Below are 115,343 nucleotides of genomic sequence, written 5' to 3' on the forward strand. Positions count from 1 at the left end.
CGGCGGCGAGTCGAATTGATTCACTTACATATCAACCAGGAATCGCTTTCGGAGCGGCTTCCTCCATGTTTGCTGGTCAGAATATTGGAGCTGGAAAAATTGATCGTGTGCGCGAAGGCTTTTGGTCAGGAATTAAAGTAGTTACAGCTATCAGTATTGGAATTACAATTTTAGTTCAACTTTTTGCGCGTCAGTTTTTATTATTATTTGTAGATTCAAGTGAAACAGAAGTTATTAATATTGGTGTGAGTTACTTACTTATAGTGTCGCTATTTTACGTCGTTGTAGGGATTTTATTTGTTGTAAGAGAAACGCTGCGTGGCACTGGAGATGCTATGGTACCTTTAGCAATGGGGATTTTTGAGTTAGTTTCTAGGCTTGCTATCGGATTTATTTTATCCCTTTATATTGGTTATGTTGGGCTTTGGTGGGCGACCCCAGTGGCTTGGATTACTGCGACGATGCTCGGAGTATGGCGATATAAATCAGGAGCCTGGCAAAAAAAAGCAGTTATCCGACGAAAATAGCAATTTAAAATAAAAAACGCCACAGAAGCTCATATTTTCTTTTTTTGAATAAATAATATCCCCCCATTAGTTTTACTAAAAAAAGCTGAAAAACGAATATATGAAAATATTCTTTGTATTATTGGCAAAACTTTAGTAAAATAGAAGGTAGTGATAAAAAAAGATTGGGCGTGAAATTTTTGGCTGAAACAGTAAAGATAAATAGTGAGTTCGTAACGCTTGGTCAACTTTTACAAATGATTGATGTAGTTTCAACTGGAGGAATGGCAAAAGCGTACCTTAGTGAAAATACGATTTACATCAACGGAGAAGAAGATAATCGCCGGGGGAAAAAGCTTCGTAATGGTGATATAATCTTAGTTCCTGGTGTTGGAAAAGTAAAAATTGAGCAAGGATAATAGCAGATGCATTTAGAAAGCATTGTTTTAAGAAATTTCCGTAATTATGAAAACTTAGAACTAGAATTTTCCCCGTCTGTGAATGTTTTCCTTGGAGAGAATGCACAAGGTAAAACCAACCTTTTGGAAGCTGTATTAATGCTTGCTCTTGCAAAATCACATCGGACAACCAATGATAAAGATTTTATTATGTGGGAAAAAGAAGAAGCCAAAATGGAAGGGCGAATAGTAAAGCGCGGGCAAACAGTGCCTTTAGAGCTTGCTATCACTCAAAAAGGCAAGCGAGCTAAGGTCAACCATCTGGAACAAAAGAAACTAAGTCAATATGTTGGTAATTTAAACGTGGTTATTTTTGCCCCAGAAGATTTATCGCTTGTGAAAGGTGCTCCAGGAGTTAGGCGCCGATTTTTAAATATGGAAATTGGCCAGATGCAGCCGATTTATTTGCATAATTTGAGTGAGTATCAGCGGATCTTACAGCAACGAAATCAATATTTGAAGATGTTACAAATGAAACGCAAAGTTGATCCAATGTTGCTGGATATTTTAACAGAGCAATTTGCAGATGTCGCTATTAACTTGACGAAAAGACGAGCTGATTTTATTCAAAAATTAGAGGCATATGCAGCGCCGATTCATCACCAAATTTCACGAGGATTAGAAACGCTTAAAATCGAATATAAAGCTTCTGTTGTGTTAAATGGAGAGAACCCTGACACATGGAAAGCGGATTTACTTCAAAAAATGGAATCAATCAAACAAAGAGAAATCGACCGTGGTGTCACACTTATCGGGCCACATCGGGATGATTCTCTGTTTTATATTAATGGGCAAAATGTACAAGATTTTGGTTCGCAAGGCCAGCAACGGACAACAGCGCTTTCTGTAAAATTAGCAGAAATTGACCTAATTCATGAAGAAACTGGGGAATATCCGGTTCTGCTTCTTGACGATGTACTTAGTGAACTGGATGATTACCGTCAATCGCATTTGCTCGGGGCTATTGAAGGGAAAGTACAAACCTTTGTAACAACCACAAGTACGAGCGGAATCGATCATAATACGCTCAAACAAGCAACGACATTTTATGTAGAAAAAGGTACAGTAAAAAAATCCTAATTTAGGTTAATATAATTTGATGAATAAGAAAGTGCGGTGGAATAATTAATGTCAGAAGAAAATATCACAAATGTACATGAAAATGCTTCAGATTATAACGAAGATCAAATACAAGTACTAGAAGGTCTAGAAGCTGTAAGAAAAAGACCTGGTATGTATATTGGTTCAACTAGCCAACGTGGGCTCCATCACCTTGTATGGGAAATTGTTGATAATGCAATTGACGAGGCTCTTGCTGGTTTCTGTACAGAAATTGAAATTACAATTGAAGCTGATAATAGCATTACTGTTCGCGATAATGGACGCGGAATTCCAACTGGGATTAACGAAAAAATTGGTCGCCCAACAGTAGAAGTAATCTTTACGGTTCTTCATGCTGGTGGTAAATTTGGCGGCGGCGGATATAAAGTATCTGGTGGACTTCACGGAGTTGGTGCATCGGTAGTTAACGCTCTGTCAACTTCTCTTGAGGTATACGTTCACCGTGAAGGTCAAAAATATTACCAACGTTTTGAACGCGGTGATGTAGTGATGGATATGGAAGTACAAGGTGAAACAGATTACCGTGGAACTATTGTTCACTTTACGCCAGATCCGCAAATTTTCACTGAAACAACAGAATTTGATTTTGATACGCTTCGTACTCGTACACGCGAACTTGCTTTCTTGAATCGTGGTTTAACAATTTCGATTGAAGATAAACGTGAAGAGCACAAAGTTCGTAAAGATTTCCACTATGAAGGCGGAATTCGTTCTTATGTGGAGCATTTAAATAAAGCAAAAGATGTTATTCATGAGCCACCAATATATTTGGAAGGTGAACGTGATGACATTATGGTTGAGATTTCCATGCAATATAATACTGGATTCTCAAGCAATATTATTTCATTTGCGAACAATATCCACACGTATGAAGGCGGAACTCATGAATCTGGATTTAAAACAGCATTAACACGTGTTATTAATGACTATGCGCGCCGTAATAAAGTATTTAAAGATAGTGATGACAACCTTTCTGGTGAAGATGTACGTGAAGGCTTAACAGCGATTATTTCCATCAAACATCCGGATCCACAGTTTGAAGGACAAACAAAAACAAAACTTGGAAATTCAGAAGCTCGTTCTATCACGGATAAGCTGTTTTCTGAGGCTTTAAATAAATTTATGATGGAAAACCCAGACGTAGCTAAAAAAATCGTTGAGAAGGGCGTTGTGGCTTCTCGTGCACGTCTGGCTGCTAAGCGCGCCCGTGAAGTTGCTCGTAAAAGCAGTGGTTTAGAAATTTCTAGTTTACCTGGTAAATTAGCTGACTGTTCTTCACGGAACCCTGAAATTAGTGAACTTTACATTGTTGAGGGTGACTCAGCTGGTGGTTCAGCTAAACAAGGTCGTGACCGTTTATTCCAAGCGATTTTGCCAATTCGTGGTAAAATTTTGAACGTGGAAAAAGCTCGTTTAGACCGTATTTTAGCTAACGAAGAAATTCGAACTATTTTTACAGCGATGGGTACCGGTTTTGGAGGAGATTTTGATGTTTCTAAATCTCGATACCACAAATTAATTATTATGACTGATGCCGACGTTGATGGTGCACATATTCGTACATTACTTCTTACGCTATTTTATCGTTATATGCGTCCTCTGCTTGATGCAGGTTATATTTATATTGCACAACCACCGCTTTATCAAATTAAGCATGGTAAACAAATCGAGTACGTATATAGTGACGGACAATTAGAAGATTATCTAGCAAGCCTTGATGGAGACACTAAATACAGCATTCAACGATATAAAGGTCTTGGAGAAATGAACCCAGAACAACTTTGGGATACAACCATGAATCCAGAACACCGTACACTACTTCAAGTGAATATCAAAGACGCTATTGATGCCGATGAAACTTTTGAAATGTTGATGGGTGACCGCGTGGAACCTCGTCGTAAATTCATTGAAGACAACGCGCAATACGTTAAAAACTTGGATGTTTAATAAATATTTCCCGGGTAATATTTGGGCTATTAATTGTTTTTAAAAGGTATGAACTAGATTCAGCCTTACTTTTGAAAGGGAGGTTTCTCTAACAATGGCAGAAACACCAAATCAACGAATAACAGAGATAAACTTAAATAAAGAAATGCGGACATCATTCTTAGACTATGCGATGAGTGTAATTGTTGCCCGCGCCCTACCAGATGTTCGTGACGGATTAAAACCAGTTCACCGTCGTATTCTATATGCGATGAATGACTTAGGTATGACTTCTGATAAAGCGTACAAGAAATCAGCGCGTATTGTTGGGGAAGTTATTGGTAAGTATCACCCCCACGGCGATACAGCGGTTTATTTTACAATGGTTCGGATGGCGCAAGATTTTAGTTACCGTAATATGCTAGTTGATGGACATGGTAACTTTGGTTCGGTCGATGGTGATATGGCAGCAGCAATGCGTTATACAGAAGCTCGTATGTCAAAAATTTCGATGGAACTACTTCGTGATATTAACAAAGACACCATTGATTACGCTGATAACTATGATGGTTCTGAACGTGAGCCAGTTATTTTACCGGCGCGTTTTCCTAACTTACTTGTCAATGGTTCGTCAGGTATTGCGGTTGGTATGGCTACGAATATTCCTACTCATCATCTGGGTGAAGTAATTGACGGCGTTTTAGCGCTTAGTCATGATCCAGAAATTACTATTCGTGATTTAATGGAATATATCCCAGGCCCTGACTTCCCAACTGCTGGGATGATCATGGGACGCAGTGGAATCCGTCGCGCTTATGAAAGTGGCCGTGGTTCGATTACTGTTCGTGGTCGTGTCGATATTGAAGAAAAGAAAAATGGTAAAGAAACCATCGTAATTACCGAAATTCCTTACCAAGTGAATAAAGCGCGCCTAGTTGAGCGTATTGCTGAATTAGCTCGTGAGAAAAAAATCGATGGTATCACTTCCCTAAATGATGAGTCTGACCGTTCAGGAATGCGGATTGTTATTGAAGTTCGTCGTGATATTAGTGCAAGTGTTATCGTGAATAATTTATTCAAAATGACAGCACTTCAAACTACTTTTGGTATTAATATGCTCGCACTGGTCGATAACCATCCAAAAGTACTTAATTTAAAAGAAATACTTTATCATTATTTAGAACATCAAAAAGTAGTTATTCGACGCCGTACGGAATTTGAGCTTCGTAAAGCAGAAGCACGCGCTCATATTTTAGAAGGTTTACGAATTGCACTTGATAACATTGACGCGATTATTAAATTAATTCGTGGATCAAAAACTTCCGATGTTGCTAAAGAGGGCTTGATGACACAGTTCAACCTTTCTGATAAACAAGCGCAAGCCATTTTAGACATGCGTTTGCAACGTTTAACAGGTTTAGAACGTGAAAAAATTGAAGAAGAATATCAAAACTTAGTGGCATTAATTAACGATTTAAAAGCTATTTTAGCTGATGATGAACGTATTCTTGAAATTATTCGTGAAGAATTAGAAGAAATCAAAGTTAAATATGCGGATAAACGTCGTACAGAAATCTTGGCTGGTGATTTAGTGAGCCTTGAAGATGAAGACTTAATCCCTGAAGAAGAAGTGGCGATTACGCTAACTAAACGTGGCTATATTAAACGTTTGCCACTGTCGACGTATCGTAGTCAACGTCGTGGTGGTCGTGGTATTCAAGGAATGTCTACACATGAAGATGACTTCGTAGAACACCTTGTCGCAACGAGCACGCATGATACATTACTATTTTTCACTAATACGGGTAAAGTTTATCGTTCAAAAGGTTATGAAGTGCCTGAATACGGTCGTACCGCGAAAGGTATCCCAATCATCAACTTACTTGGAATCGAAAGCCAAGAACAAGTGAATGCGGTGATAAATCTATCCGAATTCACTGATGACAGCTACCTATTCTTCACTACTAAACATGGTGTTGTGAAGCGTACAACCCTTTCTCAATTTGCGAAAATCCGTCAAAGTGGTCTTCGTGCTGTAGAACTTCGCGAAAACGATGAACTAATTTCCGTTCAAATGACAGATGGTACTAAAAACATGATTATCGCAACGAAACATGGACAATCTATCTACTTCCCAGAAGAAAATATTCGCGTAATGGGCCGTACAGCTGCCGGTGTCCGTGGTATTAGACTTCGTGAAGATGATGAAGTTATTGGTATGGAAGTACTTGAAGATAATGAAAAAGTACTCGTTGTAACAGAAAAAGGATATGGTAAACAAACCCCAGCTTCCCAATATCCACTTCGTAATCGTGGTGGTATGGGTGTTAAAACTGTTACAATTACAGAGAAAAATGGTAATTTAGTAGCAATGAAAACTGTTACTGGTGAAGAGGACTTAATGCTAATGACCGTGAGTGGTGTATTAATTCGTTTTGAAATCGATACTGTTTCTCAAACTGGTCGTAGTGCAATGGGTGTTAAACTCATTCGTCTTGATGAGGATGAAAAAGTAGCCACTGTTGCAAAAGTGCCAAAAGAAGAAGATGAAGTAGAGCTTGAGGAAGAAATTGACGAAACATTAATCACACAAGTTCCTGATGAAAGTTTTGAAGATACCCCTGGAAGCGATATAGAAGAATAAAACGAAGCTGGAAATGACTCTAATTTACGAATTAGAACGATTTTCCAGCTTTTTTTAATGCAAAAAGCGCTTTTTGATTATATTTTATGTATAATATCCTTAATACGTCTAAAAAAGGGAAGAGTTGAAAAAAATGCGCAAACTGTTTCAATTTCTGTTTATAGCAGTAGTTTTATTTTTAGTGGAATATGTTTTAATCAATCAAGCAGCTATATTATTTATAGCAACAAGCGGGATTATCCAATTATGCGGGGTTATTATTGCAATTCGACTACTACTGTTTGATCAACGGAATACTAGCTCAAAAGTCGCCTGGATTGCGGTTATTTTCTTTTTACCTGTACTCGGAACTATTAGTTACCTTGTGTTTGGTAGAAATCCAGCAACGAGAAAATTCAGCACAGCTCAAGTAATGGAAAAAGCTAAACTAATTAATGCGATTCATGCAATTCCAAATAACACCAATGAAAAGTTACCACAGCTATCTAAAAGAATTGCGCATTTAACATCCATAGAGCCAATTAAAGGAAATAAAATTGAAATACTAACAAATGGTGAAGAAACTTTTCCAGTGCTCTTAGACGCGCTGAGAAAAGCAGAAAACCACATCCATATTCAATATTACATTTTTAAAACAGATGCGATTTCTACCGAGATTCGTGATATTTTGGTGGAAAAGGCGAAATCTGGTGTGGAAGTTAGATTTATGTTTGATGGACTAGGTTCAAGTAAACTTCATAAAGCATTTCTAGCTCCTCTAAAAGAAGCTGGAGTTAGTATTCACGCGTTTGATCCAATTGCTTCACCGTGGATTGTAAGAACTGTCAACTTAAGAAATCACCGTAAAATTGTAGTGATTGATGGCCAAATTGGTTTTACAGGCGGGCTAAATATTGGGGAAGAATATCGTTCTAATACGCCCGATTTTCGTGTGTGGCGTGATACACATATTAAAATAACAGGACAAGCTGTTATCGAACTACAAGAATCTTTTCTAAATGATTGGATTTACATGGAAAATAAGGCTGGTGCTGCTGATGAGTTTATTAGCGAAACTGGTTTAAAACAGTACTTTTCCCCTGATGATAGGGGTGATGAATGGGCTCAAGTTATCTATGGTGGACCATATGATAAAGAAAAATGGGTTCGTGATTCGATGCTTGATTTGATTGATTCCGCTAAAGAATCAGTTTGGATTGTATCACCCTATTTTGTTCCAGATGAGGAGTCGCTTGCGGTTATTCGCCGGGTTGCGATGAGTGGCGTTGATGTGCGAGTAATTATTCCTGGTAAAGGAGATCGCGGGATTTCATTTCACGGAAGTAATGCTTATGTAAAAACAATGATTGAAGCAGGCGCGAAAATGTATGCTTATGCTGATGATTCTTTTGTTCATGCGAAGGCTATGTTAGTGGATGGGACACGTGCAGCTATTGGGACTGCCAATTTTGACGTGCGTAGTTTTAGGTTGAATCATGAATTAATGGTATTCTTATATGATGAAAGTGAGGCTATGCATCATTTAAAACGTGACTTCAAAAAAGATTTTGAAGATAGCCGACTGTTTACGATGAAAGATATGGAAAACAAACCTTTATTGACTCGTATAAAAGAAGTTCTATCCAGTTTACTATCACCAATTTTATAATTTAGGAGTGGAAAAATGAGTGGAGATTTAAAACTTAGACCGCTTGAACGAGAAGATTTAAAATTTGTTCACCGGTTAAATAATGACGCGAAAATAATGTCTTATTGGTTTGAAGAGCCATATGAGGCGTTCGTGGAGCTTCAGGAGCTATATGATAAGCACATTCACGACCAATCAGAGCGCCGTTTTATTTTAGAATTAGATGGTCAAATGGTTGGATTAGTTGAGATAATGGAAATTGATTATATTCACCGAAGAGCGGAATTTCAAATTATTATTGATCCTAAGTTTCAGGGACATGGTTACGCTGTTTCTGCCACAAAACTCGCGATGAAATACGCTTTTCACGTACTAAATCTGCATAAACTATATTTAGTCGTCGATAAAGTAAACGAAAAAGCAATTCATGTCTATGAAAAAGTTGGTTTTATTCGTGAAGGCGAGCTAATTGATGAATTTTTTGTTGATGGAACATACCACGATGCAATTCGGATGTGTATTTTCCAACATCAATATCAAGAAATGGATATTTAAAAGGTGATTGGCGTGGGAAAAGTTGCGCCAGTCATTGTTTTGGGTCAAAAAAAGTTCTATAATAAGGTTTTAGTGAAAAAATTATGGTATCATGAAGTATTAAAGTTTGTATTATTTTGATGGAGAAAGGATTGGCGTGCATTGGCTACAGGCATTGGGACAGCTAAAATGATATTATGCGGAGAACATGCAGTTGTATACGGAGAACCGGCGATTTCAGTCCCATTTACACAAGCAATAGTAACGACAAATGTAGAAACTTCTACAAAAACCAAATTTTCTTCGGCATTTTTTACAGGTGATTTAGACAATATGCCTGATTTCTTAGCAGGAATCAAAGCATTAGTAGTAGATGTTTTAAACGAAATTGGTACAGGTGAATGTGTATCTATTCATGTAACTTCAGGCGTTCCAATTGGCCGAGGTTTAGGTTCAAGTGCCGCTGTAGCAACGAGTATTGCTCGCGGGTTATATAAATATTTTAAGCAAGAATTAGACCCGAAAAAATTATTAGCTATTGTAAATGCAGCAGAAAAAATTGCCCATGGAAATGCTAGTGGAGTTGATGCGATTACAGTCGTGAGTGAAAAGCCCGTCTGGTATGAGCGAGATCGAAAACTAGAAATTATGCACTTTCCCCAAAAAATAACATTCGTAGTAGCAGATACTGGAGTTCCAAGTGAAACTAGAGATGCGGTAAAGGATGTTCAAATTTTATATAAAGAAAATCAAGCGCAGATTGGGAAAATAATTCACCAACTTGGCGATATTTCCCGGGAAATAAAGACTCATTTAGAAGGCGATGCAGATACTATGAAAATAGGTGCTGCAATGAATAAAGCTCAATCTTATTTGGAAACTTTGACAGTGAGTGATAGCAGTTTAGAGAAATTAATTAAAGTAGCTAGAAGTAGTGGTGCAGACGGGGCGAAACTTACAGGTGGCGGTAGAGGCGGATGTATTATCGCTGTAGCAAAAAATCAAGAAATCGCTGAACAAATAACGAAGGCGCTTCATAATGCTGGAGCTGCACAAGAATGGATTTTTACGATTGGAGAAGGTAGCTATGAGAGCGACAGCCATCGCACACACGAATGTGGCGCTAATTAAATACTGGGGAAAACGCGATGAACACTTGATTCTACCTGCAAACAGTAGTTTATCCTTCACGGTAGATAAATTTTATACAAAAACAACGGTAGAATGGGATGAAAACTTAGCCCAAGATACATTTATTTTAAATAATGAACAAAAAACGGATACAAAAGTAGCTCGTTTTATAGATAAAATGCGTGAAGAATTCGGTATTTCAGCAAAAGCAAAAATCACTTCCGAAAATCACGTCCCCACCGCGGCAGGACTTGCTTCATCAGCTTCTGCGTTTGCAGCTCTTGCGCTTGCAGGATCTAGTGCAGCTGGTAGGAAAGACTCAAAAGAATATATTTCCAGGCTGGCTCGTTTCGGTTCTGGTTCTGCTTCTCGTTCCCTATTCGGCGATTTTGTTATTTGGGAAAAAGGAGAGCTTGCTGACGGTAGTGATTCTTTTGCCGTTCCATTTACGAATAAACTATGTGACAAAATGTCGCTTGTAGTCGCAGTTGTTTCTGACAAAGAAAAGAAAGTTTCCAGTCGGGATGGAATGCGCCTAACTGTTGAAACATCCCCGTTTTTCGAAAAATGGGTTTCTGCTGCTGAAACAGACTTGGAAGAAATGAAACAAGCTATTTTGGATGAAGATTTCATCAAAGTTGGTGAAATTACAGAACGAAATGGAATGAAAATGCATGCGACAACGCTTGGTGCAGAGCCTCCTTTCACTTATTTTCAACCTCTGTCGCTAGAAATAATGGATGCTGTTAGAGAATTACGCGAAAATGGCATACCGGCCTATTTTACAATGGATGCTGGACCAAATGTTAAAGTTATTTGTGAGCGTGCAAATGAAAATATTGTAGCAGAGAAGTTGTCAGGTTTGGCTAAAAACGTTCTAATTTGCCACGCTGGTAAGGAAGCGAGTGTTGTATCAGATGAAAAATAAACTACAGGTTAAAATACCCGGAAAATTATATGTTGCTGGTGAATATGCGGTTGTAGAATCTGGTCATACAGCCATTCTAACCGCAGTTAACCGTTATATAACGCTGACACTTGAAGATAGTGAACGCAATGAATTATGGATTCCACACTATGAAAATCCAGTTTCATGGCCAGTTGGTGGCGAACTTAAACCTGATGGGGAACATTGGACTTTTACAGCTGAAGCAATTAATATCGCGACAACTTTTCTAAAATCAGAAGGAATCGAGCTAACTCCTGTGAAAATGGTTATTGAAACAGAGTTAATCGACCATTCTGGCGCAAAATATGGACTAGGTTCAAGCGCAGCGGCAACAGTTGCTGTAATCAACGCACTAATGACGAAATTTTATCCAGAAATATCAATGCTTAAAAAATTCAAACTAGCTGCCCTTTCGCATCTAGTCGTGCAAGGTAATGGTTCTTGTGGTGATATTGCTTCTTGTATGTATGGTGGCTGGATTGCTTATACCACGTTTGATCAGGAGTGGGTGAAGCATCGTTTAGCTTATAAATCGCTCGAATGGTTTATGAAAGAACCGTGGCCAATGCTTCAAATCGAAACATTAGAAGAACCAGTACCGACTTTTTCTGTAGGTTGGACGGGCACACCTGTAAGTACCGGAAAACTAGTTTCGCAAATTCATGCATTTAAGCAAGAAGATAGCAAGAATTATCAACATTTTTTAACTAGAAATAATGAGATTATGAAGCAAATAATTCAAGCTTTCCATACGAAAGATGAGGAATTGCTTTATTCATCTATTAAAGAAAATCGTCGCATTCTCCAAGAACTCGGAACAAAAGCTGGCGTAAATATTGAAACCAGCTTATTAAAAGAACTAGCGGACTCAGCCGAAAACATGGGTGGTGCAGGAAAATCATCTGGCTCTGGTGGCGGCGACTGCGGAATAGCTTTCTCGAAAACGAAAGAACTAGCCGAAAAACTCGTAAATGAGTGGGAAAAACTTGGTATTAAGCATTTACCTTTCCATACGGGGAGAGTACAAATTACTGAATAAAATTTAAGCAACAAACTAAGATAAATTGTTTGTTGCTTTTTTTGTTTTAAATTTCACAATCAAGGGAATAGTGAACAGAATAAAAGTTTGTGAAATATTTAATATATCAGGTTTTTGAACTAAGGTATTAAATCAGATATAATGAGTTAGAGTATGAACATAGTGATTCTGAAAATGCTAATCAATTCAGAAAAAGTTTGTGAGCTTTTTAAAAGAATCACATAGAAAAAGCATTTTTTCAATTACATAGGAGTTCTAACAAGCTTCTTTCAGCACTCCGGTAATGGTATTTTTGCGCAAAAATACACATTAGAAAACATCAAAAGGAAAAGAGGGGATTCGGGTGTCAAAGGTACTTAAATCTTTGCTGCTTACGGCACTACTTGGGGTTACCGGCCTTATAAGTGGTTGTGGTGACTTGACGGTACTTAATCCAAAAGGGCCAGTTGCTAAAGGTCAGTCGGACTTAATAATTTATTCGATTATATTTATGCTGGTTATTGTTTTGACGATTTTTGTATTATTTACGATTATGTTGGTTAAATACCGCGAACGGAAAGACATTTCAAACTATGAGCCAGATATGCATGGTAGTAAAAAACTAGAAATTTTTTGGACATTGATTCCAGTTGCTATCGTTATTGCTCTAGCTATTCCAACTGTAAAAACAATTTATGCAGGAGAAGAAGCGCCTAAAGTGACTTCGCATAAAGATCCAATTGTTATTTATGCGACAAGTGCAGACTGGAAATGGATTTTTAGTTATCCAGATGAGTCAATTGAAACAGTGAACTATGTAAACATTCCAACAGACCGTCCTGTATTATTCAAATTAACTTCTGCAGATACGATGACAAGTTTTTGGGTACCACAATTAGGTGGACAAAAATATGCGATGTCAGGAATGACAATGAGTTTGTATTTACAAGCAGATGAAGTTGGTACGTATAAAGGTCGTAACGCAAACTTCAACGGTGAAGGTTTTGCGGATCAACGCTTTGATGTAATAGCTCAATCTGAAAAAGATTTTAAAAAATGGGCAAAAGAAACGAAAGCAAGCTCACCAGTTATTACACAAGACATATATGATCGTCTTTTAATTCCTGGAAGCTCTAAGAAAAAAACTTATTCTGGTACGCATTTAGCATTTGTTGATGTAGCAGCTGATCCAGAGTATGTTTTCTATGCCTACAAACGTTTTGGTTATGAGATGACAAATCCACATAATCCAAACACAAAATCAACCATTTCTGATGAACCTATGCTTCCAGTTCGTCCTGTTACAGTAACTAATCCACAATTTGAGCGACATGATATGAAGCCACAAATTATTAAAAACGGCGAAGGTTACCATGAGGACAAACACCGCGAAGACGAAATGAAGAAAATGGAAGAAGATATTCAAACAAATGAATTTAATAAAAAAGAATCGGATGACGCAGGGAACTAAAGGGGGGACATAAGACATGAAATGGAATGAGTTTATCGTAACTGGCGACCCAATGATTTTAGGTGCACAGATATCTATCGTACTGGTAAGTATTGGTGTTGTTGCGTTACTAACTTATACAAAAAAATGGAAGTGGCTCATGAAAGAGTGGATTTCTTCCGTTGATCATAAAAAAATTGGTATTATGTACTTGCTTGCTGCTGTCTTAATGTTTTTCCGTGGTGGTGTGGATGCGCTAATGATGCGTACCCAGCTCGCTTTACCGGACATGAAATTTTTAGACGCACAGCATTACAATGAAGTATTTTCTACACATGGAACGATTATGATTTTATTTATGGCGATGCCGTTTATTATCGGATTGATGAACATTGCAGTACCACTTCAAATTGGTGCGCGCGATGTAGCATTTCCATTTTTAAATAACTTGAGTTTTTGGACGTTCTTTATGGGAGCGATGCTATTTAACTTATCATTCGTAATTGGTGGTTCGCCAGATGCTGGTTGGACAAACTATGCGCCACTTGCGACAGATTTTAGCGCTGGATATGGAATTAACTTCTATCTTCTAGGTGTTCAAATCGCTGGTATTGGTACGCTGATGACGGGGATTAACTTTTTCGTCACGATTTTACGAATGCGTACAAAAGGTATGACGTTGATGAAAATGCCAATGTTTACTTGGTCTTCATTAATTACAAGTTTGATTATTATTTTTGCTTTCCCAGTTTTAACAATAGCGCTTGCATTAATGTCATTTGACCGATTGTTTGGGACAGCATTCTTCACGCTCACGAATGGCGGGCTCCCAATGATGTGGGCCAACTTGTTCTGGGTTTGGGGACATCCGGAAGTTTATATTGTTATTTTGCCAGCTTTCGGTATTTTCTCAGAAATTATCTCTACGTTCTCCAGGAAAAAATTATTCGGTTATCCGGCAATGGTTGCTGCGATGGTAGTTATTTCTTTACTAAGTTTCCTAGTTTGGGTCCATCATTTCTTTACAATGGGTTCAGGAGCGCTTGTTAACTCCTTCTTCTCTATTACAACGATGATGATTGCGATTCCGACGGGGATTAAAATATTCAACTGGCTCTTTACGATGTACAAAGGGCGAATAACCTTCACAACGCCAATGCTTTGGTCGCTTGCCTTTATCCCTAACTTTGTTGTTGGTGGGGTAACTGGTGTTATGCTTGCGATGGCTGCGGCCGATTATCAATATCACAATACGTATTTCTTAGTATCCCATTTCCATTACGTATTAATTGCTGGAACCGTGTTCTCCTGCTTTGCCGGGCTTACATACTGGTATCCAAAAATGGTCGGTTACAGACTGAATGAAAAAATTGGTAAATGGTTCTTCTGGATTTTTGTTGTTGGGTTTAACGTTTGTTTCTTCCCACAATATTTCTTAGGACTAGATGGTATGCCTCGTCGTATTTACACATACGTACAAGGCGATGGTTGGACAACGCTTAACTTTATTTCCACAGTGGGCGGATTCTTGATGGGTGTAGCATTCTTAGTTCTTTGCTACAACATTTACTACAGCCACAAAAATTCTAAACGTGAAGTTACTGGTGATCCGTGGGATGCTCGTACGCTTGAGTGGGCTACAAGTTCTGCAGTTCCTCCAAAATATAACTTTGCTGTTTTACCAGAATGGAATGACTTGGATGATTTCTGGAATAGAAAACAAAATGGTAATCCATATGTAAATGATAAAAATTATAAACCAATCCATATGCCAAGCAATACAATGGTAGGGTTTGTAATGTCTGTCTTCTTCTTCATTGCAGGTTTCGGTTTAGTCTTTTACTGGTATTGGTTAGGAATTATTGGGCTTATTGGTATTTTAGGATGTATGGTTTATCGTTCGTTCCAAAATAATGATGGCTACCATGTTGAAGTGGATGAAATTAAAGAAACAGAAGAACATAATGCGCGCGAACTTGCGACTGGTGTGAAGGAGGGGAACCCATGGAATCTGTAGAAACAAATAAAAATCTACCAATTGAATATAGGTCTGAACAAGGTCGATTAAATATTCTTGGTTTCTGGATTTTCCTTGGCGCCGAAATCGCGCTGTTTGCGACGTTGTTTGCGACATACTTTGTTATGAGGAAGGCTGGCTCAAATGCGGGTCATCCACCAGCAGAAATGTTTGAGCTTTGGCTTGTCTTAATAATGACGTTTTTACTTTTAACAAGTAGTTTTACGTGTGGTCTAGCAATTGGTGAGATGCGTAAAGGTAATGTGAAAATGTTGACGATTTACTCGATTATCACATTGATTCTTGGTGCTGGATTTGTTGGTTTTGAGCTGTATGAATTTGCGCACTATGTGACAGAGGGTGTTACGATGCAAGTTGGTTCTTATTGGTCGGCATTCTTCGTTCTGCTTGGGACACATGGACTTCACGTAACAATCGGGATTTTCTGGATTAGTTTTATTTTAATTCAAATTAAAATGCATGGTTTGACGCCAAAAACAGCATCAAAAGTATTTATTTCCAGTTTATACTGGCATTTCCTTGATGTTGTGTGGATTTTCATTTTCACCGGTGTCTATTTGCTAGGGATGGTGAACTAATATGACACAAAATAATAAACCAAATGCAGCACATGCTGAAGGTGGCATTCCTTGGAAACATATTATTGGCTTTGCGCTATCTGTTATTTTAACGCTTCTAGCAGTCTGGGTGGCTCTTTATTCAACGCTAACAACAAATGTTAAGGTAGTTATTATTTTCATCTTTGCGTTCATTCAGGCAGCCCTACAGCTTCTGATGTTCATGCACATGACAGAAGGCCGCGATGGCAAAATTCAAATTGGTAATATTTTATTCGCAGCTCTTATTGCGATTATCGTAGTTATTGGTTCTTATTGGGTAATGGAAATTGGCCATATGAATCACTTGTTATAGTTTTTTAAACTGGTATGGAATTCATTTTCTGTGCCAGTTTTTTTCATTTTTAAAGGGTTTAGGGGGCTCTTTAAAAAAATTTTCAAATTATTGCTTGCTCTGTAATGCATTACATGTTCTATAGTAAAGAAGTAAATTATATTTGTGAGAGGAGATACACAAAATGACAGAATCAAAATTTCCTAAAGACTTTTTATGGGGCGGAGCAGTTGCTGCCAACCAATGTGAAGGAGCTTATCTTGAAGACGGTAAAGGACTTTCACTTGTTGATATCCTTCCAACAGTAGAGGATGGACGTTGGGAAGCTTTATTCAATCCTTCGAAAGCGCTTGCTACTGATTATGGTTTTTATCCAAGTCACGAATCAATCGATTTTTATCATCGTTATAAAGAAGACATTAAATTAATGGCAGAAATGGGATTCAAATGTTTCCGTATGTCTATCAGCTGGCCACGTATTTTCCCAAATGGTGATGAAACGACACCAAATGAAAAAGGATTAGCATTTTATGACAAAGTTTTCGATGAATGTCACAAATATGGCATCGAACCAGTTGTTACAATCAACCATTTTGATACACCCTTAGAAGTTTTCAAAAAATATGGTGGTTGGAAAAATCGTAAATGTATTGATTTTTATTTAAATTTCTGTGAAGCTATTTTCACACGTTATAAAGATAAAGTAAAATATTGGATGACATTTAATGAAATTAACATGATTCTTCATCTTCCATACATTGGCGGGGGGTTAGATGTTACTAACGAAGAGAATCCAGAAGAAGTTAAATATCAAGCGGCTCATCACCAATTAGTTGCATCTGCTCTTGCAACAAAACTTGGCCATGAAATCAACCCAGAAAACCAAATCGGTTGTATGCTTGCAGCGGGTAACACATACCCAATGACTTGTAATCCAAAAGATGTCTGGAAATCTATCGAGGCGGATCGTGAGGGTTATTTCTTCATTGATGTTCAAGCACGTGGTTACTATCCAAGCTACACTAAACGTTTCTTCAAAGAACACAATATTAACATCAAAATGGAAGATGGCGACTTAGACGCATTACGCGAGCACACAGTTGATTATGTTGCATTCAGCTACTATTCTTCTCGTCTAACAAGCGCAGATCCAGAGAAAAACAAAGAAACAGAAGGCAATGTTTTCGCAACACTAAAAAACCCATACCTAAAAGCAAGCGAGTGGGGTTGGCAAATTGATCCGTTAGGTCTACGTATTACGATGAATACTATTTATGACCGCTACCAAAAACCACTTTTCATCGTTGAAAATGGCTTAGGTGCAGTGGATACTGTGGAAGAAGACGGCTCAATCACTGATGATTACAGAATTGACTATATGCGTGAACATGTTCGCGAAATGGGCGAAGCAATCGAGGACGGCGTGGAACTTCTTGGTTACACACCGTGGGGCTGCATCGACCTTATCAGCGCTGGCTCTGGCGAAATGAAAAAACGTTATGGCTTCATCTACGTTGACCGCGACAACAAAGGCAACGGAACATTAAACCGCTCGAAGAAAAAATCATTCGACTGGTACAAAAAAGTAATTGAAACAAATGGTAAAGATATCGACTAATATATCAGAAACCCCCACTTTCATCATCGAAAGTGGGGGTTTTATTTTAATATGAAATCGCACGTTTAGCTTGTTTGCTCCAACAAGTATTAAAATAACTTTGCGAAATTCGCGCATTTTTTTGACCAGACCAGCTGTCATTATAGTAAAAATTGTTTTTATCATAACCGGTAATAGTGATTGCGTGAACGGAAAAACCATGGAAATTACTAACCCAAGCTACAACCGGACGTTTTTTATTCAGCTGATTTTTAATACCAGACAAATTCGTTCCGGTCATATTTTTTGCTGAACCAGTATATTTTTTTACTTGATTCACTAAAGCAGGAGGATAAATCGTCCAGCCACTCTTAGAAAAAGGATTCCCAACAAAACCATAGTTTGGGTTGGATTTATGACGTTTCATTTCTTTAGCAAGTTTGACTTTATCGACATTTTTCCCAGCATAGCGTAGCATCATCGCAATATTTGTGATTTCGCAGCCAGTTGGTAATTGTGGTCGCTGAACGATTAAAGGTACGTTCATTTGCACAATTTTTGATGTGGTTGGCGTTTTAGCTGGTGCTCCAGTGGCAGCTTTTACGTATTTCCCAGATACATAGCCGTTTTTCCCTTTAAAACTAAATCGATACCAGTTGTTAGATGTTTTTGCGATTGCTTTGAATTTTGTATTATTCTTTAGCCAGCCAATAACTTTCCCAGAAGTCGCATTAGTCGAACGAACATTAAGGCTTGCAGTTGTTACCATTTGCTTATTAATCACAGTCTCCTTTGCCGCCGCCTGACCAGCTGTAGAAACACTAAATACACTGAATACCAACCCAAGAACAAGTATCCATTTCCCCCATTTACTAAAAAAAGTCCCCATTATATCCCCCTTTGATACAGATTACTTATGTATACCCTGTTTTAGAAAAAATAAAAAAAGAAAACGCTTGCATATATGTAATGACCGTGGTACTATAAAAATGAACTTAACGTGTTAACCGGTTATTAATAAAAAGTTCAGTGATAGCAAGTAAATTCTTGTTTGCAATCAAAAAATTATCATGGTACCATTAACCTAAAACTTAACGTGTTAACGCGCGGGATGCTTTAGGGGGAATTTGTTATGGCAGAACCAAAATACGCAATTATAATCAATGATATTAAGCGATTAATTAATGACGGAACTTTTAAGCCAGGAGAAAAAATTTATTCAGAAGATGAACTAAAAAAGAAATACAATGTGAGTAATACGACGGTGGTTCGCGCTTTACATGAATTAGTAAGAGCCGGGATTTTAGCTCGTTACCAAGGAAAAGGCACATACGTGAGTAAGTCTATTATTAACGAAGAAGTTATTTTTAATGAATATACGACAGTGCCAAACGGAAGATTCAATCGTAAAACAAAAATTACTAACGAACATACAAAAGTAGTTGCAATAAATGAAATTCAGGATGCCCGAATTGCTAAAAAATTGCAAATCTCCCCTGAAAATATGATTGTTCATTTTCAACGAATCCGTCTTATTGATGATGTACCTTGGACAGTACAAAACAACTATATGGCAAAATCCAATTTAATCAACGTAGACTTAACGAATCTTGAGAGGTTTAATTCTTTATCTGAAGTTATTAAAGAGCTTTATGGTATTAATATACTGCATGAAGCGATGAAAGAGAGAATTCAAGTCGAATTTCCCGTAAAAGATAAAAATAATTTCAAATTACTCGAAATTGACTCCGAATTACCACTTTATCACATTGAAAGAATAACTTATGTGCCAGAGGGACAACCTTATGAATATATTGAAAGCTACTTACGGCATAATTTTTACTCTATTGAAATTGAAAAGAAAAAACAATAGAAGGGAGTTAATTACTTGGAATATATTATCGCAGCTCATGGCCGGTACGCGCAGGAAGTGAAAAATAGCTGTCAAATGATTACCGGTCAAACAACCAATATTTCACCTATTACTTTTACTGAAGAAATGGGGGTGACGGATGTATTAGATGCCTACACGGCTGTTTATTCACCTGGAAATGAAACCGTTATCATAGTTGATATTGTTGGTGGGACACCGTGTAATGCGGCTCAAATATTTAGTGCGCAACATCCAGAAGTCAAAGTTATATCAGGTTTGTCGCTAGGATTAATCATTCCACTTAGCCTTGGAGAAAGTTTGGAGGGAGCGATGCTTGGTGCAAAAGAAAATACTCAATTTGTGGAATTAAAAGCGAGTCATACGATAGTAAGTGACGATGGGGAGGAAGAGGACTGATGGGAAGCAACGGAATTAAACACGTACGCGTAGATGAGAGACTAATTCACGGACAAGTAGCAACAATGTGGACCAATACTATAAAAGCAACGCGAATCATGATTGTTGATGATGCGGTTGTGAAAAATGAAATGGAAAAAATTGCCTTAAAAACCGCAGTGCCAGCTGGTGTTAAATTAAGCATTTTGACAGTAAAAGGTGCAGCAACTAATATCAATAACGGCAAATATGTAGGTCAACAAGTTTTCTTAATTGTAAAATCACCTCGTGCTCTTCGCGGATTAGTGGATGCGGGCGTAGATCTTTCCCAAATCAATGTTGGAAATATGTCGACTAAAGCAGGGAGCCATCAAATCAAAAAATCAGTAAGCGTGACAGATGAAAATTTGGAAGATTTTGATTATTTATCTCAAAAAGGCATAAAAATCACTGCTCAAATGGTTCCGAGTGAAGATGCGGTCGAATTTGCAAGTTTATTAAAAAATAAGTAATAAGAAGGGAGAACTACAATGGATTTAGCAGTTTGGCAGATTATATTGTTAGTTATACTCGCAGCTTGTACCATTCTTGATGCTTTAACTTTAGTAATAGGGCTTAATTTCCCTGTAATAACAGGAACGCTCGCTGGAATCATTATGGGTGACATGGTGCTCGGACTTGCGATTGGGGCAACTTTACAGCTGATGGTTCTAGGTGTCGGTACATACGGCGGCGCGTCGATTCCTGACTTTACAACAGGAGCAATTGTAGGAACAGTATTTGCTGTTTTATCTGGTCAAGATGCGGAATTTGCAATTGGACTTGCAATTCCAGTGGGGCTTTTAATGGTTCAATTAGATATTTTAGCAAGATTTACTAATACGTTTTTCTTGCACCGGATTGATTCGAACATTGCTTCGGGAAATATCTCAGCAGTTAAAAGGAACATTTGGTATGGGGCGCTACCATGGGCTTTATCACGGGCTGTTCCAGTATTTATCATGTTGACTTTCGGACAAAGCGTAGTTGATTTCATTCTTAATGAGATTCCAGAATGGCTGATGGGTGGACTTCGGGTAGCTGGTGGCATTCTTCCGGTAGTTGGTATCGCGATTCTCCTTCGTTACTTACCGACAAACAAATTCGTTGCCTATTTAATCATTGGTTTTGTAGCAGCTGCCTATCTAAAAGTACCAATGCTAGGTGTCGCACTAATTGGTGTAGCTTTGGCAATCATCTACTTCAAACAAAATTTCAAAAATCCAGTGGCTGTAGGGGCAAATGGCGCAGCACTAGTTGGGGAGGAGAATGAAGATGGCGAATACGAAGACTGAGCAGGATTTTGAGAAAGTCCTCAAAAGACGCGATTTAATAGCAGCAAACTTTCGTTGGTTGTTTGCCAGCCAAATCTGTTGGAACTATGAACGTATGATGTCGACTGGATATCTTTATAGTATTTTGCCAACGCTTCGGAAGCTCTATAAAACGGATGATGACTTAAAAGATATGATGAATATGCATAACCAATTTTTCAATACGAATCCTATGGTCGGCGGTTTGATTCTAGGGATGGATATGGCGATTGAAGAACGAGAAAAGAAAGCAGCAAAAGAAGTTGTAACTGGATTGAAAACTGGTTTAATGGGACCTTTTGCTGGTGTTGGTGATACGATTTTTGGTGTTATTTTGCCAACCATTTTTGGATCAATTGCAGCGTATATGGGGCTTCAAGGTAATGTGACGGGTGTGGTTATTTGGGTATTGGTTAATATTTTAGTTGTAGGAGCTAGATTCACCTTACTTCCATTAGGTTATAAGCAGGGTGCGAAACTAGTAACCGAATTCGCGGACAGACTTAACGCGTTAACCGATGCGGCAATTTTACTGGGAGTTACAGTCGTCGGAGCGTTAATACCAACTGTAATTAAAGCAACTGTTCCTTTCGTTTATAAGTCAGGGAAAGTAGAACTTAAAATGCAAGATATGCTCGATCAAATCATGCCTTCCCTCGTTCCAGTTTTACTCGTGGCGCTAATCTATGCACTTTTAGGCCATAAAAAAATGACATCTACGAAGGCAATATTATTAGTAATGGTTATCGCGATTATTTTATTTAACCTAAAAATTCTAGGTTAAAATATAAAAATTGGAGGAATAGACAAAATGGGCTTAACATTTTTTGACAAAGCACGTGAATTAACAGAGGAACTAGAACAAACGCAGGCAAAAAGTATTCATCAAGCGGCAAAACTAGTGGCAGACAGTATTATGAATGATGGGATTATTCAAGCATTTGGTAGCGGGCACTCTTATGCAGCAGCAATTGAAGTATGTGGAAGAGCTGGAGGACTTATTCCGTCAAAAGTTATTATGGATCCCGCGGGTGGCTACTATGAATCTATTGAGGGCGTTGGTTCCTTGCTTACTCATAGATTACAAGCAAAACCAAATGATATCTTCTTTCTTATCTCTAATTCGGGGCGTAATCCGATGGGAATCGAGCTTGCAGAATGGATTAAATCACAGGGTTGTAAATTAATTGTTGTAACAGCGCTTGATGCCTCGCAAACAGCAACTTCAAGACACTCTTCTGGGAAACTGTTGTACGAGTTTGCGGATGTTATTTTAGATAATCGTTCGGTCCAAGGGGATGCGGCACTTGAACTAGACGGTTTAGAAGGAAAAGTTTGTGGCACATCATCGTTCTCAGCTGTTCTGCTTCTTCAACAGACAATCTATGAAGCAGTGGAACTTATGCTTGAAAAAGGCTATACGCCCCCTGTTTATCGTAGTGCAAATATTGATGGTGGCTACGAATACAATTTTGCGATTGAAGATAAATTCGCTGATCGGATTTTCCATTTATAATAAAAATGGGCGCGAAAATAAATATTATTTTCGCGCTTTTTGGAGGGTAGATGATGGTTTTAAAAGAAGCATGCATTGAAAACACTACTAACTTAGAGAAGGTTATTGCGGCTGGAGCGAATCGAGTTGAGCTTTGTGATAATCTAGCGGAGGGCGGAACTTCGGTTAGTTACGGGGTTGCGAACTATGTGGCACAAGTTTGCCATGAAAAAAATATAAGTGTTATGGCAATGGTCCGTCCCCGAAAAGGAAATTTTATCTATACAAAAGAAGAAATTACGATTATGATTGAGGATATTTTGATGTACAAGAAATTGTCAGCTGATGGTGTGGTTTTCGGCTGTATTACGGATGCGGGATTATTAGATAAACCAGCCATAAATGAATTGTTGAAAGCCGCAAAAGGTTTAGAAGTGACTTTTCATATGGCATTTGATGAGTTAGTAGAAAAAGAAAAATTACCGGCAATAGACTGGTTAGCTGAGCAAGGCGTTACGCGAATTCTCACGCACGGTGGTGACGGTGCTAAACTTCCCGAAGAAACTTTTGTTCACTGGCGAAAATATATTGATTACGCAGCAGGACGAATCATTATTTTACCAGGTGGAGGAATTAAATCGCACAATATGGAATGGATTACAAAAGAAACAGGAGCGGCTGAAATACATGGCACTGACTTGTTTGGGGAGCGCTAAAACTCCCCAAATAAAAAAAATTTAAAAAAAGGCTTGCAACCGTTTTCTTTATATGATATATTTATCTCATCACAAAGGATTGTTACCAATTCATTGGGCAAAACCTAAGCTGATTTGTAGGACACGTGTATGCGTGGAGTCCTCGAATGAGCTTAGGTTTTTCTTTTTGCCCAAAAAACCAAAAAGAGGAAGGAAGTCGTCAAAATGAAATATGAACAGTTAGCAAAAGACATCTTGAAAAATGTCGGCGGAAAAGAAAATATTAATAGTGTTTTCCATTGTATTACCAGACTTCGGTTTAAACTGAAAGATGAGAATATTGCGAACACAAAAGAAATTGAAAAGCTTGATGGAGTAATCTCCGTAATTAAAAGCGGTGGTCAATATCAAGTAGTTATTGGTAACCACGTACCAGACGTATTCAAAGCAGTATTAGAAGTTGGTGGTATTTCAGCTGAAGGAGACGATAGTAATGTTCCGGCAAGTGGTAATATCTTCAACCGTTTTATCGATATGATTTCCGGCGTATTTACACCAGTTCTAGGTGTATTAGCCGCAACAGGTATGATTAAAGGTTTCACAGCAATGTTTGCAGCATTTGGTTGGATTACAGTTACTTCAGGTACTTACCAACTACTTTATGCAATTGGGGATTGTTTATTCTACTTCTTCCCAATCTTCCTAGGTTTCACAGCGATGAAAAAATTCGGCGGAAACATATTTATAGGGATGGCAATTGGTGGTGCCCTAGTTTATCCGACGCTTGCAGGTATTTCAGCAGGTGACCCAATTTACACACTTTTTGCAGGAACAATTTTTGAATCTCCAATTCACGTAACTTTCTTAGGAATTCCAGTTATCTTGATGTCTTATGCATCTTCTGTTATTCCAATTATTTTAGCAACATATTTTGGTTCAAAAGTAGAAAAAGGCTTCAAAAAAATCATTCCCGATGTAATTAAAACATTCGTAGTTCCATTCTGTACACTATTAGTAGTAGTTCCAATTACTTTCCTTGTAATCGGACCAATCGCAACTTGGGCTGGTCAATTACTTGGAGCAGGAACAATTTGGATTTATAACTTAAGCCCAGTTGTTGCTGGTTTAATCTTAGGTGGTTTCTGGCAAGTGTTCGTTATCTTTGGACTTCACTGGGGTCTTATTCCAGTGGCAATCAACAACTTAACAACGCTTGGATCAGATCCAGTACTTGCAATGATGTTCGGTGCTTCTTTTGCCCAAATCGGTGCAGTATTAGCAGTATTCTTTAAAACTAGAAACAAAAAAATCAAATCTCTTAGTATCCCAGCATTTATTTCCGGTATCTTTGGTGTAACTGAGCCAGCGATTTACGGGGTTACTTTACCACTGAAAAAACCATTTATCATGAGCTGTATCGCAGGTGCTGTTGGTGGCGGAATCATTGGTTTTGTAAGTGCAAAAGTTTATATCATGGGTGGACTTGGAATCTTCGGTCTTCCTAACTTCTTCCAACCAGGCGCTGGTATTACAAGTGCATTCTGGTGGGTAGTTATCGCAATTGTTATCAGCTTCATCCTTGGTTTCATCTTAACTTATGTAGCAGGATTCAAAGATCCAGTTGAAGCAGTTGTAGAAGAAACTAACGTAACAGAAGGCGAAACTTTAATCGAACGTGAAACAATTCCAGCTCCAGTAGTTGGCGAAATCGTAACTTTAGCAGATGTAAAAGACGAAGCATTTTCATCCGGTGCACTTGGAAAAGGTGTAGCAATTATCCCATCTGTTGGACGTGTTGTAGCTCCAGCAGCGGGAACAGTAACAACTATTTTCCCAACTGGACATGCGATTGGTATTACAACTAAAGACGGTGCAGAAGTATTAATCCACATCGGTATGGATACAGTTCAATTAGAAGGTAAATTCTTTACAGCACATGTTAAACAAGGTGATGTAATTGAAAAAGGTCAACTATTAGTCGAATTTGACATTGAAAGTATTAAAGAAGCTGGATATGATGTAACAACTCCAGTAGTTATCACAAACTCAGGTTCATATTTAGACGTAATGATCACTGATTCTAAAGAAGCTAAATTAGAAGATCGTTTAATCACATTAGTAATCTAAAATCCATTAAAAACAGCTTGGGCAAACATCTGCTCAAGCTGTTTTATGTTATACTGAGGTAAAAATAGGCGGTGAGCGGATGTTAGTAAAAGGTGACTTGATAGGGATAATTTGTTGTTCTGATGGCCGAAAAAAGGAAGACAAGAAGGATCTGAAGCGTCTTAAACAAGTCTTAGAAAAGGAATTTGGACTTCAGGTGATTTTTGCGAAAACTATTTTTCAAACAGATGATTCGCCTTTTAGTGGTACTCCTGAGGAACGAGCAGCCGAATTAATGAAACTATATCATAATCCGGATGTGAAAATGATTTTTGATATTTCGGGCGGGGATGCGGCTAATCAAGTATTACCATACCTTAACTTTGACATTATACAAAAAGCAGACAAGCCTTTTATCGGTTATAGTGACTTAACCGTGATATTAAATGCAATTCTTGCGAAGACGAAACGGCCTGGCTTTAATTACTTACTGCGAAATTTAGTAAGTGAAGCTAGCGAGATACAACGAGCTCAATTCAAAAATGCGTTTTTCGAGAATCAAATTGCGATAAATGGGAATTCCCTTACTGATTTTGAATGGAGCACGGGTGAGATCGTGGGTGGTAATATCCGCTGCTTTTTGAAACTAGCAGGAACGGAATTTATGCCTGATGTCTCGAACAAAATAATTTTGTTAGAAAGTTTAGGTGGAAAAGAGGCGAAAATTGCTTCTTACGTAGCGCAATTAGAACAGTTAGATGTGTTTTCGAAATGCTCAGGAATAGTTGTGGGAGAACACACTGAGGCTGAGAAAAATGGGGAATACGACAGAATAGGCACTTTATATCAACAGATTGGATTAAAATATAAGTTGCCTGTTTTTCGAACTAAGGAAATCGGTCATAGTATCGAAGCAAAACCATGCATAATTGGAACAAAAATTAATGTTTCACGTGAAACATTAACAAATTTTTAATATTTTTATTGCGAAAAATTCATAATTGACCTTTAATATAGAACTTGTAAGCAAGGAATACAATTAGTTTTACTCCCTTTTTGCTAATTGTATAATTCCTTAAAATCCTAAACTCCCTTTTTGGACCGACTTGATTGTCGGTCTTTTTTTTATTTTTCTAAGCTGAAAACTATTCAATTTTTTGTTAAAATGATAACATAAAAGAAAATGCGTATGAAAAAGGAGTTTTTATCATGAAAGTTGAAGGATTACTTGGCTTTTTAGGGGCGGCAATGGGTATTGGATTTAGTTTGATGGTTCTTGTTATTCCTGATATTTCACAGGCTTTAGAAGAGGAATCGTTTTTCTTCTATATGTTAACGATTGGTTCGCTTGTGCTTTCAGGGGTGGGGCTTGCAGGCTCGTTTGTTGTTTCGCATAAACCTCGTCTTGGTGGAGCAATGATGGTTGCAGCTGCAATTGGTTGTACCATGTCGATTTCCATCATGTTCTTACTACCAATCGTGTTACTAGCTGTTGGTGGATTAATTGCACTAATTAACTATGAAGAAGCTGCTTCAATAGAAGAATAAAACAAAAACGCTGTCCATGTGGGCAGCGTTTTTGTATTAACATGAAAGATATTTTTTTAAAAAGTAGTAAATTCCGTCGGCGTCATTGGCTGTTGTTACATAATCGGCGCTTTTTTTCACGAGTTCGCTCGCGTTTTCCATTGCGACCCCAGCACCAGCTACTTCAAGCATTCCAATATCGTTTTCACCATCACCAAAAGTAATGACATTTTCTGGTTTGATGTCTAAATGAGCAGCGAGATTTTTCACGGCATATTTTTTATCCATATCTTTGGGCAAAATTTCGATATTATTTGCATGAGAAGAAAGAATAGAAACATCAGATAGTTTTTCTAATTCGTTTCGAAGGATTGCAAGTTTATCGAAATCCTCTTCTTCAATGACAATGCCGTTAATGAACTGGTCAGCATGTTCCAAGAAGGTTTCTTTTGTTTTAATTGCTACGAGTTTTGTTGCATTTACGCGACCTTTATCCTCTTCATCAGTAAAATAATAAGGTGGATTTTTAGTGTAGTAAACGGTGTCAGTCGAGAAGAAAAACACGGGTAAATCATGGTCTTGGCATAATAAAAATGTTTCTAGTAATGCAGATTGTTTCATTTTTTCTTGTTGAATGATTTCGCCGGAAACTGCCACTACGCCACCATTTGAGGCGATAACGTCTGCTTTTGGATGAACGAGTTTGGCAAAGTCTGTTGCGGAATTATACATTCGACCAGTGGAAACGGCAAAATGGTGACCTTCTTCTATTAGTTGTTGCAATAAGTTTAGTGTTTTTGGTGAAATTGTTTGATTTTTTTGTAGTAATGTTCCGTCTAAATCAGAACAAATTAAGTATTTTTCCAAATGGACCTTCCTTTCGTTATAGCTTAGAGCCGCATGATTCACGGATAATTAATTCTGGATTGTGATTAATTATCATTGGCTCGACTTGACCGTTAATCGCGCTAATTAGTTGTAAAATAGCCATTTTACCAAGATATTCATTGTGTTGATCCATGGAAGTTAAACGCGGAGTTTGGTAATCGCCATTCATAAATTGATCACAGCTAACAATTGCGATGTCTTCAGGGCAAGAAAGTTTCGCGTCATTAATCGCCCTAATCGCCCCAATTGCAACATTATCATTGATTGCTACAAGAGCAGTAGGTAAAGTAGGACTATTCTCCAGAAGTGTAGTCATCGCCGCGTAACCATCAGCTGTATAGTAATCAGAAAGAACAATCCACTTTTCATTAACCGGATGTTTGTAATTAGCCATAGCAGCCTTAAAAGATTCCAATCGGTAGGAGGTGATTTTTACACCAGCTTCTCCGCCAATAAAACCAATATTTTTATGACCAAGTGCAGTTAGATGGCTAACTAAAGTTGTTACGCCTTTTTTTAAATTACGCTCAATAAATAAACAGTTGAGTTCAGGAATTTTTGACCCGATAACAACAACGGGAATTTCTTTGTTTAGTTGATTTAAAGCATTGATGTAGTTTTTTGGAACAACTTCTTTATCAATTTCGCCACCTAAAATAAGTAAACCATCCACTTGTTTTTCTAAAATAATTTTCAAGTAATCTTCTTCAGTTAGGGAATGTTGATTATTTTTATTATTTGGCTCCGCAAGCATTGTATTGAACAGAATCGTTGAAAACATATAATCTAGTGCGAATTTTTGAATTTGCGTTATAAGTGAAATGAAATAGGGATTAGAAATATCTGGTAAAATAACGCCTATATTCTTTGTCTGCTTATTAACCATTCCACGAGCAAATACGCTAGGTGTGTAATTATGTTCATCAATGATAGCTTGGATTTTTTTGCGTTTCACAGCTGAAACCGAGGGGCTATTATTGATGACTCGTGAGACAGTAGAAACAGAAACACCACTAAGTTTCGCAATTTCTTGTATAGTTATTTTTTTCATTAGGAATATTCACCTCGTAAGCGTTTTTAGCTATTTTAAGTGTAGCCTATTTATGTCTAAATAACAAGCGAAATTTGGTAACGTTATCAAAAATAAGTAAAACAGGGTTGACATATCAAAATTATCCGGTTATTCTATGTTAGAAAGCGCTATCAACAAATGTTTTAATTTGGTAACGTTACCAAAAATGAGGTGGAATAGTTGAACATACAAGAATCTGTCATCGGCATTGACTTAGGTGGCACTAAAATTTTAATCGGTGAAGTAACAAAAGATGGGGAGGTGCTGCACTCCAAAAGCTACCCGAGCAATACAGAAAATCAAGCCAAAGCGGTAGAAGTTCTGCTAAATGCGCTAGATGATTATTCGGAAAATATTGGTTTTATAGCAACAAAACAAGTTGGGATTGGTGTGGGCCTAGTAGGACGCGTAAATTACAAGGCGGGCATTTGGCTAGAAATCGAACCAGGAAAAACAAATCCGACACCACTAGCGGAAATTTTAGAAACGAAAACGGGATTGCCAGTGAGGCTTGGTAATGATGTAGTTTGCGCAACAATGGCTGAAAAACAATTTGGTTGGGGGCGAGAAACAAACGATTTTATTTATTTAAATGTTGGCACTGGTCTTGCTGCTGGATTTGTGGTAGACGGACGGATTACACAAGGTGGGCACTTTAACGCTGGTGAAATTGGTCACGCCGTCGTAGATATTCATAGCGATGTACTATGTGGATGTGGCAGACGCGGCTGTGTGGAGCGTCTTGCTTCTGGCCTTGGAATAAAAGAAGAAGCGCTTAGACATTTAAATGAGTATCCTACATCCCTTCTTGCTGATAATAAAGCCGAATTAACTGGAAAAATGGTTCTTCATGCAGCAGAACAAAAAGATAAACTTGCTGAAAAAATCATTGATAACGCAACGCTTCAGCTAGCTAATTTAATTATGAATATGGTTCGGACGACAGATCCAGAATGTGTCATTCTAGGCGGAGGCGTGACAAGAAACGAGCTTTTTTTCCAAAAGATACTAGCTAATCTTCAAAGTAATACAATCCGTTTTGTTACAAAAGGCGTTGTTCGCTCACAGCTTGAAAAGGATAAAGTTGGTTTAATTGGGGCGGCAGTTATTGGAATGAGACTAGGAAATGAAGGAGGACAAGAATGAAGCCGAAAATGAAGCAACAAATTGTGCAAACAGGTATTATTCATCGACCACTTCCAATTGAAACAGAACATGCGCTAGAAACGATAGCGAAAAAGAAACAAGTTTTATCAAGTAGAACATTGTTTAGCTCTGAAAAACAGGTTTCCTTGGATTTTTCACATCAAGGTGCTGGAGAATTTATTATATCTGATCAAGGCGAGATTAAGTTGACTTCTCCAGTCGTTATGCCACATTGGCCAGCAGGTGCGCCAGATGACGGTGATTACACCAATTTTGGTAACGTTCTCATATATGCGCCACTCCAAAATGAAGATTGGAACAGCTTTAATCGGATGAGAATTCAAGTTTTTCCAGATTTTCCTGGTGTAACGAATCCATATTTAATGATTAGTTTTAAAAATGATGGAACCGTGAAAGTACCTGATATATATGGGCGCGAAGGTGTTCATGGCGTGAATTTAATTAACCAGGAATGGAACGATGTGATTTTTGAAATTGAAGGATTGCCACGGGATAAAATGACAGAAATTAGTTTTAGTTATTATTTGAATGGCCCGGAGCGACTGACTGCTGGAACAATGGAATTATTCATTAGTGAAATTAAACTAGAGCAAATTAGTGAGCCAGAAATCTCCAAGGGCTGGATTCCGCAAGATAATTCGCTAATTTATTCCCACAACGGTTATTCCAAAGATATGCCAAAAGTGGCGTTTTGTGCGAATAAACTAGAAACAACTAGCTTTACAATTCACGAAAAAGAAACGGATAAAGTAGTTTTCACTGGAAAAAGTTACCAAAATACCACAGAAACAGGAAATTTTCGTATTCTCGACTTTTCTGATTTACAAACTTTGGGTGAGTATTATTTAAAATTTGCTGATATGCAAACAGAAATTTTCCAAATTGGGACTTCCGAAGTGATTTGGGAATCTTCTATCTGGAAATCACTTAATTTTATTTTCTGTGAACGTTGTGGTTGTCCGATTTTTGGGAAACATACGACTTGTCACGCGGATATTATCGCTGAACATGATGGAAAACAGTTGTCTTTCAATGGTGGCTGGCATGACGCAGGTGATGTCTCACAACAACTTATTCAAACAGCGGAAGTAACGATGGCTTTATATGAAATGGCTGCGAGTTTATCTGAAAAAGATGAAATGTTGCGGATGCGCCTTTTAGAAGAAGGCGAGTGGGGATTAGATTTTATTTTGAAAACACGTTTTGGAGATGGTTTTAGAGCGACAAGTGCAGGTATGACGAGATGGACGGATGGCCTTGTTGGTGGCATGGATGACGCAATCGCGCGGGTTCATAATCAAGCTTATGAGAATTTTTATTGTGCTGGGATTGAAGCGTATATCGGCAATCAAATCAAGGATAACGCCACTATGCAGAATCATTTAATAAGAATTGCGGAAGAAGATTTGCTTTTTGCGATTGCGGAACTGGAAAAACATGGAACTGGGCAAAAACCGATTTTCTGGGAGCATACGTATCAAACCTCAGAAAGTCTATATTATGCGACTGCTTCGTGGGCGGCTTCGATGGTTTATCAATTAACAAACAAAGAAATATACGCAGAAAAAGCGGCCGAGTGGTTAGTTTTGATGTTAGAAGCGCAAGAAAAAGCTGGAATTAGGGACAGCGAGACGAATGAACTTTATAAAGGATTTTTCTACCGAGATAAATCACACAAAGTTATTCAGCATTTTAATCATCAAGCACGTGAACATCTTTATTTACTGGCACTTGAGGCGGCTCTTGAAACGCAACCAGATCACGCCGAAAAACAAACTTGGCTACAGGCGGTCGAAATGTATGGTGACTATTTGAAAAAAGTAACACGTTTCACTAAACCATATCCGCTCATTCCGGCAGGACTTTACAAAAAAGAGGAGTATTTAGACGAAGCAAGTTTTCACTTACAGCATTTACTCATTGATGAACGAGCGATAGAAGAATACCAATTGCAATACGAACAAGGTATCAAAATAAATGATGAGATAGCGTTGCGAAAATTCCCGATTTGGTTCTCGTTTAGAGGAAATAACGCCATTTTACTTTCGGCAGGAAAAGCGGCATCAATTGCTGGGAAGATTTTGCAAGACAAGGCGCTCTTAAATATTGCAGAAGGCCAATTGCAGTGGGTAATAGGAATGAACCCATTTGGCCAATCAATGATGCACGGCGAAGGTTATAGGTACGCACAGCAATATAGTGTGCTTAACGGCGAAATCACAGGAGAAATACCAGTTGGAATGGAAACTTTTAGAAATGAAGATGAACCATACTGGCCGGAGTTTAATAATGCAACTTATAAGGAAGTTTGGGTCGGTAATGCCGGCAAATGGATGTCAATTGTAGCAGATTTAAACAAAATAACAGGAAAGTTATAGGAGGACAAAAAAATGAGTTCAGAGAGAAGTTTATCTAGTCGATTTATTGAAGGATTATCAATTTTTGCCCAAAAAATTTCATCCCAAAAGCATATCATGGCAATTCGTGATGGCTTTGCAGCGATGATTCCGATTACGATTATTGCAGCATTTTTCTTACTTGTAAATAATGTGTTGCTTCAACCAGAAAACGGTCTGCTTAAATTCATTCCCAATGTAGAAAATTATTTGGGTGTAGGTATTCAAGTCTATAATGCAACACTTGGTATCATGGCGATTTTAGCAGCGTTCTTAATTGGTAACTTTTTAGCTAAATCATACGGAATGGAAGGTCGTACGGAAGGGGTTATAGCCGTAGCTGCCTATGTTGTCTTAATCCCAGCTTCTTCTCATTTAATGTCTGTTGACGGAAAATCCTTTGAAGCTGGCGGCGTTTTAACACAAGAAATGACAAGTTCAACGGGTATGTTCCTTGCAATCATCGCTGCTTTAGTCAGTGTTACCATGCTTGCGAAATTCTCGAAAAGTAAAAAATTAAAAATTTCTATGCCAGAAAGTGTTCCACCAGCAATTGCAAAATCATTTAACATTTTAATTCCATCATTCTTAGTGTTAAGTATTTTAGCAATTATTGAAGTACTTGTAGTTAGTTTTGTATCAATGAGTATCCCAGAAATTATCGTAAAAGTTCTACAAATTCCATTAGTTGGTGGGTTCCAAACGTTACCAGGAATTCTACTTTATGTATTCTTAGCGGGATTCTTATGGGTCTTCGGTATTCACGGCGCGTTCGTATTAGGCGCGATTTCTGGACCAGTTCTTTTAACTTCTTTACAACAAAACATTGATGCGGTGAATGCAGGAACAGCTTTACCGAACATCGTTACCCAACCATTTTTAGATGCTTTTGTATACATGGGTGGTGGCGGAACAATTATTTGTTTAGTTATCGCGATTTTCATTGCCTCAAAACGACCAGATCATCGCATGGTAACAAAATTTGGCTTAATCCCTAGTATTTTCAATGTCAGTGAACCACTTATGTTCGGTTTGCCAGTTGTATTCAACCCGATTTACGGTATTCCACTAGTTATCGCGCCACTAGCTTCAACGGCAATGGCGTACTTCGCAACTTCATGGGGCTGGATTAGCCAGACTTATATTTTGATTCCTTGGGTAACGCCACCAGTACTTTCAGGGTATCTTGCAACAGGTGGGGACATTCGCGCTTCCATTTTACAAATCGCAATTATCGTCGTTGGAACGCTTATTTACTTACCATTTGTACTTGTAGCTAACCGTGCATATGTTTTAGAACAAAAAGCTGCTGAAAACATAGAAGCAGAAACAGTAACGAATGGAGAAGTTTAAAATGAAACCAACAATGATGACTTATATTAACGAAGAAGAAGGAATGTGTAAATCGATTTTAGCGGATTTCCAAACGAATGCAGAAAAACTAGAATCTCTTGTAAAAAAAGGCGCAAAAGAATGGTTGATTTTAGCAACTGGATCAAGTTTGAATGCAGCTCAAAGCGCCAAATATTACATTGAAAATCTAGCAGATGTCCGTATTACAATTGAAGAACCATTCAATCACCTATATTACGAAAAATTATCAAGTCACCTAGATTTAGTTATCGGTATTTCGCAAAGTGGGCAAAGCACGTCGACCATTTCCGCGCTAGAACGTGTGAAAAAAGAAGCTTCTGTACCAGTAGTGGCTCTAACTAGTGATGTATCGAGTGAAATTGCTGAATTTGCGGATATTACACTTGATATTGGCTGTGGAAAAGAACGAGTTGGCTACGTAACAAAAGGTTTTACAGCAACTGTGCTAACATTAATGCTAACAGGACTTCATTTCGCATATAAAACAGCGCAAATTGATGTAACTCGGTTTAACAATGAAATCAAAGCATTTAGCCTAGCAACTGATGCGATTCCAGCAACAATTGCAGGTACAGAAGCATTTTATGAAAAATGGCAAGAAGAGTTTGCTACTGCACCGAAGTTCACAGCAATTGGATATGGTCCTACTGTTGGAACATGCAAAGAAGTTGAAACAAAATTCTCAGAAACTGTCCGTGTACCATCACAAGGACTTGATTTAGAGGCTTTTATGCACGGGCCATATTTAGAAGTTAACCCGCAACATAGAATCTTCTTCTTAGAGACAGAGAGCGCAGTTACCGAGCGTTTAGTATTGTTACGTGATTATGAATCTAAGTATACCCCGTTTACGTATACTATTAAATTTGGCATTGCTGAAAATGACCGAACGCTGGGGATACCAGCAGATTTAGACGAATACCAAGCGCCGTTCCTAATGATACTCCCTTTTCAAATCTTAGCTCATCACATTGCAGAGTTGAAAGGGAACAAATTAACAGAACGGATCTACACAGACTTTGGTGTAGCAATGAAAAGTAAAACAAAACCTGGAGACTACGCTTAAAAATACTAATAGACTGGAAAAACCAAAGGAGAAACGGTTTTTTCAGTCTTTTTTGACTATAACTCATAAAATTACGGCAATAACTGAGCTAACCAAATATCCATTTAGAAAAGAAATTAATTGTTAAAAATTGATAAATAAGTCACAAGTCTGATACAAGGAGAGTTAACTTGTGGTAAAATGAACTTTGACTTTAAAAAAAAGAAAAGGAAGTGAGTGCCTGGTGGATTTTATTACGTACATCATTGATTTTATTTTGCATATTGACCAACATTTAGTGGAGATTATAAATAATTTTGGAATTTGGACTTACATCATTTTGTTTTTGATTGTTTTCATAGAAACTGGTCTAGTAGTATTTCCGTTTTTACCAGGAGATTCATTACTATTCGCCGCGGGAGCTTTATCCGTATTGGATGGTTCAATTTTACATATTGTGCCTCTAATTATCACACTTTGGTTAGCTGCAGTCATTGGGGATTCAGTGAACTATCAAATCGGTAAAAAAATTGGAACTTCCATACCAGAAGACAGTTGGTTTGGGAGATTAATAAACCAAGAAAAAATGGCAAAAGCAGAGGCGTTTTTCAATAAACATGGTGGGAAAACAATTTTCATTGCTAGATTTATGCCGTTCATTCGTACATTTGCACCGTTTGTTGCAGGAGCAAGTCGGATGAATTATCGCTATTTCATCAATTATAATATTTTAGGAGCCACTGTTTGGGTTCTGCTTTGTACACTTGCAGGCTACTTTTTTGGGAATTTCCCAATCGTTAAAGACAACTTCTCATTAGTTGTGATCGGAATCATTGTAGTTTCGGTAATTCCAATGGTTGTTTCCTTTATTAGAAGTAAAATGGCTCAAAAAAACGCGGATTAATTTCCGTGTTTTTTTATTTCCCGGGAAATGTATAAATGATAAGTTTTGGGGTAATTGTTTAGGAAGAGGTGATAGAAATGGAAAATGTTTTAAATATTACATCCGAAATTGGTAAACTGCAGACGGTCCTTGTAAAAAGACCAGGTTCTGAGTTGGAAAATATCACGCCAGAATATCTAGAGTCGTTGTTATTCGATGACATACCTTACTTAAAAATGATGCAAAAAGAACATGACTTCTTTGTCAAAACGATGCAAGACTCGAATATTGAAGTGCTCTACTTAGAAAAATTAGCAGCAGAAGCTTTAAAAGAAGCTAGTAATAAAGAACATTTTTTAACGAAAATGATTAAGGAATCTAATCAAATGGATGAGAGTGCTCTCTATGTACATGATTATTTGATGTCTTTTGATGAAGAAGAAATGATTCGAAAACTTATGTCCGGATTGAAAAAATCAGAAATTCCAGAACGTAAAAAGAAACATTTAAATGAAATGATGGACGAACAATATCCGTTTTTCTTGAATCCGTTACCTAATTTATATTTTACACGTGATCCGGCTGCAGTCATTGGCAGTGGTGTAACAATTAACAAAATGTTCCAACCTGCAAGAAGACGAGAGTCGCTATTTATTGAGCTTATTTTAAAACATCATCCTCGTTTTAGTAGTCAAGAAATCCCGATATGGTCTGGTCGAGAAGAGCCTTTTCCATTAGAGGGCGGAGATGAGCTTGTATTGAATGAGGAAACGGTTCTCGTTGGTGTTTCTGAGCGAACTGATGCGCGTGCGGTTGAACGGCTAGCAGAAAGTTTATTTAGTCGCGCTCCAAAAATCAAGCGAGTACTGGCAGCTGAAATACCAGAAACAAGATCATTTATGCATTTAGATACCGTTTTTACAATGGTCAATTTTGCACAGTTTACAATTCACCCTGCTATTCAAAACCAGCAAGGCGAACTAAATGTCTATATTTTAGAAAAAAGTGAAAACGGGCTAGAAATCACTCCGCGTAGAGATTTTAAGCGTGTAATTGCCGAAGTTCTAGGCGTGCCAGAAGTTGATTTTATTCCTTGTGGCGGAGAAGATGTGATTGTTTCAGCGAGAGAGCAATGGAATGATGGCGCTAATACGCTTGCAATTGCCCCGGGAGAAGTAATTACATATGATCGAAATCATGTATCAAATGACCTTTTAAGAAAGGCTGGTATTAAGGTTCATGAAGTAATTAGCTCAGAGCTTTCTAGGGGGCGCGGAGGTCCTAGATGTATGACAATGCCAATAACTAGGGAAAATTTAAAATAAGCCTTGAAAAACTGGTAATTCTCGCTAAAACACGACTTTCACAAAAAGTATTGTCGCTGTTTTTAAGATATGCTATAGTGTTTTCAAACCAGAAATTTTCGAGAAATATCTTGCTGGTTAGTTTGCGCTATGATATAATATTTTATTGTGAGTAATTATAAATTATTCCTTGCTCGCTCTTGATTTTAAGGCTTGCTAAAGGCAGTCTTAATTTCAGGGATATGGTGTGATTACATACCTTATCAGAGCCGCTTAAGACCACAAGGAGGTGTAGAGTAGATGGCTAGAAAGTACGAAATTATGTACATTATTCGCCCTAATATTGAAGAAGATGAGAAAAAAGCTGTTGTTGAACGCTTTGACGGAATCTTAACTGAAAATGGCGCGGAGATCATCGAATCAAAAGAATGGGGTAAACGTCGCTTAGCATACGAAATCAATGACTATCGTGATGGTTTTTACCACATCGTGAAATTGAATGCTGATAAAGCAGATTCTATCAACGAATTTGACCGTTTAGCAAAAATTTCTGATGATATCGTTCGTCACATGGTAATTAAAGAAGAAGCATAAGAATTTATTCAGGGCTAGGACCTTGATTTACTAAACGAGAGGAGGTTGGTTTTGCATGATGAATCGTGTAGTACTTGTAGGACGCTTAACAAAAGATCCTGAATTACGTTACACTCCAGCTGGTGTGGCCGTTGCGACTTTTACTTTAGCTGTAAATCGTACGTTCACTAACCAACAGGGAGAACGAGAAGCTGACTTTATTAATTGTGTTGTTTGGCGTAAACCAGCAGAAAACGTTGCTAATTTCCTGAAGAAGGGAAGTATGGCAGGGGTTGATGGCCGGGTTCAAACTCGTAATTACGAGGGAAACGATGGTAAACGTGTTTATGTGACAGAAATTGTAGCTGAGAGTGTTCAATTCCTTGAGCCGCGCAATGCTAATGGCGGTGGCGGAAATAATAACTATCAAGGCGGAAATAACAACAATAATTATAATAACGGTGGAAATAACTTCGGACAAGCACCTACTAATAACGGTGGATTCGGACAGGACCAGCAACAATCTCAAAATCAAAATTATCAATCCACTAACAATGATCCTTTTGCAAGTGATGGTAAGCCAATCGACATTTCTGATGACGATTTACCATTCTAAATTCATTTTAGCGGTTTGAACTTTAAGATAGGAGGAACTTTCAATGGCTGGAGGACGCAGAGGCGGACGCCGTCGGAAAAAAGTATGTTACTTTACTTCCAATGGTATTACGCATATCGACTATAAAGATGTAGAACTTCTAAAAAAATTCGTTTCCGAACGTGGTAAAATTTTACCTCGTCGTGTAACTGGAACGAGCGCTAAATATCAACGTAAACTTACTGTTGCTATCAAACGCTCTCGCCAAATGGCTTTACTACCATTTGTTGCTGAAGAAAAATAAGTTAATTTTAACAGTCTAGAATTCATTTCTAGACTGTTTTTTGTTAAAAGGAAGACTTTATGTGGAGAAAACTTAGGGCTTAAGGTGGACGTTAAGCAGCTTGCTTTTATGTTATTCTTAAATAGAAGAAAAAAATGCACAGGGGGAAACAAAATGTATAAAAAATTAGCGACAGTAGGGATGACAGTTTTACTAGTAGGTGCTTTGTCGGCATGTAGTTTTGGAGATGATGATAAGGATACTTCTTCATCTAATGGCAGTAACGAAACAACAAGTAGTAAAAGCAGTAGTAATGATAGTAATTCAACAGATAGCCTGCAAAACAAAAGCTTTGATATGAGTTATGAAGACGCAGTAAAGGCATTCCAAGACAAACATACGGATGCAGAAATATCTAGCGTTGAATTAGAGAAAAGCCTGGGAAAATATGTTTATACTGTTGATGGAATTTCAAATGACAATGAATATGAAATGAAATTCAATGCTGAAACAAAAGAACAGTTGAGTGATGAAACAGATAAGCTTGATAAAGAAGATGCTGGTGGTGCTGAAAAAGAAAACGAAAAACTTACTTTAGATGGGATTAAGTCACCGAAAGAAGCAATGGATAAAGCAATTGATCAACAAGCTGGCGACGTTACAAGTTGGAACATAGAGCGGGAATTAGATACCACATATTATGAAGTAACAGTAAAACAAGACAACCAAAAATACGATATCAAACTAAATGCTAAGACATTAGAAGTCCTTCAAACAGAGCAAGACGATTAATTAAGCAAAAAGCAACCTGTGATTATTCTTTCATAGGTTGCTTTTTTTATGAATATTATTACTAAAATTAAGAATTAATAAGGGTCTTTAATCCTGTTGATAGGTTCTTTTTACACATTTGAAAATTCTGAAATGTATCCAAAAAATTGCTGATTTGACCATTTTTAAGTCGTTCATGACAAGAATCGGACATTTCATTACATTTTTGGTTATAATGACTAAATTCGTTGTAAAATGTTAGTGGAGGTGAATTAGTTGAGTAATTTTACCGCAAAAGTACCTTTGTCAGAAAAAATGGCGGATGTTTTGATTTCAAAAGATCGCTGGAAAGATGACGAAGAAGGTTATTTAAAAGTAAAATATGGGCTAGAGATAATTTTAATTAATGTCATGAAGTTTGCAATCGTATACGGTATTGCCTTAGTAACAGGGTTATTACTGCAAACGGTGACAGTGCATCTGTCATATTTATGGCTCAGACGGTATTCTTTTGGATTACACGCAACCAAAACATTGAATTGTACACTAATTAGCTTAACAATGTTTGTGCTTGCGCCTTTTATTTTCCAAAATTTGCCCTCTAATAATTGGATTGTTTTAGGCACATTTGCATTTATACTACTCAACATGTTTTTATTCGCTCCGGCAGACACAGAAAGTTTGCCTTTAATCGGTGAAGAACACCGAAAAAAACTAAAAAGAAAAGCGATGATAGGGACGCTAATTTTAACGGGAATTGCGTTACTAATACCATTCGCAGAGATGAAAACATTAATCATGGTAGGATCTTTGTTTCAGGTGATAAGTATTAATCCACTTACTTACAAACTATTGAAAAGGAGGTATCGGAACTATGAAAAATATGAATAAATCAGTTGGTAAATTCCTTTCTAGAAAGCTAGAAGAACAATCCATGAAAGTTGCGGATTCTTCTATGAGTAAAGCTTGTTTCATGTTTGTATACGAACCAAAAAGTCCATTTGTAAAAATGCAAGAAAAAAACGAAAATAAATAAATTTAAAACTGTATAACATCAAAATTCATGCTAAAATAAAAAGAAGGCAAACTTACATATTTAAACATAGATATTTTAGACAGTGGAGGATTAATATGTTTAGTATTTTGATGGCAATTATACAGATAACGGGTATTTTTATAGCAATCCAGATTTTGACAAACAAAGTTTTTTCAATTAAAGAGGGATTGGTTACTATAGCAATTGCTATGCTAGCCTTCCCTTTATTTACATTAGTTCAATACTGGTCGATGATTTTTGTGTTGATAATTTTTGTAAGTGCCCTATATTGGAAAAATAAAAATGTGGTAGTTTCAGGTTCTATTACGCTTGTGGTTATTATTTTGCTTACTATCAGTGATTCTATAGTAGGTTTTATTTTAGTACCAGGCTTGAACTTTAAATATGATGAGATTTTTAATGAATTATTACCAACGCTAATTTATTGCGCGGGAATGTTGGCAAATTTGTTAGTATTTTCGTTTCTTCTTAGAAAACTGGTTGAAAAAGTTAACATTTCTAGATTTGTTGAACATAGAAAATATGCGTATATTATTTTTTCTATCGTGGCGCTTACTGTATTAGCGTTCTATATGAATATATACGCGGGGTCAATTGCAGGTTTCGATGGTTCAGTTTTGAAAATTAATACACTAATTTTTACAGGATACACCATTTTGCTAATAGTTATTGTGACGGTTGTTATTAATACAGCAACCAACGAACTTAAAGTACAAAATCAGAAGGAACAGCTAGAACAGTTACAGGATTATGTTACTACATTAGAGTCCCTGCATAGAGAAATGCGCGTTTTTCGTCATGATTATGTGAATATCCTATCAACGCTTATTGGATATATCGATAATAATGATATGCCGGGTTTGAAGTATTACTTTGAAAATAATATTGTACCTATAAATAAAACAATTGAATCGAATAACTATAAGATTTCACTGCTTCAAAATATTCATGTAATTGAACTAAAGGGCTTATTGGCAGTTAAGTTAATACGAGCTCAAGAGTTGAAAATTGATGCGATTTTGGAAGTTGTTGAACCGATTGATAAAATTTCGATGGATATTATAGATTTGTGTAAAGTTGTTGGAATATTGCTAGACAATGCTGTTGAAGCAGCGCTAACTTGCGAAAATCCAGTTATTCGTATCGCTTTCGTGAAAAAAGGTGATAGCATAATTATTGTGTTTGCGAATAGTTTACCTGTAAATATGCCACCAATTTATAAAATATTTGAAGAAGGTTTTTCCACAAAAGGAGAAGGTCGGGGTTTAGGCCTTGCTAGTTTGCGGGAGATTATGAAAAAATATTCGCATGTTGCCTTAGACACAAAAGTGACTAATAGAGAAGTTATTCAAGAATTAGAAATTATGTAGAAGAATGGGGATGAGTTTATGCTACCGGTTTTTATTTGTGAAGATAACAGAATGCAGCGAGAAAGGTTAACAAAATATATTGAAGACTATATAATGGTTGAACATTTTGATATGAAGTTAGAGCTTTCAACAGGAGATCCATTTGAGTTAGTGTCACGAATGCCTAGACATCAAGGTATGGGATTGTATTTTCTAGATATTGATTTAGGACAACCGGACATGAATGGCTTTGAATTAGCTCAAGAAATTCGGAAATTCGATCCGCGTGGTTTCATTATTTTCATTACAACACATGCGGAACTAAGCTATATGACTTTTACGTATAAGGTGGAAGCGCTTGATTATATTATTAAAGATGATATTGATATGTTGCAAGATCGTGTCTTAGCTTGTATGAAGCAAGCTGAAGAACGTATTTCTAATGACCAAGATATGCAGAAGTACTTTACCTTTAAAGTTTCAGATAAAAAGATTATTCATGAACTTTTAGACGATATTTTGTTTTTCGAAACAGCTCCTACAATTCATAAAGTAATTTTACATGGCAAAAATCGCCAAGTGGAGTTTTATGGTAAGCTGAAAAGCATTGAGAAAATGTTGGATGAATCCTTTTATAGATGCCATCGCTCGTATATTGTGAACAAGAAAAATATTCATGAATTAGATACAACAAAAGGCGTGGTGAAGATGTCTAACGGAGAAAATTGTTATGCATCATCGAAACTAATTAAAAGCTTGAGTTTATAAAAGTGGCCTTCTAGGTCGCTTTTTTTGTATGAAGGTTAGCTTGAATTTGATGAAACACGGAATTATAGGTAAAATAATAGTGATGAATTGTTAGTTAATTTTATGTTATGATATAGATACTCAATTTCAGACAAAAGTATGTAAAAAAATGGGGAGCTGGATGAAATGTCAGGCTATTTTCAAAAACGAATGCTTAAATATCCATTATACGGTCTGATTGCAGCGACAATTATTTTGAGCGTAATCACGTTCTTTTTTTCGTGGTGGTTATCGGCGTTAATTGTTGTTGGTGGAATTATTCTTACAGTTGCGATGTTTTATTTTGAATATCGCCTGAATGAGGACGTTCAACTATATGTTTCTAATTTAACGTACCGGATTAAGCGTAGTGAAGAAGAAGCGCTTGTAGAAATGCCGATGGGAATATTGCTGTATGATGAACATTATAAAATCGAATGGGTTAATCCGTTCATGTCTAAATACTTTGATAAAACAGAGCTAATCGGGGAGTCTTTAGAAGAAGTGGGACCTGAATTTTTGGATGTAATTACTGGAAATGATGAAAAGGGAATTATGTCGATTGCTTGGCGTGATCATCGTTTTGATACGATTGTTAAGCGTAAAGAGCGGATTTTGTATCTATACGACCGAACAGAGTACTATGATTTGAATAAGAAATTCCAAGCGAATAAATCTGTTTTCGCGGTTATTTTCTTAGATAATTATGATGAATGGGCGCAAGGAATGGATGACAGACGACGTAGTGCATTAAATAACTTAGTGACTTCCATGTTGACTAACTGGGCCAGGGAGCACCGTATTTATTTGAAGCGAATTTCGACAGATCGCTTTATGGCTTTTTTGACTGAAGAAATGTTGAAGCAATTAGAGGAAGAGAAGTTTCAAATTTTGGACCGAATTCGTGAGCGGACGTCAAAACAAAATATTCCGCTGACTTTAAGTATTGGGATTGGCTATAAGGAAGATGATTTGATTAAGTTAGCAGATTTGGCTCAGTCAAGCTTGGACCTTGCTCTAGGGCGAGGCGGAGATCAGGTCGTAATTAAACAGCCTGAAGGAAAAGTTAGATTTTATGGTGGAAAAACGAACCCGATGGAAAAACGGACTCGAGTTCGGGCACGCGTGATCTCGCAAGCCTTACAAGAACTGATTACGCAAAGTGATCAAGTTTTTGTTATGGGACACCGCTATCCAGATATGGACGTAATTGGGTCAAGCTTAGGTGTAATGCGAATTGCTGAAATGAACAACCGGAATGCTTATGTGGTTGTTGAACCTGGCAAAATGAGCCCTGATGTGAAGCGGCTAATGAATGAAATTGAAGAATATCCAAATGTGATTAAAAATATTGTGACGCCGCAAGTCGCACTGGAAAATATCACAGAAAAGAGTTTGCTTGTCGTAGTTGATACGCACAAACCTTCGATGGTTATTAATAAGGAACTGCTTGATTCTGCTACGAATGTGGTTGTTGTCGATCATCACCGTCGTTCAGAGGAATTTGTTGGTAATCCGGTTCTGGTTTATATCGAGCCATATGCGTCATCTACGGCCGAGCTGATTACGGAGCTATTTGAGTACCAACCTGACTTAGAGCAAGTTGGGAAAATTGAAGCGACGGCACTCCTTTCCGGAATTGTCGTTGATACGAAAAACTTTACACTTCGGACTGGGTCGCGCACGTTTGATGCGGCTAGTTATCTACGGTCGCTTGGTGCGGATACGATTTTAGTGCAGCAATTTTTGAAAGAAGATATTACTACTTTTACTCAGCGGAGTCGTTTAGTGGAGTCGCTTGAAATTTATCATGATGGAATGGCGATTGCAGCTGGGCGTGAAGACGAGGAATTTGGTACGGTCATTGCAGCACAGGCTGCAGATACAATGCTTTCGATGGAAGGCGTGCAAGCATCCTTCGTTATTACGCTACGTCCGGATAAATTAATCGGGATTAGTGCGCGGTCGCTTGGACAAATCAATGTGCAAGTCATTATGGAAAAACTAGGCGGTGGCGGACATTTATCGAATGCGGCCACACAGCTTAAAGATGTTACAATTGCAGAAGCAGAAAAACAATTAATTAGCGCCATTGATGCGTATTGGAAGGGAGAAACATAATTATGAAAGTTATTTTCTTAAAAGACGTTAAAGGTAAAGGTAAAAAAGGTGAAACAAAAAATGTTGCAGATGGTTATGCAAACAATTTTTTAATTAAAAATGGTTACGCGGTCGAAGCTAGCAATGCGGCTTTAAGCACACTTTCAGCTCAAAAGAAAAAAGAAGATAAATTAGCTGCCGAAGAATTAGCTGAGGCAAAAGCTTTGAAAGAAAAAATGGAAAAATTAACAGTGGAATTAAAAGCGAAATCTGGTGAAGGCGGTAGATTGTTTGGTTCCATTACATCTAAACAAATTGCTCAAACACTTGAAAAAACGCATGGTATTAAGGTAGATAAACGCAAAATGGATCTACCAGAAGCAATTCGAGCTTTAGGACATACGAAGGTGCCTGTGAAGCTGCACCATGAAGTAACGGCAACACTTGATGTACATGTCAGTGAAGAATAATTTTTCTTAAGGGAGCGTAAGACAGTGGATAATAATTTCCAGGACAGAACACCACCACAAAATATTGAAGCCGAACAAGCTGTACTGGGCGCGATATTTCTTGAGCCAAATGCGCTGATTACTGCTTCTGAAATTTTAATGCCGGATGATTTTTATCGAACTGGTCACCAAATCATTTTCGAAACGATGCTTGATTTGAACGACCACGGGAAGGCTGTCGATGTTTTAACAGTATATGAGGCGCTTGCTGCCAAGGGTAATTTAGAAGATGCGGGCGGTTTGCCTTATTTGACGGAATTATCCGGTGCTGTACCGACTGCGGCTAACTTGGAATACTATGCCCATATTATCGAGGACAAGGCGCTTCTCAGACGTTTAATTAGAACTGCTACCCAAATTGCAACAGATGGATATTCGCGCGAAGACGAGCTCGATATGCTTATGGACGAAGCGGAAAAGAGTATCTTGGAAGTTTCGCAACGTAAAAATGTCGGAGCTTTCAAGAATATTAAAGACGTTCTTGTTAAAACATATGATGATATTGAGATTTTGCACAATCGTAAAGGTGATATTACTGGAATTCCGACTGGATTTAATGAGTTGGATAAAATGACAGCTGGTTTTCAGCGGAATGATTTAATTATTGTTGCGGCGCGTCCTTCTGTTGGTAAAACGGCATTCGCCTTAAATATCGCGCAAAATGTTGCGACAAAAACAGACGAGAATGTTGCTATCTTTAGTTTGGAAATGGGTGCGGAACAACTTGTCATGCGGATGCTTTGTGCGGAAGGTAATATTAATGCGCAGAATTTACGGACAGGTGCTTTAACGAGCGATGATTGGCAAAAGCTGACAATTGCGATGGGTACACTTTCTAATTCTGGGATTTATATTGATGATACGCCAGGTGTTCGGGTGAATGAGATTCGTTCCAAGTGCCGCCGTTTAAAACAAGAAACTGGTCTTGGTATGATTGTGATCGATTATCTGCAACTTATTGCTGGGAGCGGTCGTGGCGGCGAAAATAGGCAACAAGAGGTTTCTGAGATTTCTCGGTCGTTAAAAGCTTTGGCGCGGGAACTTGAAGTACCAGTAATCGCCCTTTCACAGTTGTCTCGTAGTGTGGAGCAACGCCAAGATAAACGACCAATGATGTCAGATATTCGTGAATCGGGTTCGATTGAGCAAGATGCGGATATTGTAGCCTTTTTATACCGGGAAGATTACTATGACCGGGAAGGTGAAAATGACGGTACGATTGAGATTATTATTGCAAAACAACGTAACGGTCCGGTCGGTGATGTGAAATTAGCCTTTGTAAAAGAATACAATAAGTTTGTGAATTTAGAAGTGCGTTACGACGACGCAATGGCTTAATAAGGAAACCTTGTGAAATTCTAATTAGATTTGGAGTTCGCAAGGTTTTTATTTTACGCAAAAAGGTATCGTATTACTAAAAATGCACTTTGGTTTTCTATTAAAATGTTTAAAAAAGCGAACGATAAAATTACCTTACAAATCAATGTTCGTAAATCCATTGACTATTTTAGTGGCAAACGGTACAATGTATAGTGGAAAATGAAGAGGCTATGAAAAAATCATAGCTATCAAAGACCAATTAAATGAGGTGTTTAAATGTCTTCAGTTGTTGTTGTAGGAACACAGTGGGGCGATGAAGGAAAAGGGAAGATTACGGATTTTCTTTCCGAGAATGCAGAAGCGATTGCTAGATATCAAGGTGGAAACAATGCGGGTCATACAATTAAGTTTGATGGCGTAACTTACAAATTGCACTTAATTCCATCAGGTATCTTTTACAAAGAAAAAATTAGTGTTATTGGTAATGGTATGGTTGTTGATCCAAAAGCTTTAGTGGAGGAATTAAAATATCTTCATGACAAAGGCGTGGATACTTCTAATTTGCGTATTTCTAACCGCGCGCACATTATTTTACCGTATCACATTCGCATTGATGAAGCTGACGAAGAACGTAAAGGCGCAAACAAAATCGGTACAACGAAAAAAGGTATCGGGCCAGCGTACATGGATAAAGCAGCTCGTGTTGGTATTCGTATTATCGATTTACTCGATAAAGAAACTTTTAAAGAAAAATTAGAGCATAATCTTGGTGAGAAAAACCGTTTACTAGAACGTTTTTATGAGCTAGAAGGCTTTAAATTAGAAGATATTTTAGACGAGTATTACGAATATGGTCAACAATTTAAAGACTATGTTTGTGATACGTCAGTTGTTTTAAATGATGCATTAGATGACGGTAAACGTGTATTATTTGAAGGTGCACAAGGGGTTATGCTTGATATTGATCAAGGAACATATCCGTTTGTAACTTCAAGTAACCCAATTGCTGGTGGTGTAACTATCGGTAGCGGTGTTGGTCCTTCAAAAATCAACCATGTTGTTGGTGTGGCTAAAGCTTATACAACACGTGTTGGAGATGGTCCTTTCCCAACAGAATTATTTGATTCTATCGGGGACACTATCCGTGAAGTTGGCCATGAGTACGGTACAACGACTGGTCGTCCGCGTCGTGTAGGTTGGTTTGATAGTGTGGTTGTTCGTCATGCTCGTCGTGTAAGTGGACTAACGGATTTATCGTTAACTCTACTAGACGTTTTGACTGGAATTAAAACACTTAAAATCTGTGTAGCTTATAAATTAGATGGAAAAACAATTACAGAGTTCCCAGCAAGTTTGAAAGACTTAGCTCGTTGCGAACCTATTTATGAAGAACTTCCAGGTTGGACAGAAGATATTACTGGGGTTACATCATTAGATGATCTGCCAGTAAATTGTCGTCATTATATGGAACGTATTGCACAGCTTACTGGTGTACAAGTTTCCATGTTTTCTGTTGGTCCTGATCGCGCTCAAACGCATGTCGTAAAAAGTGTTTGGCGTCTAGCTTAATAATAATTCTAAAAGCTTTTTGAGGAGTTTTCCTCAAGAAGCTTTTTTGTATTCAAATTCTAGGAGTATAAAAATAACAGCATTTCCCCCAAGAAAAGAGAACTTATAAATCTGTAAAAAACAACATTTCATATGATTGAAGTTTAAAAATATATCATCGAAGAGTTTGTTTGTGAAAAAATACTCTTTTCGATAGAGTGAGCAATCCAAAAAACGTTTATTATCAGTATTTTAGTAGGTGTATTTTCACTTTTTTGTCACATTTTATTTTGTGAATTCATGATATAATTTTAATGTGATATCTTATTCACAATAGAAAATAAGAGGAGATGAAGTGAATGTCAGGTCAAATTCGTATGAGTCCAAACGAACTACGCGATCGTGCAAAAACTTATGGTCAAAGTGGTCGAGATATTGAGGATATTTTAAGTCGTTTAAGCCAACTACAAGATCAACTACGTAGCGAATGGGAAGGTCAAGCTTTTATGCGTTTTGATGAGCAATTTGAACAATTAAAACCAAAAGTAACTGAATTCGCAAACTTAATGGATCAAATTAATGATCAACTTGAGAAGACAGCAAATGCAGTAGAAGAGCACGATCAACAACTTTCTCAAAACTTTGGATTCTAAAAATTATTCAACAGTGAAGCATACATACAAATATCGTTGGATGCTTTACGAAAAGCCATGCAGTTTTTTGCATGGCTTTTTCTAAAATAGAAAGCTTATGTCTAAAAAGGCATTTATATAAAAAAAGACACAGCGGGAGTGGGACATGAATGAAGAAAGTAAAATGGAGTATTTTACTCTTTTTAGTCTTGGCGATTTTTCTTTCGGCAGGAATTACTTATTTGGCCTTAAATCAAGGAGCGAGTAAGGATGATAAAAATAATACGAAAAAAGCGCATAAAATGACTATCGCGCTTGTTAATGAGGACCAAGGTGACACATTCCAAGGAAAACGGGCAGAGTTTGGAAATCAATTTGTTAAAAGTATTGAAAAAGATGAAGAACATGAATGGTACGTTGTAAGTCGTGGTGTTGCAGAAAGCGGCTTGAAACGAGATGTATACAATATGATGATTGTTATTCCTAGTGATTTTTCTAAAAAAGCATTATCTATGACATCTGAGGCACCAGAAAAAGTAACCATTAGTTACAAAGTAAATGACGTTGGAAATAGCGACCTAAAAGCAGAAGCTGAAAAAACAGCTGCGTCTGTATTGGAAGATTTCAACACGCGTATTATTGATGTTTATTTTGCGAGCATTTTAACCACACTACAAGAAGCGCAAGACAATATAGGCGCATTAGTAAAAGAAGAGAAAAAATACGACGCAATTTACAATAAAGATATAAACAATCCATTATCGAGCTATACAGAACAGTTTAAAACAGTACAAGACTACACAGGAAATTCTAAAGAGAGTTTCAAGGGATTTCAAGATATCATGAAAGACTTTGAAAAAAGCTTAAATATTTCTAAAAAAGAAAATGCAGAATACATGAAAAATATGGATGGTTTTACAAAAACGCAAGAAATGAATGCACCATTTGGCGCAAAATTCACTGAGAATTTGCAGTCATTTGACGGTGCTCTTTCGGCGGAGGATATTAGGACACAAACGGTAGCATTAGAAAAAGCCAATGATCAAATGAGGTCGGAATTTCAGGTTCTAGAAGGAAATAATTCCCTGTTATCTCAAACTCAAGGGTTGCAGAATTATATCACGGACACAAATGCACGAATTGAAGCACTTGATGCGGAAATTATTGGGACGCTTAATAACGACTTTCGAACAGCAGTCTACAATGATTTGTTACGAATTTTACAGGAAAATGAATACTCGGATAAATTAAATGAAATTGGCTTAAAAGATTTAACGGGAGAAGATATTAACGCCGGTTTTAACAAAATGCTTGTGAAAGAAATCAAAGCTTTGCCAACTTATAATTCGCAACAGCTCGCTTCGATTGGGCTAGATGAAGACACATATAAAAATATTATTATACTTTCAAAAGAATATTACAACAGTCATCGAAGTGCATTTGGGGAGGATTTTAGCTTTACAAATGACGAAAAGACACTACCAACTGATACGCTAAAAAGCGATACAATTAATAAATTAAAAACAGAAGGTATACCAATTGAGAGTAGTAAGTATCTCGTACCGGAAAATGAATATAATTCGGAAATTTTTCTTACATTAGACAAGAATTTCCGTTTTGAAAATATAATTTGTACAGTTAGTGTGGATGGTCAAACAGAATTAGTTCAACAAGAACCATTTGATGAAAATGGATTGAAGCTTACTTTGCCAGCTTCAGCGACTCCAGTAGAAATAAAAATCACGGGGACTGCAAAATTAAACGAAGGAGCTACCATTTCATTAATTGGTGCTGTGAATTGGAATGCTTATTTGCAACAGTATGAAAAACAAGAGATAGAATCCACGGATTTACCTATTATTCCAACTAATCCAGACAACCCGAATCCAGAAGAACCAGCGGGGGATCCGGTGTTAGTTAGGAAAGAAATGTTGCCAATTAACGTTATAGAGCCAACTTATTTAAGCGAAACTAAATCTTCTGTAAAAGTAATTACAAAAACAGTGAAAGATTACTATAAATTACAGACTTTATTTGATTTGTACTACGGGATTGACGCGGGTGATTCGAGTCAAATGCCTGATTTCAGCAATTATGAAATGACATTGGAGGGCGCGGCAAAAAATTCTTCGTACTATTACATGTTTAATAAAGAAGATGTAATAGGAAGTTTTGTAAATCTTACAACAGATAGATTTGTAGCGGATTACACGAAACAAATTAAAGCTTTTGAACAACGAATTACTGATTATAAATCCATGATGGCAGAAGCAAATTCAAGATCAGAAGATGTGACAAATCGGTTGAATGAAACAACTCAGGAAGCGATTAATCTAAATAATAATTTGGTGTTAACACTTCAAAACCTTGAATCATGGCGTAATGCCAGCAAAGATTTAATGGAAGAAAACGATGTTGTGATAGACAAATCGGGCGAAGAAGCAATGGTAGCTCTTCAGCTAAGTTCCGAATTTGCAGGATTGCTAGCAGAAAGTGAATCACTTGCTGGAACATCAGAAGGGAATTTGAAATCAGCTGAAGTGGTTTATGACACTTTTGAAGCGATTGATAAAGAAGCAAAAAACATCCAAAAAAGCGGAAAAACATTAGTGAAAGAAGCCGCTACTTTGTCAGATGACCTCGGTGAAAAATTGAAAGATGACGAAACATTCCAGAAAAATTTTGCAAAAGTGATGAACAATAGTCGAGTTGGGGATAGACAAAATGAAAATCTTTATAGTTTCTTGAGTAATCCTGTAGATAAGATGAACGCTGGAACGATTGTGGCCGGGGATAAATCAATGCCATACTTTATGATTTTAATTTGTACGATTCTCGCGATTTTCACAAGCTATGTAATTTCACATCAAGAGAAAAAACGTGAACAATTAAATGACTTTGAGAAAGAAATGTCGATTGTCTTTAAAAATATTCCAATAACCTTCTTAATGGTTTGTGTAGCGATAATTGAAGGTCTAGTGATTGGAGCTGTTTCAGGGTTTATTTTTGAAGTAGGACAAATCGGGATGTTCTTGTGGATTGGGATTTGTGTGCTAGTTATGATAGGGCTTGTAACTGCTTTTTCATACTTACTCCGACAATTTAATATGATTGGTATGTCGATTATTCTACTCATTTTAAGTTTATATCTATTTTTGACAGATGCAGTTGGGCTGAATATTGATAATGAGTCGATTTTTGCGACATTTAGGAAGTTCTCGCCGCTGCAATATATGGAGCAACTATTAAATGGCATTTTAAGTATGCAACAAGACTATATTGTAATTGTGTACAGCTTAATCGGCGCGACAGTATTATTTGCTGCACTTAATCTATTTGTATGGCATCGTTCTAAAAATAACGAAAAAGAGGAGGAATATCTGGATGAAAATTAAAGTGGGAACATTATTAATACTCATTTGTTTTATTTTTTCTCCGAATATACTCGCTGCTGAATCGGATAGCTATCTTGAAAATAACGGAAAAATGGATATTAAAACTGATCGGCTTCAAAAAACCGATGAAGAAAAAAAGAAAGAGTTAGAAGAAATGGAAGAAACAGAGCTTGATAAAAATGGTCTTCCTCTTTTTACAGATGAGTGGGATAAAAAAGTGGCTAAACAAAAAGAAGCTGAAAAAGCGGAGTACGAACGTATTAAGGATTCTCTTTTTGAAGAAGAGCCAACCTCTGGAGAAACCGTGAAGCTAACAAAAGAAAAGCTGTTTTCTGGAAACTATGAAGCTACATCAACGAACGAAACAACTATGACAACAACTAATACGGAAGATGAAACTAAAAAGACAAAGCAAAAAACAGTTGGAGGTGCAATCGCTGGAACACTTCTGGCTTTAGCAGGTGGAATTTATGTGGCTGCCCGTAATGTTTTTGAATAGAGAGTGGGGAAAACAAAATGGTTAAAAATACACATATGAATGTAACAGTTGATTTCACTAATTGGGGTGCAGATAAGTATGATTTGCGCATCCCTGTGCATCAGCCGATTAAAGCATTAATTATCAATTTAGCAGATACACTCAAAATAGAGTACAAAGATCTATCCAAATGCACGATAAAAACAACGAACAAAGCAATTTTACTAAGTGATGACGATAAATTAACTGATTTTCAAATTGCTGATGGTGATATTTTAGAAATTTTATAGAAAAAAAGGAGAATGAAAACGATGAATAAGACAACAGAAATGGACGGAACATCTTACGATTTTACTTATGAAGATTTAGCGTGGAGCGTTAATTTTCCTAAATCAAAAACACGTGCAAAAGAGTTGGCACAACTGGAATTATTAGAGAAACAAGCCGCTCATTTCGTTCCAGCAAAAATTACGAGTGATAGTGATTCCTACACAATTTCTTATGAGATTGCTGAACATACTTATGGTTTTGAACAAGTTCGCAAAATGGAACGTGAAGACAAGTTACGAGCGTTGCGGAATATTGCGGATTTAAGTGGATTACTGAATACACGTTATACTTTTTTCTTGCATCCCGATAATTTGATTTTTGATATAAATTTAGTCCCGAGCATCGTTCACCGCGGGATTAAGAATATTTTACCACCATATGAATTGACCGAAGAAATGTTCTTTAAGCAATATCAGTGTTTTGCGATTGCGATGTTTTCCAAGAAGTTTTCTTTTGAAAATTTATATAATGGCTCGCTTTCGGGTGCTAGAGGGACTCAGTTTGAAAAAAGTATTTTAGATGCAAAAACGATTCAAGATATTGCTGCTATTTTAGAAGAGGCATATATAAAGGAACATAAGGTTGTGAAAAAAAATATGGCAATCGTTCCAAAGAAAAAATACGGGACTTTTCGCGGACTTGCGGTTGGTTTTATTATTGTAGCGATTTTACTGGCTATTCCAGTGAGCTATTTTGCGTTCATCAAAGTGCCACTTCAAAACGATTTACTTACAGCGAATGAGAATTTTCTTAAAACAGACTACGATAAAGTGATTACAGGGCTTGAGAATGTGGATCCTGAAAAAATGCCGCAATCAGTGCAATACGAACTTGCTTATTCCTACGTTAACGGCGAAAAAATGAGTGATAAAAAGAAAGAAAACATTATGAATACTATTAGTTTAAAATCAGATCCGAAAAATTTGCTTTACTGGATTTATAATGGTCGCGGTGAATTTGGTAAGTCACTAGATATTGCGAAACTTTTAGATGACCCAACGCTTGCAATGTACAGCTTAACGAAACAAATGGAACAAGTACAAAGTGATGCAAAACTAAGCGGTGATGAAAAAGTAGAGAAACTAAAAACATTAGAAGAAAATTTAAAAGAATATGATGAAAAAGTTAATACACAAACAGAAGAAACAGAGGCATCAACAAATACAGAAGCAAAATAAGGGAGAATGAACCATGAATAGAGAGGCTTTATTAATTGTTACTAACGGGCAGCAATGTCATAAACACCATTTGTCTCCTCAAAAAGTCGTGACAATTGGTAATACAATCGAACACGAAATTACTTATCCAGAACTAGTTGAATCAATGGAAGTTAAATATGACGAAAACTCGTGGAATGTCGGTACAACAGCACTTCAAGTGAATCAAGTGGTAAAAGTGGATAATCTAGCATTTTATCTTTGCCAAGAGCTAGATACGCAAGTGTATGATGTCGTCATGAACACTTCTGTAGCCTTTGGCGCGGGAACGGAGAATGATGTTACGATTGATGGCACAAAATCAGACTTTTTACTTTTGCGTGATGCGAAGGAAAAACTGTTTAAATTACAAGTTTTAAATGGTGAAATTTATCATAATTTTTCTTTAGTGACAGAAGACTGCGTTCTAGAACCGGGCGATCAGCTCTATACGGACGGTGTGACGATTACAATCGGAAAAGAAGATATTAGTGTGCTTGCTGTAGAAAATCGCGTGACGAGCAAATTAGCGCCTTTATTTGCTGCGGACAATTCGTTCGGGGAAGACTATCCAGATTACCACCGTTCCCCGCGGATTATTTACCGGGCACCAGAAGAGAAAATCAGCATGGCGAAACCTTCTAGCAAGCCATCCAAACCAACAGATGGCTTAATTAAAATTATTTTACCCCCGCTTATCATGGTTGCGATTACTGTGATGATTTCTATTTTCCAACCTCGTGGGCTGTATATTATTATGACCATCGCGATGTCAGCAGTAACGATAACGATGGCGATTATTAATTACATAAAATCACGCAAAAAATACAAAATTGATTCGAAACAAAGAATTGAGAGCTATGATTTATATTTAAAACGAAAAACAAGAGAATTACACGAAACAAGCGAGAAACAGCGTCACGCTTTAACTTATCACTATCCAGATGTAACTGAACTGGAAAAAATGGCGTTACGCGTGGATTCACGCATTTATGAAAAAACAATGTTTCACCATGATTTCTTGACTTTCCGGGTTGGACGCGGCGCAGAAGCAAGCAGTTTTTCCGTCGAATTCCAACAAGAAGAATTTAGCCAGGACAAAGATGAACTTATTGATGAAGCTGTGAAAATCAAAGGACAATATTTATCAATTAATGAAGTGCCAGTTGCGACAGATTTAATGCACGGACCGGTGGGGTATATCGGGCCGCGTCATTTAGTATTAGAGCAACTTCAAATGTTGGTAATGCAAACGTCCCTTTTCCATAGTTATTATGATTTGCAATTTATTAACATTTTCCCAGAAGAAGAGAAGGCGGATTGGGACTGGATGCGCTGGTTACCGCATGCGAATATGCGTGATGTGAATGTGCGTGGTTTTGTTTACCATGAACGTTCGCGCGACCAAGTATTGAATTCTCTTTATCAAATTTTAAAAGAACGTAAACAAGCGCTCACTGAACAAGCGAGCAAGCAGGAAAAATTATACTTCACGCCACATTTTGTAGTTTTAATTACCGATGAAAAATTAGTACTCGACCACACAGTGATGGAATTCTTTAATGAAGATCCAAGCGAACTAGGTGTTTCTTTAGTATTCGTACAAGATGTAATGGAGAGCTTGCCAGAACACGTGAAGACGGTCGTTGATATTCGTGATGCGAAGAGCGGGAACATTATTTTGGAACAAGGCGATCTAGTAAACCGAGCATTCGTGCCGGACCATTTGCCAGCAGATTTTGATAAAGAAGTAATCAGCCGGGCTCTTGCACCACTGAACCATCTTCAAAATTTGAAAAACTCAATCCCAGAATCCGTTACTTTCCTTGAAATGTACGGTGTGGAGCGTGTCGAGGAGCTAAATATTGCCGGACGCTGGGCGAAAAATGAAACGTATAAGAGCCTTGCTGTGCCACTTGGCTTGCGCGGTAAAGACGATATTGTTCAACTGAATCTACATGAAAAAGCGCACGGGCCACATGGTTTGGTAGCGGGGACGACTGGTTCTGGTAAATCAGAAATCATTCAGTCTTATATCATTTCACTTGGCGTCAATTTCCACCCATATGAGGTCGCGTTCTTGCTGATTGACTATAAGGGCGGCGGTATGGCGAACTTATTTAAAAATATGCCACATTTACTAGGAACAATTACAAACTTGGACGGCGCGCAATCGATGCGTGCACTAGCTTCCATCAAAGCCGAATTGCAGAAAAGGCAACGGTTATTTGGCGAGCATGATGTTAACCACATCAACCAATACCAAAAACTATACAAACAAGGAAAAGCGACCGAACCAATGCCGCATTTATTCCTTATTTCAGATGAGTTCGCAGAGTTAAAATCAGAACAACCAGAATTCATGAAAGAACTCGTTTCGACAGCACGTATCGGGCGTTCACTCGGAATCCATTTGATCCTAGCAACCCAAAAACCAAGCGGCGTCGTGGATGACCAAATCTGGTCCAACTCCAAATTCAAACTGGCCCTAAAAGTACAAAATGCCAGCGATTCAAACGAAATTTTGAAAACACCAGACGCAGCAGAAATCACACTACCAGGTCGTTCGTACTTGCAAGTTGGTAATAACGAAATTTACGAACTGTTCCAGAGTGCTTGGAGTGGTGCGGATTACGTGCCAGATAAGGAGAGCCCGGATTATATTGATACGACGATTTATGCGATTAATGACTTGGGTCAGTATGATATTTTGACAGAGGATTTGAGCGGATTAGATAAGAAGGATGATTTAACTAAGTTGCCGAGTGAACTTGATGCGGTGATTGATCATATTCATGCGTATACGGAGGCTTCTGGGATTGAGGCGTTGCCAAGACCTTGGTTGCCGCCACTGGAGGAACGTATTTCGTTAGAAAGCATCAGTACTGTTGATTTTGAAGCAAACTGGCAAAAAGATGAAAAGGATTTAGAACTAACATTAGGAGTACTGGACCAACCGCAGTTACAAGCACAAAACGTTTTGCATTGGAATTTAGAAAAAAATGGACATATGGCAGTGTTTTCTAGTCCTGGTTTCGGAAAATCAACGTTCATGCAAACAGCTATATTTGATTTAGCAAGAAAAAACACACCAGAATTTTTCCATGCATACCTATTAGATTTTGGCACAAATGGTTTACTTTCACTTAAAGGTTTACCACATGTTGCAGATACATTTTCCATTGATGAATCAGAGAAAACGTTAAAATTAGTAAGGCTTCTTAGTCGAGAAATTAAAGAGAGAAAACAATTACTAAGTAAATTTAGCGTAGCCAGTTTGAAAATGTATGAAGAAATAAGTGGCGATAAAAGGCCAATTATTCTACTAGCAATTGATAACTATGATGCAATTAGAGAAGTGGATGAATTTGTAGCAAACCTTGAACCAACTATAGTTCAGATAGCAAGGGAAGGAGCTAGCTTAGGCATTCATTTAATGATTACAGCTAATAACCAAAATGCAATGCGTCTACAGCTACTGTCTAACATTAAAACGCAAATAGCTTTACACTTGAATGAGAAAAATGAGGTAAGCAGTATTGTAGGCAGAAGTGACTACACCATTGAAGAATTACCAGGTCGAGGTTTAATTAAGATTGAAGAACCAACATTGTTCCAAATGGCGCTCCCAAATAATGGAGCCGAAGCAATCGAAATAATCAAGAACAATCAAGATGAAGCAGAGAAAATGACTGAAATTTGGACAGGCAAAAAACCACAATGTATACCAATGGTTCCAGAAACATTAAGTTTTACTCACTTTACCGATCATATGCAAACAAAGAAAATGCTTGAAATGAAATCAATACTACCAATTGGTTTAGAGTATGAGTATGCTAGCCCTGTAGGAATATCATTAGAACAGCACAATCTAGCTATCATCATGCCAACTATAGAATTAGTTCAGCAAATTATCACAAACAGTAGTCATCTACTTGTCAAAAAAGAATTAAGAGAGCTAGTTATCTTTGATACACCTTCTATGGAGTTAATGAAATTAAAAGAGCTCCCCCTAACTTACATTACAAATAGTGAACGAATAGAGGGTAAAATTGACCTTCTATACGGAGCGTTTAAAACGGCAGAACAAGCATATTTAGAAGAACTACAATTAAACAATACAATAACAAAAGAAGAATACTTCAAAAATATGCCACTTGTAGTCGTTGTTATTTATTCAACTGTTCAGCTATACAACCAGTTATCATCAAACACGCAAAAACAATTACTAGAGATGTTAAAATCAGATGGTAAAATGGGAGTACAATTCATTATAGGAAATGACTTGGGAAGCATGGCGAAAGAGTACAGCCCAATTGGAGATACTATTCGCAATTCCAAACAAGTTTTACTAGGTGCTCGATTTGCAGACCAAGCAATTTATAGCCCAACAATCAGAATTGTACAAGAAAAACCACTAGCTCCTCAAGAACTGTATCTACTAATAGAAGGAAATGCAGAAAAGCTTAAGATTCCAAAGGGATAAAATACAGAAGCAGATAGGAGAACAAATGAAGAAAAAAATCATCGGTTTGTTAGCAAGTTTATTATTATTAGGAGGTTGTTTCAATATGAATGAGAAAACAGAGCAAGGAAAAGCACAAGAAGGCACTACTCCTGTACAGGAGTATGTAGGTCAAGGGTTTTCATTTGTGGACGGGGAGAAGTCAGCAGAGCGAGTGAAAAAGGATGAAGAAAAAATCAAGCAAGAAGCGATAAACTACATGAAAAACACATACAAAACAGATGTAAAAGTAAATAATGTAGTCCCCGCGCGTAATGCGGCAGTTGTCATGGTAGAGAGTGAGGAGCCTATTAAATTTCACACCTCCATTATAGTAGGAAAAGTGATTAATAAAGAAGGTGAATGGTTAGCGAGAAGTAATGAAGGGGAGGTAGAAAAAGCGATTGTCGGGGGTTTATATGCAAAGGCATATGAAGCAGAGTTTCGCCATTTAGATACTTTTGCTAATAAAATAGCTAAAGAAAATGATTTATTAGGACTAAGGGATGAAGCGATTGATAAGACAGCTGCAGAAGGCTATATAAGCAACCATTATTTTATTGTAGCAATGGATGTTTACTATCCAAGTGTTTATAATGCTTATCTAAAAAATCAAGAAATTTCAGAAGGTGAATTAAGGAATCTATTTGAGAAAGATGATCCGATGTATGAACATATATCCATCCCAATGGAATTTTATTCTAAAGAAAATAAGCTACCTAAACAAGAGGAAGCGGATGATTTAGCAGAAAAGCTCAAACAGGAAGAAGGGTTACCAAAAGGAAGTTATGATATAAGAGTATATAAAAATGCCATTGTAAACCGAGTGGGCTTGCCCGATGGGGATAACGCAAAAGTAGAAGAAATCGCAAAGTAGTGGGAGTGAAGGTACATGACAACAAAGTTAAAAACATCAGATACAGATTTAATTGAATTAAGTGGGAAATGGGTCTATCAACATCCAAAAGAAGGTACAGAATTAAAAGTTAATGGAAAGATTTATATTGTTAAAGAAGCTGAATACAACAAATCTTCCGGGCTAGACTATATGGTTGTCGAAAATGCAACCACAGGCGAAATCAGCATGGTCTTCGAAGGCACGAAAGGCACCCAAGATTTCCTAACAGACGGCACACTCCCTGGCTCCATCCCTAACACGCAATTAAGAGAAGCTGACGCAGCATACAAAAAAGAAAGCCAAAAATATAACATTAAAAATGTCGCAGGAAACTCTCTAGGTGGTGGTTTATCTAATTATGTAGCTTCTAAAAATGATGGCATAAGGAGCGTCACATACAATCCAGCTATCCTACCCAAAGGAACGTACGACAAAAATAATCCGAGAATTACTAACTATTTAAGTGAATATGATCCACTAACCTTAGGGGAACGTGGGGCAGGATATGGAGATCGGCTACCAGGAGAATCACACATTCTTCAAAATAATGTCCCTTGGCTGCAAACCATTCTTTCTAATCATACGGGTTATGATGATGCAGGTCTCACTGTTAACGGTAAAAAAATCCCCATTGATGCGGATGCTTATCTTCCAGTCGGTATTTGGAGTGGAAAGGTTTTGACAAGTGGAGGAAAAGGGCAGAAAATCGATATGAACCCGGACAATATCCGTATTTTAGCCAATAGTTTACGGACACGAATGACGGAACAAGTAAATGCAGGGCAGTTTTATTTAGATACAGCTGTTGACTTAGTGAATAATGAGGGAAGTCATTTGGATGATAGAACGGTTTCTTTACAGAAATCATTTGAAAGATTGTTGGCGGAAGGAGAATTTGGAGGAATTATTACTTCATTTGCTAATTATGCTGAGTTTCGAGATGGAATGGAAGAAGCTAATCCAGTATGTTTTGCGGCATTAGATGTGATGCAGAGAGTGAGGACTTTACCAATATTAGGAGAGTTGCTAGATGTGGTTTCAGGTACTTTCTTAAGTGTTGGAGGTTTTTTGAGCGATATCCCGGTTCTTGTTGGAGATCTTGCTTTAAAGATAGAAGATACAATGGATCAAGTATCGAAAGTCAAAATGCAGGCTGTACCGGAACTGTTTAAAGGAATTGATAATCAGTACTTGAGCGATGCAATGGTGGCAGAACTAAAAGAGCATTATAAAATATTGGATGATAATAAAGATTTGGTCGTTAAGCAAGTATTAACTTTTAGCTCCCAAGTCACGTATGTATCGAATGAACTTGAAAAAGCAGATAAACTTTTAAGCGCAACGCAAAAAGTCCAAAGTGTTGGAGCACCGCCAGCGACACAAGCGTATGTCTTAAAAGAATCAAAAGCTTTGAAAGACGGGATGGGGAAGAAACAGCGCTTATTAGATAGAAACTATAAAGCATTCACTAATAAAACAACTAGCTTATTAATACCAGCATTAAGTGGGGTTTATAGTATTGTCAATCAATTAAAACAAGCCATTAGATCAGCTATACAGCACTTGAGAAATCTTCAAACAGGCTTTTCAATGGTGAAAATTCCCTTTACAGATGTAGACAATCGAGCAAAAGAGGAATTAGGAGAGTGTATAAAAAAATTGCAAGAAATACTATTAACAGTAAAAGGCGTAGGAAGTGCGGTAAAAGATTTGCAATCAAATTTGCCAAACGTGTTAGCTGCTTACCGTCCTTATATTGACACGGCATTATTTGATGGTACAAAATTCCGTGATGTTATTTTGTTAAATAAAGCAGCAGCAAATATCTTCCATAGTGCGGAAATGATTTTTGGAGATATTAAGCATCAATTAAGTGGGAACGATTCAGCTGCTATTTCTGCGTTAGATAAGTTAGCTGTAAAAACTAGTAAAAATATGAAAATCTTATTAGAGCAAATAAAGCGTGGAAGTATCAATGTTTAGTATTTGAGAAATTAAATCGGTAAAAATTTTATTGGGGAAATATTTTAATGCTAAATTCACAAGGGACATGGACGGTATAGTCGCGGGAATTGTGTGTTTAAGCATTTTATATTAGACGTTAAAGGGATAATGGGGCTGGCAAATATAAAGAGCATAATAGCAAAACTACGGTTGATGATTGGTGGAATATTATTTTTTCATTAGTAGAAAAAGAGAAGAAATCGAAAGTTGACCGAAAAAATGCAATAGAATTTTTTCGACGAATTTCAAAGAGAGAATAAAAACTAACTATGTACGGGAACAAGTAGTCTAAGATGAGTGAGAAAATCTTAGGCTACTTAGTGTACATTAGGAGTTTTGGGTTATTAAATACTACAATATGGAACAAAGACAGGAGAACAAATGAAAAAAATCATCCTAAGTTTATTCGCAGCAGTATTTTTACTATCCGGATGTTTCAATATGAATGAGAAAACAGAGCAAGAGAAAGCGCAAGAAGGTACTACTCCTGTACAGGAGTATGTAGGTCAAGGATTTTCGTTTGTGGACGGGGAGAAGTCGGCAGAACGAGTGAAGGAGTATGAAGAAGAGATTAAACAAAAAGCCATAGAATATGTGCAGGCTAAATATAAAACAAAGGTAAAAGTAAATAATGTAGTACCAGCCCGAAATGCAGCAGTTGTTATGGTAGAGAGTGAGGAGCCTATTCAGTTTCATACATATGTAATTGTAGGTTTGATTTTAAATAAAGATGAAGTTGGGAATGCAAGAAGTGATGAGGGGGAAGTAGAAAAAGCAATCGTTGGTGGTTTATACGCAAAGGCATATGAAGAAGAATTTAAAAATCTAGATGTCTTTGCTGAAAAAATTGCGAAAGAAAATAACTTATTAGGAATGCGAGCGGAGGCAATTGATAAAACTGCATCTGATGGATATACCAGTAATTACTATTTCCTTTCAATTTTCGCCTTAGATTACCCAAGTGTCTATAATGCTTACTTAGAAAACCCAAAAATTTCGGCAGAGGAATTAAAGAAACTTTTTGAAAAAGATGATTCTACAAGTAAAAATATATCAATTCCAATGAAATTTTTTGTTAGAGGAAACAAGCTCCCTGAGCAAGGAGTCGCGGATAATTTAGCAAGTGAAATTAAACAAGAAGAAGGAATTCCTAAAGGGAGATATGCAGTTTTGATTTATAAGAATTTTATTGTTGATCGAGTGGGATTACCAGATGGAGAAAGTGTAGATGTAGAAGGAATCATTAAATAAAAGGGAGATTAGACTATGCCAGAAAAACTAAAAACATCAGATGCAGATTTAATAGAGTTAAGTGGTAAATGGGTTTATAAGCACCCTGGAGAACTTAGTAATATCAATGTTAATGGCACCAAATACGAAGTCAGAGCAGGTGAATATAACAAAGCATCTGGTCTTGACTATATAATTGTAGAGAATTTATCCACAGGCGAAATTAGCATGATTTTCGAAGGCACCCAAGATTTCCTAACAGACGGCACACTCCCTGGCTCCATCCCTAACACGCAATTAAGAGAAGCTGACGCAGCATACAAAAAGTAAAGTCAAAAATACACTATTAAATAATTATGTTGCCTCCAATAAAGATAATATAGCTATTATCTTATTCTGATATAATGTAATTTGAATAGTCAAAGATAAAGAAGTAAAACTTAGACCACTTAATATACATAAGGATTTTTAGGTTTGAGAAGAGTTTTTTAGTTCAAATGCGATAAGCATAGTAGTGAGATTTTCTGAGGCACTGAAAGAAAAGTATAGAAGAAAAACACGAACTAAAAGTACAAAACACAAAAGATTAAATAACCACTACCTAAAAAAACATCCATGTTAATTTTCCTGGCACCCCCAATCCCCACACCTGCTATACTAACCCCATCCTAACAAATGGAGTTGAAACCAATGACAAAAAACTTTAAAAAACTAAAATCCTTACACGAACTCCCCGCCCCACTAATCTTCTACAACTGCTGGGACGTCGCTTCTGCCAGAGCCATCCAACAAGGCGGAGCACCCAGTAATAGCGACAAGCAGTTATGCAATTGCAGAGTCACTCGGCGCTGTGGACGGGGAGCATTTAACTTTTGACGAAACGTCTTTAATTGTTTCACGCATTGCCGCGAATGTGAGTTTGCCGCTGACCGTCGACATAGAGACTGGGTATTCCAGTGATTTGGAGGGACTGGCTCAGAATATGGAGCGGTTGCTGGCGATTGGTGTTTGTGGCGCAAACTTGGAAAACCAGCTTATTGGTACTGCAAATCCGGGGTTATGCAGGACTGAGACGCAATGTGATAAAATCAAGACAATTAAAGAAACAGCGGCGAAAATGAGTACGGAAATTTTTATCAATGCGCGTACAGATGTTTTTTCCAAGGGCGGGATGAGACGGTAGACTTGGTGGAAGAAGCGATTAAAAGGGCAAAGGCATACAAGGAGGCTGGGGCGGATGCTATTTTTATTCCGGGTCTGTTATCACCAAAATTAATTCGCGCATTTGTTGAAAAATCGCCACTTCCGGTCAATGTTATGAAGATGGATGGGATGCTCTCAAACGAGGACTTACAAAAAATCGGTGTGAAAAGAATCAGTTATGGACCGTTTAGTTTTTTTCAGGCTAATTTAGCGATTCAGCAGGAAGTTGAGCAAATTTTCGAAGGAGGGGGAGCCTTATGATAACAAATCAGAGGGATATTGATAAATATTATGATATGTTAGTGGAGAAAAATTCTAATTATGAAGGAGTATTCTTTGTTGGAGTAAAAACTACTGGGATACTTTGTCGCCCAACGTGTCCGGCGAAGAAACCTTTAAAAGAAAATTGTGAGTTTTTCAGTACAGCAAAGGAGGCGCTACTTGCATCTTACCGGCCTTGCAAGCGTTGTGAACCGCTCTCCAATCCGACGAAATTGTCTCCAGCTGTGAAGTTACTTGTTGATGCAATTGAGAAAAATCCGGAGAAAAAGTGGACGGATAAAGATTTTGATGAATTATCCATTAGTGCAAATACAGCGCGGCGCCAGTTTAAGAAGCAGTTTGGGATGACTTTTATTGAGTACGCGCGGTCGCGGCGGCTTGGACTTGCTTTTAAGCATATTCGGAGTGGGGATTCAATTATTAATGCGCAACTTGATAGTGGTTATGAGTCTGGAAATGGGTTCCGAGATGCTTTTTCAAAAACGATGGGGGATGTTCCTCATAAATCAAAAGATATAACGATTTTGTATTCTGCTTGGATTGAAACTAAGCTAGGTTCCATGTTGGTAATTTCCGATGATGATAAATTACTTCTGCTAGAATTTGTTGATCGGAAAGGATTAGAAACTGAAATAAAAAAGCTGCGAATGCGATTGAAAGCAGCAATTTTCCCTGAAAAAACAGCCGTAATTAAACAAGTAGAAGAAGAATTAGGAAGATATTTTGATGGTGAACTAGTTAATTTTGAGACACCAATTCGTTATATCGGTTCTGAATTTCAACAAAGTGTTTGGAATGAACTGCGACGAATTCCGGTAGGCGAAACGATTTCGTACAAAAGTTTGGCAGAAAAACTAGGGCGGCCAACAGCGAGTCGAGCTGTGGCAAGAGCAAATGGGGCTAACCAATTATCCCTCATCGTCCCGTGCCATCGTGTAATCAATACTAACGGAGCATTAGGAGGTTACGGCGGTGGTCTTGCCCGAAAAGAATGGCTAATTAAACATGAAAAGATGGTTCCAAAGTAACGCGGAACCATCTTTTTTCAATTATTTAACCCGTATTCCAAATAACGGCATCAAGGCAGGAGCATGTGAATAATCAATGCTCACGCCCTTCAAATCTTGCGGCATCGCAGTGATAGACTCAAAAATGCAAGAACTAAGATCAATACCATTTAGCGCACAATTCAAAAACTGAGCTTTATTCAAGTCAAGTCGTTCCAAATAGGTATCGACCAGTTGAGCCCCACTAAAATCACTATTCGTATACGCACCCGCCTCAAATGCCACCCATTTCAAGTTAGCATAACGAAAGGCAACATAATCCGCATAACAATCAACAAAAACGCAATTTCTAAGCGTAGCATCACTGAAATTCACACCAATTAATTTACAATTTTCAAAACGTACCCGGTGAATAACGGCGCCCATTAAATCTAAATTCGACAAATCGCAATTTTTAAATACAACATCAGTCAAATTCGCGCTTACAAGAGAAACCGAATCAAAAACACAACCATCAAAAACAATCGTTTCTAAATGAAAATGCTCGAAAATTTCCCCGGTTAGCGTCGTTTTTCTAAAGATTTGCTCACTAACTTCTCCAATATCTTCAATAAAATATGTATCATTCGGATAAACCGTCAAATCCCCATCAGGAATCCGCGGCGCAGTAATTTTTTTCATGATTTTAAACCTCGCTTCCGCTTCTATTATATCGTATTTTGCTAGGAAAAGGTGCGTAAAATCGTTTACCTTTCATAAGAAACGGATTACAATGAAATAAGGGTAAAAATGGCACTTGAGGAGTGAATGAGATGACAGCAAGCGTATTTATAGCAGGAAAATTACTACCAGAAACGATGGAAGCTCTAGATAAATGGGATGTGAAGGCTTTTTCAGGTGAGGAAAATATTACAGAAGCAGAGTTAATAAAAAATGTAACGGAAGTGGATGCGATTATTTGCCCGCTTTCTTCCCCAATTACGGCAAAAGTATTGGAATCGGCAAAAAATCTTAAAATCGTGGCGAATATTGGCGCTGGTTTTGACAATATTAATGTAAAAAAAGCGCAGGAGCTGGGCATCGCGGTAACTAACACACCGGATGTATCCACAGAAGCGACGGCGGAATTAACTCTCGGATTGATTTTAGATGTGGCGCGAAGAATTTCAGCAGGTGACCGTTTATGTCGTGAAACACCTGAGCAATTTAAAGGATGGGCACCGACATTCTTTTTAGGCACGGAATTAAGCGGTAAGACGCTGGGAATTATAGGTTTAGGAAGAATCGGTCAGGCTGTTGCAAAACGCGCGGCTGCTTTTGGAATGAAAATCATTTATTCTGGGCACCACCCGAAAGAAGCAGCGAAACAATGGGATGCGGAGTTTGTAAGTCAGGATGAACTATTAAAGCGCAGTGATGTTGTGACAATTCACGCAGCATATAGTCCGAGCTTGAAACATTTGTTGAATGAAACTACACTTAATACAATGAAGTCGAGTGCTTTTTTAATTAACGCGGCTCGCGGTCCTGTTGTAGAAGAATCTGCATTAATTAATGCGCTCGAAACAGGCGTTATTGCTGGTGCTGCGCTTGATGTATTTGAATTTGAACCTAAAATTGGAGCTGAACTAGGCAAACTAGAAAATGTCGTTTTAACGCCGCACATCGGTAATGCAACCATAGAAACCCGCACAGAAATGGGACGAATGGCGATCTCGAACGTCGAAGCAGTTTTAGCAGGAAAACAACCACTACATTCCGTTTACTAAGTTAAGAAACACAGTCATGGTAAGGTGCTGTGGCTGTGTTTTTACACCAAATTATGGTATAATATTTTTTGTCGGAATACGACGAGGGTTGTTAGCTCAGTTGGTAGAGCAGCTGACTCTTAATCAGCGGGTCGGGGGTTCGAAACCCTCACAACCCATAAAAAACAAACGCCAGTGACTGTTAAAGTCGTTGGTGTTTTGTCATTTTTACGAGGAAAATGTTAATAATTTCAATATTAAGGTACTTTCTTTTTAATCATTTATCAATTACATAGAAAACGAGTAAAATTCCAAAGAATCTAATAATAACTATATGATATATTAAAAGGAGCTGTTCCAGTGAGTAGAATTGACATCGGAGAAATACAAGCTTTTTTATACCAATTACGTGCAGCCAATGAATTAGGGAGAAAAACTATCCAATCTATCAAAACGGCTGTGACAAAGTATGTAGGAGATAATAGTTTAAAGGGAAAAGCAGTTGATGCATCGAAAACATATTATCAAACGACTTATTTCCCCCTCTGTGATGCAATAATCGAAGCCATGGACGAAAGTGAAGAAAGATTGCAGCAGTATATTCAAGATTTCCATGCACAAGTTGATAGTTCACCAGACGCTAGAATCGATGCGGATGGTTTATATGAACTTGGTAAAATGATTGATCGAATAGAAAGCAAAAAAGAAGCCTTAGCTCAGCGAATGAACAGTGGAACAGAAGGGCAAATGCAAAGTTATCGTTCACAATTAGCCGTTGCGTATAAACAGGAAAACATTCTCGAAAAATATTTGTCATTTGAACAAAGCCACGCTAGCTTCTTTGACCATTTGATTGACTTAGTTCAAGCAGTTCAGCAAACCATCCGCGAACTCCAGTCTAATATCCAGTTCAACAGCCAGACAGGCACTTACGATCTAAGTAAGCTGAATCAAGCTACAGTGAGCCGAATGCAACAAGCATTGAATAAATCACGAGGTATCAAAGAGGACATTATAAAAGAACTACGGGACTACACAGTGCTTGCAGTGGTATATTTAGATAGTAATGGAAAAGAACAAGTCATGTGGTTATTAGAGCGAGATGGCTTGGGAGTGGAGAATGCCGAACTCAAAGCATATTTAACAGAAAATGGAAAATACCTAAACCCAGAAAACTATACGATTATTACGAATGAAGATTTAAACAAAAAAATCAACCAAGCTTGGCGAGATGGTGTTTATTATCTAAATGGTAATAAGTATGATGGCTTAACTGGCGGTGTTTTATCTGCCTCGGCATATGTTGAAACCGGGAAAGGGTATATAGATAAGAGTGGGTTGGCGGACGTTGCGCTGGGGCTTGGGTTGAGTACGGCTGCGATTAGAGGTAGTACTACGTTTGGTAATCAACAAAATGTATCAAACGTTCCAAATAGTTCGAAAAATAGTGCACAGTATCAAAAATATAAGAATGAGTTAATGAAGGGTGACATACTCGAAAACTCCAAACCCATTATATTTGGATCTGATTTAAAAGATTCCAAGGTGGTTTCCGCGCTAACTAATAATGGAGGTACCATGTCAGATTGGGCAAAAATGGAATCAACATATAGTTATGAAACCTTAATGGGAAGAGGAAAGGTTCACTACTATAAAAACTTAAAAACAGGTGAGATTAATTTTTATGATGTAAAAATGAAAGTACCTATCCCTAAAGATCTTAAAATTAGAAACCAACTTACCGATGATTTTTGGATTGTAGACTTAGATAATAATTTCATACCAAAAGGAGTTAGATGATATGATTGTAAAAGTAATTTCTAACAAAGCAAATAGAGATATTACCATTAATAAACTTTATCCAGTTATTATAAAAAAAGATGATGAAATTAGGATAGTTGATGATTTTGGTGGATTATCAATATATGAGCTTAAGGACTTTCAAGTTTATAAAGAAAATATTAGTTCTTACAAAATGAATAATAATTGTATTGTTTATAAGTCAGTGGATTATCCAACTTTTTTAGAAAACTATTATAATGATGACAAAAAAGCTTTGAACGAGGTAACTTATAGTTTGATAAACATATTTGAAGAGGATTTAAATTCAGAGGAACTAGTTGAATTAATTACATCAGAAGAATATTCAAATGATGAAAAAATGGTATTTGTTGAAGCGATAGAAAATAAAATAACTGATAGCTCTGTCAAAATATTAGCCAAGTATTTTCAAAAAAAGCAGGATATAGAACCAGAATATTTGTTGTCTATATGTAAACTTCTATCTAAATATCAAAATCAAGAAGTTTATGATTTATTTTTAAAATATATTAGCGATGATACAATTAATAATGAGGCTGTGCAGAACATAATTGTTGAGTATTTCAATAAGTGTAATTAAAACTTTTGCTTTCGCGAAAGAATTTAGGGGATTGTAAACAAATAATAGTGATAAAATTGAGAGACTAAATAAAGTGGATTCCCTCATTGAATCGATTCACAATCGTGGGATAAGAAAATAAATTGTGAGAAGCAAAGTATTATTTGCTTTTCGATTAGCAAGAAATTCCCTGATTTACAAAGTTACTTTAGTAATCTCTGACTATCTAGGCTTTAAATGACGAGAGACACTGAATTCCTTTGAAAGAATAATCTTAGTGTTTTAAATATTAGTTGCTATGAAATAATATTTAATTCAGTTTTAAGAAACATGATAAAACCATATAGTTAGTGAAGCTTTTTTATTATTAATATTATGAAACATCTTTATAGGAGGCATTAGTTATTTTAAAAACAATAATAGGAACCTTAATTGCTCAAAGAAAGTCCAGAAAAATTAATGAATTAGAATGGAGGCAAGAAAATTACCGAGCGAAAAAAGAAAATTTAACTGAAGTATATAAATCTTTAATCTTAATAGTTAATCTATTTCCAAATGAAGGACCAAGTGATATTATTAAAGATATTAAATACGGGCCATATTATAGCATGGAGAATTACAAAGGAATTTTTCGCACCCTAGATTATAAAATTGAAGATTATGAGAAGCAGAAAAGTTTTTCGAATTTTGATTATGAAAAAAAGAATGATATTGATGTTGAAATATCAAACATAAAATATGCTAAAGATAAATTTGCTAGGAATTATAAATCATATCAAAGGCTGTAAAAGATTTTGATCATTTTAATAGTTCAGATAAAGCGATTTTCAATCTTTATGCAGGAGCACATGTTCTGAATTGTCTTGTTAATTTTGAAATTGTCATAGATAATGTTTTTATTTCTGGGATGTGTGTAAGTATTCCAGATAGTCCTTTTGAGGATAGTATCAAAATAGCTAGAGAAAAACTAATTAATGCTATGAAAAATGATATTGGAATGACTTGAAATACATTGATTTTTTCATACTACAATAAAAAACTTAGTTATAAGTAGTAATAGATTTATTGAATATAAAAGATAGAGGCTCTCTAATATGTATAAAGGTATTTTCCTCTTAATCAGCGGGTCGGGGGTTCGAAACCCTCACAACCCATATTGGAAAACCCCAACAGTTCAATAATTGTTGGGGTTTTTATTATGTCAAGATTATTCATCAGACAATAAGTCTTCGGGAGATATGTGGTATTTATTTTGCTTTGTGACATCAGCTCCATTTTCCAGTAAAATAGCTATTGATTTAGCTTCTTTAGGTAACTCCATTGCTGCACGCCATAATGCTGTATTTCCATTATTATCTTTAGCATCAATAATTGCTCCCTTTGAAATCAAGTACTCAACTATTTCCGCATTGTCATTTATTGAAGCTAAATGTAAAGCAGTCAATCCATTTTTATCATGTAAATTCAAATCGCTACCTTTTTCAATCAAATATGCAATAATACTCATTTTTCCTTCTACGACTGCTGACATTAATAACGACCGGCTGTCTCGATCCACACCATTTAGGCCATATTTATTTAGAAAATCGTCAATCTTAGAAAAGTTATTACTTAGTAGCAATGGATATAGTTCATTTTCATTAAACATGTTTTGCACCTCTTCAAATTATTTTTTCTCCGCTTTTGGTTTCCTTATATGAGGTTTTATAGCCAATTTGTATGCGGTGAAAGCGCTTAAATTCCACTGATTATTGTGTAGGTATACTATACCAATTATTTTATAATTTTAGTAGGTTTTCTATTTTTTCAATCAAACGTCATTTTAGTTGTACACTTCGCCCGCATGTTATATCCTTTATTTATAAAGACATAAAAAATACAACATAGAAAAGAGAGCTTTAAATGAAGATAAAAAAATGGTTGATAGTAATATTGTCAGTAATAGTTATTTGTGCAGTAGTTTTCGGAATAAAGTGGTTGTTATATAGAGATAATCTTGTAGAAATGATGCAAGTGGACGGGATTCTATATATAGTGACGTATGAACCTGCAAAGCAAGAAGATGCTTTAGAGAAAATTGGCGAGATAGAGCATAGAATTCGCCATTACCAAATACCAGATGAAGATTTCACCTCTAATTATTTAAGTGAAGGAACAGAAATTTATAAAGCAAAAAATGGAGATGAATTCCCAATGACTATTTTGTTTAAAGAGCATGGCGAATATTTTATTGCATCGAAAACTACGGAGCAACCTAATCAGCAACAATAATTTTTTATCTATATGTATTGTAAAAAATCTAGCACCAATGACTGGTAAAGTCATTGGTGTTTTTTATGAGCAAATAAGTGATTTATTTTTGACATAATTTAAACAAATTAATAGATAATAAAAAGCTAGACATTTATATAAATGTACATAAACTGGCTATTTTTGTTTTGTATTAATAAAAATAACCTTAAAAATGCTCTTTAATGAAGCAGTGAATTTTCGTTAATTTGAAGTAGAAATTAAAAAAGTATTTTTTTGAAAACCTTATCAAATGTTCATAAATAGCTATTCATGTTTTTTTTTAGTACTAATCAAGCAGAAAATGTTACGAAAAAATGGCGAGAAATAGTATAAATCACGTAAATCAGTTGTAAATGAGTGTACGAATTAAATTACTTTTGCTAGATAATAAGAAATGTGATGGAAATTCAGAAAGGATGGTAGCAACTATGAAGTATATCGATTACCACGATTATATGCAGAGAGATGCAATCATATATGCATATCTGTTAAATAATTTTTCTTATGTTCGTAAAAAGTTAAAGGCATGGGAAAGTACCACTGTTGATAGGGAACATATTTTGTTGGTGAAAAGTGGAGTGGTATTTGAGGAAATCAATGGAAATAAAAAAGGAATAGCACGATGTTTTTTCCCAAAAAGTTTAATTTTCCCTACTAGAAATCCAGTGGTATTAAAGGCTTTCGAAGCTTCTGAAATTTGTTTTATTGATGCTGAAACTGCTTTCGGGAAATTGGAAAAAGATCAAATTTTATCAAATTTTTTCTTGCAAATTGCAGAAAAAAACGAGGAAGACATGCGAAGACAAGCATTACTTGGCACAGAAAAATCAAAAAATAAAATTATATCGACACTTAATTTTTTACTTGAAAACCATAAATCCAATAGTAAGGTTCCGGTTTTTCCCGAATGGCTACAAATAAATATTTTAGCAAAATTAGCGAATTGTTCCATCTCTACTATTTCTTCAACTGTAAATGAATTGCATATGGAAGGGATACTAGATATTAAATCCTCCCCTTGGAAACTGAAAAGCAAGGAAGGTAAGATAGAAATTTTTGATAATGAGCCACAGAAAATTAATACTAATAAAAGAAAACAAATAAGCAATGCTTTTTAATGGTACAAGGCTTGAAGAAATGACTCAAGTACTTTTCCAGGCACAAAAAATCAACTAAAAGAGGTGGAAGTAAGACTTGAAGAAGAATATTTTAGTCGTAGTTATTGTTTCGGTACTTGCAGTTAGTGCTATTGTGTCAGCCTTTTTTCTAATGAGAGACGATGCTTATGCTATTGAAACAGAAGGCTTTACTTATAGTCCTAAAGGAAAAATAGTTAATTTTTCGTCAGAGGCAAAGTATAATGACACATGGATAAATAACGAAAAAACAATTACTGACAAGAAAGAAATGAAGCCAATAAATTTGGCAAGAACATTATTTTTAAAAGATGGGCGAATTCAGTTTCTAGGTAAAAGTGTAGCTGTTAAAAGCGCTTCAGACCTGATTGAACTACCATCCAAAACTTCTGTCACAGAAAATAAAGGAACTTATAAAGCAAAAAGTGACGATGGTAAAACATTGGCACAACTTCCAAAAGGTACCGTGGTAAAACTTGCGGAAGGAAGATATATCATTTTGGACAATGCTTACCTAAAAAATAAGCAAGGCCTTAACAAAAAGTTACCTAAAAACGTACTTGTTTCTATAGATGAAAATAAAAAAGTTATGTTAATGGGAGATAAAACCATTGAAGAATTAGGTAGCGATGATGCTTATATTGAAATGGAAAATAACCATTACCGTTTTGATTTAAAAAATGAAATGTTAGTTAGCCAATCAGATAAAGAAGCAGATATTGATATTCAATCTATCAAGGTTGAAATAGATGATAATGCAGAAAAAAGAAAGTTGAAAACAACTAAAGAAACTGCAGAAGAAGCAACGAAAGACACAACAAAAGATACAACAAAAGACAATACAGAGAAAGAAACAGAAAAACAAACTACTAAAGATTCTGGGCAACAAGCAAACCAAAATGCTGGTCAAGCCGAGAACGGAAACAATGAAACGCAAGGAACTTCAGGAAACAGCGGTAATGGAGAAACAAACAATACAGCTGGTAGTAGTGGTGCTAACGGAAATAATTCTAGTAAAAATGGAACTAAATCCGGCGGCACAGATAGTAGTAAGCCAAGCGAAGGCGATGTTAGTAAAACTAATGAAATCATCAAAAGATTAAACGAAGCGGAGAGTATCAATACTTTCCAAGTACCGATTGTGGATGTTGATTTAACAGTCAAAGGTCAAGAAGCTTCTGCAAAACTAAAACTAACAGATTCTTCGAAACGACTACAATCTTTGGAGGCAGTTCTTTACGACAGTAAAAATAATGTGGTGAAAAAAGAGAAACTTGATTCCATTCAAGCAAATCAAAATTTCATTTTCAATAACTTGAAATATGGAGAAACATATCAAGTAGTCGTTCAAGGAGCTTATAAATCAGCAAGTAATACTAATCAAGAAACAATTTTCTTCCGCCAAACTGTCGAGGCAAAACCAGTTGTGATTACACCTAAAGTGACTGAACGTGGCGAAGACTATATGAAAGCAGAATTAACTGCAACTGAACTATACGGTCATATAGATAAGTTAGTATTAAAAATCAAAGAAAATAACAGTAATGTCACTACTTCACAAAAAGTTACAGTAGATGCAAACAAACTAACTAAAAATGGTCAAGTAGAAGTAACTTTCAATTCATTAAGCAGTGATAAAGAATACATTGTCGAAATGGAAGAATTGATTGTTGATGGTAAAAATGTAACGGATGAAAGCTGGTACTTTATTTCTTCCACATTAAAAGCTAAACCAACGATGGAAGGATTAAACCTTGAATACAGTACTGAAAAAGGCGAATTTGTCGCATCACCAGTTAATCTGGTAGATAAAGACGATTCTATAACAAGTATTCGTTATGTAGCTTATTTAGAAGATGATTACAAAGCAAATGGTGAAAATGCGAAAGAATATGCATATTCAGTAGTAGATGCTAGTCAGAAGAAAACAGCTGTGAAAGTTGGACGAACTGTAGATATGAGTGATGGGAATTATATTTTCGTTGCCTATATTTCAGGTAATAACGGTCAATCAGACTTTACTTTCGCTTCTCCGGCATCAAATAGTGTAGTTGTTGGTAAAAAAACTAAACCGACAGTAGAGTTCTCCCTTAAAAAAGCTGAACAAGATAAGCTGACAATCAATTATGAAGTTTTTGATGCAGATAGTACACTTCTTTTTGATAACCTAACGCATCCAACGTTAAAAATTTATAAGTCAGATGCACAAGGAATGTATAGTGGTAATCCTATCTCGACCGTAGATTTAATGAAGAAAAGTGACATCACGAACTTACTAGAATTCGACGGTTTAGAAAGTGAATCATACTATGTGGTAGTAATGACAGGTTCATATAATTTGGACGATGGTGCGGGCATTATGGTTGACCAACTCATTGGGCAGTCTTCTGTGTTCCGAACAACTGAAATTACTAATGTTAATGCAACATTCTCACTGGAATCTGTTGATACAAATAAAGCAAAAATTAATGTTAAACTCTCAGATGCTGCTGTGAATTTAAATGAAGCTAATTTAAAAATTTATGAAAACAAAACCAATACACTTGTTAAAACAATTGCGTTACAAGGTGATTTTGAGAAATTAATGAGTGAAGAAGGAAATAGCTATCTCTTTGAAGATTTAAGTATCAATAAAGAGTATATCGTGAAGGTAGAAGATGGCTATGATAGTGGAATGAATAATGTTCCGATTATCGGTCAGTTTATTTTCAAAACGAAGAAAGAAACTCCAGAAGCTGACAAAGTATTACTAGATTATCAAGCGGATCAAATGAAAGTAGGCGGATTAGCTGGGATTGAAGCAACAGAAGGACCACTAGTTGATAAGTACAATGCCGTTAGTTCTATCACCTACAGTATTTATAAAGCAGATGATTTAGATACAGCTCTTGTAGAACAAGAAGTTTCAACTGCTGCAGATTTTGAAAAATATGCATACTTTGATTTAACGAATAAGCTTTTAGGTCGCGGGTATTCTTATGTAATAAAAGCAGATGTTGTTTGGAACGATAACTACGAAGATCATCATATTCAAATTAGTTCCGATACCATCCAAATCAAAAAAGAAAAACCAAATGTTGAGTACGAGATTTTAAGTCGTACAGCAAGCGACGTGAAATTAAATGTCTATGTAGAAGATGCGGAAGAATCCATTGTGTTAGGGACACTTAAAATTACTAGTTCGACTGGTGGAGAAGCGCAACTTCAAAGAGGTAAAAATACCGTGACATTACCACTTTCTAGCACTGGTGCCACAACCCTTAAAACATCAGGTGATTATATTATCACAAGTGGAAGCTCAGCAATTTCAGATGACTTTATGACGAAGAAATTGACAGCATTAAATACTAGTGCACCACAAGTTGGAGCTCAAATTGCTATGGATGCAACTGGAAGAACAATGATTCTTACACCTGAACCAGATTCCGTTGCAACAAATACAGTAATGAGAACCAGCTATGATTTAAAAGATGCTTCAAGCTCTAAACCAGATTATTCCGTAACAAAATCTGGTACTAATCAGTTTGAGCCTCAAACTTTAGAACTGCCATTAGGTAATATCTGGTTTGACAATTCCTATCAATTAACTCTTGATATGAAGATGAATTATGCTGAAAATCAAATGGATAACGAAAGTTTAAGTAATAACTATTATGTATCCATTGGAAATGGTTCTTCATTTGTTAGTTCATCAAGTGGAACAGTCTCAACAACAAAAACTGTTAACGGGGCAGATGTTTTCGAAATAACAAAAGAAGGTACTGATTCATCTGGTAACATTACTGGAGTTAAATTTAAAAACATTTGGACAGACCAGTATATAGCATATCGAAATGGTATTTTGATTAGTAATAGCGAAAGCCCGGATTCATTTAAACTAATCCGTCAAGCTGATGGTAGCTATGTGCCAGAATTAAACGGCCGCTATGTTGATTTTGCAGTAGGACTTGTACCTGATGAAGAAGCAGGTTCAAAAATTGATTTATATTCTACACAAGCAAAAACAGCACAGATTGCGAAGTCTGTTTCTATAAAAACACTGGAAGTACCAAATATTTCAGCAGAAAATATCGGCGTCTATGATAAACGCGTCAAATTAGATGTTATTGGTGAAGATAAAGACAATACAACTGTTAAAACAGATAACAGAAATGAACTGTATGTAAATGTGTACGAAGCTGATGGAGAAACACTAGTCAAATCAGTGCGAGTAGACGGTTTGCCAACACGTGACGTTTCCGTTACAGACCTTTCGCCAGACACAGATTACGTCGTTAAAGTAGAAGGTAAATATGATCTGCTAGATGGAACTGGTGAAAAAGATAAAGTCTACTATTCAGAAAATATTAAGACAGAAAAGAGCTTACCAAGCATGAAGTCAACAAGTTATCTTTGGGATCCTTCATTTGGTCAGCGAAGCATTAAGGGTAATGTTGATTTTGTCGATGAGAGTAGCGTTTTAACAAATATTGAATATCGTTTATATGATGCTTCAACTATTTCTTCTAGTTTGTCTAATTTAGTAGCTTTAGAACAAGAATTGGGAAATAAAACGCCTGTCGTAACCTTCGATAATACGACGAAAAACCCAGAATTCTCTATATATAATGGTTCTGGTGGTCAAAACTTTGTTTCTGGTAAAACGTATGTTATTGCGGCATACATGCAAACAAGTTTAGCGAAGGCACCTAGTTTCTTAAGTAATGCAAAATCTCTTTATATTGCACCACCAAGTAGTTTTGCTACTCCAATTACACTAGAAAATGTTTCGACAAGAGAAGCAACTCTTAAATTCTCTTATAATGATCCACAAAGTTATTTAGTTGGTGGACCGAATAAAAACTTCCAATATGCTTTAACAAAAACAACTGATAAATCAGAAGTTAAGAAAGGTACTTTTAATGGTGGTAATACAGCCAGCTGGATGAATACTTTTACAGATTTAGAGCCAGCGACAGGATATACGCTGACAATTTCTACACAGTATGACAATTTAGATGGTGGATTAGTACGAGGATGGAGCAGAAGTTTCAGCTTCACAACAGATGATGAATATGTCACATCGAACTCTCTAACGATTCAACTTGATGCTGGAGCAAAAGCAGTTAAATTACAAGCTAAAGAAGTAAGACCAGGATCAACTACTATCGAAAATATCAAGATGGAGTTCTATGAGTTGCTTGACTATGGTGGTAATAATGAGCGTACGCAGTTATTAGAAACTAAAAATATTGTGTTACCAAGTTCTTACCCAGCAACAATTAGTGCAGATTTCAGTGTGGCAGGGAAGAAACAAAATCAAAGCTTCTTAGGTAAAATGATTATCACTTATCGTACACCAACTAATGAAGTTAAAACGTATGAGAAAACATCTAACTTTATTACGCTACAAGAAGATATTGCCGCTGGATTAAAATCATTTAAGAGCGTACGTGCAACAAATAAATCCGTAGCAGTCCAATTAGACACAGAAAAAGCGGATACAACAATAAAAGGAAACTACACGTATGAGTTGAAGGATGATAACGGCAAAGTGGTAGATACCGAAGAAGTTCCAGCAAAAGATTTAACAGAAACGGTATCATTAGCCATGGACCCAACTACTAATTATACAGTAACAGTGTTAAACCCAGAGAAAGAGCCAATCGCGCTATACCAAGGGGATAACGAAGAAAATAATGTCAAAGCCGTTGTGGAAGATAATAACTTTACATTAATGAGCAATAACACTGCTGATGCAAAGACAGACTTAACTGTTACTGTAGAACCAAAAGAATTAACTGCATGGGAAACAATTCAAACATGGTTAGGTAAGGACTTCACAGAGACGTATACCGTGAAAAAAGAAGAGTTAGACAATGGTAAGCAAATAGATGCAAATTATGAAGACTCTAAAGTAACTGTGGAAGAAACAAAATCAGGGAAGACTTTTGGAATTATTGAATTGGAGGAAAGCAAATGAAACCTACATGGAAAATAGGGATAATCGTTGCAGCTGTTCCGCTAATTATTATTGCTGTAGTCTTATGGGGATCTTTTAAGGAGGCAAGATCTAATCTTGTCTCCCTCCCTGATGATGGAGTGGTTCTAAATAACGAACAAGAGACTTTGCAATTTCAAAAAGGCAATACACTTTATCGCAGTTGGAATAGTGATGAATTAATCGCAAAAAACGATAAAGAAGATACTCGAAGTGAAATTATGGAGAGTACGATTCTTTATCTAAATAAAGACTCTTTAATGTTTACAAAAAGTGTTCCGGTCATTGATACAAATGGCGTTAGCAATAAGCTGAAAGGAAGACAAGTATATCAACCGGCAAACGATTCTTATCAATATAAGAACTCGAAAATTGCTGAAAATAGTGTAGTTAAATTAGCAAATCGCCAATATTTTTTAAACGCGGATGCGACCCTTTATCTTGGAGGGGAAGAAATTAAAAAAGTTTCGAAACCCTTACTTTTAATTGATAAAACAGGTAGTGTGACAATTTACGAAAATAAAAAGAAAAGTCGCTATCTAGGTCATATGACTTTGAAAATCGATGATAAAACTGTCTTAGATGCTAGTAATGAAACGTACACCATTGATGAACGGAAAATAGATTTAGCTAGTTTCGGTGGTACAGATAATGAAAAAATCGTCGTAAAAGAAGACCAGAAAAAAGAAGACCAGAAAAAAGAAGACCAGAAAAAAGAAGACCAGGAAAAAGAAGAACAGAAAAAAATTGCTGCGGCTGAAAAAGAAGAAGCCAATAAAACGGCAAGTAATACTACGAAAGCAGAAAATGGAAATAACGAGTCATCCAAAAATGCTGGGAATCAGTTGAATGCAACTAGAAAATACGGCAATGACTTAAATGTTGGAAAAGGTAGCTCAGAATCACAATCAAGCGCTGGGAATGAAACAAAAGATAATGGTTCAAGTAATTCAGGAAATAATACGAACACCGGAACCAATCAACCAGGCTTGGATGAGATAGACGACTATGAAGCAGTTTTACGCAAAATAGAAGACTTGAATAAGAAATTAGAACGAAACATTCCGGTGCTAAGAATTGGTTATATTGCACCTGGAGTGACAAGTGCGAAGGTCAGCTATAGCTACGCCGATCCGAATAACACCTTGATTGGTGTGACTAAAATCAGTGCAGTAGATGAAAAAACCGGAAAAACTGTAAGTACAGAATATGTATCGGCAGTAGATACGGAAGCAACACTTAAAGGTCTCTCACCAAATGGGAAGTATCACCTTGAATTTACGTATCAGTATGATTTAGGGACGGATAAAGGAATTCAAGAAGTCAAAATGCAAAGTGACTCCTTTACAACACAAACAGTTGCAGCGATTTATCAAATGCAAAGTGTTACAAGTACTACGATGAAAGTAAATATTGCACTTGATGCCCAAATTGATGATGTGAAGCGAGCACGTGTGAAAGTAACAAAAGCAGATGGAGATTCTTTCTACATGAATGTTAGTGCAAATTTCTTAAATGGCAACGGTGAAACGCTTAATGTCACCGGGCTAACTCCTAAAACGGCTTACCAGTTCCAAACGATTATTGAAATGAAAAATGGTGAAACAATTGAACTAAACAGCTCCGAGAAATATTACACCATGCAAGCTACAGTCTTAAAAAATCTACGAGCTAGCCAATCTGTTAATAAAACGTTACAAGTACAGTATGACTGGAGTTCTGCGGATTACACTTTAAATCAAGCGAAAATTGAACTAGTAAACGAAGAAGATAAAACAGAGGTAGATTACCAAATTGTTAATCAAGAAAAAGGCAACATTCATCTTGTCCCAGTGACAGAGAATGACTCTGTCCACTTAAAAGCGAAACTAGTGCTTGAAACAACTAACAAAGAAACCAAAGAAAACAAAACGTTTGAATATCCAATTAAACAAGAAATTGAATACACCAAACAAGCTAAATTAACAATCGCTCTTACACCATTTCAAACAGAAGAAATGAACGCAGTGGATACAGAAGAGCAATCAAAAGAGGTCGTGGCAGAGAAAGACACTAATAAAAATGATTTAACCGCGAAAGTGGAAGATGTTTTAGCACCACAAAATGCCACATATGATATGACCTTTTCTATGCAACGCGAAGCTGGAGAAAATTACCAGTTAGCCTTAGAAAGAAAAGCTGTTGGAGTAGATAGTGATGACTGGACTACTTGGAACACGAAGCAAATTACAGCGGATGAAACTGGGCTAGTGGAATATACTGAAACTATTTCGAAGTTAGCGAAAGAAAGCTTTGATTACCGCGTGGCAGTATATGATGCAGAAGGTGCGTTACAACTTTATGTTTATCCAGAATAAAACAAATGAACCACAAAAAATACAACAAACTTATACAGAAGGTAGGAAATAAATATGGATTTAGTAGTTGCATGTAGCGTAATTGGTGCAGCACTGGCAATTGGGCTTGCGACTTTAGGAGCAGCAATTGGACAAGGAATTGCAGTTAGTAGAGCAACAGAAATTATCGGAAAAAACCCGAATGCAAAGAAAGAAGTCATGGGAGGTCTCTTCTTGGGACTTCTTATGATTGTTGCATTAATGCTATTTGCACTGGCAATCGCAGTCATCTTGCTTTGGGTTAATCCGTTTATATGATGGGTGAGAGCATGGAAAAAATGATTCAAACAATAATTCTATATAGTGTTTTCGCAGTAGGCTTCTTATATTTACTGCATTTCACCTTACGAAAATTAGAAAATATCTTGACGAGTTTCTTTTATGAAGTGAGCCAAGATCAGTCCCTTGAAAAGGAAAGCCTTTTGCGTCGTTTAAAGCGACAAAAAGTGGCTACTACCCTAGAAGAACAAAAAAATCGACAATTAGCTTTAGAATCAGAGCAAAAAGAAGTAATGTTTTTAGAAGAAATTGATCAGCTAATTGCTCAAAATAAGCAATATGAACAAAAATTGCATGAATGGGAAAATACACAACCTAAACAAATAGTGGAAGTTCCACTTGTTGAGACAACGCCACATGCGCCGTATAAATCGCTAAGTAGCTACATGAATGAAATTTTTCAACAAGTTTTTATTCAGTCAGAAGAAGATGAAGCGAAATTATTTACGGAAGCTATTCGCGAATTTGATGCGTTAGTTCGAACAGAAAAGATTCGTTGTGCGCTACCGTATAAAATAATCTTACAATTATTTGAAATGTATACCCCTGAGCAATTACATTTATTTACTCAATCATTTCAGAAATACAATGATCGTGCGAGTAAACTGCATGTAAAACAAATTTATCAAAGTAGTTACCTCTCTCCAGAACAAAAGCTAAAAGTAATGAAAGAAGAGGGTACCTTAGATGAGTTAGATGCGGAATTTATTCAATTTCTTTTTTACATGATGACGCATTACTCTTATCGCCAAACGCGTAGCCTGTATCGAAACTTTTTGGAAGTGTACAATATTCAATTTTACACAGGTCTTATTAGTATTAGAGTTGCTAGTCAAGAGTCAGCCAATCATTTTGAGAAGCTATGGCAACCAGCACACAAAACTTATAAGACAAAGTATCAGGTAGAAAAAGAATTAATTGGCGGAGTTATTGTTCAGTACGGTTCGAAAGCGATTGATATGAGCTATCAGGAACTAATTAAGCGATCAACAGAAAAAATGGAAGCGGAAGTGAAACTTTGAAAACAATTCATTTTGATATGAACAAATACGAAACCCATGTAGACTTGGAATATTTGAAAGAGAATGGCCGAGTGGAAAAAATTTCTGATGGAGTTATTTTCAGCTCAGGGTTAGAAAACGCATCACTGCATCAAGCAGTTATGATTGATAACAAACATCGAGGTGTCATTCTTGAACTAAACGAAGAATTTGTTGGTATAGGTTTAATTGATAAAACGAACGATATTTTGGAAGGGATGAGCGTTTCAGTCTCTGGTAATTTTATCGAAGTGGCTCTTTTTGAGGATATGACTGGTCGTATTATTGATACAACTGGGAAAATGCTTTATGAAGAAAGTGAAGAAAAACCAACCGCTAGCTCGCCACTTTTTTGTGTAACACCAGCGATTATGACGATTGATAGTGTGACTCGTCCGCTTAATACAGGATTAGCAGTTATTGATTCCATCACACCCATCGGTCGAGGACAACGACAATTAATCCTCGGTAACCGCCAATCAGGAAAAACCCAAATTGCAGTAGATACCATTATTAATCAACATGATCAAAACGTTCATTGTATCTACGTAGCTATTGGTTTAAAAGCAGCATATATTGCAGAAGTCATTGAAACGCTACGAAATCACGGAGCGATGGAATATACTACTGTAGTAGCCACAGCAGCTAGTGACTCACTTACAGCGCAATATCTAACCCCGTATGCAGGAATGGCAGTTGCAGAAGCATTACGTGACCAAGGAAAAGATGTTTTAATTATTCTAGATGATTTAACAAAACATGCGGATGCTTATCGAGCAATTACATTACTTTTTAACCGTCCCCCAGGAAGAGAAGCTTATCCAGGAGATAGTTTTTATATCCACTCCAGTCTTTTAGAAAGAGCTGTTCAAATGAATGAGGAACATGGTGGCGGCTCTATTACCGCTCTACCAATGATTGAAACATTATCCGATGATGTGACAGCATATATCCCTACAAACGTTATCTCGATTACTGATGGGCAGCTGTTTTTGAAATCTGACTTATTTAATCGTGGTCAAAAGCCGGCAGTAGATGTTGGTGTATCGGTTTCAAGAATCGGTGGAGACGCGCAACATCCCGTCATCCGTAAGCTTAGTAAAAATTTAACTCTTATTCTTTCTCAATATGAGGAATTAAAAGAATTACTTGATTTTGGTAATGCACTGGATGATGGTAGTATGAAAATGGTCTCGGATGGTCGTATACTAACAGAATTATTTAAGCAACAAATTCTTAGTCCATTATCCGTTACTGAGCTAATTGTTCTTTTATATGCTTTCCAAAATGATTACCTTAGCAAAGTGGCACCTAATAAAATTGCTTCTTTCAAAGGTTTACTATTAGAAAAAGCTCATGCGCATCAAGATTTTACCGCGTTTTCTAGTGATATTAATTCCATTAGCGAGTTAAATGAAGCGCACACTAAAATGTTAGAAGAGATTATTCAGGAAGTGGGGAGGCTTTTTAGTTGAGTAGTATAGACCAAGCCCGAAAAACCATTAAAGCACTAAACTCAACATACAAAATAGTCCACGTCACAGAATTGGCAACGCTCGGTAAACTATCCACTTTACGAGAAAAAGCCGAAGCAGCAGTTAGTTATTACGAAACAATTTTAAAAAGTTTGCGATGGGTGCGAAAAACGATGCATCCTGGCAATAATAACGTAAAAGAAGAGAAAAAGATTACTGCAATTGCCATAACTTCAGAGCGTGGCCTTTGTGGTGCTTATAATAGTGAGGTTTTTGCTGAGATTGATCAGCTAATAGCTACACTTGGAGATCAAGTAACGATAAATTGGGTAGTTGTGGGGGAACAAGGCCATCGCTACTTAACGAGACTTGGTCAAAACATCACAGCATATTTACAGTTTTCCCTTGAAAATATTGATTTAGAAACAACCACTGCTGTTACCGCTGATTTTGTTGATCAGATTAACTCGGAAGAAATAGATGCATTGTATGTAATTTTTACCAAATACTTTAATGCCGTCCATTCAGAAGCAATGTGTGAAAAAATTTATCCTGAAATTCCGGAAGAGTCGGATAATCTACCAATTGAAGTAGATTATGTTCTAGATTTTGAAACGGAAGAGGAGCAGGTTGAGCAGTTATTATTAGAAAACTATTTATGTGGTCTGCTATATAGTATGTTCCGTTATTCGGTCGCTAGTGAGTATTGTATGCGCCGAATCGCCATGAAGCAAGCAAAAGACAATATTCAAAAACAGTTAGAAGAAGCCATTTTTAATGCCAGAAAGCGGACGCTACAACAGAAAACGGGCGAGCTACTAGACATCATCAGCGGTGCGCAGACAATCAGGAAGGAAGAAGAGTAAATGAAAAAACACACAGGGACCATTATTAGTATTAGTGGTTTTGTTTTAAAAATCGAATTTAATGAGAGTGAACTGCCTGAAATTGGCTTTGCACTTGAGTACCATACCCACCAAGGAACCTATCTGGCTGAAGTTGTTCAACACACAGGAATTAATACAATTTCTGCTATCGCTATCGGAGAAGTGAGCGGGCTGGCTAGAGGAACAGAAGTGGTTAATCTAGGTCATCCAATCGAAGTCCCCGTAGGCGAAACCGTGCAAGGTAGAATGCTAAATGTATACGGAAAAGCAATCGATGGGAAACCAGAACCAGAAGCTGAAGTGAAGTGGCCCATTTTCCGGGAACAGCCATTACTTCGTGATTTAGATACGAGTAAAGAAATTCTCTATACTGGAGTCAAAGTAATAGACCTTATTTGCCCAATTTTAAAAGGAGGCAAAACAGGACTATTTGGTGGAGCCGGGGTTGGGAAATCGGTGTTAATGCAAGAACTGATTAATAATATCAGTATGCAAGGCGGAAACTCTGTGTTTACTGGTGTTGGGGAACGTGTGCGAGAAGGTATCGGGTTATATAAAGAATTAGAAGCAAGCGGCGTTTTACCACAAACTACTGTAGTACTTGGTCAAATGAACGAATCTCCAGGTGTACGGATGCGCGTAGCATTAACGGGCCTAACGATTGCAGAATATTTACGTGACGAAGAGAAAAAAGATGTACTTTTGTTTATTGATAACGTCTTTCGTTTTATTCAAGCAGGTTCTGAAGTATCTTCCTTGCAAGGGAAAATTCCTATTACTGGTGGGTATCAATCCACGCTTTCGAAAGAGGTTGGCGATTTTCAAGACCGCATCGCGTCTACAAAAAATGGCTCTATCACTTCGATTCAATGTGTATTCTTGCCAGCAGATGATATCGATGATCCTTCAGCTGTAGCTACATTCAGTCATTTGGATTCAACGATTGTATTAGAACGTTCGATTGCCGCTTTGGGTATTTTCCCAGCAGTAAATCCACTGCAATCTTTTTCTAGAGCACTGAATCCAACTTTTGTTGGGGAACGACACTATGAATTAGCGGTACAAGTGAAATTTATTTTGCAACGCTATATGGAATTACAAGAAATTATTAATGTATTAGGAATGGCGGAGTTAAGTGAGGACGATAGGAAGCTTGTACATCGTGCTAGGAAAATCCGTAATTTCTTATCACAACCATTCTATGTTTCGGAAAAATTCACTGGAACAGAAGGCATCTTTGTAGAAATAGAAGATCTGTTAGAAAGTGTAGAACGTATTTTAAATGGTGATTATGATGAACGTTCAGAACGAGACTTCTTGTTTATCGGATCTTACAAAGACTTGAAATAGGAGGAGAAGAATATGAAACTTAAAATCGTCTCGCCTATGGGGCAGTTTTTTGAAGGAGAAGTAGAGGGTTTTGTTATCAATACAAAAGAAGGGCAGCAAACTGTATTGGAAGAACATATTGATTGCTTAAGTTTTTTCGACTATAGCGAAATCAGCATTTTGGATACTTCGGCATCCGAACCAATCTTTGTGGCACTTGGTTATTTGCACTTAGTACAAAATGAAGCAAATATAATGGCACAATTTGCCTCAGCCGATGCTACGCAAGCTGAGCGGATTTTTGAAAGGCTTCAGAAACGAAAACAAACAGAGAGCAGGCGGACTGATGACAAGCGAGTTCTTTAATACCCTTCTGTTAATTATTAGTTTTTTGATTGGATTTTTCCTGTTGGTTCTAGTGCTGTTAGGCGGAATTCGTCATTTCCTCTCACAAGAAAAAGTTCCACTAAAACGAATTAGACGGTATCAATTATGGCATACTCGTTATCAGTTGAATGCTGAGGTGACGTCATTGCTCGTGGTTATTGTGGCAAGTCTTTTAATCAGCCTTATAATCGTTCAAATACCTGCGATTCCTTTCCAATTTACTGTATTTATTTTCTGGAGTAGTTGGTTATTCCAACTAGTTGCTTATTGGAAAAAAATACGCATACCCAAAAAGCAGAAACAGGAATTGCGACAACTTCTAGGATTCTTATGTATCACGGCAATTTATTTTCTAGGCTATTTTGGACTGAAGTATATGCATCTATCTATTTTCCATATAGCCGATTTTCCTTTTGGGCTAGCGTTTGTTGCAAGAATGTATTTGGCTATTATTAGTCTATTTGTAGCAAGTGGTTTAGTAGTTATTTGGCAACGAGTGTATGTAAAATTATTAAAGTAACAAAAAAACTTTGCTAAATGAGCATTTTGATAGAATTCCTTTAACAGTTTCTCATAAAGTTGTACTATACTTTAAGTTGTTAAGTAACTAACAAGTATATTGGCCGAAAGGAAGTAAATTAAAAATGACTTTTTTAGAATTCCATCAATTAGTCAAAGAAGATTCGTTGATTTATTCATGGATTGTAAAAAACTTTAGCCTTAAACGTCAAAAATTAGATGTAGGCGGGGAAATAATAATGAACCATGAACAAGTAATCATTATGGAAGAAGGTTTATTAGTTCAAGAAAGCGAAGAAGGACGATCTGACTTTAATCGTGTTTTTATTGATAAACGAATAATTTTTACTACAAAAGGTGGTTTTTCCCTCACTGCATTAGAAAATACTTCTTATAGTACCATTCCAAGAGAAGAACTTTTTGAAAAATTAGAGGACCAAAATTTGCTTCCTACTTTCTTCTTACAAATAGCTGAAGATCTCGAAAAAGGTTTAGATTGGCAAAGGAAACTAATTTCAGTCACTGCCGAAGAACGTGTAGAAATGATTTTGGCAAAAATTATTGAGCACTATCAACTAGATTCAGAAAAAAATCCTGAATTTCCAAAATGGTTAAAAATATATATATTAGCACGATTCGCAAAATGTTCTATCTCCACCGTATCAATGATTGTGAATGATTTAGTCTCTAGAGGAAACCTCGATACTAAAGGGACTCCTTGGCGATTAACACAAACATATCAATCAAATTGTGCTTAAATAATATTCCAGAAAACCCGCGAAAACTTAAATTTTCGTGGGTTTTTTACATTACTTTTAAAAAAGAATAAAATTATTATGCATTTTTTTGATATACATAATATAAATTTGAATACACTTCATTTTTAAAATAAATTTTCTGTATCAATCAGTGATACACTATAAAAAGTATTTTTTAAAAACGTTGCGGCTGAGAGCTTTTTTTGCGATACAACAAATTGGCACAAAACTTGCAAATAATAGAGCGGGTAGCAAAATAAATGAAATTATATTAGGAGGGAAAAAGATGGTAGGAATTATCCTCGCAACTCACGGTGAATTTGCTGAAGGTATTTTGCAGTCCGGAACAATGATTTTCGGCGAGCAAGAAAACGTTAAAGCAATCACTTTGATGCCAAGCGAAGGTCCTGAAGATATCAAAGCTAAAATGGAAGCTGCAATAGCAACTTTCGATAGCCAAGATGAAGTTTTATTCTTAGTGGATCTTTGGGGAGGCACACCATTCAATCAAGCAAACGGTCTTTATGAATTACATAAAGATAAGTGGGCTATCGTAGCAGGACTTAATCTGCCAATGTTGATTGAAGCTTTCTCATCACGTTTTACAATGGAAAGCGCACACGAAATCGCAGCAAATATTCTTGCGCCAGCTCAAGAAGGTGTTCGTGTTAAACCGGAAGAACTACAGCCGCAAGTAACAGCTACTGAACAGCCACAAGCAGAAATCGCTGCAGTTGGTAACGGCAAAATCGAATTCGTTTTAACTCGTGTTGATTCTCGTCTATTGCATGGTCAAGTAGCCACTGCATGGACTAAAGCAACACACCCAACAAGAATTATTGTTGTTTCGGATGCAGTTGCAAAAGACGAACTTCGTAAAAAATTAATCGAACAAGCAGCACCACCAGGAGTAAAAGCTAACGTTATCCCAGTCCAAAAAATGATTGAGATTTCAAAAGATCCACGTTTCGGCAACACAAAAGCACTTTTATTATTCGAAAATCCTCAAGATGTTTTACGCGCAATTGAAGGTGGCGTAGAAATCGAACAAGTAAACGTTGGTTCCATGGCTCACTCTGTAGGTAAAGTTGTTGTTAGCAAAGTACTTTCCATGGGGAAAGATGATGTTGCCACTTTTGAGAAATTAAAAGAAAAAGGCGTTAAATTCGATGTGCGTAAAGTCCCTAATGACTCAAGCGCTAACATGGAAGAAATCATCAAAAAAGCAAAAAATGAATTAAAGACACAATAAAAAATTAAAATAGGAGGTTTATTATGTCTGTCATATCAATAATTTTAGTAGTACTTATTGCATTTTTAGCAGGTATCGAAGGAATTCTAGATGAATTTCAGTTCCATCAGCCATTAATCGCATGTACATTAATTGGTCTCGTAACAGGTAACTTAACAGCATGTATCATCCTTGGCGGAACTCTACAAATGATCGCACTTGGATGGGCAAACATCGGAGCAGCCGTAGCACCAGATGCCGCGCTTGCCTCAGTAGCTTCAGCAATTATATTAGTATTAGGTGGACAAGGAGTAGCAGGTATTCCGTCCGCAATCGCGATTGCAATTCCACTTGCAGTAGCAGGTCTTTTCTTAACAATGATCGTTCGTACATTGGCAGTTCCAATCGTTCACTTGATGGACAGAGCCGCTGAAAAAGGGAATATACGCACCGTAGAGTGGTTACATATTTCAGCAATTTGTATGCAAGGTATTCGTATCGCAATCCCTGCAGCAGCACTTTTATTCATTCCAGCAGACAGCGTTCAATCTTTCTTAGAAGCAATGCCAGCTTGGTTAACAGATGGTATGGCTATCGGCGGAGGAATGGTAGTTGCCGTTGGTTATGCGCTTGTTATTAACATGATGGCTACTAAAGAAGTATGGCCGTTCTTCGTAATCGGTTTCGTAGTTGCCGCAATTTCTCAATTAACACTTATCGCAATTGGTGCTCTAGGTGTTGCACTTGCTCTTATTTACCTTAACCTATCTAAAATGGGTGGCGGTAATTCAAATGGCGGTGGAGGCGGAAACTCACGCGATCCACTCGGCGATATATTAAACGACTATTAATAAAAAAAGGAGGAGAATAGAATGGCAGAAAAAATCGAATTATCAAAGAGAGACCGTCTACGCGTAGCATGGCGCTCTACGTTCATTCAAGGTTCATGGAACTACGAACGTATGCAAAATGGTGGCTGGGCATTCTCTATGATTCCCGCTATTAAAAAATTATATAAAACAAAAGAAGACCGTTCATCTGCGTTAAAACGTCATTTAGAATTCTTTAATACACATCCATATATTGCATCTCCAATTCTTGGGGTAACACTTGCACTTGAAGAAGAACGTGCAAATGGTGCAGAAGTTGATGATGTAGCAATTCAAGGGGTTAAAGTTGGTATGATGGGACCTCTAGCTGGTGTTGGTGACCCAGTATTCTGGTTTACAATTCGTCCAATGTTAGGAGCATTAGGTGCTTCTCTTGCCTTGAGTGGAAACATTCTTGGACCTATCTTATTCTTTGTTGCTTGGAACGTAATTCGTTGGGGCTTCATGTGGTATACACAAGAATTCGGCTATAAAGCTGGTTCTAAAATTACTGATGACCTTTCTGGTGGCTTGCTGCAAGACATTACAAAAGGTGCTTCGATACTCGGGATGTTCGTCCTCGCCGCCTTGGTGCAGAGATGGGTAAATATCCAGTTTGCGCCAATTATCTCGAAAGTTAAACTTGATGAAGGTGCGTATATTGATTGGAGTCATCTTCCACAAGGCGCTCAAGGTATTAAAACGGCTTTAGAACAGCAACAAGCAGGTTTAGCTCTTTCCGAAATTAAAGTAACAACTTTGCAAAACAACTTGGATAATTTAATCCCAGGACTTGCAGCAGTAGCTCTTACATTCTTATGTATGTGGTTACTTAAGAAAAAAATCAGCCCAATTATCATCATTCTAGGTCTATTCGTAGTCGGTATAGTTGGTCATTTAATCGGGCTTCTGTAAAAATAAGCTGATCAAAAAGAGGCTGGCGAAGCAATCACTGGCCTCTTTTGATTTTAAGTGTATGACATGAGTAAACGAATGCGTTATAATAAACAAAACAAGCGAAAAGAAATGGAGCGAAAACAGTTGGTTCAATCGATTAATACAAAGGTAGACTTAACAATAGATGCCACCGCGTATACTGGACTTACAGATTACGGTAAAATTATGATTGGCGACAAAGGTTTTGAATTTTTTAACTCACGCGATGTGCGTAAATTCGTCCAAATTCCTTGGGAAGAAGTAGATCAAGTTATTGTATCTGTTATGTTAAAAGGCAAGTGGATTCCTCGCTACGCCATTAAAACAAAGCGTAACGGCACATACACATTTGCTTCTAAAAAGCCTAAAGAAGTTTTACGTAAAATAAGAGTTTATGTCGACCCAGCCAATATGGTGAGCTCGCTAAGTTTCTTTGATGTTATGAAGCGCTCGTTTCGGTCGATATTTAGCAAGAAGAAAAACAAGCAAGCTAAATAATTAATACTATAAGCTTTAGTGGACAAATTTTTGTCTATTAAGGCTTTTTTTTTGAACAAAAATTGTATTTTGTTACAATAGGTAATGAAAGTAAAAGTGAATTGGAGGAGGATACAAAATGAAAAAACCAAGAATCTACACAATGTCATTCGCTAGTGTATACCCTCTTTATATACAAAAAGTGGAGAAAAAAGGACGTACAAAAGAAGAAGTGGACGAAATTATTTTTTGGCTAACAGGATACGATCAAGTTTCTTTAAAACAAGCCATTGACCAAGAAATTGACTTTGAGACATTTTTTGAACAAGCGCCAAAAATGAATCCTAATGCCTCTTTAATTACTGGTGTTATATGTGGCTACCGAGTGGAAGAAATTGAAGATAAACTTATGCAACAAATTCGTTATTTAGACAAATTGGTCGATGAACTTGCTAAAGGAAAGAAAATGGAGAAAATACTTAGAAAATAATATCTTCTAAAAGCCTGCTCTTAACATGAGCAGACTTTTTTGTTTGCTTTTTTTTTGTTAAATTCAACTAAATAAAATACTTAAAAGCAAATAAATAGCAGTTATATCCTTTTTTTAAAATGTGAAAAATGAAGTGTTAAAATTATATATGTTAGCGAAGTATGAATCATTTTTACTATAAAATATTACAGAAGGAGTAAAGTAAATGTTTAAAAAATTATTTGGAAAAAAAGAAGTAAGAGATGTACAAGAAGATACAGTTAAGGTTTTCATCAGTCCAAAGAAAACAGGAGAAGCATTAGAAATAGAGGAACTTGGACAATTAGTGAGGAATAATACAGGAGACGAAAAGACAGAAATTCCGTATTTTAACCGTGAACAAGTAAAAGTATTTGAAAATATTTTAGAAAGACGCGTACAGGCGTACTTGAATGACCCAGAAAACGAAGGTGACATAGAAACAGAGGAAGATTTAATTTCACTAAAACAAGATTTTGGTCAACGTTTGCTGAACGAGATTTTACCAGAATTAACTAATGCAGAACGAGAATATTTTACAACAGAGTATTCGGCGAAGTTACAAGGAGTGAAAACGTATCGTACAGTAACTGAAGACAATAACTATGAAAGTATTCACGGGATTGATATGAAAGCTTTTGCAGAAGGATCCTTCCGTATGGCGTCTGGAGAAGATGGCGATGAAGTTATTAAGTCTTATGGTGTTAGTAACGAGCAGTGGGGAGAAATAACACTCGCTTGGACAGAGCGAATGAAACATGATAACAATTTGGTAATATTATACAGTCAGTATATGAAACCAACTGAAGTAGAGATAAATAATTTTTCAGAAGCAGGTCAACGATTAGTACAAGATCGTCGCTATTTCCAAGATGTATTTGCTTATTATCAAGCTGCTTATTCTTTAGGTCTTGATGGTGAAGCATTAACAAAAGAAAAATTTGGTCATGCTAGTTTTGATTTACAACAAGCAAACCAGTTTTGGGCAAAAGAAGATGCTGCGAGTTATGATCATACTGTATTTTTTGATCCTTACTTTAAGGAACGTCAAAAAGCTTATGAGCGAGAATTGACCAAAATGGAAAGTTTAGCCGACAATCCTTTAAGCGGGGTGAAGTTTGATTTACAAGATTTCGGGCAGCAGGCTAAGTTACTAGATTTGGAAGCTTGTATCACTAAACTCGGCACGAATCATCCAGCGCTTAAATTCTTAAATTCAAAAGATGAAGAGGAAATTGAAGAACTTGGAAAAGTGTTGTTTCATCAAGGAGATGTTAATATTGTAGGCGACTTTTCTTCATATCCAGATGATATTTTTGCAGGTGATGAAGAGCTTTCCGAAGAAGAAATTGGACTGATTATTATTTTAGGGAATCTTACTGTATCAAAAGATGCTCATATTAATACACATTTTTATGTAGAAGGTAACGTTATAGCAAAAAGTGTAGATATATTAAATGATGATGAAGAACAAAATATAATAATTACCGGAGATTGTACAGTAACAACAGGGTTCTTTATTAGTAATTCTGTTATTAATTTGGGGATTACCGGGGAGTTAAAAACGCCTTGTGTTTTAACAGCAGTTCGCGAGGGCCAATTAAAAATAAATAAAGTTAATGCAAATGCTATTGGTATAAATGGTTATGTGGATGACGAAGAGTTAGGAACGGATAAACTAATAAAAAGTTTAGGGTTAGCACAGACGATTTCCGCAGATAATTTAGCTAAAGTATCCAATTTTGATGAAGATGCAATGATGACAGAGGATATAATAAAAGACATTATTGATGGGGATATTAAGTTCAATTAGGCGGAGGTAATTAGGATGTTTAATTCTAAAGGAAGAAAGAAATTTGAAGAAGGCTTATATTATTTAAGTAACAATAGGCCGAGAAAAGCTTTAGAAGCATTTAATGAAGTTCCCAAAAAATCTAAATATTATAATGAAACACTAGCTAATATCATGTGTGCACTTAACGATGTGAATGATTATGAGGCTTCAAAAGAAATCTTCCCAAAGATTAAAGAAGTCTATCCAACGTACTATATTGCAGCAACAAATCAAATGCAAGCACTTCTCGAAACAGGATATGCGAGTCAATCAGTACGGCTTTTTCGCAGTTTGAAACAACCAGAAGTTATTGATGATAATGTATTGTTATTTTGGAATGCAGCTGTAGCCGCGAATCGCTCTGATGAAAATGAACTAGTCATTGAACTGTGTAAAATACTAGAACAATTAATGCCTGACCATGAGTTTTTGGATGTATGGCGTGGTATAGCGTATTATAATTTGGAAGACTATGATAAAGCGGAAAAATTACTACTACGATTTGCCAATTTTACTGGAACAAAGTATCGTGTCCAACTAAGCAAGGATAAATGGATGCAAAAAGCTTTATACACACTGATGCTTCTTTATAATCGGAATGGTAACAATTTACTTGCGAAAAAATTTGAAGCGGAATACGAAGCGCAAAAAGAATATGAAATCGCAGTAAGCTATTTTCAACAAGGTGATTTTTCTAAAGCAATGATTAGTTTAGAAAAAGTACCGCCGAGTGTAGCAATCTCAGAAAACGTTCTTAATGATAGTATAATGTGTTATGTTCATTTAAAAAAATATGAGAAGGCCTTAGAGTTGTTCAAACAGATAAATAAAGATTCTAATATTTATTATTTAGCTGTAATTAATTACGTAGCTGCATTAAATGGATTAGAGAGATACGAAGAAGTGTTAGCGATGGAAAGTGTCATTCCCCAAACTTTTAAACAATATAATATTTTTCTACACAATTTGGTAAATGCGGCGGAAGGTGCTAAAGATTATAATACGGCTATTAATTATTGTGAAAGAATCCTAGAAATTGAAGAAGAAGAAAAATATCGTTATAAAAAAGGACTCTTTCAGTTTTATTTAGAACAATACGATACAGCTATTGAAACATTAAACGAGATTAATAGCTGGCACTATCAAGATGATTACGTTGATGTAGTATATCTTTTCGGCTGTTGTTATGAACGACTAGAAGAACAGGAGAAGGCAGAAGAATTTTTTAATGAGGCTTATTCGTTAGAACATTCTAGTGCGACTGCTATGTTTGTTAATGATAATGGAGAAAGACAACAAATACATGTTAGCGGTCGAAAGCCATTTAAACCAGAAATTAAGTAGAGAAGACAAACTATTAATTAAGTCATGTATAAAAAACAAACAACAATCGATATTACTCATCGGTTGTTGTTTGTTTTTTTATAAAGAAATCGCCTATTTGATTGACAATTTCTTCCCTCACCGAATAAATATGTGTTGTCCCTTCTTTCCTTAAGTTAATCAGTCCCGCTTCTTTAAGTAGTTTGATGTGATGTGACATGGTGGATTTGGAAATATTGTAAGTAGTTCCAGAGAAGCGTTTCTCTTTGTTTTTAAGTAAACATAAGAAAATATCAAGTCGAATTGGGTCACTTAAGGCTTGAAAAATTAATAATAAATCTGATTTTGATAGCTCATTTAACTTTTTCATATGATTATCATATCATAACTTACATTTTAATTGCGCGTAACTTGCTGATATGTTATATTATGATAGTTCGAAAAAAATCGAACTATAAAATCCGAAAGAAGTTGTTGGCAAATGTTGCATATTGAAGCAAAAATGACGATAAAAAAAGAACAAATAGAAGCTTTTTTGCAGGCAGCCAAGGAAGTTATTGTCGCATCACAAGCAGAAACAGGAAATCATGGCTATGAATTAGTGCAATCTACGGAGAATGAGACAGTTTTTTATATGCTGGAAAAATGGGCAGATATGGATGCTATTCAACAACACAATGAAAGCGAGCATTTCAAAAAATTTCAGAGTGCCGCTGCTAATTTTGTTGCAAGACCACTTAAAGTTTCGGTGTTAACGCCACTTGCGCGCTAAGGAGGAGAAAGAGATGACTTATTTAAATAATGATTTTGAAGATTTAATGAAAAATCGTCGTTCGATTCGAGAATATGATGAAACGGTGAAAATTAGCCAAGAAGAAATGAAAGCTATTTTAGAGGATGCGGTAACGGCTCCATCATCTGTAAATATGCAGCCGTGGCGCTTTGTAGTTGTAGAAAGTGATACTGGTAAAGAAAAATTAAGTTCGTTAGTGCGCTTTAACACACGCCAAAACGAAACTTCTTCCGCGATGATCTTAATTTTCGGTGACTTACAAAACTTTGAAAATGGCGAAAAAATTTATGGAGAAGCTGTGAATCGTGGTTTAATGCCAGCCGAAGTAAAAGAACAGCAAATGGCAAAATTAAGCCAGTATTTTGAAACGATTCCTCGTTCAGAAGCAGAAAGGGTTGTATTAATTGATGGTGGTCTAGTGGCGATGCAATTAATGTTGGTTGCACGTGCGCATGGTTATGATACAAACCCAATTGGTGGTTTTGAGCGTAAAGAAGTGGCAGAAGCGTTTAACATGGATCCAGAACGCTACGTCCCAGTTATGCTCGTTTCTATCGGAAAAGCTAAAAATTCCGGCTACGAGTCTTATCGTTTACCAATTACGGATGTAACGACTTTCGCATAAAGAGGGGAACAAGGAATAGCCGATATTTCCTTGTTCCTTTTTGTTCTTCTTGGTATAATAAAAGCAACATAAAGCCAAGGAGGAGAAGCAACTATGACGATCAAAATAACTCGTAAAACAGGTATTGGCGGCGGTATTACTCCAGTAAATATTAGAATTGAAAATGAAGAAATTGTAAAACTCGATAACCACCAGTCCCATTTTTTTATGCCTAAGATGGAAAAAACAAAGGTTAGAGCGACTGATTGGTTATATGGGAGTAAGGAAGAGATCTTGGAAAATAGTAATGACGTAATTGTGCGAATTAATCGTAAAGCACTAATATTAAATTATTCCATGTTCCCGTTTCTTTTTTACGGTTTAGTTATGACTAGTTTTGCTTCTACATTAATAGGACTCGGTCTTTTCTTGGTATCCATTTTTTATTCACGAAAGCATTGGTTTGAATTTGTGAAAATCAAAAAATAATTATTCGATAGTATAAGCTATGTGCTTGTACTATTTTTTATCTGTGTAAGTTTTTATTCTATCTGTGTATTTAATAAACAACCCTAAAGCGTTGAATGATAACGCTTTCTTTTGGCATGATTATTGCATGTTATATAACTGCTCAGGATGAATCTTTAATTAAAGGAGGGAAATTAGAGAAAAGTAACATTCTGACAACCACACAAAAAGGGGTACAGAGAGACAAACTTAGAACTGCCGAAATGAGGTTTATAAATCAAAAGTCGGGGTGAAGAGATGAATAAGAAGATGAAAAAGCTTTTTAGTATTACTTCTGTTGTGTTGTTAGTTTTATCATTAGTGGTTGTATCAATTGGTGCACAGCCAAAACGGGCGAAAGCGGCTGAAAATGTACCACAGTATCGAAATGTTATGTATTACGGTGATTGGTCGATTTGGGGAGGAGAAGGGAATTTTTATCCGAAAGATATTCCAGCTGATCAATTAACACATTTAAATTTTGCTTTTCTGGATTTTAATAGTAATGGGGATTTAGTTTTCACAGATAAAGATGCTGCTGTTGGAGCACCTGTTGGACAAGAGGGAGTTCAGTGGGGCGGAGCGAATGCTGGTGTTTTGAATGCGATTCAAGATCTACGCGCTCAAAATCCAAATTTGAAAATAGGAGTTTCGGTTGGAGGCTGGTCTAAGTCGGGAGATTTTTCGACAGTGGCGGCGGATCCGACAAAACGAGCTAACTTTGTGAAAAATGTGATGAAGTTTGTGAAATATACTAATATGGATTTTGTTGATTTGGACTGGGAATATCCTGCTTCGGTACGGGATGCTGACCTTGTTGATAATAAAAACGATGAAGGTACACCAAATGCAAAACCTGCGGATAAGCAAAACTTTATTACACTTTTACAAGATTTAAGAACTGCTTTGGATAAACAAGGCGTTGATATCAATAAGAAATACGAATTATCAGTTGCTTTACCAGCTGCAAAATCTTCGTTAGAAAATGGAGTAGATGTAGCGAATTTATTTAAAGTAGTTGATTTTGCCAATGTGATGACTTATGACTTAAACGGTGCTTGGACACCGAATAGTGCGCATCATACAGCACTTTACGGTAATCCGAAAGATCCAAATTACGATAGTGGTTTTTCTGTCGACCAAACCGTTAAATACTTAAAAGAAAAGGGAGCAGTTTCAAATAAAATTGTTGTTGGGGCAGCATTTTATACTAGGGGCTGGAATAAAGTAGCTGAAGGAACGGATACAGCATTACCTGGACTTTTCCAAGCTGCTGAAAAAACGAATAAAGATGCGGATGGCTCGCTTACTTATGGGGCAAACAACGAAAACCCAATTAAAACTGGCGACGGGGGCCGGGCTGGCGGGGTTTGGGCATACAGAAGTATTGATGCACTAAAAGCCAAGACACCAACTTTGAAAGAATATTGGGATGATACTGCCAAAGCGCCGTATCTTTATAGTAAGGAAACTGGGGAGTTTTACACATACGACAATCCACGTTCGATTAGCTATAAGGCACAGTATGTAAAAGATAATAATCTTGGTGGGATGATTTCTTGGATGCAGTCACAAGATAAAACAACGACTTCAACCAAGCGCGATGAACTTACGAAGGCTATTAAAACCGGATTGTTCGGTACAAGTGCCATCCCGCAAAACGCGATCACATATGCAAATATAAATGTGGTAGCAACCGTAAAACCTTATAGTGAAAATGGCGTCGGGTACGAAATTACAATTACGAATAATGAAAAAGCGGATGAAATAAATGAGGTCCTGAAATCAACTGAGCTATCTTTTGAAACAGTAAAATTACCCAAGTTTTATATTCCAGTAAAAGCGGGCGAAACGCTAACGGCTGGAGATTATAAAGCAGGGACAGTTACTACTTCAGGTGGCAATACAGTAGTTGATTTAGCTTCTGTATATGATGCACAGCAAATTCCACAAGGCGCATCTTATACTTTCCGCTTAAAATCGAGTGCATCTAGTGTGGATGTAAATAATATTTCTAAAATTGATTTAACACAACGAATGGTAAAATCGAGTGTCGAATTTGGGAAACAAACTATTTTTGGCGGGGGAACTGTTGTACCTGATCCAAGTGATACAGAAGCGCCAACAGTGCCAAAATCACTCACATCTTCTAATGTAACAGACACAACTGCTACTCTAACGTGGACAGCTTCAACAGATAATAAAGCGGTGGCTGGATATAAAGTGTACCGGAATGGAACCGAAGTTGGCTCTGTTTCAGGAACTACTTTTACAGATAGTGGCTTAACTGCAAAAACAGCGTACAATTATACAGTAAAAGCATATGATGCGGCGGGGAACTTCTCGGCAGCAAGCTCTGCCTTAACAGTGACAACGCTTGACGCGGCAACACCACCAGCAACTCCAGCATGGGACGCTGCCAAAACGTACAATAAGGGAGACAGGGTTTCTTATAAAGGGAAAACATATGAAGCACAGTGGTGGACTCAAGGAAATGAGCCAGGAGCTGAACAGTGGGGCCCTTGGTTGTTAATAAATTAATAGATAAAAACAGAGATTCTTTTTGGAGAATCTCTGTTTTTATTTGAAAAAGATTTTCGGTTTTGGCGTAGGGCCAAACAAAGAATAGAGAAAAATACAACTCAGCTGAGTTGTATTTTTCTCTATAAAAAGTCATAATTCTTTTTTTATATTATAGGGTGTCTGTCAAGTAACAATTTTTTAAAATAAATATCAGATAAAAAAATTAGGACAAGATAGTAATGGAAGATATAAATCATTTAGTAGTCATCCAAAATGAGGGTTTTAGTTTAAAGAATATGCCTATTCTAAATTTATTGGGAAAAGACTAGGCAAGCAAATTTCTATTTAAGGCTGTTTCCCTCTGGGGTATTGTAAAAGCCCCAAACATTTTTATATAGTTACTCTTTCGTAAATACCTGCCCTAAACTGGAATTGACCGGGTTGATAGCTACTGTTTTCTAACAATCCATTCATCATCTTGAGTTTTTCTTTCGGCATAGTAACCGTAGGGCATATCCTTTAAAAGACCAACAGAATTATCTAAGTCAAAGACTGATTTTAAGGATACTAACTTTGCTTCGTCTTCTTCATGCGTTTTTCCACATAGGAATTGCCACATTCCATCATCATCATCATGTGATACATACAAAATAGGATCTCCATTCTCAATTATGTGGCAACAGGTAATGGTAGCTGTATTTGGCTCGTCATAAAAAGGAAATTCCATATCTAATACAACTCTCCTTTCAAATTCTAATTTTTTTAAGGCTGATAGTTTAATAGATTATAAAAATAATCACTAAACCATCTAAAGTTTATGAATGGTTATTTTTTTGTTATTTTGACTGTTCAATAGCAGCACCAGGATTGCAAAAGCAACTACAAAAGACAGTGTTTCATAAACGGTCATGGGTTATCCTTTTAAGGAAATCCTAACAAAAATATTCATCACCATAAACTTGCTTACTCTTTTAGTATAGCATTAATACACACGCAAAAAAAGGAATAATTTTGTTATTTACTGTGTGGCGTATGATGATATTATAGGGAGGTTATTAAAGCGAGTGATGACTCCAGTTGTGAAATAATAATCTTATTTTTTAATTTAATCGGATATTCAAATTTACCGAAACCAGTTACGGACAAGCTATGAGCCAATTCATTAAGTATAGAAATCTTATTGATAAAAACAAAAATAAATGATATGAATAAGTGATCAATATAGAAGAAGATATCATTTGTTTTACATACAAAACTCAAAAAAAGATATTTTACGAATCTAAAACTTAATGCTATTGAGTTAGATTTGCGGAAATGGTGTAAATCATGGTAAAAAAAGAGAAGACATATTAGTACCTTCTCTTTTTCATCATCTATTTTAAATCTTGCTTTTCTAAGCGATGAGAGTAATTTTGGATTCTTATTAAATGCAGTGTCTAAATCATAATTTTCTATAAAGCTTGCAACATATCAAACTGAGATTGATACAAATTATAGTAATAACCATGTTGCGCCATCAGTTCTTCGTGACTGCCAGCTTCTTGAATGCGTCCATTATCAATGTAGAAGATGCGCGAACTGTTTTTGATTGTCGAAAGCCTGTGCGCGATAATGAAGGAAGTTCGGCCTTCCAGTAGTCGCTCAAGTCCTTCTTGGAGTAAGATTTCTGTTTGTGTATCAATACTTGAAGTGGCTTCATCGAGAATGAGGATTTTTGGATCAGCTAGAAGTGCTCTGGCAAAGGAAATCAGTTGCCGCTGCCCCGCAGAAAGAGTGCTTCCCCGTTCTTTTACCTCCGTATAATAGCCATCTTTTAATCCAGAAATGAAATCATGAGCGCGAACGACTTTGGCAGCCGCGATAATTTCTTCTTCGGTGGCATCTAGCTTCCCGTAACGAATATTTTCGATAATCGTTCCTGAGAATATAAAGGTATCTTGGAGCATGACGCCCATTTGTGACCTAAGCGATCTAAGCGTGACTTCTTCAACATTTTGTCCATCCACTAAAATCTCTCCAGAATTAATATTGTAAAAACGGCTGAGCAAATTAATTATAGTCGTTTTTCCAGCGCCAGTCGGACCAACGAGTGCAATTGATTCTCCTGCATCCACATGAAAATTAATTCCTTTTAAAATGTCCACGCCTTCCTCGTAACGGAAATAAACATCTTTAAAGTCAACATTTCCAACGATTGGTGGCATTTTTTTCGCATTTGGCACATCCTTGATATCGGGCTCGACATCCATTGTTTCGAAAATCCGCTCTAAATAAGTAGTAGCAGTAATAAGCGAATTGTAGAAGTTACCGATATTAATAACAGGATTCCAAAAATTCCCAACGTAACCAATGAAAGCAATCAGTGTCCCGGTAGAAACGTCCACACCGTAGCCTTTGATCCCAACGAAGTAAATCAGGCAAGTTGTCATTACAGCAATGTTTTGTACACCCGGCCAAAGCAAGAACTGAATTTTCACGGCTTTCATCCAAGAACGACGATATTCATTACTAACTTCGGTGAAAATCTCAAAGTTCTCTTCTTCCCGCGAAAAACTTTGCGTCACTTTAATCCCAGCAATGCTCTCGTGGATATAAGCGTTCATGTTAGATTGTTTATTGCTAAGAACCTGATACGCTTTACGCTGAGCCGTTTTAATAACCATGACAATCACGAAAAGAACTGGAATTAGCGCTAAACTATACAGCGTTAAAACGGGATCAATCATCAGCATAAAACCAAGTGTCACAATTACACTTAAAATATCGGAAATCAGATTAATGAGCCCATTGGACAACAAATCACTGAGCATATTGATGTAATTAACAACCCGAATCAAGATTTTTCCATGCGGACGGCTATCAAAATAAGAAAAAGGTAACTTTTGTAAATGACCGAAAATCGCCGTTCTCATATCCTTTAAAATATCTTGTCCAATCAGCGTAATTGACCTAATGCGGTATCGCATACAAAGTCCGGTTACAACGACAGAAACTATGAAAATAATCGCAATCCAGAATAGTTGTGTCATGTTTTTATTTGGAATCGTATCATCTATGACTATTTTGGTTAAATACGGGCCAATCATTGTCGCTACATTTGCTAATAAGATGACAAAGAGCGTGATATAGATAGATTTTTGATATGGTTTTACGTAAACGAGAATACGTTTTAAATGTGTGGCGCTGAAGGCTGTTTCTAGTTCTTCATCAACATCAAATTTATTTCTAGCCATTCACATTCGCCTCCGTCCCAAGTTGTTTATTGTAAATATCAAAATAGTAACCTTTGTCTGCTAGCAAACTGGTGTGTGTACCGCGTTCGATGATTTCACCATGGTTTAAAATTAAAATTTCATCCGCTTCTTTTACAGAAGAAATTCGGTGCGCGATAATAAAGGTTGTCGTATTTTCTGTGATTTTTTTAAGTTCACCTTGGATTTTCACTTCGGTTTCCATATCGACAGCAGAAGTAGTATCATCCAAAATCAAAATGGATGGATTTTTTAAAAGAGCACGAGCTAATGATATCCGCTGTTTTTGCCCGCCAGAAAGACCAACCCCGCGTTCGCCGACAATCGTGTCATAACTTTCGGGCATTGTTTCAATGAAGTGGTCGGCATCAGCAATTCGCGCCATTTTCCGGACATCTTCCATCGTTGCATCCGGAGCGCCAAATGCAATATTTCCTTCAATCGTATCGGAAAACAGGAAAATATCTTGCATCACTGTAGCAATGTGATTTCGAAGTTCACGCACATGCCATTTTCGCGCGTCAACACCATCAATTAAAATTTCACCGGCAGTCGGATCGTAAAATCGGCAAATCAAGTTGACAAGCGTTGATTTCCCGGCACCAGTTTCGCCCAGAATAGCAATTGTTTGGCCAGGGGAAGCTTTTAGCGAAATATTTTTGAGCACGTCGGTGTTTGGGTCATCTTCAAAATGAAAACCTACATTTTTAAATTCAACATGACCTTGGAGTGTTGGAGCAGGCTTTTCGGCATGGATAGGAATTTTAGCATCCGTCGCCATCATATCTTGAATTTTAAACGAAGAAGCGATAAAGCGTTGAACGTCATTAATTAGCCAGCCACTCATCCGCATTGGTCCGTTTAGCATCCAAAGGAATCCATTGAAAGCAACTAAATCTCCTAGCGTCATTTGGCCTTTAATTACTAAATAGCCACCGAAAATAAGCGTGATGACAACGAGCATGCCCGCGAGCGAATCAAGCACTGGCAAATAGGTTCTGGAAACATCGGCAGAATCTAGATTACGTTTTTTGAAATCCTCATTGTGTTCATGGAATTTCTTCATTTCAAAATCTTCTCGCGCAAAGGCTTTTACGACGCGATTCCCGCTAATATTTTCTTCCACCATCGAATTAAGCCTGGAAAAACTTTCTCGAATTTCATAAAAAACGGGTTGCGCTTTACTTGACATTTTCATTGTTAAAATGGCAATAAGTGGCGTTAAAATAACGAGTGCAAGCGTTAGTTTCCAGTCAATCGTAGCCATAATAATAATCGCAAAACTAAATAAAAACACATTTTCCAAAATGTTGTAAGATACCCATGAAACAAAATGACGAATCGCATCCGTATCACCAGTCATCCGCGCCATAATATCCCCAACGCGCGTATTATTGAAAAAATCAAAATCGAGTGATTGCAACTTTTTATATAAATCTTCCCGAATCTGAAAAAGGGAATTTTGGCCAATTCGCTCGCACATAATCTGATAAGAATAACGACAAATAGTTCGAATAATGGTCGAGACTATCATGATTAAAAGTAGTGGTATAAGCAAATTAGTTTTATTTTGATAGACAACATCATCAATCACTTTTCCGCCTAGTAAAGGATAAATAATACTAATACCAGAAGCGATAAAAATTAGAATAAATACACCAATCATAAGTAACCGATATTTTCGGACATACAACCAAATCCATTTCATACTCTCCATTTTTTCACATCCTTTAATATTCATATATCCATTTAGTTTACACTCCTAATTTCGAAAAAGAATGGTTTATATTCGCTGTAAGCATGGACAATGTTATATAATTAAAAGATGAATGTAAGCGTTATAGTTAGGAGGTGAAGTGATGCTGAAAATAAATACGACCACATTTAATCCGCAAATTTTGTATATTGCTAATTGTTATACCAATGAAGTTCGAGTGGGTGAAAATCATCATCATGATTTTTTAGAAATCTCGATTATTTATGAAGGAGAAGTTATTTATGATATTGAAGGGGAGCGAGTCACGTTAGAAAAAGGTGATATGCTGATTTTTAACCCAGGTGTAAACCACTACGATATAACCGAACCAGGTATGACAAATGCCCAGCTTCACATTGGTTTTCGAAACTTTGCACTAGAAGGATATTCTCGAAACACTTTCCCGTTTAAAAAAGCCTTTTTACGAAAAAAAGAAAATGAATCTGCCATTTTATCTATTTCTAAGCAAATTATAGAAGAAAAAGACGCTGAAAAACCCGGATATGACTTGATTTTGAAGGCTTTTGTTATGCAATTAATTATTCATGTATTGCGCGAAGCTACGCCAGAGCAACTTGAAAATAATGGCGTTAAATTATCCACAGATGAGCAGCAAAAACAAATTCTTGTTAATGAAATTATTCATTACATGGAAAAACATCACACAGAAGATGTCTCGCTTTCGACGCTCTCGCAAACGATGTACATTAGCCCAGCCTATATTTCCAAAGTTTTTAAAGAAGAAACCGGCGAGTCGCCAATTAATTACCTAATCAAAATTCGTCTTACGCGTGCTGAAGAGCTGCTGAAAAATAAAGACATTACAGTGAAGCAAGCCGCTAATATGGTCGGCTATAATGATGCCTATTATTTTAGTAAACTTTTCAAAAAATATTATGGGTTCCCGCCGTCGGAAAATTGGCGCAAATCGAGTTGATTTTAAAAATACTGAATGATAGAAGAAAAATTAGCAGGTATTTTCGAAATGCCTGTTTTTTTGGATTAAATTTTGCGATTAGTACTAAAAATGTATTAGAATAGAAAAGAGAAAAGGGAAGGTGATAGGACGCAATGAAATTTCAACTTTTTATTCAACCAAAGCTAGATATTCTTCAAGGTAATATTGTAGAATACGAAATACTTTTACGCGACGATAGTGAGGTTCCTAGATTTCCTTTGTCAGAGTTAGAAGGTGTACTTGCGGACGAAGAATTATACCTTACCTTTTGTGAATGGTTTTGTGCCGCTTTTTTGGAAGTCCTAAAAAAATATCCAAGTGATCGGTTTGCAATAAATATAGCACCACAACAACTTTTTTATATGGAAACACTACATTTATTAGATAAACTAAAAAGTGAGAGTCATCGCATTACTATAGAAATGACAGAAGATATTTTTGATGTGCCTGCTCATAAGAGACATTTAAATGCTAATGATAAGGATGCTTTTATTTTAAATAAAATTAAAATAATTCATGGATTAGGGTTTCATGTTGCAATAGATGATGTTAGCTGTGGACTCAACAGTTTAGAGCGCGTACTTAGTTATCTTCCTTACATAATAGAAATTAAGTTCTCTTTAATTCATTTTAAAAAAATTGATTTAGAGGATTTACTGTTATTCATTAAAGCTTGGGCAAATTTTGCGTATAAAAATAATCTCGATTTTGTGGTCGAGGGTATTGAAACAAAAGAAACCATGGCAATCTTAGAAAGCCATGGTGTCTCCATTTTTCAAGGTTACTTAGTTAATAAACCATTCCCTGTTTGAAAAATATCTATTTGATCAAGAAGTTTTTCATGTGAGTGAATAGTAACCGGTTTTTTAGATATTAATAGTCCGTTTTTACGTAACGCTTCTAATGCTTCAGTAATTCTAGCTCGACTAGAACGGCAATAATCAGCTAAAAATGTTTGCGTGATATATGAAGGTAAAGTAATCGTTCCTTCTGTTTGATGAAGATTCAGTAGTTCAATAATTTCCACAAAAATACGAGTCACTTTGATTATTGGTGGTTGGTTAATATTTTTATAATTTTTTGCAGTGAATAAATATCTAACAATTACATCATCAAGAACAAGATGGAAGAATTGTGGGTTTGCATATAAGTAATTAAGAAAAAATTCTCGATCAATGAATAGTGTGTTTCCATCTTCTACTGCACGTACACGATATTCAATAGGTTCTGGAGCCTTTTTCGTTTCGAGTAAACTTTCCATTCCAAAGATTCCTTTTTCAGAAATAAGTGCATTTACCATCCAGCGTCCTTCTTTGGTGGGGCCCTCTAAAACAGCAGTGCCTTCCAAAATAAGACCGATTTGAGGCGGCTTTTTTTGGCTATCTTTAAATAAATGAATAATATCTCCTTTTTTGAAAGAAACCTTACTAGAAAAATCGCTTGAAAAAATATCAGAAAAATCAGTAGTGTGGAACATCATTAAAACTCCTATACAAATGAAATTTTTATCTCCTACGTAACAACTGTACTTCTATTTTTGTAAAAAAGATACTGAATCAAAAATATCGTCACAATTTAGACAAAAAAACGACACTCAATCGTTATATTTTTGTGGAATTGTATTTAAAAAAGACTCTAGCAGAAGAGTCTTTTTTTAAAATTTTTTATAAACATCAATAGAGTTGCCAAAATTGATTAGATATTCTCCGCAATCATACATCGGCCCGTATTTTTCCGCATAATGAGAAACAGTGTGTCGTAAAAATTCCTCGGTTACTTCTAAAAATTCAGCAACCTCAAAATACTCTCTTAAACCAAGATAAAAACAAGTGATAATATCTTCAAGAGGAATTAATTCTTCATAACCTTTCCGACGAGCAAACAGTTCTTGTTTTTTATCTGAAAGGCTTTCTTGTTTTGTAATATTTCCTACTGTGTACTTATAATGCATTAATTCTTCCACTAAAATGCAACCTTTTTCAATGGAGGATTTGTCTTTGCTTATAAAAATCATCCCATTCAAATATAAGCCTGGTAATTTGTAAGGCATTTTTTCTTCTCTTATGGTTACCTCATCTTGGTATTTGTATACCAATTTTTCGTACAATAAAATCACATCCCGCGATGGAGTTTTTTCTTCATCTCTATATAAGCTAAAATATCTCGCATTTCTTCCTCTGTAACATCGTCATCAATATGGGCCGCAATCGTCATCGAGCGCTCGTCAACAGGTGGTAAATTTCTTTCAGGAAAAAAGTCATCTAATCGTTTATTGAAGATTTTTGCAAGTTCAAATAAAACATCTTGATTGGCTTTACGATCGCCATTTTCATAACGACTAATAGTTTGGCGCGTCGTATGAAGCTTTTCTGCTAATGCTTCTTGATTTAGGCCTCGCTCCTCACGATATTGTTTTATTTTATTTCCTACAAATTTATTTAACTCCATAATAATTGTCCTCCACAGGTTTATGGCTTCAGTATAGCATTTTTAGCACCAAAATGGAACTTTTTCGAACATATTTGTCGGATAAAGTTTACCTGTAACCAAATTGGTGCTATAATATGTGTAGAGCTAGAAAATAAATGCGGCTGATTTTGTACCGATGGCACCGAATTGGTGACAAAGCTACTATATTAATTTATGAGATGGAAGTGGAAATGGATGGATAGAAAACTTTTAAAAGAAAAGCAAATCCAACTGATTTTTCAACTGGAACAAGAAGAAAATCGATTTATTCGAAAGCGTTTGATAGAAGAGTTGGAGTTTTTTGAAGCACTAGGGGATAGAGAAAAAGGGCTTTTAACGGCGGAACAAAAACTACTTATTTTAACACCTAGTGAGTATCGAGAATACAAAAGGACCAAAACAGATTTACAAATTAGTAAGTTAATCGGGATATCGAGATCGTCACTTGCAGAATGGAAGCGAAAAAAAGGTTTAAATAGAAAAAAGTCGCAATCGGTTCAGCAAGAAATGATTGATGTATTAGCTTTTCATCTAGGCAAATCAAAAGATGAAATAGGCGCTTTGCCTGATGCTGTTATTGAATGTCAGTACGAAGCTTTTGTAATTAATGAAGCCCATAATTAAGGAGTGATAAAATGCAAGTTTTAGTTTTACCAGAAAATAAGGATATTAATTATATAAAAACTGTCCATGAAGTAAAACGATTTTTTGTAGATTTTGAGCGGTTTCGGATGATTACCGGGTTATCAAAAAAGCCACACGTGCTTAGAGATGGTTTTTTGGAAGAGCCGCAGTTTGAGCGAGTAGGTTTTTCTGCTAGATATAATAAAGAAATCATCTTCGAAGCACGATGGTTGGTGGAGAAATATACAGAAATGTTAAACCAGATGGATGAGCTATATCGCACTATTTTGATGGAGTGTTATGTGGAACGAAAACAGGATGTGGCGATAATGATGGATTTACCATATGAAATTGCCCAGTTTAAACGGATAAAAAAACGAGCAGTAATAGAACTTGCGACGATAATGGGAATTTTAGTAAGGAAATGATGATACTTTCGTGATATTTTGAAACGTCTTTTTCCCGTTAATATAAAAGTAAGCAAATTGTCCAGTAAGCGGATGACAATAAAAGCTGCATCAGAATGAAGGTGCACCGATTTTCTGATAATAAATGATGTTTTACAAGAAATTTGTTTTTATGATTGGATTTTTCATCCGTTGAGATAAACAAATATTCTATTTTGGAAAGTAAAGTTCGGAGGAATAAATTATCAAATGTGGTCTCGACCGAACTTTACTTTTCTTTTTAAAGGAGTGAACGCTTGGTGAAGAGTTTGAGCTTCATGAGAGTTTTGGAAGCAGTGAGAACAATGCTCCAGGAAAAAGGTGGACTAGATGTTTCTATCGTAATGCGTGACCAAGTGGAATTGCCTACAACTATGATGGAGATGATTGATCAAGAGGAAGAAGAAAGCCAAACTGCCTGGAAAGAAAAATACCGTTTTGCAATCCATCATTATACAAACGAGCAGGACTTAGCAGGAGTCGAAAAAATTGATACGCTTATCCAAACAGGCTTCACTTTGCCTGAAGGATACAAATTAATTGCAGTTCGTCATTTCGGAAAACAAAATTTAGTCAAAGAAAATACGTTAATTCACGCAAAAACCAGTTTTGAAGTAAGTATTTGTCGTGAATTAAAAGTAAAAATTTAGGGGGAAATATTAATGGCATTTGAAGAAAATTTATATTGTGATTATACACCGGGAGCTGCTAAAGCGGTCGCGGGGAAAGATGTTATTTTAGCAGTTTTTAACGCAGCGGGGGATAAACTATTGGCGGTTGCGGGCCAACAAGGTCTAACTGTAAACCGTTCTAAAGATAGCATTGAAATTACATCTAAAGATACAGTTGGCGGATGGAAATCCAAAATTGGCGGTATGAAAGAATGGTCAATTGAAAATGACGGGTTATATGTTGCTGATGCAGAGTCTCACAAAGAATTGGCGAAATATTTCGAAAGTGATAGCCCGGTTTGTGTGAAAATCATTAATCAAGCATCTAAAAAAGGTCTTTTCGGTGGTTTGGCAATCGTAGCTGACTATAGTTTTGAAGCGCCTTTTGATGAAGCGATGACTTACTCTGTAAAACTAGACGGAATGGGAGCGCTTGTTGATTTGACTATTACTGAGGGCGGAGATCAAATGCCCGGCGAAACACCTGTAGCACCAGCAGAATAAAATAGAAAGCCACTGAAATAAGTGGCTTTCCCTTAGGAGGAAAATAAATGTTTGAAGTGAATGATACAACTTATATTTTACGATTTAATAAACAAAAAGTTAAAACGGTGGAATTAACATCAGGGATTAGTTTAGTTGCAGCTTTGACTGCGAATAAAGGGATTTTGAGCTATCAAGTGATTGAAACGCTATTTGTTTCAGGACTTGTGGAAGAAAAAGGCTTAGTACCTGTAAAACAAAAAGAAGCTTTGGAGATTTTCGACAAATTAGTAGAAGAACAAGGCTTAATTTCGCTTAATGTAGCTGTTATTGAGAAATTGCAAGAGGATATGGGTTTTTTGTTCCGTTAAAACAGATTGAATTTGAGTATTTTGGTGCTGAGGACGAAGAAGTGGATAGTGAAATGACCCATGATTTTGATTTGGAAAAACAATTCGCTTTTTTTGTAGTTAATTTTCAGATGTCCAAGCATGATTTTGAAGAACTTACTGAAGTGGAGAAAAATTTCATCATGAAAGAATGGGAAAACAAGGTGATTTTTGAATCTACTATGCTTCGAAATGCAGTTTTAAATGCGGAACAAAATCTCAATCGAAAACGAAATTCACGTTTTATCGACTTGCATAAAAAACGTCAGAAGAAAGCCGATGTTAATTATACAGTAAATGCACTTCAAGCAATTTCCGAGAATGAAGCGAAGGAAGGTAAAGCGTGGATTGACCGGATTTATGGTGCAAACGGGTTGCGAAGACCTAAAAATAAAGAAGAAAGGGGGAAAGTGAATGGCGGAGTCTAAAAGTATTACATTTGAACTGAATGAGAGCGTCCTAACAGCGCAAGTTGGTAGATTAGATGAAATGGCAACTATGGTTGAACAACGATTTTCAGAGCTTAAAATGACCATTGAAGATGTTGGAAATGCCGATCCTGGATCAAAAATTTCTGAGTCTTTAAGCGGTTTACAGTCGGGCCTCGGGACTATTAGTTCAGCGTTTGGACAACTTGGTTCTAGTAGTGAAGCGATTACATCAGGATTTGGTACAGCAATTGGCTCAGTTAGTGGAATCACGGATGCGTTTAAAAATTTAGGATCAAGTGTCCAAAATGGTACATTATTTTCAAGTTTAGCGACAGGAATTGGTGGCATGAGTACTATGCTTAGTGGAGTATCTGGTGGGGTTCAAGGAATTACAAATCTAGCTAGTGGCTTTATGGAATTGAAGACTCATTTAGGTGGGTTAATGTCTTCTATTGGTGGCGTTGGAGGGATTATGAGTAAACTGACTTCTCCAATGGGGTTAGTAATTATCGGGATTGTAGCGCTAGTTGCTGCTTTTACGTACTTGATGACGACAAATGAATCGTTCCGAAATACCGTGATGTCAGTCGTAACTCAGGTTGCGCAGTTGTTCGGTCAACTTGTAGCTAGTCTAATGCCGATTATTATGCAAATTGTCACAGCAGTCATGCAAATTGGTGCAGCATTAATGCCTATGGTTATGCAGTTTATTAGCTTTTTTGCCCAGTTGTTAGCTCAATTAATGCCTTTTATTAATATGCTGATTTCAATGCTTATGCCAGTTATTATGCAGATTGTTCAAGTTGTTATGTCGCTTGTTTCAGCGCTGTTACCAAGCATTATGACAGTAATTCAAGGTATTATGAGCGTTATTCAATTTCTAATTCCGATAATTATGCAAATCGCGACAGTGGTTGTACAAATTGTTGTAACGATTATTTCTTATATAAGTAAAATTATGCCGATTGTAATGACGATTATTGGCGTTATTGTTTCGATTATCACGACGATTATTAGCTATGTAGTTATTATTGCAACGACAATTGCAAGCGTTATTGGGAAAATTATTAGCTTTATTGCGAGTGTTATTACGGCGGTTATCGGGATTGTGCAACCAATTATTGGCTTTATTACAAATATCTTTACGATTATCGTAACAATTATTGGAGCTGCTTTCCAAATGGTATTTACTGTTGCATCCAAAATTTGGAATGCCATTATGTCGACGATTTCTGGAATTATTAATGGAATTAAATCAGTCATTACAGGTATTTCTACTACAGTTTCATCAGTGTTTAACGGAGTGAAGCGCATTATCACAGGTGTCTTTGAGGGAATTAAAAGTGCTTGGGGTGGTTTAACTGATTTTGTAGGAAATATTTTCGATGGTGTTTCAAGCGCAATTCAAACTGTAGTAGATAATGTCAAAGGTTTTGTAAATGTGGTAATTCGAGGGATTAATTCAGCGATTGGTTTAATTAATAAGATTCCAGGCGTTGAAATTGGTAAAATACCACAATTAATCTCCGGAACGACAAACTTCCAGGGTGGCTTTGCTCGAATGAATGAAGGCGGGCGTGGTGAAATGGTTGTTTTACCATCTGGTTCTCAAGTAATTCCGCACGATGCAACGATGAAATACGCAAGAGAAAGTGCGCGTGGTAATAAATCAATGCTCTTTACAAACCAAGGCACTGATTTAGCTAGAGTAGAAAACCTTCTAGAACGCTTACTACAAAAAAATCCAGTTATTAAAATGGACGATAAAGTTGTATCTGAAGTAGTTAGTCGTAACCAGGCAAACTTGTTTGATCAATACAATTATACAATGGGAGGTGCGGCTTATTCATGAGTGACTTATTTTTAGAACTAAATGGAAAAATTCATTCGCTTAGTGAAACATTTCCTGGACTTTCCGTTCAAGAAGTAGCGAGGCAAAGTCCGCAATTAAGTATGGAAACTGCTGAGATTTCTGGAACGGACGGAGTTATTCCAGGTACTATCCAATTTAAACCCTTTATTTTTTCAGCAAAATGCAATTTACAGGCACTTGATATACCGGATTACCATTTAGCAGTTAGAGAAATTTATGAGTTCTTATTTCAGCGAGATAGTTATTATATTTGGAGTGATCAAATGCCGGGAATTCGGTATGAAGTGCATCCAAAACCATTTGATTTTAGTCGTGAATCAGATCGGGTCGGGCTTCTCAATTTAGAGTTTGATGTTTTTAAGGGCTATGCAGAATCTCGTGGTACAAGCCTAGACCCAATGACTTTTGAAGTGGATTTATGGCAAATGGGCATGAATTTATCTAACCGAGATGATTTGTTTTATGTTTTTAAAGAGAATACATTTCGTGTTTATAATGCAGGAAGTGATCGGGTTAATCCGTTGATGCGACATGAGCTAGACATAGCTATGACGGCAAATGGAATCCCGACTATTAATAATTTAACAACCGGTGATTCATTTCAATATCGTAATGAACTCAAAAAGACGGATGTTTTGCTGTTAAATAATATCTATCCGCTTGTAAATAATCGTCGCGTTGGAAAAGACACAAATCACGGCATTATTACCCTTGAAAAAGGATGGAATGAATTTGAAATTAAAGGTGTAACGGATATAACTATTGCTTTTAATTTTCCGTTCATTTATCGGTAGGTGATAAGTATGGATTATTTGATTATTCAAAGTATGGATAAAGAAGTAGAAGAGATTTTAACAGATATTGATTATGGCTCTTTTTCTTATGATTATGAAAAAAACACGAGTCGTTCCATTTCATTTACAGTTAATAAAACAAAACAGAATGCTGATGTATTCAATCTGGTTGGAAATGAGGCAATTCTAACTTATCAAGGTCAACAATTTGTCATAAAAAAATGTACTCCTAAAGCCGTTGGAAAAACGATTTCTAAACAAATAACTGCCCAGCATATAAGTTATACAGTGCAAGATCATGTTCAGTATAACGTGAAAACGGGACGAAAAAAATATTCGATTCAGACGGTAATGGAATTTGTGCTAAAAGACAATGAGCTAGGATTTTCTCATGAAATACAAGGTAGTTTTCCATTAGTCGAGTTAGAGGATTTAGGAAATAAAAATGGATTAGAATTAGTGAATTTATGTTTGGAAGAATTTGGGGCAATACTATTTGCTGATAATAAAAAACTTTATTTTTATGATGAAACGAGTTGGTACTTGAAAACAGAGAAGCAATTACGCTATTTATACAATACAGAAGATGTTTCAGTGGATACAAATACTGATAATTTAAAAACAGAGATTAAATGCTATGGCAAACAAAAAGAAAATGCCGACAAGCTAACGGGAGATAATAAATATATGGCGGTTGTTACCTATACTTCGCCTAACGTTTCTATTTATGGAAAAAGAATGGCCAATTCAAAAACCGACGATAAAATTACGAATAATAACGATTTATTGGATTTTGCCAAAAAACAGATTCTGGATGTTCCGGAAACCTCTTTAACAATTACTTATAGAGGAGAAGAAGCAGTTACAGAACGAGATATTTGGTACTTTATTCATGAATCAATGGGATTTGAAACGGAAGTGAAGGTTACGAGAATTAAATCAGCTCATCCGTGGAGTAAGAAATTTCAAGAAATTGGTTTTAGCAATTCGCGACGTGATATGGTCCGAATTCAGACTCAAATTGCAAATCAAGTGAAAAAGGCTAGCGTAGATACAAATAAGATTAATTCGTTTTCAAGCATCGCAATGAATGCATATGATTCGCGGATTTTAACGGAAGTAGTAGGTGTTGTAGATGGCGACTGAAATTAGAGTTTTGAAAAATGTGGATGAAACAGTTTTCTATCCGAAAACACATGTAACTGCTGTCGAAGGTCTTAATGAAGTTTCAACAAACGCTTCTGGATTAATGACTCCAAATGATAAAGTCAAATTAAATGGAATTGAAGCGAATGCAGAAAAAAATAATGTGACTGCAAGCGATATTTCAAATTGGAATAAAAAACAAGATTCAATTTTAGTTTCGGAAAATGGTTCTAATTTCAAAATAATAGTGACAAATACAGGTGAGCTAAAGACGACGAAATTGGAATAGAGAGGAGGTTGCGTATGAAGTTGGATTTGTGGAAATGG

At 36.6% G+C, this 115,343-nt stretch carries 104 protein-coding genes, 1 tRNA gene and 3 pseudogenes (2 of these 108 cut by a window edge); 96 read left to right on the forward strand and 12 right to left on the reverse strand.

The window, feature by feature from the left end:
* The 15 genes from HCB38_RS09920 to HCB38_RS09990 form a co-directional block, all read left to right on the forward strand.
* Window positions 1-527 carry the 3' portion of an MATE family efflux transporter gene (locus tag HCB38_RS09920; protein ID WP_185319617.1) on the forward strand. It extends 817 nt beyond the left edge of the window, so only the last 527 of its 1,344 coding nucleotides appear in the window; its start codon lies off the left edge, out of view; it ends in the stop codon at window positions 525-527.
* A 179-nt stretch (window positions 528-706) separates the two neighbouring features.
* Window positions 707-925, forward strand: coding sequence for a S4 domain-containing protein YaaA (gene yaaA / locus HCB38_RS09925; protein ID WP_185319616.1), 219 nt, complete (start codon window positions 707-709; stop codon window positions 923-925).
* A gap of 6 nt (window positions 926-931) precedes the next feature.
* The gene (gene recF, locus HCB38_RS09930; RefSeq protein WP_185607960.1) at window positions 932-2,044 is read left to right on the forward strand and encodes a DNA replication/repair protein RecF; all 1,113 of its coding nucleotides are present in this window, start codon (window positions 932-934) and stop codon (window positions 2,042-2,044) included.
* A gap of 48 nt (window positions 2,045-2,092) precedes the next feature.
* Window positions 2,093-4,033, forward strand: a complete 1,941-nt coding sequence (gene gyrB, locus HCB38_RS09935; RefSeq protein ID WP_185319614.1) for a DNA topoisomerase (ATP-hydrolyzing) subunit B — start codon at window positions 2,093-2,095, stop codon at window positions 4,031-4,033.
* A 94-nt stretch (window positions 4,034-4,127) separates the two neighbouring features.
* Window positions 4,128-6,656: a DNA gyrase subunit A gene (gene gyrA, locus HCB38_RS09940; RefSeq protein ID WP_185638403.1), complete on the forward strand. Its 2,529-nt coding sequence runs from the start codon at window positions 4,128-4,130 to the stop codon at window positions 6,654-6,656.
* A 133-nt stretch (window positions 6,657-6,789) separates the two neighbouring features.
* Window positions 6,790-8,304 (forward strand): cardiolipin synthase, encoded by a 1,515-nt coding sequence (cls, locus tag HCB38_RS09945; protein WP_185319612.1) that lies wholly within the window; start codon window positions 6,790-6,792, stop codon window positions 8,302-8,304.
* A 15-nt stretch (window positions 8,305-8,319) separates the two neighbouring features.
* Complete coding sequence (gene speG / locus HCB38_RS09950) at window positions 8,320-8,838, forward strand: spermidine N1-acetyltransferase (protein ID WP_185319611.1); 519 nt, start codon at window positions 8,320-8,322, stop codon at window positions 8,836-8,838.
* Window positions 8,839-8,979: 141 nt separating this feature from the next.
* Window positions 8,980-9,948: a mevalonate kinase gene (gene mvk, locus HCB38_RS09955; protein ID WP_185638405.1), complete on the forward strand. Its 969-nt coding sequence runs from the start codon at window positions 8,980-8,982 to the stop codon at window positions 9,946-9,948.
* Window positions 9,905-10,876, forward strand: a complete 972-nt coding sequence (mvaD, locus tag HCB38_RS09960; RefSeq protein WP_185638407.1) for a diphosphomevalonate decarboxylase — start codon at window positions 9,905-9,907, stop codon at window positions 10,874-10,876. Before mvk ends, mvaD begins: the two co-directional genes overlap by 44 nt.
* Window positions 10,857-11,936, forward strand: coding sequence for a phosphomevalonate kinase (locus HCB38_RS09965; protein WP_185319608.1), 1,080 nt, complete (start codon window positions 10,857-10,859; stop codon window positions 11,934-11,936). Before mvaD ends, HCB38_RS09965 begins: the two co-directional genes overlap by 20 nt.
* 343 nt (window positions 11,937-12,279) lie before the next feature.
* Window positions 12,280-13,386, forward strand: a complete 1,107-nt coding sequence (gene qoxA, locus HCB38_RS09970) for a cytochrome aa3 quinol oxidase subunit II (protein WP_185619228.1) — start codon at window positions 12,280-12,282, stop codon at window positions 13,384-13,386.
* A gap of 16 nt (window positions 13,387-13,402) precedes the next feature.
* On the forward strand, window positions 13,403-15,382 hold the full coding sequence (qoxB, locus tag HCB38_RS09975) for a cytochrome aa3 quinol oxidase subunit I (protein ID WP_185319606.1): 1,980 nt from the start codon (window positions 13,403-13,405) through the stop codon (window positions 15,380-15,382).
* Window positions 15,370-15,981: a cytochrome aa3 quinol oxidase subunit III gene (qoxC, locus tag HCB38_RS09980; RefSeq protein ID WP_185619230.1), complete on the forward strand. Its 612-nt coding sequence runs from the start codon at window positions 15,370-15,372 to the stop codon at window positions 15,979-15,981. Before qoxB ends, qoxC begins: the two co-directional genes overlap by 13 nt.
* Before the next feature lies 1 nt (window position 15,982).
* Complete coding sequence (gene qoxD / locus HCB38_RS09985) at window positions 15,983-16,315, forward strand: cytochrome aa3 quinol oxidase subunit IV (RefSeq protein ID WP_185319604.1); 333 nt, start codon at window positions 15,983-15,985, stop codon at window positions 16,313-16,315.
* 163 nt (window positions 16,316-16,478) lie between these two features.
* Window positions 16,479-17,912 (forward strand): 6-phospho-beta-glucosidase, encoded by a 1,434-nt coding sequence (locus tag HCB38_RS09990; protein ID WP_185638409.1) that lies wholly within the window; start codon window positions 16,479-16,481, stop codon window positions 17,910-17,912.
* A 46-nt stretch (window positions 17,913-17,958) separates the two neighbouring features.
* Here HCB38_RS09990 and HCB38_RS09995 read toward each other — a convergent pair whose 3' ends face one another.
* A complete protein-coding gene (locus HCB38_RS09995; protein ID WP_185319602.1) occupies window positions 17,959-18,780 on the reverse strand; it encodes a C39 family peptidase in 822 nt (273 codons plus the stop codon).
* Between the two features lie 243 nt (window positions 18,781-19,023).
* On the opposite strand from HCB38_RS09995, the gene HCB38_RS10000 reads away from it, so the two are divergent.
* From HCB38_RS10000 to HCB38_RS10045, 10 genes are all read left to right on the forward strand, one after another.
* Complete coding sequence (locus tag HCB38_RS10000) at window positions 19,024-19,764, forward strand: GntR family transcriptional regulator (protein WP_185319601.1); 741 nt, start codon at window positions 19,024-19,026, stop codon at window positions 19,762-19,764.
* Window positions 19,765-19,779: 15 nt separating this feature from the next.
* Window positions 19,780-20,181, forward strand: coding sequence for a PTS sugar transporter subunit IIA (locus HCB38_RS10005; RefSeq protein WP_185319600.1), 402 nt, complete (start codon window positions 19,780-19,782; stop codon window positions 20,179-20,181).
* The gene (locus HCB38_RS10010; RefSeq protein WP_185638411.1) at window positions 20,181-20,672 is read left to right on the forward strand and encodes a PTS sugar transporter subunit IIB; all 492 of its coding nucleotides are present in this window, start codon (window positions 20,181-20,183) and stop codon (window positions 20,670-20,672) included. Before HCB38_RS10005 ends, HCB38_RS10010 begins: the two co-directional genes overlap by 1 nt.
* Window positions 20,673-20,690: 18 nt before the next feature.
* Entirely contained in the window at window positions 20,691-21,494 is an 804-nt protein-coding gene (locus tag HCB38_RS10015; protein ID WP_185319598.1) for a PTS mannose/fructose/sorbose/N-acetylgalactosamine transporter subunit IIC, read from the forward strand.
* Window positions 21,469-22,296 carry a PTS system mannose/fructose/sorbose family transporter subunit IID gene (locus HCB38_RS10020; RefSeq protein ID WP_185319597.1) on the forward strand — a complete coding sequence of 276 codons (828 nt, stop codon included), beginning with the start codon at window positions 21,469-21,471 and terminating at the stop codon, window positions 22,294-22,296. Before HCB38_RS10015 ends, HCB38_RS10020 begins: the two co-directional genes overlap by 26 nt.
* A 27-nt stretch (window positions 22,297-22,323) precedes the next feature.
* Window positions 22,324-23,028: an SIS domain-containing protein gene (locus HCB38_RS10025; RefSeq protein ID WP_185619235.1), complete on the forward strand. Its 705-nt coding sequence runs from the start codon at window positions 22,324-22,326 to the stop codon at window positions 23,026-23,028.
* Window positions 23,029-23,081: 53 nt separating this feature from the next.
* Window positions 23,082-23,723 carry a copper homeostasis protein CutC gene (locus HCB38_RS10030; RefSeq protein WP_185638413.1) on the forward strand — a complete coding sequence of 214 codons (642 nt, stop codon included), beginning with the start codon at window positions 23,082-23,084 and terminating at the stop codon, window positions 23,721-23,723.
* 204 nt (window positions 23,724-23,927) lie between these two features.
* Window positions 23,928-25,829: a beta-glucoside-specific PTS transporter subunit IIABC gene (locus tag HCB38_RS10035; protein ID WP_185319594.1), complete on the forward strand. Its 1,902-nt coding sequence runs from the start codon at window positions 23,928-23,930 to the stop codon at window positions 25,827-25,829.
* A 79-nt stretch (window positions 25,830-25,908) separates the two neighbouring features.
* Window positions 25,909-26,784, forward strand: a complete 876-nt coding sequence (locus HCB38_RS10040; RefSeq protein ID WP_185638415.1) for a S66 family peptidase — start codon at window positions 25,909-25,911, stop codon at window positions 26,782-26,784.
* 233 nt (window positions 26,785-27,017) lie between these two features.
* Window positions 27,018-27,356, forward strand: a complete 339-nt coding sequence (locus HCB38_RS10045; protein ID WP_185319592.1) for a DUF4064 domain-containing protein — start codon at window positions 27,018-27,020, stop codon at window positions 27,354-27,356.
* 36 nt (window positions 27,357-27,392) lie between these two features.
* On the opposite strand, the gene HCB38_RS10050 is transcribed toward HCB38_RS10045, so the two are convergent.
* Together HCB38_RS10050 and HCB38_RS10055 are read right to left on the reverse strand one after the other, a co-directional pair.
* Window positions 27,393-28,202: a Cof-type HAD-IIB family hydrolase gene (locus tag HCB38_RS10050; RefSeq protein ID WP_185319591.1), complete on the reverse strand. Its 810-nt coding sequence runs from the start codon at window positions 28,200-28,202 to the stop codon at window positions 27,393-27,395.
* A 16-nt stretch (window positions 28,203-28,218) separates the two neighbouring features.
* Window positions 28,219-29,274 carry a LacI family DNA-binding transcriptional regulator gene (locus HCB38_RS10055; protein WP_185619241.1) on the reverse strand — a complete coding sequence of 352 codons (1,056 nt, stop codon included), beginning with the start codon at window positions 29,272-29,274 and terminating at the stop codon, window positions 28,219-28,221.
* 201 nt (window positions 29,275-29,475) lie between these two features.
* On the opposite strand from HCB38_RS10055, the gene HCB38_RS10060 reads away from it, so the two are divergent.
* The 30 genes and pseudogenes from HCB38_RS10060 to HCB38_RS10205 all read left to right on the forward strand — a co-directional run bounded on the left by HCB38_RS10060 (window position 29,476) and on the right by HCB38_RS10205 (window position 65,535).
* Window positions 29,476-30,441, forward strand: coding sequence for an ROK family protein (locus HCB38_RS10060; protein WP_185607962.1), 966 nt, complete (start codon window positions 29,476-29,478; stop codon window positions 30,439-30,441).
* A complete protein-coding gene (locus HCB38_RS10065) occupies window positions 30,438-32,840 on the forward strand; it encodes a glycoside hydrolase family 9 protein (RefSeq protein WP_185619243.1) in 2,403 nt (800 codons plus the stop codon). The genes HCB38_RS10060 and HCB38_RS10065 overlap by 4 nt, the downstream gene beginning before the upstream one ends.
* Before the next feature lie 12 nt (window positions 32,841-32,852).
* Window positions 32,853-34,211, forward strand: coding sequence for a PTS sugar transporter subunit IIC (locus HCB38_RS10070; RefSeq protein WP_185319587.1), 1,359 nt, complete (start codon window positions 32,853-32,855; stop codon window positions 34,209-34,211).
* A 1-nt stretch (window position 34,212) separates the two neighbouring features.
* Window positions 34,213-35,298 (forward strand): glutamine--fructose-6-phosphate aminotransferase, encoded by a 1,086-nt coding sequence (locus HCB38_RS10075; protein ID WP_185638417.1) that lies wholly within the window; start codon window positions 34,213-34,215, stop codon window positions 35,296-35,298.
* A 223-nt stretch (window positions 35,299-35,521) separates the two neighbouring features.
* Complete coding sequence (locus HCB38_RS10080; RefSeq protein ID WP_185319585.1) at window positions 35,522-36,181, forward strand: DedA family protein; 660 nt, start codon at window positions 35,522-35,524, stop codon at window positions 36,179-36,181.
* 71 nt (window positions 36,182-36,252) lie between these two features.
* On the forward strand, window positions 36,253-37,485 hold the full coding sequence (gene arcA / locus HCB38_RS10085; protein WP_185638484.1) for an arginine deiminase: 1,233 nt from the start codon (window positions 36,253-36,255) through the stop codon (window positions 37,483-37,485).
* Between the two features lie 279 nt (window positions 37,486-37,764).
* Window positions 37,765-38,058 (forward strand): 30S ribosomal protein S6, encoded by a 294-nt coding sequence (gene rpsF / locus HCB38_RS10090; protein WP_003718123.1) that lies wholly within the window; start codon window positions 37,765-37,767, stop codon window positions 38,056-38,058.
* A gap of 55 nt (window positions 38,059-38,113) precedes the next feature.
* Entirely contained in the window at window positions 38,114-38,653 is a 540-nt protein-coding gene (gene ssb / locus HCB38_RS10095) for a single-stranded DNA-binding protein (RefSeq protein ID WP_185319584.1), read from the forward strand.
* Between the two features lie 43 nt (window positions 38,654-38,696).
* Window positions 38,697-38,936: a 30S ribosomal protein S18 gene (gene rpsR / locus HCB38_RS10100; protein ID WP_003721669.1), complete on the forward strand. Its 240-nt coding sequence runs from the start codon at window positions 38,697-38,699 to the stop codon at window positions 38,934-38,936.
* 153 nt (window positions 38,937-39,089) lie between these two features.
* Entirely contained in the window at window positions 39,090-39,707 is a 618-nt protein-coding gene (locus tag HCB38_RS10105) for a PepSY domain-containing protein (RefSeq protein WP_185319583.1), read from the forward strand.
* 255 nt (window positions 39,708-39,962) lie between these two features.
* Complete coding sequence (locus HCB38_RS10110) at window positions 39,963-40,577, forward strand: accessory gene regulator ArgB-like protein (RefSeq protein ID WP_185319582.1); 615 nt, start codon at window positions 39,963-39,965, stop codon at window positions 40,575-40,577.
* On the forward strand, window positions 40,561-40,722 hold the full coding sequence (locus HCB38_RS10115) for a cyclic lactone autoinducer peptide (RefSeq protein WP_003721672.1): 162 nt from the start codon (window positions 40,561-40,563) through the stop codon (window positions 40,720-40,722). Before HCB38_RS10110 ends, HCB38_RS10115 begins: the two co-directional genes overlap by 17 nt.
* 95 nt (window positions 40,723-40,817) lie before the next feature.
* Complete coding sequence (locus tag HCB38_RS10120) at window positions 40,818-42,113, forward strand: sensor histidine kinase (RefSeq protein WP_185319581.1); 1,296 nt, start codon at window positions 40,818-40,820, stop codon at window positions 42,111-42,113.
* Between the two features lie 18 nt (window positions 42,114-42,131).
* Complete coding sequence (locus HCB38_RS10125) at window positions 42,132-42,860, forward strand: LytR/AlgR family response regulator transcription factor (protein WP_003764753.1); 729 nt, start codon at window positions 42,132-42,134, stop codon at window positions 42,858-42,860.
* A 165-nt stretch (window positions 42,861-43,025) separates the two neighbouring features.
* Window positions 43,026-44,999, forward strand: coding sequence for a cyclic-di-AMP phosphodiesterase PdeA (pdeA, locus tag HCB38_RS10130; protein ID WP_185319580.1), 1,974 nt, complete (start codon window positions 43,026-43,028; stop codon window positions 44,997-44,999).
* A gap of 2 nt (window positions 45,000-45,001) precedes the next feature.
* Window positions 45,002-45,448 (forward strand): 50S ribosomal protein L9, encoded by a 447-nt coding sequence (rplI, locus tag HCB38_RS10135; protein ID WP_003772680.1) that lies wholly within the window; start codon window positions 45,002-45,004, stop codon window positions 45,446-45,448.
* A gap of 24 nt (window positions 45,449-45,472) precedes the next feature.
* A complete protein-coding gene (gene dnaB / locus HCB38_RS10140) occupies window positions 45,473-46,825 on the forward strand; it encodes a replicative DNA helicase (protein ID WP_003721677.1) in 1,353 nt (450 codons plus the stop codon).
* 258 nt (window positions 46,826-47,083) lie between these two features.
* A complete protein-coding gene (locus HCB38_RS10145; RefSeq protein WP_185638419.1) occupies window positions 47,084-48,376 on the forward strand; it encodes an adenylosuccinate synthase in 1,293 nt (430 codons plus the stop codon).
* Between the two features lie 338 nt (window positions 48,377-48,714).
* Window positions 48,715-49,008, forward strand: coding sequence for a WXG100 family type VII secretion target (locus tag HCB38_RS10150; protein ID WP_185319578.1), 294 nt, complete (start codon window positions 48,715-48,717; stop codon window positions 49,006-49,008).
* A gap of 149 nt (window positions 49,009-49,157) precedes the next feature.
* Window positions 49,158-52,382: a type VII secretion protein EsaA gene (esaA, locus tag HCB38_RS10155; protein WP_185638422.1), complete on the forward strand. Its 3,225-nt coding sequence runs from the start codon at window positions 49,158-49,160 to the stop codon at window positions 52,380-52,382.
* Complete coding sequence (gene essA / locus HCB38_RS10160) at window positions 52,372-52,881, forward strand: type VII secretion protein EssA (RefSeq protein WP_185319576.1); 510 nt, start codon at window positions 52,372-52,374, stop codon at window positions 52,879-52,881. Before esaA ends, essA begins: the two co-directional genes overlap by 11 nt.
* A 17-nt stretch (window positions 52,882-52,898) precedes the next feature.
* A complete protein-coding gene (locus tag HCB38_RS10165; RefSeq protein WP_185319575.1) occupies window positions 52,899-53,150 on the forward strand; it encodes an EsaB/YukD family protein in 252 nt (83 codons plus the stop codon).
* 21 nt (window positions 53,151-53,171) lie between these two features.
* Window positions 53,172-54,368: a type VII secretion protein EssB gene (essB, locus tag HCB38_RS10170; protein ID WP_185638424.1), complete on the forward strand. Its 1,197-nt coding sequence runs from the start codon at window positions 53,172-53,174 to the stop codon at window positions 54,366-54,368.
* A 13-nt stretch (window positions 54,369-54,381) separates the two neighbouring features.
* Window positions 54,382-58,872 (forward strand): type VII secretion protein EssC, encoded by a 4,491-nt coding sequence (gene essC, locus HCB38_RS10175; RefSeq protein WP_185638426.1) that lies wholly within the window; start codon window positions 54,382-54,384, stop codon window positions 58,870-58,872.
* A gap of 25 nt (window positions 58,873-58,897) precedes the next feature.
* Window positions 58,898-59,767 carry a DUF1672 family protein gene (locus tag HCB38_RS10180; RefSeq protein WP_185619256.1) on the forward strand — a complete coding sequence of 290 codons (870 nt, stop codon included), beginning with the start codon at window positions 58,898-58,900 and terminating at the stop codon, window positions 59,765-59,767.
* 15 nt (window positions 59,768-59,782) lie between these two features.
* Window positions 59,783-61,771 (forward strand): SA1320 family protein, encoded by a 1,989-nt coding sequence (locus HCB38_RS10185; RefSeq protein ID WP_185619258.1) that lies wholly within the window; start codon window positions 59,783-59,785, stop codon window positions 61,769-61,771.
* Window positions 61,772-62,173: 402 nt separating this feature from the next.
* Window positions 62,174-63,043 carry a DUF1672 family protein gene (locus HCB38_RS10190; RefSeq protein WP_185319570.1) on the forward strand — a complete coding sequence of 290 codons (870 nt, stop codon included), beginning with the start codon at window positions 62,174-62,176 and terminating at the stop codon, window positions 63,041-63,043.
* Window positions 63,044-63,058: 15 nt separating this feature from the next.
* A pseudogene (locus tag HCB38_RS10195) lies at window positions 63,059-63,349 on the forward strand (SA1320 family protein); the annotation flags it as partial.
* A gap of 363 nt (window positions 63,350-63,712) precedes the next feature.
* Window positions 63,713-64,486: pseudogene (locus tag HCB38_RS10200) on the forward strand (isocitrate lyase/PEP mutase family protein).
* Complete coding sequence (locus tag HCB38_RS10205) at window positions 64,483-65,535, forward strand: bifunctional transcriptional activator/DNA repair enzyme AdaA (protein ID WP_185638431.1); 1,053 nt, start codon at window positions 64,483-64,485, stop codon at window positions 65,533-65,535. Before HCB38_RS10200 ends, HCB38_RS10205 begins: the two are co-directional and overlap by 4 nt.
* Window positions 65,536-65,556: 21 nt before the next feature.
* On the opposite strand, the gene HCB38_RS10210 is transcribed toward HCB38_RS10205, so the two are convergent.
* Window positions 65,557-66,195 (reverse strand): pentapeptide repeat-containing protein, encoded by a 639-nt coding sequence (locus HCB38_RS10210; protein ID WP_185319567.1) that lies wholly within the window; start codon window positions 66,193-66,195, stop codon window positions 65,557-65,559.
* A gap of 131 nt (window positions 66,196-66,326) precedes the next feature.
* On the opposite strand from HCB38_RS10210, the gene HCB38_RS10215 reads away from it, so the two are divergent.
* The 5 genes and pseudogenes from HCB38_RS10215 to HCB38_RS10235 all read left to right on the forward strand — a co-directional run bounded on the left by HCB38_RS10215 (window position 66,327) and on the right by HCB38_RS10235 (window position 70,648).
* A complete protein-coding gene (locus HCB38_RS10215; protein WP_185638433.1) occupies window positions 66,327-67,283 on the forward strand; it encodes a 2-hydroxyacid dehydrogenase family protein in 957 nt (318 codons plus the stop codon).
* A gap of 85 nt (window positions 67,284-67,368) precedes the next feature.
* Window positions 67,369-67,441, forward strand: a tRNA-Lys gene (locus tag HCB38_RS10220).
* Window positions 67,442-67,622: 181 nt separating this feature from the next.
* Window positions 67,623-69,062 (forward strand): LXG domain-containing protein, encoded by a 1,440-nt coding sequence (locus HCB38_RS10225; RefSeq protein WP_185638435.1) that lies wholly within the window; start codon window positions 67,623-67,625, stop codon window positions 69,060-69,062.
* Between the two features lies 1 nt (window position 69,063).
* On the forward strand, window positions 69,064-69,663 hold the full coding sequence (locus tag HCB38_RS10230; protein ID WP_185638437.1) for a hypothetical protein: 600 nt from the start codon (window positions 69,064-69,066) through the stop codon (window positions 69,661-69,663).
* Between the two features lie 383 nt (window positions 69,664-70,046).
* A pseudogene (locus HCB38_RS10235) lies at window positions 70,047-70,648 on the forward strand (hypothetical protein).
* 201 nt (window positions 70,649-70,849) lie between these two features.
* On the opposite strand, the gene HCB38_RS10240 reads toward HCB38_RS10235, so the two are convergent.
* Entirely contained in the window at window positions 70,850-71,290 is a 441-nt protein-coding gene (locus HCB38_RS10240) for an ankyrin repeat domain-containing protein (RefSeq protein WP_185319559.1), read from the reverse strand.
* A 254-nt stretch (window positions 71,291-71,544) separates the two neighbouring features.
* Between HCB38_RS10240 and HCB38_RS10245 the strand changes: the two genes are divergently transcribed.
* From HCB38_RS10245 to HCB38_RS10335, 19 genes are all read left to right on the forward strand, one after another.
* A complete protein-coding gene (locus HCB38_RS10245) occupies window positions 71,545-71,913 on the forward strand; it encodes a hypothetical protein (RefSeq protein WP_185319558.1) in 369 nt (122 codons plus the stop codon).
* Window positions 71,914-72,362: 449 nt separating this feature from the next.
* Window positions 72,363-73,052, forward strand: coding sequence for a cyclic nucleotide-binding domain-containing protein (locus HCB38_RS10250; protein WP_185319557.1), 690 nt, complete (start codon window positions 72,363-72,365; stop codon window positions 73,050-73,052).
* 76 nt (window positions 73,053-73,128) lie between these two features.
* A complete protein-coding gene (locus tag HCB38_RS10255; RefSeq protein WP_185319556.1) occupies window positions 73,129-79,032 on the forward strand; it encodes an ATP phosphoribosyltransferase regulatory subunit in 5,904 nt (1,967 codons plus the stop codon).
* On the forward strand, window positions 79,029-81,407 hold the full coding sequence (locus HCB38_RS10260) for a cell envelope integrity TolA family protein (protein ID WP_185638439.1): 2,379 nt from the start codon (window positions 79,029-79,031) through the stop codon (window positions 81,405-81,407). The genes HCB38_RS10255 and HCB38_RS10260 overlap by 4 nt, the downstream gene beginning before the upstream one ends.
* Before the next feature lie 54 nt (window positions 81,408-81,461).
* A complete protein-coding gene (locus tag HCB38_RS10265) occupies window positions 81,462-81,704 on the forward strand; it encodes an ATP synthase subunit C-like protein (RefSeq protein WP_003721714.1) in 243 nt (80 codons plus the stop codon).
* 11 nt (window positions 81,705-81,715) lie between these two features.
* Entirely contained in the window at window positions 81,716-82,747 is a 1,032-nt protein-coding gene (locus HCB38_RS10270; RefSeq protein ID WP_185319554.1) for a F0F1 ATP synthase subunit delta, read from the forward strand.
* Window positions 82,744-84,240, forward strand: a complete 1,497-nt coding sequence (locus HCB38_RS10275; protein WP_185319553.1) for a F0F1 ATP synthase subunit alpha — start codon at window positions 82,744-82,746, stop codon at window positions 84,238-84,240. Before HCB38_RS10270 ends, HCB38_RS10275 begins: the two co-directional genes overlap by 4 nt.
* Entirely contained in the window at window positions 84,237-85,106 is an 870-nt protein-coding gene (locus tag HCB38_RS10280; RefSeq protein ID WP_185319552.1) for a F0F1 ATP synthase subunit gamma, read from the forward strand. The genes HCB38_RS10275 and HCB38_RS10280 overlap by 4 nt, the downstream gene beginning before the upstream one ends.
* Entirely contained in the window at window positions 85,107-86,477 is a 1,371-nt protein-coding gene (gene atpD, locus HCB38_RS10285) for a F0F1 ATP synthase subunit beta (RefSeq protein ID WP_185319551.1), read from the forward strand.
* A 12-nt stretch (window positions 86,478-86,489) separates the two neighbouring features.
* Window positions 86,490-86,822: a F0F1 ATP synthase subunit epsilon gene (locus HCB38_RS10290; protein WP_185319550.1), complete on the forward strand. Its 333-nt coding sequence runs from the start codon at window positions 86,490-86,492 to the stop codon at window positions 86,820-86,822.
* On the forward strand, window positions 86,803-87,363 hold the full coding sequence (locus HCB38_RS10295) for a hypothetical protein (protein ID WP_185607974.1): 561 nt from the start codon (window positions 86,803-86,805) through the stop codon (window positions 87,361-87,363). Before HCB38_RS10290 ends, HCB38_RS10295 begins: the two co-directional genes overlap by 20 nt.
* Window positions 87,364-87,487: 124 nt before the next feature.
* Window positions 87,488-88,120 (forward strand): cyclic nucleotide-binding domain-containing protein, encoded by a 633-nt coding sequence (locus HCB38_RS10300; protein WP_185319548.1) that lies wholly within the window; start codon window positions 87,488-87,490, stop codon window positions 88,118-88,120.
* A gap of 286 nt (window positions 88,121-88,406) precedes the next feature.
* Entirely contained in the window at window positions 88,407-89,372 is a 966-nt protein-coding gene (locus HCB38_RS10305; protein WP_185638441.1) for a mannose/fructose/sorbose PTS transporter subunit IIA, read from the forward strand.
* A gap of 23 nt (window positions 89,373-89,395) precedes the next feature.
* Window positions 89,396-90,202 (forward strand): PTS mannose/fructose/sorbose transporter subunit IIC, encoded by an 807-nt coding sequence (locus HCB38_RS10310; RefSeq protein WP_003764836.1) that lies wholly within the window; start codon window positions 89,396-89,398, stop codon window positions 90,200-90,202.
* A 21-nt stretch (window positions 90,203-90,223) separates the two neighbouring features.
* On the forward strand, window positions 90,224-91,135 hold the full coding sequence (locus HCB38_RS10315; protein WP_003728942.1) for a PTS system mannose/fructose/sorbose family transporter subunit IID: 912 nt from the start codon (window positions 90,224-90,226) through the stop codon (window positions 91,133-91,135).
* A gap of 126 nt (window positions 91,136-91,261) precedes the next feature.
* Window positions 91,262-91,654 (forward strand): DUF956 family protein, encoded by a 393-nt coding sequence (locus HCB38_RS10320; protein ID WP_185319813.1) that lies wholly within the window; start codon window positions 91,262-91,264, stop codon window positions 91,652-91,654.
* A gap of 118 nt (window positions 91,655-91,772) precedes the next feature.
* Window positions 91,773-92,123 (forward strand): DUF2200 domain-containing protein, encoded by a 351-nt coding sequence (locus HCB38_RS10325; protein ID WP_185319546.1) that lies wholly within the window; start codon window positions 91,773-91,775, stop codon window positions 92,121-92,123.
* Between the two features lie 205 nt (window positions 92,124-92,328).
* The gene (locus HCB38_RS10330) at window positions 92,329-93,954 is read left to right on the forward strand and encodes a DUF6620 family protein (protein WP_185319545.1); all 1,626 of its coding nucleotides are present in this window, start codon (window positions 92,329-92,331) and stop codon (window positions 93,952-93,954) included.
* A 15-nt stretch (window positions 93,955-93,969) separates the two neighbouring features.
* Complete coding sequence (locus HCB38_RS10335) at window positions 93,970-95,319, forward strand: tetratricopeptide repeat protein (RefSeq protein ID WP_185319544.1); 1,350 nt, start codon at window positions 93,970-93,972, stop codon at window positions 95,317-95,319.
* Window positions 95,320-95,371: 52 nt separating this feature from the next.
* Here HCB38_RS10335 and HCB38_RS10340 read toward each other — a convergent pair whose 3' ends face one another.
* On the reverse strand, window positions 95,372-95,668 hold the full coding sequence (locus HCB38_RS10340; protein ID WP_185319543.1) for an ArsR/SmtB family transcription factor: 297 nt from the start codon (window positions 95,666-95,668) through the stop codon (window positions 95,372-95,374).
* A 111-nt stretch (window positions 95,669-95,779) separates the two neighbouring features.
* Here HCB38_RS10340 and HCB38_RS10345 point away from each other — a divergent pair, with 111 nt between their 5' ends.
* The 4 genes from HCB38_RS10345 to chiB all read left to right on the forward strand — a co-directional run bounded on the left by HCB38_RS10345 (window position 95,780) and on the right by chiB (window position 99,743).
* The gene (locus tag HCB38_RS10345) at window positions 95,780-96,070 is read left to right on the forward strand and encodes a putative quinol monooxygenase (RefSeq protein ID WP_185638443.1); all 291 of its coding nucleotides are present in this window, start codon (window positions 95,780-95,782) and stop codon (window positions 96,068-96,070) included.
* A gap of 13 nt (window positions 96,071-96,083) precedes the next feature.
* Window positions 96,084-96,716 carry a nitroreductase family protein gene (locus HCB38_RS10350; RefSeq protein WP_185319541.1) on the forward strand — a complete coding sequence of 211 codons (633 nt, stop codon included), beginning with the start codon at window positions 96,084-96,086 and terminating at the stop codon, window positions 96,714-96,716.
* A 93-nt stretch (window positions 96,717-96,809) separates the two neighbouring features.
* Window positions 96,810-97,184 carry a hypothetical protein gene (locus HCB38_RS10355; protein ID WP_185319540.1) on the forward strand — a complete coding sequence of 125 codons (375 nt, stop codon included), beginning with the start codon at window positions 96,810-96,812 and terminating at the stop codon, window positions 97,182-97,184.
* A 288-nt stretch (window positions 97,185-97,472) separates the two neighbouring features.
* Window positions 97,473-99,743, forward strand: a complete 2,271-nt coding sequence (chiB, locus tag HCB38_RS10360) for a chitinase ChiB (protein WP_185638487.1) — start codon at window positions 97,473-97,475, stop codon at window positions 99,741-99,743.
* Between the two features lie 430 nt (window positions 99,744-100,173).
* On the opposite strand, the gene HCB38_RS10365 is transcribed toward chiB, so the two are convergent.
* The 3 genes from HCB38_RS10365 to HCB38_RS10375 all read right to left on the reverse strand — a co-directional run bounded on the left by HCB38_RS10365 (window position 100,174) and on the right by HCB38_RS10375 (window position 104,693).
* Window positions 100,174-100,452: a hypothetical protein gene (locus tag HCB38_RS10365; RefSeq protein ID WP_185319539.1), complete on the reverse strand. Its 279-nt coding sequence runs from the start codon at window positions 100,450-100,452 to the stop codon at window positions 100,174-100,176.
* A gap of 724 nt (window positions 100,453-101,176) precedes the next feature.
* Window positions 101,177-102,958 (reverse strand): ABC transporter ATP-binding protein, encoded by a 1,782-nt coding sequence (locus HCB38_RS10370; protein WP_185319538.1) that lies wholly within the window; start codon window positions 102,956-102,958, stop codon window positions 101,177-101,179.
* Window positions 102,951-104,693, reverse strand: coding sequence for an ABC transporter ATP-binding protein (locus HCB38_RS10375; RefSeq protein WP_185319537.1), 1,743 nt, complete (start codon window positions 104,691-104,693; stop codon window positions 102,951-102,953). The genes HCB38_RS10370 and HCB38_RS10375 overlap by 8 nt, the downstream gene beginning before the upstream one ends.
* 142 nt (window positions 104,694-104,835) lie before the next feature.
* Here HCB38_RS10375 and HCB38_RS10380 point away from each other — a divergent pair, with 142 nt between their 5' ends.
* Both HCB38_RS10380 and HCB38_RS10385 read left to right on the forward strand, forming a co-directional pair.
* On the forward strand, window positions 104,836-105,669 hold the full coding sequence (locus HCB38_RS10380; protein WP_185319536.1) for an AraC family transcriptional regulator: 834 nt from the start codon (window positions 104,836-104,838) through the stop codon (window positions 105,667-105,669).
* 134 nt (window positions 105,670-105,803) lie between these two features.
* Entirely contained in the window at window positions 105,804-106,502 is a 699-nt protein-coding gene (locus HCB38_RS10385; protein WP_185319535.1) for an EAL domain-containing protein, read from the forward strand.
* Here the strand turns inward: HCB38_RS10385 and HCB38_RS10390 are convergent.
* The 3 genes from HCB38_RS10390 to HCB38_RS10400 form a co-directional block, all read right to left on the reverse strand.
* Window positions 106,472-107,167, reverse strand: a complete 696-nt coding sequence (locus HCB38_RS10390) for a Crp/Fnr family transcriptional regulator (RefSeq protein ID WP_185319534.1) — start codon at window positions 107,165-107,167, stop codon at window positions 106,472-106,474. The genes HCB38_RS10385 and HCB38_RS10390 overlap by 31 nt on opposite strands.
* Window positions 107,168-107,344: 177 nt before the next feature.
* On the reverse strand, window positions 107,345-107,797 hold the full coding sequence (locus HCB38_RS10395; protein WP_185638445.1) for an ImmA/IrrE family metallo-endopeptidase: 453 nt from the start codon (window positions 107,795-107,797) through the stop codon (window positions 107,345-107,347).
* A gap of 5 nt (window positions 107,798-107,802) precedes the next feature.
* On the reverse strand, window positions 107,803-108,138 hold the full coding sequence (locus HCB38_RS10400; RefSeq protein WP_185319532.1) for a helix-turn-helix transcriptional regulator: 336 nt from the start codon (window positions 108,136-108,138) through the stop codon (window positions 107,803-107,805).
* A 216-nt stretch (window positions 108,139-108,354) separates the two neighbouring features.
* On the opposite strand from HCB38_RS10400, the gene lmaD reads away from it, so the two are divergent.
* The 11 genes from lmaD to HCB38_RS10455 form a co-directional block, all read left to right on the forward strand.
* Window positions 108,355-108,783: a protein LmaD gene (gene lmaD / locus HCB38_RS10405; RefSeq protein WP_185319531.1), complete on the forward strand. Its 429-nt coding sequence runs from the start codon at window positions 108,355-108,357 to the stop codon at window positions 108,781-108,783.
* 11 nt (window positions 108,784-108,794) lie between these two features.
* Entirely contained in the window at window positions 108,795-109,211 is a 417-nt protein-coding gene (lmaC, locus tag HCB38_RS10410; RefSeq protein ID WP_185319530.1) for a protein LmaC, read from the forward strand.
* 278 nt (window positions 109,212-109,489) lie between these two features.
* Window positions 109,490-109,879: a protein LmaB gene (gene lmaB, locus HCB38_RS10415; RefSeq protein ID WP_185319529.1), complete on the forward strand. Its 390-nt coding sequence runs from the start codon at window positions 109,490-109,492 to the stop codon at window positions 109,877-109,879.
* 12 nt (window positions 109,880-109,891) lie between these two features.
* On the forward strand, window positions 109,892-110,404 hold the full coding sequence (gene lmaA / locus HCB38_RS10420; protein ID WP_003721744.1) for a protein LmaA: 513 nt from the start codon (window positions 109,892-109,894) through the stop codon (window positions 110,402-110,404).
* Window positions 110,405-110,451: 47 nt separating this feature from the next.
* Entirely contained in the window at window positions 110,452-110,754 is a 303-nt protein-coding gene (locus HCB38_RS10425) for a hypothetical protein (RefSeq protein ID WP_003721745.1), read from the forward strand.
* A 41-nt stretch (window positions 110,755-110,795) separates the two neighbouring features.
* Complete coding sequence (locus tag HCB38_RS10430) at window positions 110,796-111,200, forward strand: phenylalanine racemase (protein WP_185319528.1); 405 nt, start codon at window positions 110,796-110,798, stop codon at window positions 111,198-111,200.
* Window positions 111,187-113,055: a phage tail protein gene (locus HCB38_RS10435; RefSeq protein ID WP_185638447.1), complete on the forward strand. Its 1,869-nt coding sequence runs from the start codon at window positions 111,187-111,189 to the stop codon at window positions 113,053-113,055. The genes HCB38_RS10430 and HCB38_RS10435 overlap by 14 nt, the downstream gene beginning before the upstream one ends.
* Complete coding sequence (locus tag HCB38_RS10440; RefSeq protein ID WP_003759840.1) at window positions 113,052-113,870, forward strand: phage tail family protein; 819 nt, start codon at window positions 113,052-113,054, stop codon at window positions 113,868-113,870. The genes HCB38_RS10435 and HCB38_RS10440 overlap by 4 nt, the downstream gene beginning before the upstream one ends.
* Before the next feature lie 9 nt (window positions 113,871-113,879).
* The gene (locus tag HCB38_RS10445) at window positions 113,880-115,016 is read left to right on the forward strand and encodes a phage tail protein (RefSeq protein WP_185638449.1); all 1,137 of its coding nucleotides are present in this window, start codon (window positions 113,880-113,882) and stop codon (window positions 115,014-115,016) included.
* On the forward strand, window positions 115,006-115,305 hold the full coding sequence (locus HCB38_RS10450; RefSeq protein WP_185319525.1) for a CCA-adding enzyme: 300 nt from the start codon (window positions 115,006-115,008) through the stop codon (window positions 115,303-115,305). The genes HCB38_RS10445 and HCB38_RS10450 overlap by 11 nt, the downstream gene beginning before the upstream one ends.
* A gap of 14 nt (window positions 115,306-115,319) precedes the next feature.
* Window positions 115,320-115,343, forward strand: the start of a protein-coding gene (locus HCB38_RS10455; RefSeq protein WP_185319524.1) for an alpha-amylase. Its footprint extends 552 nt past the window's final position; 24 of the gene's 576 nt are visible here — the first part of the coding sequence; it begins with the start codon at window positions 115,320-115,322; its stop codon lies beyond the right edge, outside the window.

It is taken from the genome of Listeria farberi, from assembly GCF_014229295.1.
GTDB lineage: Bacteria > Bacillota > Bacilli > Lactobacillales > Listeriaceae > Listeria > Listeria farberi.

Bases quoted from the DNA above. Each gene is read 5' to 3' on its own strand.
- recF (WP_185607960.1), top strand. From the start codon at position 932: ATGCATTTAGAAAGCATTGTTTTAAGAAATTTCCGTAATTATGAAAAC.
- gyrB (WP_185319614.1), top strand. From the start codon at position 2,093: ATGTCAGAAGAAAATATCACAAATGTACATGAAAATGCTTCAGATTAT.
- gyrA (WP_185638403.1), top strand. From the start codon at position 4,128: ATGGCAGAAACACCAAATCAACGAATAACAGAGATAAACTTAAATAAA.
- cls (WP_185319612.1), top strand. From the start codon at position 6,790: ATGCGCAAACTGTTTCAATTTCTGTTTATAGCAGTAGTTTTATTTTTA.
- speG (WP_185319611.1), top strand. From the start codon at position 8,320: ATGAGTGGAGATTTAAAACTTAGACCGCTTGAACGAGAAGATTTAAAA.
- mvaD (WP_185638407.1), top strand. From the start codon at position 9,905: ATGAGAGCGACAGCCATCGCACACACGAATGTGGCGCTAATTAAATAC.
- qoxB (WP_185319606.1), top strand. From the start codon at position 13,403: ATGAAATGGAATGAGTTTATCGTAACTGGCGACCCAATGATTTTAGGT.
- qoxC (WP_185619230.1), top strand. From the start codon at position 15,370: ATGGAATCTGTAGAAACAAATAAAAATCTACCAATTGAATATAGGTCT.
- qoxD (WP_185319604.1), top strand. From the start codon at position 15,983: ATGACACAAAATAATAAACCAAATGCAGCACATGCTGAAGGTGGCATT.
- HCB38_RS09990 (WP_185638409.1), top strand. From the start codon at position 16,479: ATGACAGAATCAAAATTTCCTAAAGACTTTTTATGGGGCGGAGCAGTT.
- HCB38_RS09995 (WP_185319602.1), bottom strand. From the start codon at position 18,780: ATGGGGACTTTTTTTAGTAAATGGGGGAAATGGATACTTGTTCTTGGG.
- HCB38_RS10000 (WP_185319601.1), top strand. From the start codon at position 19,024: ATGGCAGAACCAAAATACGCAATTATAATCAATGATATTAAGCGATTA.
- HCB38_RS10010 (WP_185638411.1), top strand. From the start codon at position 20,181: ATGGGAAGCAACGGAATTAAACACGTACGCGTAGATGAGAGACTAATT.
- HCB38_RS10015 (WP_185319598.1), top strand. From the start codon at position 20,691: ATGGATTTAGCAGTTTGGCAGATTATATTGTTAGTTATACTCGCAGCT.
- HCB38_RS10020 (WP_185319597.1), top strand. From the start codon at position 21,469: ATGAAGATGGCGAATACGAAGACTGAGCAGGATTTTGAGAAAGTCCTC.
- HCB38_RS10025 (WP_185619235.1), top strand. From the start codon at position 22,324: ATGGGCTTAACATTTTTTGACAAAGCACGTGAATTAACAGAGGAACTA.
- HCB38_RS10030 (WP_185638413.1), top strand. From the start codon at position 23,082: ATGGTTTTAAAAGAAGCATGCATTGAAAACACTACTAACTTAGAGAAG.
- HCB38_RS10035 (WP_185319594.1), top strand. From the start codon at position 23,928: ATGAAATATGAACAGTTAGCAAAAGACATCTTGAAAAATGTCGGCGGA.
- HCB38_RS10040 (WP_185638415.1), top strand. From the start codon at position 25,909: ATGTTAGTAAAAGGTGACTTGATAGGGATAATTTGTTGTTCTGATGGC.
- HCB38_RS10045 (WP_185319592.1), top strand. From the start codon at position 27,018: ATGAAAGTTGAAGGATTACTTGGCTTTTTAGGGGCGGCAATGGGTATT.
- HCB38_RS10055 (WP_185619241.1), bottom strand. From the start codon at position 29,274: ATGAAAAAAATAACTATACAAGAAATTGCGAAACTTAGTGGTGTTTCT.
- HCB38_RS10065 (WP_185619243.1), top strand. From the start codon at position 30,438: ATGAAGCCGAAAATGAAGCAACAAATTGTGCAAACAGGTATTATTCAT.
- HCB38_RS10070 (WP_185319587.1), top strand. From the start codon at position 32,853: ATGAGTTCAGAGAGAAGTTTATCTAGTCGATTTATTGAAGGATTATCA.
- HCB38_RS10075 (WP_185638417.1), top strand. From the start codon at position 34,213: ATGAAACCAACAATGATGACTTATATTAACGAAGAAGAAGGAATGTGT.
- rpsF (WP_003718123.1), top strand. From the start codon at position 37,765: ATGGCTAGAAAGTACGAAATTATGTACATTATTCGCCCTAATATTGAA.
- ssb (WP_185319584.1), top strand. From the start codon at position 38,114: ATGATGAATCGTGTAGTACTTGTAGGACGCTTAACAAAAGATCCTGAA.
- rpsR (WP_003721669.1), top strand. From the start codon at position 38,697: ATGGCTGGAGGACGCAGAGGCGGACGCCGTCGGAAAAAAGTATGTTAC.
- HCB38_RS10105 (WP_185319583.1), top strand. From the start codon at position 39,090: ATGTATAAAAAATTAGCGACAGTAGGGATGACAGTTTTACTAGTAGGT.
- HCB38_RS10115 (WP_003721672.1), top strand. From the start codon at position 40,561: ATGAAAAATATGAATAAATCAGTTGGTAAATTCCTTTCTAGAAAGCTA.
- HCB38_RS10120 (WP_185319581.1), top strand. From the start codon at position 40,818: ATGTTTAGTATTTTGATGGCAATTATACAGATAACGGGTATTTTTATA.
- HCB38_RS10125 (WP_003764753.1), top strand. From the start codon at position 42,132: ATGCTACCGGTTTTTATTTGTGAAGATAACAGAATGCAGCGAGAAAGG.
- pdeA (WP_185319580.1), top strand. From the start codon at position 43,026: ATGTCAGGCTATTTTCAAAAACGAATGCTTAAATATCCATTATACGGT.
- rplI (WP_003772680.1), top strand. From the start codon at position 45,002: ATGAAAGTTATTTTCTTAAAAGACGTTAAAGGTAAAGGTAAAAAAGGT.
- HCB38_RS10145 (WP_185638419.1), top strand. From the start codon at position 47,084: ATGTCTTCAGTTGTTGTTGTAGGAACACAGTGGGGCGATGAAGGAAAA.
- HCB38_RS10150 (WP_185319578.1), top strand. From the start codon at position 48,715: ATGTCAGGTCAAATTCGTATGAGTCCAAACGAACTACGCGATCGTGCA.
- esaA (WP_185638422.1), top strand. From the start codon at position 49,158: ATGAAGAAAGTAAAATGGAGTATTTTACTCTTTTTAGTCTTGGCGATT.
- essA (WP_185319576.1), top strand. From the start codon at position 52,372: ATGAAAATTAAAGTGGGAACATTATTAATACTCATTTGTTTTATTTTT.
- HCB38_RS10165 (WP_185319575.1), top strand. From the start codon at position 52,899: ATGGTTAAAAATACACATATGAATGTAACAGTTGATTTCACTAATTGG.
- essB (WP_185638424.1), top strand. From the start codon at position 53,172: ATGAATAAGACAACAGAAATGGACGGAACATCTTACGATTTTACTTAT.
- essC (WP_185638426.1), top strand. From the start codon at position 54,382: ATGAATAGAGAGGCTTTATTAATTGTTACTAACGGGCAGCAATGTCAT.
- HCB38_RS10180 (WP_185619256.1), top strand. From the start codon at position 58,898: ATGAAGAAAAAAATCATCGGTTTGTTAGCAAGTTTATTATTATTAGGA.
- HCB38_RS10185 (WP_185619258.1), top strand. From the start codon at position 59,783: ATGACAACAAAGTTAAAAACATCAGATACAGATTTAATTGAATTAAGT.
- HCB38_RS10190 (WP_185319570.1), top strand. From the start codon at position 62,174: ATGAAAAAAATCATCCTAAGTTTATTCGCAGCAGTATTTTTACTATCC.
- HCB38_RS10205 (WP_185638431.1), top strand. From the start codon at position 64,483: ATGATAACAAATCAGAGGGATATTGATAAATATTATGATATGTTAGTG.
- HCB38_RS10210 (WP_185319567.1), bottom strand. From the start codon at position 66,195: ATGAAAAAAATTACTGCGCCGCGGATTCCTGATGGGGATTTGACGGTT.
- HCB38_RS10215 (WP_185638433.1), top strand. From the start codon at position 66,327: ATGACAGCAAGCGTATTTATAGCAGGAAAATTACTACCAGAAACGATG.
- HCB38_RS10230 (WP_185638437.1), top strand. From the start codon at position 69,064: ATGATTGTAAAAGTAATTTCTAACAAAGCAAATAGAGATATTACCATT.
- HCB38_RS10240 (WP_185319559.1), bottom strand. From the start codon at position 71,290: ATGTTTAATGAAAATGAACTATATCCATTGCTACTAAGTAATAACTTT.
- HCB38_RS10245 (WP_185319558.1), top strand. From the start codon at position 71,545: ATGAAGATAAAAAAATGGTTGATAGTAATATTGTCAGTAATAGTTATT.
- HCB38_RS10250 (WP_185319557.1), top strand. From the start codon at position 72,363: ATGAAGTATATCGATTACCACGATTATATGCAGAGAGATGCAATCATA.
- HCB38_RS10260 (WP_185638439.1), top strand. From the start codon at position 79,029: ATGAAACCTACATGGAAAATAGGGATAATCGTTGCAGCTGTTCCGCTA.
- HCB38_RS10265 (WP_003721714.1), top strand. From the start codon at position 81,462: ATGGATTTAGTAGTTGCATGTAGCGTAATTGGTGCAGCACTGGCAATT.
- HCB38_RS10270 (WP_185319554.1), top strand. From the start codon at position 81,716: ATGGAAAAAATGATTCAAACAATAATTCTATATAGTGTTTTCGCAGTA.
- atpD (WP_185319551.1), top strand. From the start codon at position 85,107: ATGAAAAAACACACAGGGACCATTATTAGTATTAGTGGTTTTGTTTTA.
- HCB38_RS10290 (WP_185319550.1), top strand. From the start codon at position 86,490: ATGAAACTTAAAATCGTCTCGCCTATGGGGCAGTTTTTTGAAGGAGAA.
- HCB38_RS10295 (WP_185607974.1), top strand. From the start codon at position 86,803: ATGACAAGCGAGTTCTTTAATACCCTTCTGTTAATTATTAGTTTTTTG.
- HCB38_RS10300 (WP_185319548.1), top strand. From the start codon at position 87,488: ATGACTTTTTTAGAATTCCATCAATTAGTCAAAGAAGATTCGTTGATT.
- HCB38_RS10305 (WP_185638441.1), top strand. From the start codon at position 88,407: ATGGTAGGAATTATCCTCGCAACTCACGGTGAATTTGCTGAAGGTATT.
- HCB38_RS10310 (WP_003764836.1), top strand. From the start codon at position 89,396: ATGTCTGTCATATCAATAATTTTAGTAGTACTTATTGCATTTTTAGCA.
- HCB38_RS10315 (WP_003728942.1), top strand. From the start codon at position 90,224: ATGGCAGAAAAAATCGAATTATCAAAGAGAGACCGTCTACGCGTAGCA.
- HCB38_RS10325 (WP_185319546.1), top strand. From the start codon at position 91,773: ATGAAAAAACCAAGAATCTACACAATGTCATTCGCTAGTGTATACCCT.
- HCB38_RS10330 (WP_185319545.1), top strand. From the start codon at position 92,329: ATGTTTAAAAAATTATTTGGAAAAAAAGAAGTAAGAGATGTACAAGAA.
- HCB38_RS10335 (WP_185319544.1), top strand. From the start codon at position 93,970: ATGTTTAATTCTAAAGGAAGAAAGAAATTTGAAGAAGGCTTATATTAT.
- HCB38_RS10340 (WP_185319543.1), bottom strand. From the start codon at position 95,668: ATGAAAAAGTTAAATGAGCTATCAAAATCAGATTTATTATTAATTTTT.
- HCB38_RS10345 (WP_185638443.1), top strand. From the start codon at position 95,780: ATGTTGCATATTGAAGCAAAAATGACGATAAAAAAAGAACAAATAGAA.
- HCB38_RS10350 (WP_185319541.1), top strand. From the start codon at position 96,084: ATGACTTATTTAAATAATGATTTTGAAGATTTAATGAAAAATCGTCGT.
- HCB38_RS10355 (WP_185319540.1), top strand. From the start codon at position 96,810: ATGACGATCAAAATAACTCGTAAAACAGGTATTGGCGGCGGTATTACT.
- chiB (WP_185638487.1), top strand. From the start codon at position 97,473: ATGAAAAAGCTTTTTAGTATTACTTCTGTTGTGTTGTTAGTTTTATCA.
- HCB38_RS10365 (WP_185319539.1), bottom strand. From the start codon at position 100,452: ATGGAATTTCCTTTTTATGACGAGCCAAATACAGCTACCATTACCTGT.
- HCB38_RS10370 (WP_185319538.1), bottom strand. From the start codon at position 102,958: ATGGCTAGAAATAAATTTGATGTTGATGAAGAACTAGAAACAGCCTTC.
- HCB38_RS10375 (WP_185319537.1), bottom strand. From the start codon at position 104,693: ATGGAGAGTATGAAATGGATTTGGTTGTATGTCCGAAAATATCGGTTA.
- HCB38_RS10380 (WP_185319536.1), top strand. From the start codon at position 104,836: ATGCTGAAAATAAATACGACCACATTTAATCCGCAAATTTTGTATATT.
- HCB38_RS10385 (WP_185319535.1), top strand. From the start codon at position 105,804: ATGAAATTTCAACTTTTTATTCAACCAAAGCTAGATATTCTTCAAGGT.
- HCB38_RS10390 (WP_185319534.1), bottom strand. From the start codon at position 107,167: ATGTTCCACACTACTGATTTTTCTGATATTTTTTCAAGCGATTTTTCT.
- HCB38_RS10400 (WP_185319532.1), bottom strand. From the start codon at position 108,138: ATGGAGTTAAATAAATTTGTAGGAAATAAAATAAAACAATATCGTGAG.
- lmaD (WP_185319531.1), top strand. From the start codon at position 108,355: ATGGATAGAAAACTTTTAAAAGAAAAGCAAATCCAACTGATTTTTCAA.
- lmaC (WP_185319530.1), top strand. From the start codon at position 108,795: ATGCAAGTTTTAGTTTTACCAGAAAATAAGGATATTAATTATATAAAA.
- lmaA (WP_003721744.1), top strand. From the start codon at position 109,892: ATGGCATTTGAAGAAAATTTATATTGTGATTATACACCGGGAGCTGCT.
- HCB38_RS10425 (WP_003721745.1), top strand. From the start codon at position 110,452: ATGTTTGAAGTGAATGATACAACTTATATTTTACGATTTAATAAACAA.
- HCB38_RS10435 (WP_185638447.1), top strand. From the start codon at position 111,187: ATGGCGGAGTCTAAAAGTATTACATTTGAACTGAATGAGAGCGTCCTA.
- HCB38_RS10440 (WP_003759840.1), top strand. From the start codon at position 113,052: ATGAGTGACTTATTTTTAGAACTAAATGGAAAAATTCATTCGCTTAGT.
- HCB38_RS10445 (WP_185638449.1), top strand. From the start codon at position 113,880: ATGGATTATTTGATTATTCAAAGTATGGATAAAGAAGTAGAAGAGATT.
- HCB38_RS10450 (WP_185319525.1), top strand. From the start codon at position 115,006: ATGGCGACTGAAATTAGAGTTTTGAAAAATGTGGATGAAACAGTTTTC.